Source organism: Streptomyces sp. NPDC018000 (assembly GCF_044328025.1).
Taxonomy (GTDB): Bacteria; Actinomycetota; Actinomycetes; order Streptomycetales; family Streptomycetaceae; genus Streptomyces.
This window is the reverse complement of record NZ_JBIRGM010000002.1, coordinates 226,037-340,723: the sequence shown is the minus strand read 5'-3', so window position 1 is coordinate 340,723 and position 114,687 is coordinate 226,037. Positions and strand designations below refer to the sequence as shown.

The 114,687-nt window shown below is 67.1% G+C and carries 104 protein-coding genes, 2 tRNA genes, 1 pseudogene and 1 riboswitch (2 of these 108 only partly in view); of the genes and pseudogenes, 43 read left to right on the top strand and 64 right to left on the bottom strand.

The genetic code is table 11. From position 1 onward, the window contains the following. Positions 1–186: the end of a Stk1 family PASTA domain-containing Ser/Thr kinase gene (pknB, locus tag ACH4EW_RS06110; RefSeq protein ID WP_398252046.1), read on the top strand. 1,794 nt of this gene lie to the left of the window's left edge; 186 of the gene's 1,980 nt are visible here — the last part of the coding sequence; the start codon falls outside the window, past its left edge; its stop codon occupies positions 184–186. Between the two features lie 313 nt (positions 187–499). On the opposite strand, the gene ACH4EW_RS06105 is transcribed toward pknB, so the two are convergent. Genes ACH4EW_RS06105 through ACH4EW_RS06080 form a run of 6 tightly spaced genes read right to left on the bottom strand, consistent with a single transcriptional unit; the run spans position 500 to position 5,007 of the window. After that, positions 500–1,234: a class E sortase gene (locus tag ACH4EW_RS06105; protein WP_398252043.1), complete on the bottom strand. Its 735-nt coding sequence runs from the start codon at positions 1,232–1,234 to the stop codon at positions 500–502. Positions 1,235–1,262: 28 nt separating this feature from the next. After that, positions 1,263–2,645 carry a class E sortase gene (locus tag ACH4EW_RS06100; protein WP_398252040.1) on the bottom strand — a complete coding sequence of 461 codons (1,383 nt, stop codon included), beginning with the start codon at positions 2,643–2,645 and terminating at the stop codon, positions 1,263–1,265. Further along, on the bottom strand, positions 2,642–3,280 hold the full coding sequence (locus tag ACH4EW_RS06095; RefSeq protein WP_398252037.1) for an aminodeoxychorismate/anthranilate synthase component II: 639 nt from the start codon (positions 3,278–3,280) through the stop codon (positions 2,642–2,644). The genes ACH4EW_RS06100 and ACH4EW_RS06095 overlap by 4 nt, the downstream gene beginning before the upstream one ends. Next, complete coding sequence (locus ACH4EW_RS06090) at positions 3,277–3,459, bottom strand: hypothetical protein (protein ID WP_398252035.1); 183 nt, start codon at positions 3,457–3,459, stop codon at positions 3,277–3,279. Before ACH4EW_RS06090 ends, ACH4EW_RS06095 begins: the two co-directional genes overlap by 4 nt. Positions 3,460–3,514: 55 nt before the next feature. After that, a complete protein-coding gene (locus ACH4EW_RS06085) occupies positions 3,515–4,213 on the bottom strand; it encodes a class E sortase (RefSeq protein ID WP_398252032.1) in 699 nt (232 codons plus the stop codon). A 26-nt stretch (positions 4,214–4,239) separates the two neighbouring features. Next, positions 4,240–5,007 carry a DUF881 domain-containing protein gene (locus ACH4EW_RS06080; protein ID WP_398252029.1) on the bottom strand — a complete coding sequence of 256 codons (768 nt, stop codon included), beginning with the start codon at positions 5,005–5,007 and terminating at the stop codon, positions 4,240–4,242. Between the two features lie 142 nt (positions 5,008–5,149). On the opposite strand from ACH4EW_RS06080, the gene crgA reads away from it, so the two are divergent. After that, entirely contained in the window at positions 5,150–5,404 is a 255-nt protein-coding gene (gene crgA, locus ACH4EW_RS06075) for a cell division protein CrgA (RefSeq protein ID WP_398252026.1), read from the top strand. 303 nt (positions 5,405–5,707) lie between these two features. Here the strand turns inward: crgA and ACH4EW_RS06070 are convergent, their stop codons facing one another. Continuing rightward, the gene (locus ACH4EW_RS06070; protein WP_398253295.1) at positions 5,708–6,577 is read right to left on the bottom strand and encodes a rhomboid family intramembrane serine protease; all 870 of its coding nucleotides are present in this window, start codon (positions 6,575–6,577) and stop codon (positions 5,708–5,710) included. Positions 6,578–6,732: 155 nt separating this feature from the next. Then, the gene (locus ACH4EW_RS06065) at positions 6,733–7,260 is read right to left on the bottom strand and encodes a peptidylprolyl isomerase (protein ID WP_398252023.1); all 528 of its coding nucleotides are present in this window, start codon (positions 7,258–7,260) and stop codon (positions 6,733–6,735) included. 425 nt (positions 7,261–7,685) lie between these two features. On the opposite strand from ACH4EW_RS06065, the gene ACH4EW_RS06060 reads away from it, so the two are divergent. Next, positions 7,686–8,420, top strand: a complete 735-nt coding sequence (locus ACH4EW_RS06060; protein WP_398252021.1) for a DUF5324 family protein — start codon at positions 7,686–7,688, stop codon at positions 8,418–8,420. A 65-nt stretch (positions 8,421–8,485) separates the two neighbouring features. Here the strand turns inward: ACH4EW_RS06060 and ACH4EW_RS06055 are convergent. Beyond that, positions 8,486–8,558, bottom strand: a tRNA-Ala gene (locus ACH4EW_RS06055). Positions 8,559–8,728: 170 nt separating this feature from the next. Here ACH4EW_RS06055 and ACH4EW_RS06050 point away from each other — a divergent pair. Beyond that, complete coding sequence (locus ACH4EW_RS06050; RefSeq protein ID WP_398252019.1) at positions 8,729–9,277, top strand: helix-turn-helix domain-containing protein; 549 nt, start codon at positions 8,729–8,731, stop codon at positions 9,275–9,277. An 81-nt stretch (positions 9,278–9,358) separates the two neighbouring features. After that, a complete protein-coding gene (locus ACH4EW_RS06045) occupies positions 9,359–10,711 on the top strand; it encodes a protein kinase (RefSeq protein WP_398252016.1) in 1,353 nt (450 codons plus the stop codon). Positions 10,712–10,761: 50 nt separating this feature from the next. Here ACH4EW_RS06045 and ACH4EW_RS06040 read toward each other — a convergent pair whose 3' ends face one another. The 3 genes from ACH4EW_RS06040 to ACH4EW_RS06030 all read right to left on the bottom strand — a co-directional run bounded on the left by ACH4EW_RS06040 (position 10,762) and on the right by ACH4EW_RS06030 (position 12,991). Beyond that, a complete protein-coding gene (locus ACH4EW_RS06040) occupies positions 10,762–12,135 on the bottom strand; it encodes a hypothetical protein (protein ID WP_398252014.1) in 1,374 nt (457 codons plus the stop codon). Then, positions 12,135–12,371, bottom strand: coding sequence for a hypothetical protein (locus ACH4EW_RS06035; protein ID WP_398252011.1), 237 nt, complete (start codon positions 12,369–12,371; stop codon positions 12,135–12,137). The genes ACH4EW_RS06040 and ACH4EW_RS06035 overlap by 1 nt, the downstream gene beginning before the upstream one ends. Positions 12,372–12,856: 485 nt before the next feature. Continuing rightward, the gene (locus ACH4EW_RS06030) at positions 12,857–12,991 is read right to left on the bottom strand and encodes a DLW-39 family protein (protein ID WP_003958712.1); all 135 of its coding nucleotides are present in this window, start codon (positions 12,989–12,991) and stop codon (positions 12,857–12,859) included. A 319-nt stretch (positions 12,992–13,310) separates the two neighbouring features. Between ACH4EW_RS06030 and ACH4EW_RS06025 the strand changes: the two genes are divergently transcribed. Beyond that, positions 13,311–13,682, top strand: a complete 372-nt coding sequence (locus tag ACH4EW_RS06025; protein WP_398252008.1) for a DUF6344 domain-containing protein — start codon at positions 13,311–13,313, stop codon at positions 13,680–13,682. 282 nt (positions 13,683–13,964) lie between these two features. Here ACH4EW_RS06025 and ACH4EW_RS06020 read toward each other — a convergent pair. The 9 genes from ACH4EW_RS06020 to dnaA form a co-directional block, all read right to left on the bottom strand. After that, a tRNA-Ile gene (locus ACH4EW_RS06020) sits at positions 13,965–14,038 on the bottom strand. A 70-nt stretch (positions 14,039–14,108) separates the two neighbouring features. Next, positions 14,109–14,705 (bottom strand): DUF3566 domain-containing protein, encoded by a 597-nt coding sequence (locus tag ACH4EW_RS06015; RefSeq protein ID WP_398252005.1) that lies wholly within the window; start codon positions 14,703–14,705, stop codon positions 14,109–14,111. Between the two features lie 93 nt (positions 14,706–14,798). Continuing rightward, positions 14,799–17,429: a DNA gyrase subunit A gene (gene gyrA / locus ACH4EW_RS06010; protein ID WP_398252002.1), complete on the bottom strand. Its 2,631-nt coding sequence runs from the start codon at positions 17,427–17,429 to the stop codon at positions 14,799–14,801. 46 nt (positions 17,430–17,475) lie between these two features. Then, positions 17,476–19,581: a DNA topoisomerase (ATP-hydrolyzing) subunit B gene (gene gyrB / locus ACH4EW_RS06005; protein ID WP_398251999.1), complete on the bottom strand. Its 2,106-nt coding sequence runs from the start codon at positions 19,579–19,581 to the stop codon at positions 17,476–17,478. Positions 19,582–20,000: 419 nt separating this feature from the next. Continuing rightward, positions 20,001–20,582 carry a DUF721 domain-containing protein gene (locus ACH4EW_RS06000; RefSeq protein ID WP_398251996.1) on the bottom strand — a complete coding sequence of 194 codons (582 nt, stop codon included), beginning with the start codon at positions 20,580–20,582 and terminating at the stop codon, positions 20,001–20,003. Beyond that, positions 20,579–21,709, bottom strand: a complete 1,131-nt coding sequence (recF, locus tag ACH4EW_RS05995; protein WP_398251993.1) for a DNA replication/repair protein RecF — start codon at positions 21,707–21,709, stop codon at positions 20,579–20,581. The genes ACH4EW_RS06000 and recF overlap by 4 nt, the downstream gene beginning before the upstream one ends. Before the next feature lie 86 nt (positions 21,710–21,795). Beyond that, a complete protein-coding gene (gnd, locus tag ACH4EW_RS05990; protein WP_093895043.1) occupies positions 21,796–22,674 on the bottom strand; it encodes a phosphogluconate dehydrogenase (NAD(+)-dependent, decarboxylating) in 879 nt (292 codons plus the stop codon). Positions 22,675–22,805: 131 nt separating this feature from the next. Then, complete coding sequence (dnaN, locus tag ACH4EW_RS05985) at positions 22,806–23,936, bottom strand: DNA polymerase III subunit beta (protein WP_398253292.1); 1,131 nt, start codon at positions 23,934–23,936, stop codon at positions 22,806–22,808. Between the two features lie 1,014 nt (positions 23,937–24,950). Next, positions 24,951–26,747, bottom strand: coding sequence for a chromosomal replication initiator protein DnaA (gene dnaA / locus ACH4EW_RS05980; protein WP_398251989.1), 1,797 nt, complete (start codon positions 26,745–26,747; stop codon positions 24,951–24,953). Positions 26,748–27,128: 381 nt separating this feature from the next. Between dnaA and rpmH the strand changes: the two genes are divergently transcribed. From rpmH to ACH4EW_RS05935, 9 genes are all read left to right on the top strand, one after another. After that, positions 27,129–27,266 carry a 50S ribosomal protein L34 gene (gene rpmH / locus ACH4EW_RS05975; RefSeq protein WP_030930485.1) on the top strand — a complete coding sequence of 46 codons (138 nt, stop codon included), beginning with the start codon at positions 27,129–27,131 and terminating at the stop codon, positions 27,264–27,266. Between the two features lie 18 nt (positions 27,267–27,284). After that, positions 27,285–27,656, top strand: a complete 372-nt coding sequence (gene rnpA, locus ACH4EW_RS05970) for a ribonuclease P protein component (RefSeq protein ID WP_093895046.1) — start codon at positions 27,285–27,287, stop codon at positions 27,654–27,656. Beyond that, on the top strand, positions 27,653–28,012 hold the full coding sequence (gene yidD / locus ACH4EW_RS05965) for a membrane protein insertion efficiency factor YidD (RefSeq protein WP_398251984.1): 360 nt from the start codon (positions 27,653–27,655) through the stop codon (positions 28,010–28,012). The genes rnpA and yidD overlap by 4 nt, the downstream gene beginning before the upstream one ends. Positions 28,013–28,015: 3 nt before the next feature. Beyond that, the gene (yidC, locus tag ACH4EW_RS05960) at positions 28,016–29,284 is read left to right on the top strand and encodes a membrane protein insertase YidC (protein ID WP_398251981.1); all 1,269 of its coding nucleotides are present in this window, start codon (positions 28,016–28,018) and stop codon (positions 29,282–29,284) included. Between the two features lie 14 nt (positions 29,285–29,298). Beyond that, a complete protein-coding gene (locus ACH4EW_RS05955) occupies positions 29,299–29,808 on the top strand; it encodes a R3H domain-containing nucleic acid-binding protein (RefSeq protein WP_114245516.1) in 510 nt (169 codons plus the stop codon). Positions 29,809–29,919: 111 nt separating this feature from the next. Then, positions 29,920–30,636 carry a 16S rRNA (guanine(527)-N(7))-methyltransferase RsmG gene (rsmG, locus tag ACH4EW_RS05950; protein WP_398251978.1) on the top strand — a complete coding sequence of 239 codons (717 nt, stop codon included), beginning with the start codon at positions 29,920–29,922 and terminating at the stop codon, positions 30,634–30,636. Positions 30,637–30,916: 280 nt separating this feature from the next. Beyond that, positions 30,917–31,993, top strand: a complete 1,077-nt coding sequence (locus tag ACH4EW_RS05945; protein WP_398253289.1) for a ParA family protein — start codon at positions 30,917–30,919, stop codon at positions 31,991–31,993. Then, positions 31,990–33,087, top strand: a complete 1,098-nt coding sequence (locus ACH4EW_RS05940) for a ParB/RepB/Spo0J family partition protein (RefSeq protein WP_398251976.1) — start codon at positions 31,990–31,992, stop codon at positions 33,085–33,087. Before ACH4EW_RS05945 ends, ACH4EW_RS05940 begins: the two co-directional genes overlap by 4 nt. Before the next feature lie 301 nt (positions 33,088–33,388). After that, the gene (locus ACH4EW_RS05935; protein ID WP_398251973.1) at positions 33,389–34,006 is read left to right on the top strand and encodes a GNAT family N-acetyltransferase; all 618 of its coding nucleotides are present in this window, start codon (positions 33,389–33,391) and stop codon (positions 34,004–34,006) included. Positions 34,007–34,087: 81 nt separating this feature from the next. Here ACH4EW_RS05935 and trxA read toward each other — a convergent pair whose 3' ends face one another. The 7 genes from trxA to ACH4EW_RS05900 form a co-directional block, all read right to left on the bottom strand. Beyond that, on the bottom strand, positions 34,088–34,420 hold the full coding sequence (gene trxA / locus ACH4EW_RS05930) for a thioredoxin (RefSeq protein ID WP_398251970.1): 333 nt from the start codon (positions 34,418–34,420) through the stop codon (positions 34,088–34,090). A 49-nt stretch (positions 34,421–34,469) separates the two neighbouring features. Next, on the bottom strand, positions 34,470–35,432 hold the full coding sequence (gene trxB, locus ACH4EW_RS05925; RefSeq protein WP_398251967.1) for a thioredoxin-disulfide reductase: 963 nt from the start codon (positions 35,430–35,432) through the stop codon (positions 34,470–34,472). 133 nt (positions 35,433–35,565) lie between these two features. Next, complete coding sequence (locus tag ACH4EW_RS05920; RefSeq protein ID WP_398251964.1) at positions 35,566–36,411, bottom strand: hypothetical protein; 846 nt, start codon at positions 36,409–36,411, stop codon at positions 35,566–35,568. Positions 36,412–36,512: 101 nt separating this feature from the next. Continuing rightward, positions 36,513–37,217, bottom strand: coding sequence for an RNA polymerase sigma factor SigM (gene sigM / locus ACH4EW_RS05915; protein WP_398251961.1), 705 nt, complete (start codon positions 37,215–37,217; stop codon positions 36,513–36,515). Between the two features lie 193 nt (positions 37,218–37,410). After that, complete coding sequence (locus ACH4EW_RS05910) at positions 37,411–39,129, bottom strand: serine/threonine protein kinase (protein WP_398251958.1); 1,719 nt, start codon at positions 39,127–39,129, stop codon at positions 37,411–37,413. Positions 39,130–39,257: 128 nt separating this feature from the next. After that, positions 39,258–41,417, bottom strand: coding sequence for a murein biosynthesis integral membrane protein MurJ (murJ, locus tag ACH4EW_RS05905; RefSeq protein ID WP_398251955.1), 2,160 nt, complete (start codon positions 41,415–41,417; stop codon positions 39,258–39,260). A gap of 46 nt (positions 41,418–41,463) precedes the next feature. Next, positions 41,464–43,761, bottom strand: coding sequence for a DUF6049 family protein (locus tag ACH4EW_RS05900; protein ID WP_398251952.1), 2,298 nt, complete (start codon positions 43,759–43,761; stop codon positions 41,464–41,466). Positions 43,762–43,944: 183 nt separating this feature from the next. On the opposite strand from ACH4EW_RS05900, the gene ACH4EW_RS05895 reads away from it, so the two are divergent. After that, a complete protein-coding gene (locus tag ACH4EW_RS05895; protein ID WP_398251950.1) occupies positions 43,945–45,387 on the top strand; it encodes a CCA tRNA nucleotidyltransferase in 1,443 nt (480 codons plus the stop codon). 144 nt (positions 45,388–45,531) lie between these two features. Here ACH4EW_RS05895 and ACH4EW_RS05890 read toward each other — a convergent pair whose 3' ends face one another. The 4 genes from ACH4EW_RS05890 to ACH4EW_RS05875 form a co-directional block, all read right to left on the bottom strand. Beyond that, positions 45,532–46,800, bottom strand: coding sequence for an MFS transporter (locus ACH4EW_RS05890; RefSeq protein WP_398251948.1), 1,269 nt, complete (start codon positions 46,798–46,800; stop codon positions 45,532–45,534). A 124-nt stretch (positions 46,801–46,924) separates the two neighbouring features. Then, positions 46,925–48,007 (bottom strand): inositol-3-phosphate synthase, encoded by a 1,083-nt coding sequence (locus ACH4EW_RS05885; RefSeq protein WP_398251945.1) that lies wholly within the window; start codon positions 48,005–48,007, stop codon positions 46,925–46,927. 61 nt (positions 48,008–48,068) lie between these two features. Next, a complete protein-coding gene (locus ACH4EW_RS05880; RefSeq protein ID WP_398251942.1) occupies positions 48,069–48,776 on the bottom strand; it encodes a helix-turn-helix transcriptional regulator in 708 nt (235 codons plus the stop codon). Between the two features lie 509 nt (positions 48,777–49,285). Then, positions 49,286–49,444: a hypothetical protein gene (locus tag ACH4EW_RS05875; RefSeq protein WP_398251940.1), complete on the bottom strand. Its 159-nt coding sequence runs from the start codon at positions 49,442–49,444 to the stop codon at positions 49,286–49,288. A 132-nt stretch (positions 49,445–49,576) separates the two neighbouring features. On the opposite strand from ACH4EW_RS05875, the gene ACH4EW_RS05870 reads away from it, so the two are divergent. After that, positions 49,577–51,871 carry a transglycosylase domain-containing protein gene (locus ACH4EW_RS05870; RefSeq protein ID WP_398253286.1) on the top strand — a complete coding sequence of 765 codons (2,295 nt, stop codon included), beginning with the start codon at positions 49,577–49,579 and terminating at the stop codon, positions 51,869–51,871. Positions 51,872–51,991: 120 nt separating this feature from the next. Then, complete coding sequence (locus ACH4EW_RS05865) at positions 51,992–53,485, top strand: glycosyltransferase family 87 protein (RefSeq protein WP_398251937.1); 1,494 nt, start codon at positions 51,992–51,994, stop codon at positions 53,483–53,485. 52 nt (positions 53,486–53,537) lie between these two features. Here ACH4EW_RS05865 and ACH4EW_RS05860 read toward each other — a convergent pair whose 3' ends face one another. From ACH4EW_RS05860 to ACH4EW_RS05850, 3 genes are all read right to left on the bottom strand, one after another. Continuing rightward, positions 53,538–54,569: an alanine racemase gene (locus ACH4EW_RS05860; RefSeq protein ID WP_124719891.1), complete on the bottom strand. Its 1,032-nt coding sequence runs from the start codon at positions 54,567–54,569 to the stop codon at positions 53,538–53,540. Between the two features lie 162 nt (positions 54,570–54,731). After that, a complete protein-coding gene (locus ACH4EW_RS05855; protein ID WP_398251934.1) occupies positions 54,732–55,850 on the bottom strand; it encodes a lipid II:glycine glycyltransferase FemX in 1,119 nt (372 codons plus the stop codon). A gap of 229 nt (positions 55,851–56,079) precedes the next feature. Next, positions 56,080–56,394: a hypothetical protein gene (locus ACH4EW_RS05850; protein WP_398251931.1), complete on the bottom strand. Its 315-nt coding sequence runs from the start codon at positions 56,392–56,394 to the stop codon at positions 56,080–56,082. A 277-nt stretch (positions 56,395–56,671) separates the two neighbouring features. Here ACH4EW_RS05850 and rpsF point away from each other — a divergent pair, with 277 nt between their 5' ends. The 4 genes from rpsF to rplI all read left to right on the top strand — a co-directional run bounded on the left by rpsF (position 56,672) and on the right by rplI (position 58,363). Then, complete coding sequence (gene rpsF / locus ACH4EW_RS05845; protein WP_015609864.1) at positions 56,672–56,962, top strand: 30S ribosomal protein S6; 291 nt, start codon at positions 56,672–56,674, stop codon at positions 56,960–56,962. 74 nt (positions 56,963–57,036) lie between these two features. After that, a complete protein-coding gene (locus tag ACH4EW_RS05840; RefSeq protein ID WP_398251928.1) occupies positions 57,037–57,618 on the top strand; it encodes a single-stranded DNA-binding protein in 582 nt (193 codons plus the stop codon). 43 nt (positions 57,619–57,661) lie between these two features. After that, positions 57,662–57,898 (top strand): 30S ribosomal protein S18, encoded by a 237-nt coding sequence (gene rpsR, locus ACH4EW_RS05835; protein ID WP_003967857.1) that lies wholly within the window; start codon positions 57,662–57,664, stop codon positions 57,896–57,898. 18 nt (positions 57,899–57,916) lie between these two features. Next, a complete protein-coding gene (gene rplI, locus ACH4EW_RS05830) occupies positions 57,917–58,363 on the top strand; it encodes a 50S ribosomal protein L9 (RefSeq protein ID WP_398251924.1) in 447 nt (148 codons plus the stop codon). 90 nt (positions 58,364–58,453) lie between these two features. Here the strand turns inward: rplI and ACH4EW_RS05825 are convergent, their stop codons facing one another. Continuing rightward, positions 58,454–59,791, bottom strand: coding sequence for an MATE family efflux transporter (locus ACH4EW_RS05825; protein ID WP_398251921.1), 1,338 nt, complete (start codon positions 59,789–59,791; stop codon positions 58,454–58,456). Positions 59,792–60,250: 459 nt separating this feature from the next. Between ACH4EW_RS05825 and dnaB the strand changes: the two genes are divergently transcribed. Together dnaB and ACH4EW_RS05815 are read left to right on the top strand one after the other, a co-directional pair. Beyond that, positions 60,251–61,729, top strand: coding sequence for a replicative DNA helicase (gene dnaB / locus ACH4EW_RS05820; RefSeq protein WP_398251918.1), 1,479 nt, complete (start codon positions 60,251–60,253; stop codon positions 61,727–61,729). A 170-nt stretch (positions 61,730–61,899) separates the two neighbouring features. Then, positions 61,900–63,288: a serine hydrolase domain-containing protein gene (locus ACH4EW_RS05815; protein WP_398251916.1), complete on the top strand. Its 1,389-nt coding sequence runs from the start codon at positions 61,900–61,902 to the stop codon at positions 63,286–63,288. Between the two features lie 487 nt (positions 63,289–63,775). On the opposite strand, the gene ACH4EW_RS05810 is transcribed toward ACH4EW_RS05815, so the two are convergent. Both ACH4EW_RS05810 and ACH4EW_RS05805 read right to left on the bottom strand, forming a co-directional pair. After that, positions 63,776–64,228 (bottom strand): GNAT family N-acetyltransferase, encoded by a 453-nt coding sequence (locus ACH4EW_RS05810; RefSeq protein WP_398251913.1) that lies wholly within the window; start codon positions 64,226–64,228, stop codon positions 63,776–63,778. An 83-nt stretch (positions 64,229–64,311) separates the two neighbouring features. After that, positions 64,312–64,779: a MarR family winged helix-turn-helix transcriptional regulator gene (locus tag ACH4EW_RS05805; RefSeq protein WP_398251910.1), complete on the bottom strand. Its 468-nt coding sequence runs from the start codon at positions 64,777–64,779 to the stop codon at positions 64,312–64,314. 141 nt (positions 64,780–64,920) lie between these two features. Between ACH4EW_RS05805 and ACH4EW_RS05800 the strand changes: the two genes are divergently transcribed. Further along, positions 64,921–66,135, top strand: a complete 1,215-nt coding sequence (locus ACH4EW_RS05800) for an MFS transporter (protein WP_398251907.1) — start codon at positions 64,921–64,923, stop codon at positions 66,133–66,135. A 59-nt stretch (positions 66,136–66,194) separates the two neighbouring features. Here ACH4EW_RS05800 and ACH4EW_RS05795 read toward each other — a convergent pair whose 3' ends face one another. Beyond that, positions 66,195–67,064 (bottom strand): GNAT family N-acetyltransferase, encoded by an 870-nt coding sequence (locus tag ACH4EW_RS05795; protein WP_398251904.1) that lies wholly within the window; start codon positions 67,062–67,064, stop codon positions 66,195–66,197. Between the two features lie 227 nt (positions 67,065–67,291). Here ACH4EW_RS05795 and ACH4EW_RS05790 point away from each other — a divergent pair. After that, positions 67,292–67,635, top strand: a pseudogene (locus ACH4EW_RS05790) (flavohemoprotein); the annotation flags it as partial. 73 nt (positions 67,636–67,708) lie between these two features. Here the strand turns inward: ACH4EW_RS05790 and ACH4EW_RS05785 are convergent. The 4 genes from ACH4EW_RS05785 to ACH4EW_RS05770 all read right to left on the bottom strand — a co-directional run bounded on the left by ACH4EW_RS05785 (position 67,709) and on the right by ACH4EW_RS05770 (position 70,908). Beyond that, on the bottom strand, positions 67,709–68,188 hold the full coding sequence (locus ACH4EW_RS05785; protein WP_398251901.1) for an NUDIX domain-containing protein: 480 nt from the start codon (positions 68,186–68,188) through the stop codon (positions 67,709–67,711). A 63-nt stretch (positions 68,189–68,251) separates the two neighbouring features. Continuing rightward, the gene (locus ACH4EW_RS05780) at positions 68,252–69,148 is read right to left on the bottom strand and encodes a LysR family transcriptional regulator (RefSeq protein WP_398251898.1); all 897 of its coding nucleotides are present in this window, start codon (positions 69,146–69,148) and stop codon (positions 68,252–68,254) included. Positions 69,149–69,343: 195 nt separating this feature from the next. Further along, a complete protein-coding gene (locus tag ACH4EW_RS05775; protein WP_398251895.1) occupies positions 69,344–70,471 on the bottom strand; it encodes a cystathionine gamma-lyase in 1,128 nt (375 codons plus the stop codon). A gap of 59 nt (positions 70,472–70,530) precedes the next feature. Then, positions 70,531–70,908 carry a phage holin family protein gene (locus ACH4EW_RS05770; RefSeq protein WP_398251892.1) on the bottom strand — a complete coding sequence of 126 codons (378 nt, stop codon included), beginning with the start codon at positions 70,906–70,908 and terminating at the stop codon, positions 70,531–70,533. A 69-nt stretch (positions 70,909–70,977) separates the two neighbouring features. Between ACH4EW_RS05770 and ACH4EW_RS05765 the strand changes: the two genes are divergently transcribed. From ACH4EW_RS05765 to ACH4EW_RS05750, 4 genes are all read left to right on the top strand, one after another. After that, positions 70,978–71,295, top strand: a complete 318-nt coding sequence (locus ACH4EW_RS05765) for a cupin domain-containing protein (RefSeq protein ID WP_398251889.1) — start codon at positions 70,978–70,980, stop codon at positions 71,293–71,295. Between the two features lie 156 nt (positions 71,296–71,451). Further along, entirely contained in the window at positions 71,452–71,664 is a 213-nt protein-coding gene (locus ACH4EW_RS05760) for a DUF5326 family protein (RefSeq protein WP_398251887.1), read from the top strand. A gap of 244 nt (positions 71,665–71,908) precedes the next feature. Beyond that, positions 71,909–72,679 carry an IclR family transcriptional regulator gene (locus tag ACH4EW_RS05755; protein WP_398251883.1) on the top strand — a complete coding sequence of 257 codons (771 nt, stop codon included), beginning with the start codon at positions 71,909–71,911 and terminating at the stop codon, positions 72,677–72,679. A gap of 101 nt (positions 72,680–72,780) precedes the next feature. Then, entirely contained in the window at positions 72,781–73,218 is a 438-nt protein-coding gene (locus ACH4EW_RS05750) for an SsgA family sporulation/cell division regulator (RefSeq protein WP_398251880.1), read from the top strand. Between the two features lie 80 nt (positions 73,219–73,298). Here ACH4EW_RS05750 and ACH4EW_RS05745 read toward each other — a convergent pair whose 3' ends face one another. After that, positions 73,299–74,621 carry a YibE/F family protein gene (locus tag ACH4EW_RS05745; protein ID WP_398251877.1) on the bottom strand — a complete coding sequence of 441 codons (1,323 nt, stop codon included), beginning with the start codon at positions 74,619–74,621 and terminating at the stop codon, positions 73,299–73,301. Positions 74,622–74,691: 70 nt separating this feature from the next. Then, positions 74,692–74,825, top strand: a riboswitch (TPP riboswitch). On the opposite strand from ACH4EW_RS05745, the gene thiC reads away from it, so the two are divergent. Together thiC and ACH4EW_RS05735 are read left to right on the top strand one after the other, a co-directional pair. Continuing rightward, positions 74,818–76,632: a phosphomethylpyrimidine synthase ThiC gene (gene thiC / locus ACH4EW_RS05740; RefSeq protein WP_398251874.1), complete on the top strand. Its 1,815-nt coding sequence runs from the start codon at positions 74,818–74,820 to the stop codon at positions 76,630–76,632. (Overlaps the previous riboswitch by 8 nt.) A 176-nt stretch (positions 76,633–76,808) precedes the next feature. Then, the gene (locus tag ACH4EW_RS05735; RefSeq protein ID WP_398251871.1) at positions 76,809–77,396 is read left to right on the top strand and encodes a GNAT family N-acetyltransferase; all 588 of its coding nucleotides are present in this window, start codon (positions 76,809–76,811) and stop codon (positions 77,394–77,396) included. Between the two features lie 78 nt (positions 77,397–77,474). Here the strand turns inward: ACH4EW_RS05735 and ACH4EW_RS05730 are convergent, their stop codons facing one another. From ACH4EW_RS05730 to ACH4EW_RS05720, 3 genes are all read right to left on the bottom strand, one after another. Continuing rightward, positions 77,475–78,296, bottom strand: a complete 822-nt coding sequence (locus ACH4EW_RS05730) for a hypothetical protein (RefSeq protein WP_398251869.1) — start codon at positions 78,294–78,296, stop codon at positions 77,475–77,477. 182 nt (positions 78,297–78,478) lie between these two features. After that, positions 78,479–79,537 carry a metallophosphoesterase gene (locus ACH4EW_RS05725; RefSeq protein ID WP_398251867.1) on the bottom strand — a complete coding sequence of 353 codons (1,059 nt, stop codon included), beginning with the start codon at positions 79,535–79,537 and terminating at the stop codon, positions 78,479–78,481. Between the two features lie 173 nt (positions 79,538–79,710). Continuing rightward, positions 79,711–80,823: a LacI family DNA-binding transcriptional regulator gene (locus ACH4EW_RS05720; RefSeq protein WP_398251865.1), complete on the bottom strand. Its 1,113-nt coding sequence runs from the start codon at positions 80,821–80,823 to the stop codon at positions 79,711–79,713. Positions 80,824–81,194: 371 nt separating this feature from the next. Between ACH4EW_RS05720 and hisC the strand changes: the two genes are divergently transcribed. The 5 genes from hisC to ACH4EW_RS05695 all read left to right on the top strand — a co-directional run bounded on the left by hisC (position 81,195) and on the right by ACH4EW_RS05695 (position 90,470). Then, positions 81,195–82,274, top strand: a complete 1,080-nt coding sequence (gene hisC / locus ACH4EW_RS05715) for a histidinol-phosphate transaminase (protein ID WP_398251863.1) — start codon at positions 81,195–81,197, stop codon at positions 82,272–82,274. Positions 82,275–82,579: 305 nt separating this feature from the next. After that, complete coding sequence (locus ACH4EW_RS05710; RefSeq protein ID WP_398251860.1) at positions 82,580–84,088, top strand: cytochrome ubiquinol oxidase subunit I; 1,509 nt, start codon at positions 82,580–82,582, stop codon at positions 84,086–84,088. An 18-nt stretch (positions 84,089–84,106) separates the two neighbouring features. Then, positions 84,107–85,108 carry a cytochrome d ubiquinol oxidase subunit II gene (cydB, locus tag ACH4EW_RS05705; RefSeq protein WP_398251857.1) on the top strand — a complete coding sequence of 334 codons (1,002 nt, stop codon included), beginning with the start codon at positions 84,107–84,109 and terminating at the stop codon, positions 85,106–85,108. A gap of 79 nt (positions 85,109–85,187) precedes the next feature. Continuing rightward, positions 85,188–88,706: a thiol reductant ABC exporter subunit CydD gene (gene cydD / locus ACH4EW_RS05700; RefSeq protein WP_398251854.1), complete on the top strand. Its 3,519-nt coding sequence runs from the start codon at positions 85,188–85,190 to the stop codon at positions 88,704–88,706. 57 nt (positions 88,707–88,763) lie between these two features. Continuing rightward, positions 88,764–90,470 carry a GAF domain-containing sensor histidine kinase gene (locus ACH4EW_RS05695; RefSeq protein WP_398251851.1) on the top strand — a complete coding sequence of 569 codons (1,707 nt, stop codon included), beginning with the start codon at positions 88,764–88,766 and terminating at the stop codon, positions 90,468–90,470. 54 nt (positions 90,471–90,524) lie between these two features. Here the strand turns inward: ACH4EW_RS05695 and ACH4EW_RS05690 are convergent, their stop codons facing one another. The 6 genes from ACH4EW_RS05690 to ACH4EW_RS05665 form a co-directional block, all read right to left on the bottom strand. After that, positions 90,525–91,391, bottom strand: coding sequence for an HAD hydrolase family protein (locus ACH4EW_RS05690; RefSeq protein ID WP_398251848.1), 867 nt, complete (start codon positions 91,389–91,391; stop codon positions 90,525–90,527). Between the two features lie 170 nt (positions 91,392–91,561). Next, on the bottom strand, positions 91,562–92,473 hold the full coding sequence (locus tag ACH4EW_RS05685; RefSeq protein ID WP_398251845.1) for an LLM class flavin-dependent oxidoreductase: 912 nt from the start codon (positions 92,471–92,473) through the stop codon (positions 91,562–91,564). A gap of 67 nt (positions 92,474–92,540) precedes the next feature. Then, positions 92,541–93,083, bottom strand: a complete 543-nt coding sequence (locus tag ACH4EW_RS05680; RefSeq protein WP_398251842.1) for an RNA 2'-phosphotransferase — start codon at positions 93,081–93,083, stop codon at positions 92,541–92,543. Positions 93,084–93,276: 193 nt separating this feature from the next. Then, positions 93,277–94,227, bottom strand: a complete 951-nt coding sequence (locus tag ACH4EW_RS05675; protein ID WP_398251839.1) for a MerR family transcriptional regulator — start codon at positions 94,225–94,227, stop codon at positions 93,277–93,279. Continuing rightward, the gene (locus ACH4EW_RS05670) at positions 94,224–96,005 is read right to left on the bottom strand and encodes an SDR family oxidoreductase (protein ID WP_398251836.1); all 1,782 of its coding nucleotides are present in this window, start codon (positions 96,003–96,005) and stop codon (positions 94,224–94,226) included. Before ACH4EW_RS05670 ends, ACH4EW_RS05675 begins: the two co-directional genes overlap by 4 nt. Next, entirely contained in the window at positions 96,002–96,196 is a 195-nt protein-coding gene (locus ACH4EW_RS05665) for a hypothetical protein (RefSeq protein WP_398251834.1), read from the bottom strand. Before ACH4EW_RS05665 ends, ACH4EW_RS05670 begins: the two co-directional genes overlap by 4 nt. 292 nt (positions 96,197–96,488) lie before the next feature. Between ACH4EW_RS05665 and ACH4EW_RS05660 the strand changes: the two genes are divergently transcribed. Genes ACH4EW_RS05660 through ACH4EW_RS05645 form a run of 4 tightly spaced genes read left to right on the top strand, consistent with a single transcriptional unit; the run spans position 96,489 to position 100,034 of the window. Continuing rightward, complete coding sequence (locus ACH4EW_RS05660) at positions 96,489–97,478, top strand: ABC transporter ATP-binding protein (protein WP_398253283.1); 990 nt, start codon at positions 96,489–96,491, stop codon at positions 97,476–97,478. Continuing rightward, positions 97,468–98,376, top strand: a complete 909-nt coding sequence (locus ACH4EW_RS05655; RefSeq protein ID WP_398251831.1) for an ABC transporter permease — start codon at positions 97,468–97,470, stop codon at positions 98,374–98,376. The genes ACH4EW_RS05660 and ACH4EW_RS05655 overlap by 11 nt, the downstream gene beginning before the upstream one ends. After that, the gene (locus ACH4EW_RS05650) at positions 98,373–99,284 is read left to right on the top strand and encodes an ABC transporter ATP-binding protein (RefSeq protein WP_398251829.1); all 912 of its coding nucleotides are present in this window, start codon (positions 98,373–98,375) and stop codon (positions 99,282–99,284) included. Before ACH4EW_RS05655 ends, ACH4EW_RS05650 begins: the two co-directional genes overlap by 4 nt. Before the next feature lie 30 nt (positions 99,285–99,314). After that, a complete protein-coding gene (locus ACH4EW_RS05645; protein ID WP_398251826.1) occupies positions 99,315–100,034 on the top strand; it encodes an ABC transporter permease in 720 nt (239 codons plus the stop codon). Positions 100,035–100,317: 283 nt separating this feature from the next. Here the strand turns inward: ACH4EW_RS05645 and ACH4EW_RS05640 are convergent, their stop codons facing one another. From ACH4EW_RS05640 to ACH4EW_RS05600, 9 genes are all read right to left on the bottom strand, one after another. Beyond that, positions 100,318–101,133, bottom strand: coding sequence for an HAD family hydrolase (locus ACH4EW_RS05640; RefSeq protein WP_398251823.1), 816 nt, complete (start codon positions 101,131–101,133; stop codon positions 100,318–100,320). Continuing rightward, positions 101,130–102,407 (bottom strand): serine--tRNA ligase, encoded by a 1,278-nt coding sequence (serS, locus tag ACH4EW_RS05635; RefSeq protein WP_398251821.1) that lies wholly within the window; start codon positions 102,405–102,407, stop codon positions 101,130–101,132. Before serS ends, ACH4EW_RS05640 begins: the two co-directional genes overlap by 4 nt. A gap of 633 nt (positions 102,408–103,040) precedes the next feature. Beyond that, positions 103,041–103,976, bottom strand: a complete 936-nt coding sequence (pheA, locus tag ACH4EW_RS05630) for a prephenate dehydratase (RefSeq protein WP_398251818.1) — start codon at positions 103,974–103,976, stop codon at positions 103,041–103,043. A gap of 27 nt (positions 103,977–104,003) precedes the next feature. Beyond that, entirely contained in the window at positions 104,004–105,248 is a 1,245-nt protein-coding gene (gene efeB, locus ACH4EW_RS05625) for an iron uptake transporter deferrochelatase/peroxidase subunit (RefSeq protein ID WP_398253280.1), read from the bottom strand. Between the two features lie 77 nt (positions 105,249–105,325). Beyond that, complete coding sequence (locus ACH4EW_RS05620) at positions 105,326–107,344, bottom strand: copper resistance protein CopC (protein ID WP_398251815.1); 2,019 nt, start codon at positions 107,342–107,344, stop codon at positions 105,326–105,328. A 14-nt stretch (positions 107,345–107,358) separates the two neighbouring features. Beyond that, on the bottom strand, positions 107,359–107,808 hold the full coding sequence (locus tag ACH4EW_RS05615) for a copper chaperone PCu(A)C (RefSeq protein ID WP_398251812.1): 450 nt from the start codon (positions 107,806–107,808) through the stop codon (positions 107,359–107,361). Next, entirely contained in the window at positions 107,805–108,458 is a 654-nt protein-coding gene (locus ACH4EW_RS05610) for an SCO family protein (protein WP_398251809.1), read from the bottom strand. Before ACH4EW_RS05610 ends, ACH4EW_RS05615 begins: the two co-directional genes overlap by 4 nt. A 46-nt stretch (positions 108,459–108,504) precedes the next feature. Further along, positions 108,505–109,251: a YcnI family protein gene (locus ACH4EW_RS05605; RefSeq protein WP_398251806.1), complete on the bottom strand. Its 747-nt coding sequence runs from the start codon at positions 109,249–109,251 to the stop codon at positions 108,505–108,507. A gap of 162 nt (positions 109,252–109,413) precedes the next feature. Beyond that, positions 109,414–110,217, bottom strand: a complete 804-nt coding sequence (locus tag ACH4EW_RS05600) for a hypothetical protein (protein WP_398251804.1) — start codon at positions 110,215–110,217, stop codon at positions 109,414–109,416. Positions 110,218–110,477: 260 nt separating this feature from the next. On the opposite strand from ACH4EW_RS05600, the gene ACH4EW_RS05595 reads away from it, so the two are divergent. Continuing rightward, on the top strand, positions 110,478–111,005 hold the full coding sequence (locus ACH4EW_RS05595) for an ATP-binding protein (RefSeq protein ID WP_398251801.1): 528 nt from the start codon (positions 110,478–110,480) through the stop codon (positions 111,003–111,005). Between the two features lie 56 nt (positions 111,006–111,061). Here ACH4EW_RS05595 and ACH4EW_RS05590 read toward each other — a convergent pair whose 3' ends face one another. After that, positions 111,062–112,522 carry an aminopeptidase P family protein gene (locus tag ACH4EW_RS05590; protein ID WP_398251798.1) on the bottom strand — a complete coding sequence of 487 codons (1,461 nt, stop codon included), beginning with the start codon at positions 112,520–112,522 and terminating at the stop codon, positions 111,062–111,064. 130 nt (positions 112,523–112,652) lie between these two features. Further along, a complete protein-coding gene (locus ACH4EW_RS05585; protein WP_398253277.1) occupies positions 112,653–114,146 on the bottom strand; it encodes a PP2C family protein-serine/threonine phosphatase in 1,494 nt (497 codons plus the stop codon). Between the two features lie 518 nt (positions 114,147–114,664). Here ACH4EW_RS05585 and ACH4EW_RS05580 point away from each other — a divergent pair. Then, positions 114,665–114,687: the start of a bifunctional DNA primase/polymerase gene (locus tag ACH4EW_RS05580; protein ID WP_398251796.1), read on the top strand. 700 nt of this gene lie beyond the right edge of the window; 23 of the gene's 723 nt are visible here — the first part of the coding sequence; it begins with the start codon at positions 114,665–114,667; the stop codon falls past the right edge of the window.

Sequence of the window (114,687 nt, the reverse complement as noted above, 5' to 3'; positions counted from 1 at the left end):
CTGCTTGCCGGGGCGGGTCTGCAGCTCGGGCAGGTGCAGGGCCCGAAGGACGACAACGCGAAGATCGTCAGCTTCCAGCCCAACGCGAACCAGCCGGTCGACAAGAACAGCGCGGTCAACGTCTTGACCATGCCAGGCGGTGAAGACGGCAATTTCTTCGGCGGCCCGTCCGGCTCACGACACTGACCCCGAACCGCACCGCCCATCGGGCCCCGGCACCGCCCAACGGTGACCGGGGCCCTTTGCTGTGCCCTGCCACGATGCCTCCGGGGCTGGCATACCGCACATGCAGTTTCGCAACCGACGTACGCAACATCGCCGAGACCTACGGCATCACCCTTGTCGACTTCGCTCACCTCGAAAAGTGGAGCGCCGGAGTGCCGCTCCCGATCCTGAGGTAGCCGTCGCCAGGCAGAAAATGGGCCCGAAGTCGCAGAGACTGCTTGCGACTTCGGGCCTTTGCCGTCCTAGAACGACTGAGCTTCTCGGAGAAGCTCAGTCACGGTTGCCGCAGCTCCGCCGGCTTCGTACGGTCCTTGTCCACCTTCTCCGTACGCACCAGCTCGCCCCACACGATGTAGCGGTACTTCGACGTGTAGACAGGCGTGCAGGTCGTCAACGTGATGTAGCGGCCGGGCTTCTTCGCACCCGATCCCTTCGGCACCGGCTGCAGCACATCGACGTTGTACTTGGACGTCTCGGGAAGCTCCTTGAAGACCTCGTAGACATACCAGGTGTCCTTGGTCTCGAAGACGACCGTGTCCCCTGTCTTCACCTTGTCGATGTTGTGGAACTTGGCACCGTGCCCGTCGCGGTGTGCCGCCAGGGTGAAGTTGCCCTTCTTGTCCCAGGGGAGAGCCGACTTCACCGGGTCCGTGTAGTAGCCCGCGATGCCGCTGTTGAGGTTCTTGGTGTCGGTGCCCTTCTTGACCAGCACCTCGCCGTTCTTCATCGACGGGACGTGCAGGAAGCCGATGCCGTCCTTGGTGTCCAGCGCGCCCGGTCCGTCCGCCCAGTGGTCACGGACCGTGCGGCCCTGTTTGGTGGCTTCGCGATCGGCGATCACATTTGTCCACCAGAGGGAGTAGACGACGAAGAGTCCCAGCACCAGGCCTGCAGTGATCAGCAGTTCGCCGAAAACACTGATCGCGGTCGCGACGGGATGGCGGCCGCTGCGCCGCGGCGTGGGCGCGGACTCGCCGATTCGCTCTTCATGCTCGGTCCTCGCTGTCACCGCACCCGTCCCCTGTTGTGATGATGTTTCAGCCGACGAGCGCGTCGGGCTTCCCCTTGCTGCGCGGGCGTTCGTCAACCATCTTGCCCCAGACGATCAAACGGTACGTACTTGTAAATTCCGGCGTACAGGTCGTCAGGGTGATGTACCGGCCCGGACCGGTGAATCCCGAACCGGGCGGCACCGGGCCGATCACCGAGACATTGGACGGCGATGTCTGCGGAAGGGTACTCGTCGCCTCGTAGGTGTAGTACGCATCCTGCGTCTCGACCACGATCAGGTCACCGGGACGCAGCCGGTTGATGTAGCGGAATGGTTCGCCGTGCGTGTTGCGGTGGCCCGCCAGCGCGAAGTTGCCCTGCTTGGCCGACGGCATCGCGGTGCGGAGCGCGCCCTCGCTGTAGTGGCCGACCAGGCCTCGGTCGAGGACCTTCTCCTTGCTGATGCCCTCGGCGATCGGAGCGACCACGTCCAGTTTGGGGATGTGGATGATGGCGAATCCCTGCCCTGCTTCGAACACACCGGGATTGCGGTCGCCCTTCGACCAGTCGTCCTGGATCTTGTGCGTCTCGTTGCCGGCGTACTGGCCGGCGCGCACATTCGTCCACCACAGCTGGTACGTGACGAACAGCAGCATCAGTACGCCGAAGGTGATGAACAGTTCCCCGACGACCCTGCTGGCGACAACGGCCGGGCTGTCCTTGGCCGCACGCGCCGCACGCCGTGCCTCGACGCGTGACATCGGCTTCGTGGCCGGCGCCGCGGCTGACGTCGTCGTCCTCGGCTGTGCTCCGGTACGTCGGCCGCGCCTCTTGGCAGCGCGTCGGCGCTCGGCGCGGCCTCCGGTGCGTGGTTCCGGATCGGTCTTCCCGGGCCCTGCACCCGGTTCCGCAAAGCTCTCCGTACCGCTCGCAGGAGCCGAACCCGACCCCAGCTCCGGCTCCGGATCCGGCGCAGAACTCGGCTGCGGGGTCGTCACCGACTGGTCGACCAGGCGTCGGGTGTCCGCCGAGCGCAGACCAACCGTGTCGTCATCGAGCGGGAAAGGGTCAATGACGGGTTGCGCCTGGTACGTCTGCGCGGGCGTCTGCTGCCCGTACCAGTCCCGTTCGAACCCCTCGGGGTCGTACCACTCCCGCAAAGCCCCCTCGGGCTTCTGAGACCCTTGTGGCGGCTGCGCCTGCGGGGGCTGATCCGGCGCCCGGTGCAGGCCCCGCCCCTGCTTCTGCTCGTGCCCCGCCCCCGGCTCCTCCGAAGGGAAGTTGTCCGCCCGGAACCACGGCGAGGCGTGCTGCCCCGGCAGCGGATCATTCAGCGGATCCGCCAGCTGATCGACCGCCGCCTCGAACGCGCCTGCGGCCTCGTACGGGCCGTCGTGCCCGGCGTCGTGTTCGGGGCGGGGTGCGGTCACGCGACGGCCTTGCCCACCACCGGCGCGAGCCCCGCCGACCTTGCGACGGCTCCTGTGTCGCCGCACTGTGCCAGCCAGTTGGCCAGCATCAGATGGCCGTGCTCGGTCAGCACCGACTCCGGGTGGAACTGCACGCCCTCCACCGCCAGTTCGCGGTGGCGCAGCCCCATGACGATGCCGTCGGCGGTGCGCGCGGTCACCTCCAGCTCCGGTGGAACCGTGTCGGGTTCGGCGGCGAGCGAGTGGTAGCGCGTCGCGGTGAAGGGGGACGGCAGACCGGTGAAGACCCCGGTGCCCTCGTGGGTCACCAGTGAGGTCTTGCCGTGCAGCAGCTCGGGGGCGCGGTCCACGACACCGCCGTACGCCACCGCCATCGACTGCATCCCGAGGCAGACCCCGAAGACCGGAACGCCCGTGGCCGCGCAGTGGCGCACCATCTCGACGCAGACACCTGCCTGCTCCGGGGTGCCGGGGCCGGGTGACAGCAGCACACCGTCGAAGCCGTCCTGGGCGTGTGCCGTGGTCACCTCGTCGTTGCGCAGCACTTCACACTCGGCGCCGAGCTGGTAGAGGTACTGAACGAGGTTGAAAACAAAACTGTCGTAGTTGTCCACGACAAGGATGCGGGCAGTCACTGGCCGGCCCCCGATCCGGTCGAACCGTCGACCGTCACGTCGCCGAACGGAAGCAGCGGCTCCGCCCATGGGAAGACGTACTGGAAAAGCGCGTAGACGACAGCCAGCACCAGCACGGACGCGATGAGCGCGCGCACCCATGCGTTGCCCGGCAGATGCCGCCAGATCCAGCCGTACATGCTGTCCCTCCATTCGGTACGGACCCAGACTAAAGGGCCGGGGCAGAAGCGTGGGTCAGCTGTGGAAAGCTGTGGGCTTGCCGTCGGTCACAGGCTGGGTCGCATCGAGGTGCGCCCAGGCGATCAGCCTGTGGCTGCTGCCCCATTCGGGGTCGCAGGTGGTCAGCGTCAGATACCTGCCGGGCCCGTCGAAGCCGGACTTGCGGGGGACGGGGTCAATGACCGCGATGTCGCCCGGCACCGTCCGGAAGGGCTTCTTGTCGATGCGGTACGTGAACCACGTCGTCCCGTCCGTCAGCACCACCGCGTCTCCTGGGCGCAGCTTCGGGAAGTCCTTGAACGGGTCCCCGTATGTACGACGGTGTCCGGCCACCGCGAAATTGCCCCTCTCGCCGAGGCGGGCGGTCCCGGTGTAGTGACCGAGCCCCTTCTGCAAGGTCCTGACCTCGGTGTTCTCCAGGACGGGCCACTCCCAGCCCTTGCCGAAGCGGGGTATGTACAGCATCGCGAACGGCTTGCCGTCCCGGTACGCCACGGGTGCGGTGGGCGCCGACGGCGTCGGGGATGTACGCGGCGCGGGTGCGGACACCGTTCCCTGCGCCCACTGGTCGCGCAGGGTGTCGATCTGTCCCTCGGTCGCGTCGGCGGCCTTCACTCCGGTCCAGAACAGCACGTACACCACAAAGAGCACGATCAGGGCGCCGACGGTGATGCAGAGTTCGCTGAACGTCCTCACGATCAGTCGTACCGACACCTCGTCGGCCTCCCCACAGCTGCTCGCTACTTCACCGGCTCCGCATAGTGGAGATCCACTGTGCCCGAGTAGCCGGGAAGAGTCACCGCCTCGTGCTCGTCGACTTTCCAGCCGAGCCCGTACGCCTTCACATACAGCAGGTAGTTGCTGATCGCCGGGGAGTCGTCGAGTGCCTGCTTGAGCTTGGCGGGGTCACCCACAGCAGTGATCTTGTACGGCGGGGAGTAGACCCGGCCCTGGAGGATCAGGGTGTTGCCGACGCAGCGCACCGCGCTGGTGGAGATCAGCCGCTGGTCCATGACCTGGATGCCCTGGGCGCCACCCTGCCAGAGGGCGTTGACGACCGCCTGCAGGTCCTGCTGATGAATGACCAGGTCATTGGGTTGCGGATCGGGGTAGCCGGGGCTGGCGGTGGCGTTGGGCGGTGCGTCGTCGAGTGTGACGGCCACTGACCGGCCGGTGAGCTTTGTCGTGCCCGTGGCCTGCTCCAGCTCCTTGAGCCGGGCGTCCTCCGCCTTGGTGCTGCCGTCGTCGCGCCGGGCGAGGGTGTCGATGTCCTCGCGCACGGATGCGTTGGTCTCGTCCAGTTGTGCGTTCTTACCGCTGCGCTGCTGGATGAGGTCGGACAGCTTGAGCAGCGAGGAGTCGGTGCGGATATTGGTTCCCTTGGCCGTGTTGGCGCTGGTGACGAAGATCAGTCCGGCGAGGGCGAAGACGGCAGCGGTGAGCACCCGGATCGGGTGCCGGAAGGTGCGCCGGACCGGTCCTTGGGGAGAGTCGGCAGAATTGCTCAACGTACCCTTATCTCCTTCGGAGCCACGGAAGCACTACGCTAACGGACGCCCGGGGGAGGCAGCATTCCCCCTCGCGCCCTGCCCCGGCGCCAGCCACAGTTCCCTGCGCGGTCACGCCAGCGCACCGACAGGAGAGTCCCTCGTGCCGAAGTCACGTATCCGCAAGAAGGCCGACTTCACGCCCCCTCCGGCGAAGCCGGCAACCAACATAAAGCTGACCAGCCGCAGCTGGGTGGCGCCGGTGATGCTGGCGCTCTTCCTGATCGGTCTGGCCTGGATCGTCGTTTTCTATGTGACCGACGGTTCGCTGCCGATCATGTCTCTGGGCAACTGGAACATCGTCGTCGGCTTCGGCTTCATCGCCGGCGGCTTCGGTGTCTCCACGCAGTGGAGGTAGTGCCGCAGGGCACGTGGCCCCACAGCAGGGCCCGGTCCTGCAACCCTTGCCCCAAGTTACCCACAGGGTTATCCACAGGCGGGGGAAAAGGTCAGACGATCTGTGGATAACCCCCTGGCTGTTGACGCCGATGTGACTGCAGCCTCCCTCATCGAGGGCCGGCACGCCCCTTGTCTCTGCTGGAAAAACCCAGCTCAGCGACAAGGGGCACAGTTGTTCCCACAGAATGCACAAGATCCGGCACGCGCTGTGGACAACTGACAGAGGGAACACCCGGGAGAAGCCCAGGGAACGGTCGTCCGCTCAGGTCAGCGCGGCTGTTCTGGCGAGGACGACGCCGACCACAGCCACCAGGACCAGGGCGCAGGTGCCGTACTGCACCAGCGCGCGCCGCTCACGGGGTGCGTGCACCATGCCGATCGCGATCAGCGTGCCCGCGATCAGACCACCGACATGCGCCTGCCAGGCGATTCCACCCCAGGGGTTGAAGGTGATGACCAGGTTCACCGCGAGAAGCACGAAGACCGGGCGCATGTCGTAGTTGAGCCGTCGCATGAGCACGGCGGTGGCCCCCATCAGGCCGAAGATCGCTCCGGAGGCTCCGAGCGAGCCCTGCACGGGTGCGGAGAGCCAATAGGTGAGGGCGCCGCCCGCCAGGCCGGAAAGCATGTAGAGCGCGAGAAAGCGGGCACGGCCGAGCGCCGCCTCCAGCGGCCCGCCGAGCCACCACAGCCCCAGCATGTTGAACATGATGTGCCACATCTCCTGATGCAGGAACATCGACGTCACCAGCCGGTACCACTGGCCCTCGGCGACGCCTTTGCCGAACAGCATCAGCTCGTCGACCAGCGCGCCATTCGCCAGCACGGCGAGGTACACGGCGACATTGATACCGAGAAGGATCTTGGTGACGAGCCGGGGATCGGCCGTGATGCTGCCGCCGGCGACGGTGCGCGGCCGGCCGGCGGCCGGGCGGTGCCCCGTACCGGCTCCCTGACGGACACAGTCCGGGCACTGGAAGCCGACCGAGGCGTTGACCATGCACTCGGGGCAGATCGGTCGGTCGCAGCGGGTGCAGCGGATGTGCGTCCCACGGCCGGGGTGGCGGTAGCAGCTGAGCGAGCCGTCCGTGGCGGCGGACCGATCCTGGTCTCCCGGCGGCTGCTGGTCCATCGGTCCCATCGCTTCCCGGTCCCCTCGGTGCTCGTCGTGGCGGCAGCACGCACAACGCAGCCCTGCTCGTCCGTTATGTAACAAGTACGGACGAGCAGGGCGGTTGGTTCCCCGAAAGGACGATCAGAGCGTGATCATTCGCTGACCACTGGTGATCACCGAGTCTCGATGACGACCGACTCGATCACGACGTCCTGCAGCGGACGGTCGGTGCGGGCGTTGGTCTTGGTAGCCGCGATGGCGTCCACGACCTTCTTGCTGGCGGGGTCGACGACCTCACCGAAGATGGTGTGCTTGCCGGTGAGCCAGGCTGTCGGCGAAACGGTCACGAAGAACTGCGAGCCGTTGGTGCCCGGGCCGGCGTTGGCCATGGCCAACAGGTACGGCTTGTTGAAGCTGAGGTCGGGGTGGAACTCGTCACCGAACTCGTACCCCGGACCACCGGTGCCGTTGCCCAGCGGGTCACCGCCCTGGATCATGAAGCCGCTGATGACGCGGTGGAAGACGGTGCCGTCGTACAGCCTGTCCGTGGACTTCTTGCCCGTCGCAGGATGCGTCCACTCACGCTCACCCTTGGCGAGCTCGACGAAGTTCTTGACCGTCTTTGGCGCGTGGTTCGGCAGAAGCCGGATCTCGATGTCGCCCTGATTGGTCTTCAAGGTGGCGTAAAGCTGCTCAGCCACGATCTGCCTTCCGTAAGTCTTCAGTGACGTTAAGTCTTCAGTGACGTTCACCGATCCTCGCACGGACCGCCCCTCCGGCGCTCGGCCGCCACCACCGACGCACTTCACTCACCTTCTTGCCCGATTCCACGCCCCGTGCGCCGAGGTCGTCTTCACCCCGCTCGCCTGCAATTTCCCCGAACCCCTTATGCGCCGCTCCCCGCGGGAACAAATGCGGCCAAGTGCGTGACGAACCGGCGCGGACTGAACTGAACCGTGGCATTGTCGTCCGCAAGATCCCTTTGCGCCGAATTACCCCAAGACATCACCAATGACCCGAATAACCCCGGTTGCCTGCCCCGGATGCCATACAGGGCACCAGCAGGCATGATCTCGAAATGGGTGGAAAGGCGGAGTATCCACCCGCCACCAAGGAGGAGGATCCCGTGACCCGCATCGACAGCATGCGCGCCGCAACCGACTCGGCGAAGGACAGCATGCAGCACGCCGCGGAAGTGGTGGCGCCCTACGCCGACACGGCCAAGGACCAGGCCGCACATCTTGCTTCCGAGGCCCGCGCGCGGCTCGCGCCGAAGGTGTCGAAGGCAGCCCAGCAGGCCCGCGTCCAATATGACGCGCATCTCGCACCACGTATCGAACTGGCCCGTGCTCATGTCCCCCCCAAGGTCGACGAGGTCGCCCAGCGCGCCGCGCGCCGCACCCGCCGGGCCGCCCGTACCGCCGCTGACTACACCGTGCCGCGCGTAGAGCACGCGATGGCCGTCGCCCAGCCCATGGCCGAGGAGGCCTCGGCCCGCAGCGCCGCCGCACTGGCCGCGCTGCGCAGTCAGGTCACGGCGAAGGAGATCAAGCAGCTGGCCAGAAAGCACGAGCGGCGGGCGAAGGCTGGGCGACTGCTCAAGGGGCTCGTCGTGGTCGGCGTCGTGGCGGGCGCTGCCTACGCCGCCTGGAGGTGGTGGGACAAGCAGGCCAACCCGGACTGGCTGGTCGAACCGCCCGCGCCCACGGAGGTCTCCGACCGCGCACCCCTGTCCTCGGTCGACGGCAGCGGTCCGAGCGCCCTCAACCCGGAGGCCCAGGCCGACCAGGCCGAAGCGGAGGCCAAGGGGACGGACGGCCCGGAAGGTGTGGACGGGACCGATCTCGACGACCGCCGCTGAACAACCCCCGCACGAGAACGGGCGCCGGAAGACCTGAGGTCTTCCGGCGCCCGTTCTGTCACCCGTGGAGCCTAGGAGATTCGAACTCCTGACATCTGCCTTGCAAAGGCAGCGCTCTACCAACTGAGCTAAGGCCCCGAAAAGCGGACAGCACCGGACGCTTCAGCGTCTCGGTAACCGCCGCAGACCAGAGTACCGGGTAGACCCCGGAATCTTGCAAAAAGATGGGGACTCCCGATCGGCGACCACTCTCCGTAAGATGCTCGACGAGGTTCGCAGCAGCGAAGCCGCAGCGAAGGGGAGACGCCATGGATACAGCTCAGCAAGAGGCAACAGCAAGAGCCAGGGAGCTTCAGCGCAGCTGGTACGGAGAACCTCTCGGGGCGCTCTTCCGCCGGCTGATCGATGATCTCGGCCTGAACCAGGCCCGGCTCGCCGCGGTCCTCGGACTGTCCGCCCCCATGCTCTCCCAGCTGATGAGCGGCCAGCGGGCGAAGATCGGCAACCCCGCGGTCGTCCAGCGCGTCCAGGCTCTCCAGGAACTGGCCGGCCAGGTCGCCGACGGCAGCGTCAGCGCGGGAGAGGCCACCGACCGCATGGAAGAGATCAAGAAGTCCCAGGGCGGCTCCGTCCTCACCGGCACCAGCCAGACCTCCAACACCGGCGGCGCCCCGACCGTCCGGCGCGTGGTGCGCGAGATCCAGTCGCTGCTGCGGTCGGTCGCGGCCGCGGGTGACATCATCGATGCCGCCGACTCCCTCGTCCCGACCCATCCGGAACTGGCAGAGTTCCTCAAGGTGTACGGCGCAGGGCGCACCGCGGACGCGGTGGCGCACTACGAGGGACACCAGAGCTAGGGCCTGTCCTTCCATGCCCTAGGGCACTACCCCCAAGAACCGGGCACGAGCCGACACAGGACTGGGAGCGGGCGCAGCGCAATGGGTGAGGTCTTCGCCGGTCGGTACGAACTGATCGATCCGATCGGACGTGGTGGGGTCGGTGCCGTCTGGCGCGCCTGGGACCACCGGCGCCGCCGTTACGTGGCGGCCAAGGTCCTCCAGCAGAGCGACGCACACACGCTGCTGCGCTTCGTCCGCGAGCAGGCGTTGCGGATCGAGCATCCGCATGTGCTCGCCCCGGCCAGCTGGGCCGCGGACGACGACAAGGTCCTGTTCACCATGGATCTGGTGAGCGGCGGTTCGCTGGCGCATGTCATCGGCGACTACGGACCGCTGCCCCCTCGTTTCGTCTGCACGCTGCTCGACCAACTGCTTTCCGGATTGTCGACGGTGCATGCGGAGGGCGTCGTGCACCGGGACATCAAACCCGCCAACATCCTGATGGAGGCCACCGGCACCGGACGGCCGCATCTGCGGCTGTCCGACTTCGGCATCTCCATGCGCAAGGGCGAGCCGCGGCTCACCGAGACCAACTACGTGGTGGGAACGCCCGGTTACTTCGCGCCCGAGCAGATGATGGGCGCGGAACCCGATTTCCCCGCGGACCTCTTCGCGGTGGGACTGGTCGCGCTGTATCTGCTGCAGGGGAAGAAACCGGACGCGCGGGCCCTCGTCGAGCACTTCGCCTCGTACGGCACTCCCGGCGCCCCGGAGGGGATTCCCGAGCCGCTGTGGCAGGTCCTCGCGGGGCTGCTGCAGCCGGATCCCCAGGCCCGATTCCGTACGGCCACAGGCGCGCGCAAGGCGCTGACGGCCGCGGTCGACATGCTGCCCGAGCCCGACGCCGACGACGAACCGGTGGAGGTCTTCGATCAACTCGGGCCGCTGCCCACCGGCTTCGGCCCCGCCGGACCGATCACGGCCCCCCGGACCGCCGTACAGGACGCACAGCCCGCACAGACGGACCAGGCAGCCCAGCAGCCCGTACAGCAGCCCTACGCCCAGCCGCCGGTCACGATGTCGGAAACGGGCAGCTTCCACCTCCCGCCGCCTCCGCAGCAGCCCACACCGCTGTCCCATCCGGCGCAAGGGGTCACGCCCCCCGCACCGGCCCCGGCGTACACAGCTGCCCCGTTGCCCACGCCCGTGCCGGATCCTTCGCAGACCCCCACGGCCGCAGCGCAGCGCGAACCGGCTCTCACCCGTGCGTACACCGCCGGGCAGCCGCAAGTTCCCGCTCCCGGAGCAGGGGGTCCCCCGCACCTCTCTGCCGCTGTTCCCGCGCACACACCGCAGAAGCGTCCCGGACCGCCCCCGAAGGTGGCGGTCCCGGTCCTGCTGGTGGCACTGATCTGTTTCGCCGTGGGCATCTGGGCTCTGACCCAGAGCTGAACACGGCCGGCCGGGGCCCCAGCCGTACGCGACGGCGGCTGGGGCCCCGGCTACCAGGCCTGCGGCGGCCCTCCGTGCGGCGGTTGCCCGCCGTCGGCCGGGCCTCCCGCAACCGGACCGTTCGAACCGATCGGGGCCTTCGGGGCGGTCACCGCGCGGCGCCGTGCCAGCAGCGTCCACACACCCAGCCCGAGCACCAGCACCGCACCCACGCCGATCCCGGCCACGCCGACCATCCGCATGGTGTTGCTCTTGGCCGCCTCAGGGGCGCTCTTACCGCTCCTCGCCATGTCCCTGTCGTTCTGCGTGACCGAGAAGATCCCGGCGTCCCCCACGTACGGCGTCCTGCCCGCCGTCCCCTCGACATTGATCCTGAGGATCAGTGGAATCGCCTTGTCGCCGTACGACTTCGCGACCTTCGGGCTGAGCGTGACCGACAGGTAGTACCAGCCGGCGAATCGCATGGCGCTGACGCTGCTGGTGAAGTCGTAACGGTTCTCGTACGCCACCGGAGGCAGCGGATCCAGCGATACGGATGCGGGCTTGCCGGAGTACGACAGCGGGGTCGCGCTGTCGACATGGCCGTGCGCCGGATTGTCCAGGGACAGCGCGAGCGCACTGCCGATGTATTCGGTCGAGGCATTGTTGTTGCCCAGGTCCGCGGTGGCGAAGAGCTGCTGGCCCCAGTCCACCGGCACCCGGTAGAAGCGGGTCTGCCCCGGCGCGATGCGGTCGTGCCACTCGCCGGTGTCCAGGCTGGTCGCGTCGGAGTAGCCGGCGCCGCCCGGCCGGTTCTGCCAGGCGGCGGTGGGCGGCGTGGGCGAGGCGGACGGCCAGTTCTTCGGGGCCTGGGTCGGCATCGAACCGCCCGATTTCAGCTGCGGCTCCGACTCGTAGCGCAGTTCCAGGTCCCACTCGTCGGATGCCGAGGTGGCCTTGCTCTCCCGCTCGATCAGGACGTTGTACGCTCCGGCTTCCTGGCAGGTGCTGCCATCCTTCTCCTTGATCCGGTAGGCGTACGCCGCGATCGGACGGGGAAATTCCGCCGACCCGAACCGTGCGTCCTCCGAACTGCACTGCCGGTCCGCGCTGTCCCTGATGCTGACCGTGATGCCGTCCCCGTAGGCGACCTGGCCGCCGCCCTTCGGCACGGCCACCGCCGAGACGTACGCGTTCGTCTTCTCGTCGAGGTCCAGACGGTAGTAGAGCTTCTCGCCGCGTTTGATCGAGCTCTTGTGGACCGAACCGGGCGTGAGCGCCGACGCCTCGGTGCTGACCTCCGCACCGCTGACCTTCTTCGCCCCGGGAGCGAAGGTGTACGCAGCGGGCTCCGCGGCCGCGTACGCCTGCCCCGGCAGCGCCACCGCCGCGCACATCGCCGCGACCGCGACCAGCGCCACCCGGCCCCTGTTGCGCTGCCTCATCACGCGCTTCCCCTCGTCGTCCGTGCGGCCGGCCTGCGACGCCCGCGTACGAACACGCGCCCCGCGATCACCACCACTGCGCCCACCCCGGCAGCGGCCGCAATGCCGGTCCATCCTGCCCCGCCCGTACCACTGTTGTCTTCGGCACCGCTCGAACTGCCCTTCTTGTCCGCCTTCTTGGCTGCGGCAGAAGCATGGTGCTCGGGGCCGGCCGGCTCGTCGCCGAACACCGACACCGCAGCACCACACCGATCTGCGGGTTCCCCGCGAAATCGGCGGCCCTCGCCCCCCTTCGTGCGCGTACCGATGGCACCGCCCGCGGGCCGCAGAAGGCCCTCGGCAGGCTTCTGCAACGCCGGCCCGGCGGGGGAGTGTCACCCTTGGGCCGGGCGGCCGCCACAGCCCGCTTCACGGCTGTCCGGCCGAACCTTGCACCGGCTGTACGAGCCTGATGTCCGTGCAGCCCCGGGGACGGTCCGCGCCATACACCCGCAGCCCGGTCGGGTATCCGTCGGAAGGGCCGTCGACGACGTTGCCGACGGCCGTACGGGCGCTCTCCATCCGGGTACGCCCCGCGCCCCTCGACCGAAAACCCGGTCGATTTGCTCTAGCAACTCATCGATTTGCTTAGGTGAACTCAAGAACACAGCTGTCATGGTCCCGCAACAGCACGAAGCCCCGGCCGCTCAGCGACCGGGGCCCGCAATCAGACTGTTCTGTCTCACACACCCGAACCTGCGGGCACGGAGTCAGTCGCCTCCGTCCACAGATCCTGCTCGGCGCGATCCGCCTGGATCTGGCGGTACACGAGGAGCCCGCCGATGGCGGCCAGTGCGACCAGGAGAAGCTTCTTCACCGCGCGACCTCGTCTTTCCTTGACGTAGGGGACTTCTGCCGCCCGACTATACACACCGGCCGATATCGATCGGTGACCTGCCTGCGGCCCAACTGGCGCCCGGGGGAAAGCGATCATCCAAGGATCGTCCCGGGGATCGCCCCGGGCGGAGGACCCGGCCGCGCCGATCGCCACGCACAAGCCCGTCAAGGCCGGTTGAACCATACGAGTGGTGTTCATCTGAAGATCAGCGGATCAGTGGCGTCGGTCCATGAAATCGCGGACCACATCCACATCATCGGAAAGGTAGGCAAACCGGACCATCCGAAAGCGAGGGGCCATGAGCACCTTCAAGGCCAAGAACATCTGGACCGCCTTCGTCACCGCCTTTTTCGCACTCCTCGCCGCACTGGGGCTCATGAACGCACCGGCCGCGGCCACGGAGCCGAGCACCACCGAGCCGACCACCACGAACCATGAGCACACGGGTGCGACCACGGCAACCGCGACGGCCCTCTCGGTGCGATGGACCCTTCCGCGTGACAGGGCGCTGCCACCCACGATGAAGCAGCGCATCCGCGCTGAGGCGCACGGCTCCTCACCCGCCGCCCGGCATGTGTCCGCAGACACGACGGACGCCATGGAGACCAGGAACACCGTCCGTGCCGCCTACAGGTGCTCGGCGGAGGGCGCATCTCTCCTCCCGCCGTGAGAGCCGCGCAACTCACGCACAGAGCCCCCAAAGCCCGGTTCACACCGGCGGGGGCTTCTTCATGCGCTCAAGCCGCGTCGCGCCCCTTCCCTGCTCGGGGACAGCGCACGCATCCGCGCCGCCCAAGCCCCGGGAGGGCCCTCCCTGCGCGCTCCCGCCCCGCGACCGCGCCCCTCAACCCCGTGTCCTTTGCAGAGCACCCACATCCGGGAACACATCGCACCGACCACACGCAGAAGGTCCGGCATCTCCGAAGAGATACCGGACCTTCAACTGTCACTGTGGGGCTAACAGGATTTGAACCTGTGGCCTCATCCTTATCAGGGATGCGCTCTAACCAACTGAGCTATAGCCCCGCCGCGCTGCGCGCTGACCTCTGAAGATTAGCGCACGTCGGGGCCAGTCCCAAAATCGATACCCGGTGCCCTACTCGTCCTCGGCCAGCGTGAGCTCGACGCCGCCCACGAAACCCGCCGACAAGTTGTAGATGAAGGAGCCAAGCGTCGCCAGCGCAGTCGCCAGAACCACATCGATCACAGCGATGACCGAGGTGAAGATGAGGACCCGCGGCAGCGACAGGAACGACTGAAGATCGAAGCCGTTGTTCTCGTTCGAGCCGGTGGCCTCGCTGATCGTGCTGCCCACGGTGGAGAAGACACCCATCGCGTCCATGACCATCCACAGCACCGCGGCCGCCACCACCGTGCAGATGCCGAGCGCGATGGAGAGCAGGAAGCTGACCTTCATCACCGACCACGGGTCGGCCTTGGCCACCCGCAGACGCGCCTTGCGGGTACGCGGAGTGGTCTGCGCCCCGGTCCGCGGCCGCCCGGCCGCCTGAGCGGCGTCGGCGCCCTGCGTACGCTGCGGCCGGCCGCCCTGAGTCCCGCCCGCGGGCGAGGGGTACGCCTGCGGCGGGTGGTACGGCCCGCTCGCCTTCCCCGCTGCGGGCTCGCGCTCACCCGGCAACGGCCCGGTCTCGTAACCCTCGTACTGGGGCTGGCGCCCTCGGGTGTCCGTCACAGTGCCCCCTCGAGAGTCCGTGGCAGGGCCACGGGCACCGTTCGCTCCAGCTCCGGAAGCGGCCGAACCGGCGCCCGTGGCTCCACTCACGCTCTACTCCTCGTGCTCCCCGGCCGAAGGCGGCGTGCCTTCGGCATTGTCCTCAACCGTGCTCTCGGCAGCCTCCGCCGTCGCGGCCTCGGCGTCCTCGGACCCCTCGACCTCTTCGGCCTCGCGGCCGGCTTCGGCGTTACGAGCGATACCGACGACGGCATCGCGCTTGCCCAGATTGATCAGTTGGACGCCCATGGTGTCACGGCCCGTCTCCCTGACTTCATTGACTCGTGTTCGAATCACACCACCGCCGAGCGTGATGGCGAGGATCTCATCCGTCTCCTCGACCACGAGCGCGCCGACCAGCGAGCCCCTGTCCTCCACAATCTTGGCGGCCTTGATGCCCAGGCCGCCACGACCCTGAACTCGGTACTCGTCGACGGCAGTCCGCTTCGCGTACCCACCGTCGGTGGCAGTGAACACGAACGTACCCGGCCGGACAACATTCATCGAGAGCAGTTCGTCGCCTTCGCGGAAACTCATGCCCTTGACGCCCGAAGTGGCACGCCCCATCGGGCGCAGTGCGTCGTCCGTCGCAGTGAACCGGATCGACTGGGCCTTCTTGCTGATGAGCAGCAGATCGTCCTCCGCCGACACCAGCTCGGCACCGATCAGCTCGTCGGCCGTGCCTTCGGCGCCATCGGCCACCTCCCGCAGGTTGATGGCGATGACACCCCCGGAACGCGGCGAATCGTAGTCCTTCAGCGCGGTCTTCTTCACGAGACCGCCCTTCGTGGCCAGGATCAGATACGGCGCCGCCTCGTAGTCGCGGACCGCCAGGATCTGGGCAATCTGCTCGTCCGGCTGGAAAGCCAGCAGGTTGGCGACATGCTGACCGCGGGCGTCGCGGCCCGCGTCCGGGAGTTCGTACGCCTTCGCCCGGTACACCCGGCCCTTGTTGGTGAAGAACAGCAGCCAGTGGTGCGTCGTCGACACGAAGAAGTGGTCGACGATGTCGTCTTCCTTGAGCTTCGTGCCGCGCACGCCCTTGCCGCCGCGCTTCTGCGAGCGGTAGTCGTCCGTCTTCGTACGCTTCACATAGCCGCCGCGCGTGATCGTGACGACGATGTCCTCCTCGGCGATCAGGTCCTCGATGGACATGTCGCCCTCGAAGGGCACCAGCTTGGAGCGCCGGTCGTCGCCGAACTTCTCGACGATCGCCGCCAGCTCCTCGCTGACGATCTGACGCTGCCGCTCCGGCGACACCAGGATCGCGTTGTACTCGTTGATCTTCGCCTGGAGCTCGTCGTGCTCGGCCGTGATCTTCTGGTGCTCCAGCGCGGCCAGCCGGCGCAGCTGCATCTCCAGGATGGCGTTCGCCTGGATCTCGTCGATCTCCAGCAGGCCCATCAGGCCCTCACGCGCCACCTCGACCGTCTGGCTGCGCCGGATGAGGGCGATGACCTCGTCGATCGCGTCCAGCGCCTTGAGCAGACCCCGCAGAATGTGCGCCCGCTCCTCCGCCTTGCGCAGACGGAACTTCGTGCGCCGGACGATGACCTCGATCTGGTGCGTCACCCAGTGGCGGATGAACGCGTCGATCGAGAGGGTGCGCGGCACACCGTCGACCAGCGCCAGCATGTTGGCGCCGAAGTTGGTCTGCAGATCGGTGTGCTTGTACAGGTTGTTCAGAACGACCTTGGCGACCGCGTCCCGCTTCAGCACGACGACCAGACGCTGCCCCGTACGCGACGAGGTCTCGTCACGGACGTCCGCGATCCCACCGATCTTGCCGTCCTTGACCAGGTCGGCGATCTTCTGCGCCAGGTTGTCGGGGTTGGTCTGGTACGGAAGCTCCGTGACGACCAGGCACTGCCGGTTCTGGATCTCCTCGACCGCGACGACCGCACGCATCGTGATCGAGCCACGGCCGGTGCGATACGCCTCCTCGATGCCCTTGCGGCCCACGACAAGCGCACCCGTCGGGAAGTCGGGGCCCTTGATCCGCTCGATCAGAGCGTCCAGGAGTTCCTCCTGCGAGGCCTCCGGGTGCTCCAGGTACCACTGCGCTCCGTCCGCGACCTCACGCAGGTTGTGCGGCGGGATGTTGGTCGCCATACCGACCGCGATGCCCGCGGAACCGTTGACCAGCAGGTTCGGGAAGCGTGCCGGCAGAACCGTCGGTTCCTGGTTGCGGCCGTCGTAGTTGTCCTGGAAGTCGACGGTCTCCTCGTCGATGTCCCGGACCATCTCCATGGACTGCGGCATCATCTTGCACTCGGTGTACCGCATGGCAGCGGCCGGGTCGTTGCCCGGAGAACCGAAGTTACCGTTGGAGTCCACCAGCGGCATGCGCATCGACCACGGCTGTGCCAGTCGCACCAGTGCGTCGTAGATCGACGAGTCGCCGTGCGGGTGATACGTACCCATGACGTCACCGACGACACGGGCACACTTGTAGAAGCCCTTCTCGGGCCGGTAACCGCCGTCGTACATCGCGTACAGCACCCGGCGGTGGACGGGCTTGAGACCGTCCCGCACGTCCGGCAGCGCACGCGAGACGATCACGGACATCGCGTAGTCGAGGTAGGAGCGCTGCATCTCCGTCTCGAGCCCCACGGGCTCGACACGCATGCCCACACCGGCAGCGGATTCCTCTTCAGGTGTTACAGGGGTGTTCTCGTCGGCCATTGCTGGTCAAAGTCCTTTCGAGCGGCGGCTTGCTGGTACGACCGACTCAGATGTCGAGGAAGCGGACGTCCTTGGCGTTGCGCTGGATGAACGAGCGCCGTGCCTCGACGTCCTCGCCCATCAGCACCGAGAAGAGGTCGTCCGCCTGCGCCGCGTCGTCCAGCGTGACCTGGCCGAGGACTCGGTGGTCGACATCCATCGTGGTGACACGCAGCTCCTCGGCGTTCATCTCGCCGAGACCCTTGAAGCGCTGGATCGAGTCTTCCTTGATCCGCTTGCCGTTCTGCTTGCCCAGCTCGACCAGGGCGTCGCGTTCCCGGTCCGAGTACGCGTACTCGAAGTCGTCCCGGCCCCACTTGATCTTGTAGAGCGGCGGGCGGGAAAGGAACACGTGCCCGGCCTCGACCAGCGGACGCATGAAGCGGAAGAGGAACGTCAGCAGCAGGGTATTGATGTGCTGACCGTCGACATCGGCGTCCGCCATCAAGATGATCTTGTGATAGCGGAGCTTCTCGATGTCGAAGTCCTCGTGGACCCCGGTACCGAAGGCCGAGATCAGCGCCTGGACCTCGGTATTCTGCAGGATCTTGTCGACCCGGGCCTTTTCGACGTTCAGGATCTTGCCGCGGATCGGCAGGATCGCCTGGTACATGGGGTTACGGCCGGACTTCGCCGAACCACCGGCGGAGTCACCCTCGACGATGAAGATCTCGCACTTCGTCGGGTCGTTGGACTGGCAGTCACTCAGCTTGCCCGGCAGCGAGGCGCTCTCCAGAAGCCCCTTGCGACGAGTCAGATCACGCGCCTTGCGGGCCGCGACACGGGCCGTGGCCGCCGCGATCCCCTTGCGGATGATGTCGGCCGCCTCGTTCGGGTTGCGGTCGAACCAGTCCGTGAGCTGCTCGTGGACCACCTTCTGCACGAAGGTCTTCGCCTCCGTGTTGCCCAGCTTGGTCTTCGTCTGGCCCTCGAACTGCGGCTCGCCCAGCTTCACCGAGATGATCGCCGTCAGACCCTCGCGGATGTCGTCACCCGTGAGGTTGTCGTCCTTCTCGCGCAGCAGCTTCTTCTCGCGCGCGTACTTGTTGACCAGCGTGGTCAGCGCGGCGCGGAAGCCTTCCTCGTGCGTACCGCCCTCATGCGTGTGGATCGTGTTGGCGAAGGAGTAGACGCCCTCGCTGTACTGGGTGTTCCACTGCATCGCGATCTCGGCCGAGAGGAGTCGCTCCTTGTCCTCGGCCTCGATGTCGATCACCGACTGGTGGATGACATCGCCCTTGCGCGAGTTCAGGTACTTCACGAAGTCGACGATGCCGCCCTCGTAGTGGTACGTGACCGTGCGGACCTGCTCCGCCTCGGCGACCTCGGCCACCTCGGCGACCTCCGCGCCCAGCGTCGCCTTCGCCGACTCGCGCTCGTCGGTGAGCTTGATCGTCAGGCCCTTGTTGAGGAACGCCATCTCCTGGAAACGGCGCGACAGCGTCTCGAAGGAGTACTCGGTCGTCTCGAAGATGTCCCCGTCGGCCCAGAAGGTGACGGACGTCCCCGTCTCCTCGGTGGCCTCGTTGCGGGCCAGCGGCGCGGTGGGCACACCGAGCTTGTAGTCCTGGGTCCAGCGGTAGCCGTCCGTCTTGACCTCGACGGCCACCCGCGTGGACAGGGCGTTGACGACGGACACGCCGACGCCGTGCAGACCGCCGGAGACCGCGTAGCCGCCCCCTCCGAACTTGCCGCCGGCGTGCAGCACCGTGAGGACGACCTCGACGGCGGGCTTCTTCTCCGACGGCACGATGCCGACCGGGATGCCTCGGCCGTTGTCGACCACGCGAACCCCGCCGTCGGCGAGGACCGTGACGTCGATGGTGTCCGCGTGCCCGGCCAGGGCCTCGTCGACCGAGTTGTCGACGACCTCGTACACGAGGTGGTGGAGGCCTCGCTCACCGGTTGAACCGATGTACATGCCAGGTCGCTTGCGGACGGCGTCCAGGCCCTCGAGGACGGTGATCGCGCTGGCGTCGTACGAGGCGGTGGCCTCGACGGATGCCGATACCTCGCCCGAGGCGGTTACCTCGCCGCTCTCACCGGGTGTGGACAGAATGTTCTCGTTGGGGTTGCCGGAATCGGCCACGAAGCGCCCTCTCTGGCACAGCACAGGCCGTTCTCCGGACAGTCGGGAGCGGCTGCGTCGTTCGGCTTGTATCGACGACTCCCGCGAAGATGCGGGATTGTCCACCAGTCTACCGGTAGCACTGACACGAATGGGGGTTTGCCGGTACCTGAGTACGCATGTGCCGCCCTGAATCAGCGCCTGACGACTCCCCATATTCAGGAAGGGCCCCCAAGAGGCTCACGCGGGCATTGAGCGCTTCGGCCTGTCAACCTCCCGCTACCGTGAGGGACGCCCCACCCTCCCCGCGTGGTTTCAACCACCACACACCGGCACAACACGGTCGCGGCGGACAGCACCGCCGAGAGGACAACACGGGGCCGGGACTGAATCCGGAATACGGCCCCACAGAGCGCGGGAACAAGAAGAAGGCCAGTTCAGACGCCTCAGCCGTACGAGACGTCTCAGCCGTACGTATCGCCGGGACCGGTGCTGCCCGGCGCCCTCAACGGACCAAACCTGCGCTGCGGACCGCCCGGTCCCAACACCTTGATCAACCGCACCGTGCCATGCCCGAGATCCGCATTCAGCCGGGCCACCAGCTGGGGAGCCAGCAACCGCAGCTGCGTCGCCCACGCCGTCGAATCGCACTGCACCGTCAGCACCCGCGCGTCCGGATCCTCGTCATACCGCAACGGCACACAGTGATTGGCCAGATCCTCACCGACGATCTGCGGCCAGCGCCCCATCACCCCACCCACCGCCGCAGGCGTCTCCCAGCCACGCTCAGTGATCAGACGATTGATCGCAGCACCCAGCGGCAACGGATCACGCCCATCTGCCCGCGCCCCCGAACGCAGCCCCCCACCCCGCCTGGCCTGATTCTTCTGCTGCGCCGCAGCACCGCGCGCCCGCGCCTGCTCCTTGGCCGCACGCAACGCCACCCGCGCCAGATCGACGCCCGACGGCTCCGGCCGCATCCCTTCCACCGGCCGCTCCTGCGACCGCTCCCCGGAAGCCCCGAACGCCTCACCACGGCCGCTCACAGCCGCTCCACCCCACCCGCGGACACCGCATACCGCGTCCCCGCCAGCGCACCCGGAACATCGTCGTCCACCGCAGCCGTCACCAGCACCTGCTCGGCCGGAGCCACCAACTCCGCCAACCGCTCACGACGACGCGCATCCAGCTCGGCAAAGACATCGTCCAGCACCAGCACCGGCTCATTGCCCTCGCCGCGCAGCAAATCGTACGAAGCCAGCCGCAGCGCCAACGCATACGACCAGGACTCACCATGGCTCGCGTACCCCTTGGCCGGCATCCCCCGCAACCCCAGCAACAGATCATCACGGTGCGGACCGACCAACGTCACACCCCGCTCGATCTCCTGCTTACGCACACCCACCAGGGCCGCGATCAGCTGCTCGTACAGCTCCTCACGCGTGTGCGCCGAATCCATCCCTGCACCGACCGAACTCCGGTACTCCAACGCCACCGGACCACCGCCCGGCGCCACATCCCCGTACGCCTTGTCAGCCAGCGGCTGCAACGCAGCGATCAGATCCAGCCGCTGTGCCAGCAGCTCCGCACCCACCCGGCCCAGATGCTGGTCCCACACATCGAGCGTGGACAGATCCATCGACCGGCCACCGTGCCTGCGCGCCATCGCTGCCGACTTCAGCAGAGTGTTGCGCTGCTTCAGCACCCGCTCGTAGTCCGAACGCACCCCCGCCATCCGCGGCGAACGCGCCGTGATCAGCTCGTCGAGAAAACGCCGACGCTCTCCGGGGTCCCCCTTGACCAGCGCCAGATCCTCCGGCGCGAACAGCACCGTACGTATGATTCCCAGCACATCACGGGGCCTGACCTGCGACGACCTATTGACCCGGGCCCGATTGGCCTTGCCCGGATTGAGCTCCAGCTCGACCAGCTGCGAACGCTCGCCCTGCGTCACGGCGGCCCGGATGACAGCCCGGTCCGCGCCCATCCGCACCAGCGGCGCATCGGAGGAGACCCGATGGCTGCCGAGTGTCGCAAGGTAGCCGACGGCCTCCACCAGATTCGTCTTGCCCTGGCCGTTGGCCCCCACGAAAGCAGTGACGCCCGGATCGAGAGGTACCTCGACCCGGGCGTACGAGCGGAAGTCGGCCAGCGAGAGATGCGTGACATGCATGGCTGAGCGCCGACCTTCCCTGCTTCCTGCTCCGTGCTCTGTGGATACAGGTCGGACGCTCTGGCCCGGCCCGCTCCTCGTTGCGGTTACTTCTTGTTCTCGACCGCGTGGCCACCGAACTGGTTGCGCAGCGCGGCGATCATCTTCATCTGCGGGGAGTCGTCCTGCCGCGAGGCGAAACGCGCGAAGAGCGACGCCGTGATCGCGGGAAGCGGCACAGCGTTGTCGATCGCGGCCTCCACCGTCCAGCGTCCCTCACCGGAGTCGGCGGCGAAACCACGGAGCTTGTCGAGGTGCTCGTCGTCGTCCAGCGCGTTGACCGCCAGGTCGAGCAGCCAGGAACGGATGACCGTGCCCTCCTGCCAGGAGCGGAAGACCTCGCGCACATCGGTGACGGAGTCGACCTTCTCCAGCAGTTCCCAGCCCTCGGCGTAGGCCTGCATCATGGCGTACTCGATGCCGTTGTGGACCATCTTCGCGAAGTGGCCGGCGCCGACCTTGCCTGCGTGGACGGAACCGAAGTCGCCCTCGGGCTTCAGCGCGTCGAAGACCGGCTGGACCTTGGCCACGTTCTCGGCGTCGCCGCCGTACATCAGCGCGTAGCCGTTCTCCAGGCCCCAGACGCCACCGGAGACGCCGCAGTCCACGAAGCCGATGCCCTTGATGCCCAGCTCGACCGCGTGCTTCTCGTCGTCCGTCCACCGGGAGTTTCCACCGTCCACGACGATGTCGCCGGGCGAGAGGAGCCCGGCCAACTCGTCGATGGTGGCCTGGGTCGGGGCACCGGCCGGCACCATCACCCAGACGACCCGGGGACCCTTCAGCTTGCCCACAAGCTCTTCGAGGCTGTGGACATCGGAGACGTCCGGGTTTCGGTCGTAACCGATGACGGTGTGGCCTGCGCGGCGAATGCGCTCGCGCATGTTGCCGCCCATCTTGCCGAGGCCGACGAGACCGAGCTCCATCAGAGATTCCTTAAGCGTTGTGCCGATTCGTACCCAAGCCCGAGCCTACGCCCGGCCGGGGGCAGACCGACGGGCATGCTCGGCGCCGAGCGTGCCCGTCGGGAGCCGCCGTTGCAGGGCCGTTGACCGGATCAGCCGGAGAGGCGGACCGGCATGATCAGGTACTTGTACGTGTCATCCGCATCGGCATCCACGGCCGGACGGCCGCTGAGCAGCGCAGGCTTGGTGGACGTCGTGAACGAGAGCTGGGCGACCGGGGAGTCGATCGCGCTCAGCCCGTCCAGCAGGAAGGTCGGGTTGAAGGCGATCGAGATGTCGTCACCCTCCAGCACCGCGTCAACCCGCTCCACAGCCTGTGCATCGTCGCTGGAACCCGCCTCCAGGATCAGCACACCTTGCTCGAAGCTGAGCCGCACCGGAGTGTTCCGCTCGGCAACAAGAGCCACACGCTTGACGGCCTCGACGAACGGAGCGGTCTCGATGACCGCGACCGAGTTGAACTCGGTGGGGAACAGCGTCCGGTACTTCGGCAGATCGCCTTCGAGCAGTCGCGTGGTCGTCCGCCGGCCCGCTCCCTCGAAACCGATCAGGCCCTCACCGGCACCCGAGCCGGACAGCGCCAGAGTCACCGTGTCACCGCTGGTCAGCGCCTTGGCGGTGTCCAGCAGCGTCTTGGCGGGCACCAGGGCGACAGCCGAGGCATCCGGGTTCTCCGGCTTCCAGAGGAACTCACGGACCGCGAAGCGGTAGCGGTCGGTGGAGGCCAGGGTGACGGTCTCGCCCTCGATCTCGATCCGCACACCGGTCAGGACCGGCAGCGTGTCGTCTCGGCCCGCGGCGATCGCGACCTGGGCAGCGGCCGAGGCGAAGACCTCGCCCGGGACCGTGCCGGTCGCGGTCGGCATCTCCGGCAGCGCCGGGTACTCCTCCACAGGAAGGGTGTGGAGTGTGAATCGCGAGGAGCCGCAGACCACGGTGGCCCGTACACCGTCTGTGGAAATTTCCACCGGGCGGTTGGGAAGGGCGCGGCAGATGTCGGCGAGCAGCCGGCCGGAGACCAGCACCGTGCCGTCCTCCTCGACCTCGGCATCCACCGAGACCCGGGCCGAGACCTCGTAGTCGAAGCTGGAGAAGCTGAGGGCACCGTCCTCAGCCTTCAGCAGAAGGCCCGCAAGAACGGGCGCCGGCGGCCGGGCCGGGAGGCTACGGGCCACCCAGGCCACAGCCTCCGCGAGTACATCGCGCTCCACCCGGATCTTCACCGGAACCGCCTCCTGCTGTTGCTCGCTCGCCCTGCTGGCCTTCGTCGTCTGATCGGGGTCCCCCACCGGTGACAGCGGGAGGACGCCGGGGACCAGTCTGACGTACGGCACCGACACTCGGTGCTGCTCGGGGTCAAGTCGCGACAAGAGGGTCGGGGAGCTCCGGCCTCGAGTTGTGCACAGGCCCCACTTCGAAGCGGATTCCGGGCTAACTCTAGGTGGCAGTAGTAGTAGGGCCTGTGGAAACCGTGGATAACGTCGTTTCCGCAGGTCAGACCCAGTTTTTTGTCCACCGGCCCTGTGGGTGGCACCGGTGGACAACCTGGCGCTTCTGTGGACACATGAAAGTTCTGCACACCCGATGCACAGGACAGGGGGGTTTCTCCCCAGGGCTGTCCCCAGCTTTACCCACGTTCCCCACAGCCCAACCGGCCCTCGTGGTGTGACGCCTTTCACTCAGGGCAGTGAAAGGCGGTGTTGCGTTGCCGAACAGTGGACAGGGGTGTGGAGAAGCACGAGGAAGCTGGGGACAACACGGCCCAGTCTGTGGGCCGACGGTGGACAACGTCATCGGCTCCCTGTGGACGAATATTTTGTCCACAGGCTGTGGATTGTTGTTGACCACAAATCCCCAGGCCCTTGACCTGGCCTGATGGAGTATCGGCAGTTGGCCCTGTGGAAGCAATATGGAAAACTGCCGGATCCCCAGGCTGTGGAGGGGAAATCTCCCCGGATCTGTGGAGAACGGACCGCCGGCGCCGGGTATTCGAACACCGTGACTGCCTCGGAGCTTCGGAGAGCGGGGCCGGAGGGGACTTCCGAGGCTCCGGGAGGGCTCGGGGAGGGCACCGTGATGCCTTCGAGAGGGTTCCGCAGCATCACCGGGAGGCTCCGGGGACGCTTTCTGGAAAGGCTTCGGGCAAGCCTTGGACGACGAAGAAGGGCGCCTGGGGAACCCTGCGAGGGTTCCCCAGGCGCCCTTTCGGCGCGTACGGAGCGTGTGCCGGTGGTCCGTCAGCCGTTCTTGATGCGGTTGGTCAGCTCGGTGACCTGGTTGTAGATGGAGCGTCGCTCCGCCATCAGCGCGCGGATCTTCCGGTCCGCGTGCATCACCGTCGTATGGTCACGACCACCGAACTGCGCACCGATCTTGGGCAGCGAGAGATCGGTCAGCTCCCGGCAGAGGTACATGGCGATCTGGCGGGCCGTCACCAGCACACGGCTGCGCGAGGTTCCGCAGAGATCATCGACCGTCAGACCGAAGTAGTCCGCAGTCGCCGCCATGATGGCCGTCGCCGTGATCTCAGGAGCCGAGTCCTCGCCACCTGGGATCAGATCCTTCAGCACGTGCTCGGTCAGCCCGAGGTCCACCGGCTGGCGGTTGAGACTGGCGAAGGCCGTGACCCGGATCAGTGCCCCCTCCAGCTCCCTGATGTTCCGGGAGATACGAGAGGCGATGAACTCCAGTACCTCCGGCGGGGCGTTGAGTTGCTCCTGCACCGCCTTCTTACGGAGGATCGCGATCCGCGTCTCCAGTTCCGGCGGCTGCACATCGGTGGTCAGACCCCACTCGAAACGGTTCCGCAACCGGTCCTCCAGGGTCACCAACTGCTTGGGTGGCCGGTCCGAGGACAGCACGATCTGCTTGTTGGCGTTGTGGAGCGTATTGAAGGTGTGGAAGAACTCCTCCTGCGTCGACTCCTTGCTCGCCAGAAACTGGATGTCGTCGACCAGCAGGATGTCCACATCGCGGTAGCGCTTGCGGAAGGTGTCGCCCTTGCCGTCGCGGATCGAGTTGATGAACTCGTTGGTGAACTCCTCGGAGCTCACGTACCGAACCCGGGTGCCCGGGTAGAGACTGCGGGCGTAGTGCCCGATGGCGTGCAGCAGGTGGGTCTTGCCGAGTCCGGACTCCCCATAGATGAAGAGCGGGTTGTACGCCTTGGCGGGTGCTTCGGCGACGGCGACCGCTGCCGCGTGTGCGAATCGGTTGGATGCACCGATGACGAACGTGTCGAACAGGTACTTCGGATTCAGCCGGGCCGCCGGCTCACCGGGGCCGGGCGTGGGAGCGGGCTGTGCGCCCATCGGCCCGGCGGCGCCGCCGGGCCGAGCGCCGGCCCCGCCAGGACGGTGCTGGGGCTGGGGCTCCTGCATGTCATGGCGCTCAGGGCGCTGTTGCTCGTAACCCTGGTGCTCGGGCGGCTGTGACCGGTAGTCGTGCTGCGGCTGCTGGGGGCGGCCTCCGGCATACGGCTCGCGCCACTGCTCCGCTGAGGTGTCGCGGTCCTGGAACCCGCCGAGCCGGGGCTGCTGCCAGGAGAGGTCCTCCTGGGTGCGCGGCCACGCGCCGGGGTCGGGGCGCTGCTGCTGGTAGTCGGGGTAGGCGGGCCGGGCGGTCGGCATGCCGTCGTCGGAGGGTCGGTGTCCGTATCCGTCGTACGCGTCGTTGTGCTGACGCTCATCGTGCTGCGGCCCCTGGTAGCGGTGCTGCTGCGACTGGTGCATCGGAGGCGCGTGCGGGCTCGGAGGTTCGCCCGCGGAGTCGTCGACGGTGATCGCGATGCGGATCGGCCGGCCGCATTCACGGCTCAGAGTCTCGCTGATGAGCGGCGCGAGCCGGCCTTCCAGGACTCGCTTGCCCCATTCATTGGGGACGGCGAGCAGCGCCGTGTCGGCAACCAGCGCGAGCGGCTGGCAGCGCTCGACCCACTGCTTGTCCTTCGGCTCGATGCCCTGCTGGCCCTCTTCGAGGAGTTGCTCCAGCACTCGTGGCCACACTGCGGCAAGATCGGCAGGTACATCAGCCACAAGGCACGCTCTCTCGCTGGTCCCACGAATGTGTGGTTCTCGGGACGGGATGGGTCGGGATAGGTGAGGACCGGCAGGCAGGAAGAAAAAGAACCGGAGCCCAGCCACGGTAGTCAGGCCGACCCGCGTGGTTCAAGTCGTTGTCCACAGGCTGTGCACAGTGGTGGGTGTCATCGAGCCGGTTTGACCGGATGGCGTAGCCGCGCGTACCGTGACCGGGTCGAGTTGTCGATGGCTGCTGCCGCCTGCCTCCGATGGGCAAAGATCACGATCTGTGATTGTGAAGCGGTGCACTAGGGCGTTTACGCGAGTCTCTCGTGGGCGCACGGTGACAGCCAGGCGATGTCCCGCCAACACACGAGTCATTTCTGGAGCCCCCGAGTGAGCAAGCGCACCTTCCAGCCGAACAACCGTCGTCGCGCGAAGACCCACGGCTTCCGGCTGCGTATGCGTACCCGTGCCGGCCGCGCGATCCTCGCGTCCCGCCGTGGCAAGGGTCGCGCCAACCTGTCCGCCTGATCGCTTACAGGTCATGACGTGCTGCCTACCGAGAATCGGCTGAGGCGGCGCGAGGACTTCGCGACCGCAGTACGTCGAGGACGCCGGGCCGGCCGCCCGCTACTCGTTGTTCATCTACGCAGCGGTGCAACGGACCCGCACGTGACTGGGGAGAATGCTCCCCCGCCGCGTGCGGGTTTCGTTGTCAGCAAAGCTGTGGGTGGAGCGGTTGTACGCACAGCGGTGAAGCGCAGGCTTCGCCATTTGGTCCGCGAGCGGCTGGCCCTGCTGCCCCCCGGTAGCCTGGTTGTCGTACGAGCGCTGCCCGGAGCGGGCGACGCCGACCATGAACAGCTGGCCCGAGACCTGGACGCCGCTTTGCAGCGGCTGCTGGGAGGGGGCGCGCGATGAAGTACCCGCTGCTGGCTCTTATCAAGCTGTATCAGTGGACGATCAGCCCACTTCTCGGGCCTGTCTGCCGTTACTACCCGTCGTGTTCCCACTATGGATATACGGCGATCGACCGGCACGGAGCGATCAAGGGAACTGCGCTGACGGCCTGGCGCATCCTGCGGTGCAATCCGTGGTCACCCGGCGGCGTGGACCATGTTCCACCACGTAAACGTCCGCGTTGGCACGAACTGCTGCGTAGTGCCATGCGCGGCAGCAAGGGCGGGGACTCCGCCGCTGCTGTGCCTCCCGGGGGAGCGGTTTCCGAACCCCCGGGCCCGGCCGCAGAGACTTCGCCCAATGCTCAAGGAGCCTGATTAGTGGACACGATTGCCAGTCTGTTCAGCTTTATCACCTGGCCTGTTTCATGGGTCATCGTCCAGTTCCACTCGTTGTACGGAGCGATCTTCGGCGATGACACGGGCTGGGCCTGGGGCCTGTCCATCGTGTCCCTGGTGGTGCTGATCCGGATCTGCCTGATCCCGCTTTTCGTCAAGCAGATCAAGTCGACCCGCAACATGCAGGTGCTCCAGCCGAAGATGAAGGCGATCCAGGAGCGCTACAAGAGCGACAAGCAGCGTCAGTCCGAAGAGATGATGAAGCTGTACAAGGAGACGGGTACCAACCCGCTCTCCTCGTGCCTTCCCATCCTGGCGCAGTCGCCGTTCTTCTTCGCCCTGTATCACGTGCTCTCGGCCATCGCCTCGGGCCAGACGATCGGTGTCATCGATCAAGCGCTGCTCGACAGCGCCCGGCAGGCACACATCTTCGGTGCTCCGCTCGCGGCCAAGTTCATGGACACCGAAGCGACGGCCCAGGCACTCGGCGCCTCCTCGCTGTTGGACGTCCGTATCGTCACCGCGGTCATGATCGTGATGATGTCGGCGTCGCAGTTCTTCACCCAGCGCCAGCTGATGACGAAGAACGTCGACCTGACAGTCAAGACGCCCTACATGCAGCAGCAGAAGATGCTGATGTACATCTTCCCGGTGATCTTCGCCGTCATGGGCGTCAACTTCCCTGTCGGTGTCCTCGTCTACTGGCTGACCACCAACGTCTGGACCATGGGTCAGCAGATGTACGTGATCAACCAGAACCCGACCCCGGGCAGCAAGGCGCAGGACCAGTACCTGGGACGTCTACTGAAGAGCGTCACTGCTCACGGTGAGGTTCGCGGCAGGACCAGGCGCAACACGATCAAGCGGATCGTGTCCAAGGGCCCTGATCGCAATGACATCGAGCGGAAGTTCATCACGGGACTGGCCAAGCTGGGCTTCGTTGCCCAGGAGGACGGCACAGTGATCAAGAGCGATACGGCTCTTGCCGAGTCCGAGGGCGGAGCCGCGCAGCGGCGTCAGCAGCCCAAGCGCCAGACCAAGGCCCAGCGTCAGACCGGTGCTGCCCAGCAGGCAGGAGCCAAGGACACCGGCTCCGCCGTGTCGGGATCCAAGACCTCTCTGCAGAAGCCGGACGCATCGCAGGACGACAAGCCCAAGCCGGCGGGCAAGCCCGCGTCCGGCTCCTCACGCCAAGCCAAGTCCGGGCAGCGCAAGGGCCCGCAGCGGCCCAAGCACCCGTCCAAGAAGTAAGAAGGAGTCCATCCGTGACGGAAGGCACCACCTCCACGGCCGCTGAGGGCAGCGACACCTTGACCCGCCTTGAGCAGGAGGGCGAGATCGCAGCGGACTACCTCGAGGGCCTGCTCGACATCGCCGATCTCGACGGCGACATCGACATGGACGTCGAGGCGGACCGGGCTGCGGTCTCGATCATCAGCGACTCGGCACGTGATCTGCAGAAGCTCGTGGGCCGCGACGGTGAGGTGCTTGAGGCACTCCAGGAGCTGACGCGGCTTGCTGTGCACCGGGAGACCGGTGACCGCAGCCGGCTGATGCTGGACATCGCAGGCTTCAGGGCCAAGAAGCGGGCTGAGCTCGCCGAGCTGGGTGCCAAGGCCGCGGACGAGGTCAAGAGCACCGGTGAGCCGGTGAAGCTGGACCCGATGACGCCGTTCGAACGCAAGGTTGTACACGATGCGGTCGCGGCCGCTGGCCTGCGCAGTGAGTCCGAGGGCGAGGAGCCGCAGCGCTTCGTCGTCGTTCTCCCGGCCTGACCGGACCCTTGTTCTGTCGGCCCCGTCTGTTCGCAGGCGGGGCCGATCTTTTCAGCCTGATAGTCAGCCACCACAGTGCGGTAGGTAGTGCGGTATGGAAGGACGGTTCCCGTGACGGCGGAAGTAGAGCTTCCCCAGGCGCCCGAAGGGGCGCGGGCGGTTTTCGGCGAGTTCTTTCCGGAGACTGTCCGGTACGCGGAACTATTGGCAGATGCCGGGGTGAAGCGGGGGCTGATCGGTCCGCGTGAGGTCCCGCGGCTGTGGGAGCGGCATCTGCTGAACTGTGCGGTGCTCTCCGAGGTCGTGCCTGAGGGGGTCACGGTCTGCGATGTGGGCTCTGGTGCGGGCCTTCCGGGTATCCCGCTGGCGCTGGTGCGTCCGGATCTCAAGATCACCTTGCTGGAGCCCCTGCTGCGGCGGACGAATTTCCTCCAGGAAGTCGTCGAACTGTTGGGCCTGGACCACGTGACGGTCGTGCGTGGTCGGGCCGAGGAGGTTCTTGGGACGCTGCAGCCGGTTCACGTTGTGACGGCTCGGGCCGTGGCACCGCTCGACCGGCTGGCCGGCTGGGGGGTTCCGCTGCTACGTCCGTACGGAGAGATGCTGGCGCTCAAGGGGGATACGGCCGAGGAGGAGATTGTCGGCGCGCGTGCGGCCTTGAGCAAGCTTGGTGTGGTGGAGACCGAGGTATTGCACGTTGGAGAGGGCATTGTCGATCCGATGTCCACGGTAGTGCGTGTGGTGGTCGGGGAGAGTCCGGGCGGTGTGAGGTTCGCCGCAAAGAGAGCCAAGGCCGCGAGGACGAGCCGTACGAGGCGTCGCCGCTGACCCGTCCGGTCACGCTGTGAAATCGACCGTTACATATGGTTCGTATCATCTGTCGGTGATGCTCCCGACAAGCTGCCATACATGCCCCATGCGGAGTGTCGTGCCCCTGTAGCTAGGCTGCAGGGGCATCGTGTTTCACGTGAAACGTCGCTCTCTGCTGCATGGGATCATCAGCCGCGGTCGCGCGGCTGCCGCGCCGCCCGTTAGGGCTACGGAGTTGTCCACAGCAGTGGATTCATCCACAGAAGAGCGGGCCTCGCTGGTTCGCGACCCCGAAAGCATGGCAGGCTCTGTTCATTGTGAGTCTGAAGTCGAGGAGAGTGAATCCTTGCGGTCCGACGCCAACATCGCGGGACCGATGACCGATCCGGTCCCCGGTCCCCGAACCGAATCGGTGGGGGAGGGCGTTTCACGTGAAACACCGCCGCCGATGGATGACACACCCATCGGTCGCGCGGCCCAGCTGGCGGTCGAGACCCTTGGCCGCGCAGGCGACGGCTTGCCCCGTCCTGACCGGACGCGCGTCATGGTGGTGGCCAACCAGAAGGGTGGGGTGGGCAAGACAACCACGACGGTCAACCTTGCCGCCTCGCTGGCGCTTCACGGCGCACGTGTTCTGGTGGTCGACCTTGACCCGCAGGGGAACGCCTCTACGGCTCTGGGGATTGATCACCATGCGGAAGTCCCCTCCATCTATGACGTCTTGGTGGAGAGCAGGCCGCTCTCCGAGGTGGTTCAGCCCGTCCCGGACGTCGAAGGGCTATTCTGCGCCCCCGCCACCATCGATCTCGCCGGTGCGGAGATCGAGTTGGTGTCGCTGGTGGCGCGGGAGAGTCGACTGCAGCGGGCGATCCAGGCGTATGAGCAGCCGTTGGACTACATCCTGATCGACTGTCCGCCTTCGCTTGGCCTGCTGACGGTCAATGCCATGGTTGCCGGTGCCGAGGTGCTGATCCCTATCCAGTGCGAGTACTACGCGCTGGAAGGGTTGGGGCAGTTGCTGCGCAATGTGGATCTGGTGCGCGGGCATCTCAACCCCGGTCTTCATGTGTCGACGATTCTGCTCACCATGTACGACGGCAGGACCAGGCTCGCTTCGCAGGTTGCGGAGGAGGTGCGCAGCCACTTCGGCAAGGAGGTGCTGCGGACGAGCATTCCGCGTTCGGTGCGGATTTCGGAGGCACCGAGCTATGGGCAGACTGTGCTGACTTACGACCCGGGTTCGAGTGGGGCGCTGTCATACCTAGAAGCGGCGCGTGAGATCGCCCTGCGGGGTGTCGGGGTGCAGTACGAGGCCCAGCATGCCCACACGGGCAATGGGAACAGCCAGCAGAGCATTTCGGAGGGGATCCAGTGAGTGAGCGTCGAAGAGGGTTGGGGCGTGGGCTAGGTGCCCTGATCCCCGCCGCTCCGCAGGAGAAGCAGGTGCCGTCCACGGGGATGGGCTCGACCACTCCTGGGGCGGGTCCTGTGACGACAGAGCGGGGGGTGGCTGCTGCGAAGGTGGCCACCCTTGCGTCCGCTCCGGCTGTGCCGGAGCCGAGTGCGCCGGTTTCGGAGTTCGAGGCAGCTGCAGAATCTACGGGAGCCGCAGGAGCGTACTTTGCCGAGGTTCTTCTCGGCTCCATCACCCCGAATCCTCGTCAGCCCCGTGAGGTGTTCGACGAGGACGCGCTTGCCGAGTTGGTGACCTCCATCAAGGAGGTGGGTCTTCTCCAGCCCGTTGTGGTGCGGAAGATGGGTCCGGAGCGCTATGAGCTCATCATGGGTGAGCGGCGCTGGAGGGCCTGCCGTGAGGCGGGTCTGGAGCGGATCCCGGCCATCGTCCGGGCCACGGACGACGAGAAGCTTCTCCTGGACGCGCTCCTGGAGAACCTTCACCGTGCTCAGCTGAACCCGTTGGAGGAGGCAGCGGCGTACGACCAGCTGCTCAAGGACTTCAAGTGCACGCATGACCAGCTGGCCGACCGGATCGGGCGTTCCCGTCCGCAGGTATCCAATACGCTGCGACTGCTGAGGCTGTCGGCTCCGGTGCAGCGGAGGGTCGCGGCCGGGGTGCTGTCGGCCGGTCATGCGCGGGCGTTGCTGTCCGTGGACGACTCGGAGGAGCAGGACAAGCTGGCACATCGCATTGTGGCCGAGGGGCTGTCGGTGCGTGCGGTCGAAGAGATCGTGACTCTCATGGGCTCCGGGCCCACGAGCGCTGCCAAGGCCAAGGGGCCGCGGGCCGGCGGCCGCGTGTCGCCTGCGCTGTCCGATCTTGCTTCCCGGCTCTCGGACCGATTCGAGACCAGGGTGAAGGTCGACCTCGGACAGAAGAAGGGAAAGATCGTCGTCGAGTTCGCATCGATGGAGGATCTGGACCGCATTCTCGGCAGCCTGGCACCGGGCGAGGGGCGCGTGCTGGACCGGGGCCCCTCTGAGGACCCTGCCGAGGGTCGCAAGGACTGACCTCTACCCGATGGGCAAAGGGTGGGCTGTGTTCCTATGGATAGCGGAACACAGCCCACCCTTTGCTTTCTCTCGGTGTCGGCTTCATCTCTGGGTGGATACGATGCGTTCTGGTAGGGCACATCCGGCTTGGGCCACCTCGGCGGAGGGAGGGCCATGCGATCAGTGAGTCGCAGCCGACTGGTGACAGTGGGGCCGGGCCTCGGGCTGTTGAAGGGTTCGTCGGCAGCCTGCTTCTTGAACGGAGTGCACTGACTGTCGCATGCGATGCGGCGGGCGAAGGAAGCGAGGAACAGCCTTCATGGGGCGTCGGCTCGTACCGCTCACACTGGACAATCTTTCCGATCTACCCAGGCGTTGCCGCTCGTGTGTCTTCTGGGAGCTTGATCCGGTCAGCGGGGAAGCTGCAGTAAAGGCGGGAACGCCCGAGCTGGAGAAAGAGGCATGGATCTCGGCCGTCTTGCTGGAGTGGGGGTCGTGCGGCCGTGTTGTCTATGTCGACGAGGTGCCGGCGGGGTTCGTTCTCTATGCACCGCCTGCCTACGTACCACGCTCGACGGCTTTTCCGACGAGCCCCGTCTCCCCCGATGCTGTGCAGTTGATGACCGCCTGGATCGTGCCGGGATTCCAGGGGCAGGGGCTGGGCCGGGTCATGGTGCAGACAGTCGCCAAGGACCTGCTGCGTCGGGGATTCAAGGCGATCGAGGCTTTCGGCGACGCCCGGTGGAAGGAGCCTGCCTGTGTGCTTCCAGCGGATCATCTCCTTGCTGTCGGCTTCAAGACCGTACGGCCGCATCCCGTTCATCCGCGGCTGAGACTGGAACTGCGTTCTACGCTTTCCTGGAAGGAGGACGTAGAGCTGGCACTGGACCGGTTGCTGGGTGCCGTCCAGAAAGAGCCGGTGCTGCGGCCCTTGTGATCCGAGAGCCCGCGACAACGTGAAACGGGTCCATCCCTTCAGGGGACGGACCCGTTTCACGTGAAACAGCGGACCACGGTTCTACTCGCCGATGAAGCCTTCGAGGTCGCGGAGGATCGCGGCCTTCGGCTTGGCGCCGACGATGGTCTTGGCGACCTCGCCGCCCCGGTAGACGTTCAGGGTCGGGATGGACATGACGCCGTACTTGGCGGCCGTGGCCGGGTTCTCGTCGATGTTGAGCTTGACGATCTCGATCTGGTCGCCGTGCTCAGCAGCGATGGCCTCCAGGGACGGCGCAATCTGGCGGCACGGACCGCACCATGCGGCCCAGAAGTCCACCAGCACAGGCTTGTCGCTCTTCAGGACGACCTCGTCGAAGGAGTCGTCGGTCACGTTCTTCAGGGCGCCGGCCACGGCGGCCTCCTTAACTTCTTGGGGTGTGGGGTGTGGGGTGAGGCGTGGATCAGACGGCGGCCGCAGCGGCCTTCTCGTCGTCGGCGAGCGCAGCCAGGAAGCGCTCGGCGTCGAGAGCGGCCGAGCAGCCCGTTCCGGCAGCGGTGATGGCCTGCCGGTACGTGTGGTCGACAACGTCACCGGCGCCGAAAACACCGGTCAGGCTGGTGCGCGTCGAGGGGGCTTCAACCTTGAGGTAGCCCTCCTCATCGAGTTCGAGCTGGCCCTTGAAGAGCTCGGTACGCGGGTCGTGGCCCACCGCGATGAACAGGCCGGTCACCGCGAGCTCGGAGGTCTCGCCGGTCTTGGTGTTCCGAAGGGTGAGGCCGGACAGCTTCTGCTCGCCGTGCACTCCGGCAACCTCGCTGTCCCAGGCGAACTTGATCTTCGGGTCCGCGAAGGCTCGGTCCTGCATGGCCTTGGAGGCACGCAGCGAGTCACGGCGGTGGACGATGGTGACCGACTTCGCGAAACGGGAGAGGAAGGTCGCCTCCTCCATCGCCGTGTCGCCGCCGCCGACCACGGCAATGTCCTGATCCTTGAAGAAGAAGCCGTCACAGGTGGCGCACCAGGAGACGCCGCGTCCGGAGAGGGCGTCCTCGTTGGGCAGGCCGAGCTTGCGGTGCTGGGAGCCGGTCGTCACGATGACGGCCTTGGCGCGGTGCACCGTGCCGGCCGTGTCGGTGACCGTCTTGACGTCTCCGGTGAGGTCAACGGAGACGACATCGTCAGGGACGAGCTCGGCGCCGAACCGTTCTGCCTGAGCGCGCATGTTGTCCATGAGCTCGGGGCCCATGATCCCGTCCTGGAAGCCCGGGAAGTTCTCCACGTCGGTGGTGTTCATCAGCGCGCCGCCCGCAGTGACAGCGCCCTCGAACACCAGCGGCTTCAGCGAGGCACGTGCGGTGTAAAGGGCGGCCGTGTAGCCCGCAGGGCCGGAGCCGATGATGATCACATTACGGACGTCGCTCACGGGTTTTTTCCTCGTCTCTGCAGACTGCCTACTGTCCACGCCTTGTGGGGTCGGTTCAACGACTCTCACCCCACCCAACGGATCCTACGGGGGATGCATTCCCGAAGTGCCGGGGCGGCGTCCGGCGCGATTCTCAGGGGCGCGCGTAAGTGTGGGTCAGCAGTAGCTTCCCCTTGGTAGCGGGCTCTTCCCGGACGCAGGCCGCGTCGACGACATACGCCTGGACGCGGGTCGCGTCGGCGGAGTGGGGCAGCACGACAAGGAAGGCATTCAAGCCCTCGTAGGTGCCTTCTTCCACGGCGAGGGGCGCTGTCTTCCGCCCGATGCCCTGCTTCACGCAGCTCGGGACTGACACGACGGGTGCGCGCGATGGCGTTTGAGATGACTCGGATGCGGGAGAGTCGCTCTTGGGCGTCGATTGTGCTTCGACGGAAGGCGCCTGCTTCTCAGCTGCGGCACCGTCTGAATTCGATGGCTGCGTGCCGGCACTCAGAAGTAGCGTCTGCACCCGGTTTTCGAGCGTGGACTCCGAGAAGGCTGTGGCGCCTTTTGCCGCTGAGCTGGAGCCGCGGTCCGCCGCCTTGAGGGCGGAGCTTTCCTGGGATGGCTGGACGTTCTGCAGCATGAAGACGCTCACACCGACCACGACTGCACTGAGAGCGGCGCCGAGTACGGCTGCGCGGCGGCGCCGCCAGACCGGTCGGCGGCCGGGGCCGGTAGTCGCCCTGGGATGCCCTGCGGGGTGGTTCGAGGAACCGGGCTCTGCGTCCGGCTTCTGTGCCATGGACAGTTTTGTTTCACGTGAAACATGCGCCGAGTCAGCGGGCGTCGTGGTGCTGAGGGCTTCGGCGGCGAGCACGGCGTCGATGCGGCCTGCGATGTCATCGGGCATGTGCTGTGGCGCGGGCACAGTGCCGAGCAGTTCGCGGATCTCTATGAGTGAGGCATGGACATCGGCGCAGGGTTCGCAGTCGTCCACATGGCTGCGTACCTTTGCCGCATACGACGGCGGGAGCAGCCCTTCGGTGAGATCGGAGATCTCCGAGACATCCGGGTGCTGGGTTGTGTCGGTCGTTGATGTCATGTGCGCCCACCTCCGCCCTTCACTGCAGCAGGATCGCTTGTCCCCGTATCCCTCGGCCCTGATGCGGGTGGGACGGATGCGTGCGGCGTCCGGTTCCTTCCCACGGTGGGTTCACCGGCTTCTGTGCCCTCACCGCGGAGGTGAGTGAGAAGAGGGGCTAACCGGGCTCTGCCCCGTGCACAGCGGCTCTTCATGGTGCCTGTCGGCACATCGAGGATGCGCGCGGCCTCGGCCACGGGGTAGCCCTGCATGTCCACAAGGACGAGTGCGGCACGCTGCTCCGCGGGGAGAGTGGCGAGTGCGGCCAGAAGCTCACGGTGCAGATCCTGGCGCTCCGCCGGGGCCTCTGCGGACTCGTGCGGTTCGAGGAGCTGGTCGAACCGTTCGGCGTCGTCGACCGGCGAGGTCTTGCGGCTGGCCGCCTTGCGGACCCGGTCGAGGCAGGCATTGACGGTGATGCGGTGCAGCCAGGTGGTGACGGCGGACTGGCCGCGGAAGGTGTGGGCGGCCCGGAAGGCAGAGACCAGGGCGTCCTGGACGGCGTCGGCGGCTTCCTCGCGGTCCCCCAGGGTCCGAAGCGCCACGGCCCACAGTCGGTCGCGGTGGCGCCGAACGAGCTCGCCGAAGGCGTCGGGTTCACCGGCCACATGGCGAGCGAGGAGGTCTGAGTCGCTGAGTGCTTCTGACGGCTCGGCGGCCAACTCCCCCTCCCTCCCTCTCTGCGTCAAGGTGCGTCTGTCTATCACGATTCGAGTGAGCGGGGGCAGAGGGCGGACGATGCACAGCCCGATGCGGGGACGAGGGTGTACCGGCCCAGTCAGGCCGGCGCGAGGGTGGCTACCGCATCCTGCACGTCGCCGCCCGCCTCGTGAGAGGCCGGCTGTGCATGCAACGTCAGCCCGTAAATTTCACATCAGTTATGCCTTGTTTGTAGCCTGCTCCGCTGTACCGGTCGGCAGGTGAATTCGGCACATCGGTAAGCCATACGAGAAGAAATTTTGTTTCTACCGGCTTCTCTGTCTGCAGTTTTGCCTCCGTACCAGCTGTTTTGGTTGTTGCGATTTTCGTCATCGAAGAAAGTGGTGCTGATGAGTTGAGGGAGTCGGCTGCATAGAGTGAGACCGTCGTGTGATCACCTCCGAATTGAAGTTTTATGGAGGCTGTTGACACGGGTTGAGTAGATTGAAGTTCGTATAGGATTCCGACTCCCTGTTTGAAGGGGGCCAATTTGGGGCCGTCTATGAAGCTTTTGGACCGCCAGTATGTAGAGCTGTCTCCGTCATAGGTCAGGTCAGCATCCTCGGGATGCTGTGCGTATCCGTCCGGAAAATACTCGGCCGCGTTCTTGACCGTGAGAGGTTTGCCCGTGGGCTCCCCCTTGTCGTCGCCGTTCTCCGGAGTGGTCTGTGTGGTGTCCTCAGTCCCGGAGTCGTTTCTGCGGTCGAGGAGTGTCTCCGCGAGCTGCCAGCTGCCGAGGCCGAGGGCGGCGATGAGCAGCGCGGACACCGTCCACTTCAGGGCCTTGCCGGTGCGGCTCTGTAGCGGGGCCGGTGGCACGGCGATCACGGGCTGGGTGGCGCCGGGGCCCGTGGCCGGGCGTCCGTAGGTGCCCTGCTGGTAGGTCGTGCGCTGGTACTCCGGGGGCGCCGTGAAAATGGGCTCCGGAGGGCGGATGCGAGGCATCGCGGCAACGGCCTTGGCCAGCTCGTCCGGGGTGGTGCACGGCTGCTCCTGCCGGGAGGCAGTGGCGCCGTCATTGGCGAGTGCGCGCATGGCGAGCTCGGAGAGGCCGCGGTGAACACCGGCTCGCACCTGGTCGGGGGCGATCAGCCCCACTCCCTTGGGCAGCCCGGGCAGGCCATAGGCATCGGTCTCGTACGGCCAGCGCTGCGTCAACGCGGCGTAGAGAAGAGCACCGATAGCCTCGGTGTCGGCACGCTGCGGACCGTCGGCGGTGATGCCCCGCAGGGCTGCGTTCACCGCGAGGCCGCGGATCCGGTACTGCCCGGTCGAGCTCCGCAGCACCGCGCCCGGGGTCAGCCTCAGATGCGCGAGACCTTCTCGATGCGCGGCTGCCATGGCCTGGGAAACCTGGCTGACGAGCTGGTACGCGTCGTGCGCGTCCATCGGCCCGGAGGCCAGCAGGGAGGTGAGCTCGGTGGCGTCAGGGAGCCACTCATGGACGACGTAGACGAGGTCGTCCTCCTCCACCGCGTCGAGTACCTGCACGAAGCGGGGGTCGCCGAGCAGGGCGGAGGAGCGGGCTGCGGCCAGTACGGAGCGGGCTCGGGGGTGGTCGGCGGGGAGCAGATGCACGCCCACTGCGCGGCGCAGTTTCTCGTCGACAGCGCGCCAGCTGCTGAATCCGTCCAGTCGGGTGACGCACTCTTCGAGCCGGTAGCGTTTGGCGAGTTTGTGCCCGCTGTGCAGATCCGGGGTCGGCAGGGGGGCCTCGGTGCTGATGCTCTCACCGTCCGTGTCCTGCGGCTTTGTGCCCGTTGTGTCCTGAGCTTCTGCCGTCCCGTCGGTCGTGGCTTCGTCCGCCTTGGCGGCCAGCGGTTCATCACCGCTGTTGTCGGCCACGTCGACGGCAGCCGTGCTACGTTCCGCCACCGTCGTTCCTGCCTCCCCATCCGTTGCGCGATGCCAGCCAGCTCTGCACAGTCACGCCAATTGTGCCCACACTCCGGCGCTATGCACGACACGCAAAGGGCGGTGATGGTTGTGCGGGCCGGTGATCCTCAGCGCCCGAGCCGCCCTCGGACCATGCCGACCATGCCGTTGATCTCTTCGATCCGCATCCGCTTGGCGGCTACGAAGAAGACGCCCAGCAGAACGGCCCCACCGCAGATCAGCGCGACGAGTGACCCGAAGGCACCTTCGCCGAGGCACCGGAGAACAGCGAAGCCGACACCGCCGCCGAGCACCGCTGCCGGGATCGCGGCCAGGCACAGACGGGCATAGGTGCGTACGACGTGGGATCCGTCCAGATCGCCTCCCAGCCGGTTGCGCAGCCGTCGCCAGGCGACGCCCACGCCGACGGCGTAGGCGAGTCCGTACGAGGCAGCCATGCCGACCACGGCCCACTCGGCCGGCAGCACCACATAGCAGAGGGCCGAGGCGGCCGCGTTGACCGCGGCGACGATGACTGTGTTGTAGAAGGGCGTCCGGGTGTCCTCGTAGGCGTAGAAGCCTCGCAGCACCACGTACTGCACGGAGTACGGGATCAGGCCGAGACCGAATGCCATGAGGATGAAGCCCATGGAGCGGGCGGCTTCGGTGCCCGCGGAGGCGTACAGGAGGGTGCACATCGGCAGTCCGAGGGCCAGGAACATGAAGGCCACCGGCACGATCGCCACGGCCGAGTTCCGCAGTCCTTGAGAGATGTCGTCGCGGACGGCGCCCGGGTCGTTGTCGTGTGCGGCGCGGGAGATGCGGGGCAGCAGGGCCGCCATGACCGACACGGTGATGATCGCCTGGGGCATGCCCCAGATGAGCTGGGCGTTGGAGTACGCGAGGAAGCCGGTGCCGTCCTTGCCGGACAGTTTGCCTGCCGAGGTCGCGAGCTGAGTGACGACGATCACGCCTGCCTGGTTGGCCAGGACGAACAGGACGGTCCACTTGGCCAGCTTGATCGTTTTGCCGAGCCCGTGTCCCTTCCAGTCGAAGCGTGGGCGGAAGCGGAAGCCGGCCTCACGCAGATACGGGATCATGGCCAGGGCCTGGACGACCAGACCGAGCAGTGTGCCGATGCCCAGGAGCCGGACGCCCTCCGGCGGGATCGTCTCGACCCCCATCTGGGACTCGGCGGAGGTGCCGTAGACCCAGATGAACATGCCGAACGTGAAGATCATGACGATGTTGTTGAGGACCGGGGTCCACATCATCGCGCCGAACCTGCCGCGGGCATTGAGGATCTGCCCCATCACGACGTGCACGCCCATGAAGAAGATGGTCGGCAGGCAGTACCGGGCGAACGTCACGGCGACGCTGTTGGCGGCCTCGTCCCTGGCGATCGTCGGCGACATCATGTGGATCAGCCATGGTGCGGCGAACACCGCGATGGCGACGATCACACCGAGGGCGACCATCACGAGAGTCAGCAGCCGGTTGGCGTAGGCCTCGCCGCCGTCCTCGTCGTCTTTCATGGATCGGACGAGCTGGGGAACGAAGACCGAGTTCAGCCCGCCGCCGACGGTGAGGATGTAGATCATCGTCGGCAGGGTGTACGCGATGGTGAAGCTGTCGCCGAGCAGTGCCGCACCGAGCGCGGCGGTGATCACAAGGCTGCGGACGAATCCGGTGAGCCGGGACACGAGTGTGCCGGCTGCCATCACCGCACTGGACTTCAGCAGGCCGGAGGCCCGGCCGCCGGACTTGGGCGGTGCGGGCGCCGGGGCCGGCTCGGGCTCGGCCGAAACGGGGGAGGGTCCTGCCGGGCCCTGCTGGTCCCGGAGCAGGTGCGCGAAGGCATCCGGCTGCTCGCGGGACTGGGACGCCTGGCTGACCAAATCGTCCACCCCGACGAACTGGGTGGTCTCCGGGTCATCGCCGTAGGGCAGGTGTCTCGACGGGCCGTCGGGCTCGGGCGGCGGGGCCTGCGCCCAGATACGCGGATCGGGTGCGTACTGCGCCGCAGGCGGCTGTTGGTAGAGCGGCTGGGGCTGCTGGTAGGTGCCAGCAGGCGGCGGCGGGTGCGCGGCGCGGTCGTACAGCGCCTCGGTCACCGGGTCCTGGACGGACAGATCCTGAGCGCGGTAGGGATCGTGGTCGTATGCGGCCTGCAGGTACGGATCGGGCGTCGGCGGAAACTGGCCCGGTCCGGGCGGCATCGGGGGCTCGCCGGAAGACCCCGCTCCGCCCGCACCCTGACCGCGGTCACCGTCGTACGGCGCGTTCATCGAAACCCCTCATCGTCCCCGGCCGACAGGCCACGACAGACATCGCTCAACGTTCCACTTTCTCACCCGAGCCTGACGGCTTCCCGCTTCCCGGATCGGTGTCCGGGGTCGGGTCACTCGGCTGCTCGGGTTCACCGCCGTCGTCTCCGGCCGCGCCGCCCGCGTTGGCACGCTTGCGATGGGTGTACATCCTGATGCCGGCGAGGACCAGAAGCAGCAGTCCACCGGCGATCACCAGCAGCACGGTCGGGGTGAGCTCGGAGACCTTCACGGTGAAGGTCATCTCTCCGCCGTACGGTGTGCCGTCCTCGGTGTAGAGCTGGGCGGTCATCTGCACCTGGCCATTGACGTTGGCCGCGGCGTCGAACTTCACGGACTGGCTGTGGCCGCCGGCGATCTGGATCGGCTGCTCCGCCACCGCTCCGTCGTCGTTCAGCTTGAGCCGGGTCGCGTTCTCCGACTTCAGCCGGAGGACCAGATGGTCCACGCCCTGCAGCAGCCTGTTCTGCACGGTCACCGGGATCGTGGCGCTGCGGCCGGACAGGGTGACGTCCGACTTCGAGATGAGCTGAACCTCGTTGATGAGGCTTTGCAGATAGGTGCTTACCGAGTCCCGGTACTGCTGGGCCTCCAGCGGCCGGCCACGCCACGACGTCGACACGGACCGGTTGATCGCGTTGCCCAAGGGGGTCACCACCCGCTCGGGCCGGGTGAGGATGACCTGGAAGTTGTTGAGCGAGACCTGGGTGGACTTGATGTCCTGGAACGCCTGGGTGGGCAGCTCCTGGTTGCGGAGCTTCTTCGGGTACTGCGATGACCCGGGGACGCTGGTCGTCGCGTCTGCGTCGGGCTTCTCCTCGGCCGCGTCCACGAGTCCGAGGGGCTCTGTCCAGCGTTCGTCGTCGAGGGCGTGCAGGGCGGTGGCCATCGACTGGGCCTGGGCGACCGTCGGCATCCGCTGCGGTGCGACGACGATGCTTCGTTCCGTGTCCGTGTCCTGCTCGGTCAGAGCGAGGGTCTGAGCGAGGAACTCCTGCACGGCGAGGGTGGAGTTCTCTGCCTTCGACATATCGCCCTGGAAGGCCGTGGAGAGCCGGGCGTCGGCGACCACCGCGGTGGTGCCGCCGCCGATCGGCCGGGCCGCGGTCGGCGTGTACGGCAGATCGCGGGTCTCCTGGAGGCTGTCGCTGCGGGCGATCACATTGTGGGCGCCCGCCGAAGTGGCGACATCGACGATCGACGGGTCGATCGCCCCGTCGACGGGCCAAGCGAAGTCGGTCGACGGCTTCACGTGCAGGATGGTCTGTACCGTCGTCCCGGCCACTTCGGTGGCGGTCTGCAGGTGGCTGAGGGTGCCTGACACGTTCTTGCCGCGGTGTGCGATGGACGCCAGATCGGGGTCGGCGAACGGCAGCGCGATGACCTGGCTGTCCGAAACCGCGGCTTCCAGCGAGGTGAGCCACTTCTTGGCGACGTCCTGGTTCTTCCCGGGGACGGTGGTGTCGCCGGATTTGACGCGGTAGTTTCTCGCCATCGCATCGACACTGGCCAGCAGATCAGGGTCGATGACCCACGTCACGGGCAGCTGACTGCCCAGCGAGACCAGCTGTTCGAGGCGTCCGCCGGGAGCGAGTTCGGCGGCCAGCTCGTCGTCCGCGAACACGGGCGTCTGCTGATCGTCGGATCCGGTCTCGGCAGTGACATGGGCCGATGCGATGAGCGGCCAGAGATAGGTGACCTTCGTCTTGGAGTCATGCGCACCTTCCTGCCAGGGCAGGAAGGTGCGCTGGATCCCCAGCACCTGGTCGTACTGGGCTCGAGAGGTCTGCCCCGACAGTGAGACACCGAGCTGGTAGACGCCTTCGTCGCCGAGACCCAGTTCGCCCACCGGTACGGACAGTGTGAAGTCCTGGCTTATCCCGGAAGGAAGCTTCGCGAACTTCACCGTGTACTTGCCGCCGAGCGGGGCGGGGTCGGTGCCAGGGACGTACCCGGTGCGCTTTGCAGCGGTATCGATCGACGTCCTGCCGGAGAGCCTCGGGCCCACTCGCAAGTCGACCTTCGCCTGTGTGATCGTGTCCTTGCCCCTGTTCGTCACGGTGCCGGAGACGGTCAAGGTGTCGCCCTTCACCGGCGCGCTCGGAGCGACCGTGTTCAGGGACACATCGACTGTTTCGGAGCCGGTGGGGGCCTTGGCGGTCCCGCCGGCCTGTGCGGTGGCCGCGGCCGGTCCGGCCAGCAGAGCTACGACGAGCGGTGCCCCGATGATCAAGGAGGCTGTGCGCCGCAGCCATCGGCGGGCAGGAGAGGGACCGATCCCCTGAATGTCTGCCGCCTCGGCCACGCGCCTACCCGTCCCTCGTCGTTGTCAGCTGCTGTCGATGGTTGTCGGTTGCTGCGTCCCCGCATGGTAACGATGTGCGGGGGCGCCAGGTGCCAGGGAGTCCGCTACATGATCGGAAGGGTCTCGGAGGGCGGGGCGAAACCAGGACGACCGGGCCGGTCAGGGCACGTACCCTTTTCTGTTGTGTCGAACGCCAATGAAGACAGCTCCCGTGCCCTGACCCAGGTGCAGCACCTCGCAGTCAGTGAACTGCTGCGGGTGTCCCCGGTCGCCGACGACCTCGCCCGCCGTTTCCAGGATGCCGGATTCAGTCTCGCCCTGGTCGGCGGCTCGGTCCGGGACGCGCTCCTCGGCAGGCTCGGGAACGATCTGGACTTCACGACTGACGCCCGCCCCGAGGCCGTACTGAAGATCGTCCGGCCGTGGGCCGACTCGGTATGGGGGGTCGGGATCGCCTTCGGCACCGTGGGCGCCCAGAAGGACGGTTACCAGATCGAAGTCACCACATACAGGTCGGAGGCGTACGACAGGACCTCGCGCAAGCCCGAGGTGTCCTACGGCGATTCCATCGAGGAAGACCTCGTCCGTCGTGACTTCACGGTCAACGCGATGGCCGTCGCGCTTCCGCAGAAGGATTTCATCGATCCTCACGGCGGTCTTGAGGACCTGGCCGAGCGTGTACTGCGCACTCCCGGCACACCCGAGGAGTCGTTCTCCGACGATCCGCTGCGCATGCTGCGTGCTGCCCGCTTCGCCGCGCAGTTGGACTTCGATGTCGCCCCCGATGTGGTCACGGCGATGACGGAAATGGCCGGGCGCATCGAGATTGTCTCCGCCGAGCGGGTCAGGGAGGAGCTCAACAAGCTGCTGCTTTCCGCCAACCCCCGGAAGGGCCTGGCGCTGCTCGTCGATACGGGGTTGGCGCAGCAGGTGCTGCCCGAGCTCCCCGCTCTGCGCCTGGAAAGTGACGAGCATCACCGTCACAAAGATGTCTACGAGCACTCGCTGACTGTCCTGGAGCAGGCGATCGGCCTGGAGGAGGACGGCCCTGATCTGGTTTTGCGCCTTGCTGCTCTCCTCCATGACATTGGCAAGCCGAGGACGCGGCGCTTCGAGAAGGACGGGCGCGTCTCGTTCCATCACCATGAGGTGGTGGGCGCCAAGATGGTCAAGAAGCGGATGACCGCGCTCAAGTACTCCAATGACATGGTCAAGGACACCGCGAAGCTCGTGGAGCTTCATCTGCGCTTTCATGGCTACGGCGACGGCGAATGGACCGACTCCGCGGTGCGCCGCTACGTGCGTGATGCTGGACCCCTGCTGGGGCGGCTGCACAAGTTGACCCGCTCGGACTGCACTACGCGGAACAAGCGCAAGGCCGCTGCCCTCTCGCGGACCTACGACGGGCTTGAGGAGCGCATTGCGCAGCTGCAGGAGCAGGAGGAGCTGGATGCCATCCGGCCCGACCTCGACGGCAACGAGATCATGAAGATCCTGGGGGTCGGTCCTGGGCCGATGATCGGCAAGGCTTACGCGTTCCTGCTGGAGCTGCGGCTGGAGCACGGGCCTATGGGGCATGACGTGGCGGTCGAGAAGCTCAAGAAGTGGTGGACCGCGCAGGGCTGAGGCTGCTGGAGGCTCGACCAAGGGGTGAGGAAAGGTCGCGGTCATGTTTCACGTGAAACATGACCGCGAGCTGATATACCGCGAGCTGATATGACGAGGGGCGCTGTTTCACGTGAAACAGCGCCCCTCGCCATATCGCGCAGGCTAGAGCCCCCTACCGGTGCGACTCCACCGGAACAGCAGTACAGCGATGACTGCATAGAGCACGGCTGCCCCGATCACCACCACGAACGACTGCCCGTCAGGCGGCAGCATCAGGGCCGAGACTGCGGCAGCGCCCACGAATGCCACGTTGAAGAGCACGTCGTAGAGGGAGAAGGCCCGGCCACGGAAGCCGTCGTCAACCGAAGTCTGCACCACCGTATCCGTTGCGATCTTCGCCCCCTGGGTGATGAGTCCGAGGATGAACGCCGCGACGAGTATCGGCACGGGGATGAACCACAGCCCCAGTGCGGGTTCGAGGACGGCAGCCGCCGCCGCGCATACCGCCATCCAGCGGAACCGGCCGAGCTGCCCCACCGCCCAAGGCGTCACCACTGCCGCCGCGAAGAACCCCGCACCGGAGACCGCAACAGCCAGCCCGAGGAGCGCCAGGCCTTCGGATTCGCTGCCGGACCAGGCGTACCGGCACAACATCAGCACCATCACGGTCAGCGCCCCGTAGCAGAAGCGAATCACGGTCATGGCGGCCAGCGCCCGGGTTGCTTGCTTCCGCTCGGCCAAATGGCGCAGTCCGTCGGCGAGACCCCGTGCGGTGATGACCAGAGCCTCCCTCAGTCGGATGAGGTGCCCATCCTGGTCCGGTCCGAGGAGCCCGGTGGCAAGACTCAGGGATGCCAGCGCCGAAGCGAGGTAGAGGGCCGCGCCCAGCAGCACCACCGCCGCATCGGAGTCGACCAGTACCAGCCGCACGATGAAGGCGAGGCCGCCGCCGGCCGTTGCGGCGAGCGTGCCCGCGGTCGGCGAGAGCGAGTTCGCCAGCACCAGTCGGTCGCTGTCTACGACACGCGGCAGCGCGGCCGAGAGTCCGGCCAACACAAAGCGGTTGACTGCGGTGACGCACAGCGCCGAGGTGTAGAAAAGCCAATCGGATGCGGAGCCGAGGATAAGAAGTGCGGTGCAGCAGGCGAGTGCGGCGCGCAGTAGGTTGCCGTACAGAAAGACCTGACGGCGTGGCCACCGGTCCAGCAGGACGCCGGCAAAGGGGCCGACGAGCGAGTACGGCAACAGCAGCACGGCCATTGTGGAGGCGATGGCCCCCGCCGACGCCTGTCTTTCCGGGGAGAAGACGACGTGGGCCGCCAGCGCCACCTGGTAGACGCCGTCAGCCGACTGGGAGAGGAGTCGTACGGCGAGTAGACGACGGAAGTTCCGAAGGCGCAGAAGTACACGCAGATCACCTACGACAGGCATGTGATCAAGGGTCACATACGTTGAGGGTCCCCGGGCGGATTACCCGGGGACCCTCAACAGTTCGGAACGGAAGCAGCGTTGCCGCTCATTACCGCGCCGCGCCGACGCAGCGCGTCCGGTCGAGTCAGTTGGCGACCTCGCCCCTGATGAACTTCTCGACGTTCTCGCGGGCCTCGTCGTCGAAGTACTGGACCGGCGGGGACTTCATGAAGTACGAGGACGCGGAGAGGATCGGGCCACCGATCCCGCGGTCCTTGGCGATCTTCGCGGCGCGAAGGGCGTCGATGATGACACCTGCGGAGTTCGGGGAGTCCCAGACCTCGAGCTTGTACTCCAGGTTCAGCGGAACGTCACCGAAGGCGCGGCCCTCGAGGCGCACGTACGCCCACTTGCGGTCGTCCAGCCAGGCCACGTAGTCCGACGGGCCGATGTGGACGTTGTCCGCGCCGAGCTCGCGGTCACGGATCTGGGAGGTGACTGCCTGCGTCTTGGAGATCTTCTTGGACTCCAGGCGCTCGCGCTCGAGCATGTTCTTGAAGTCCATGTTGCCGCCGACGTTCAGCTGCATCGTGCGGTCCAGGATGACGCCCCGGTCCTCGAAGAGCTTCGCCATCACGCGGTGCGTGATGGTGGCGCCGACCTGCGACTTGATGTCGTCGCCGACGATCGGGACACCGGCCTCGGTGAACTTGTCCGCCCACTCCTTGGTACCGGCGATGAAGACGGGGAGAGCGTTGACGAACGCTACCTTGGCGTCGATGGCGCACTGCGCATAGAACTTCGCAGCGACTTCGGATCCGACCGGCAGGTAGCAGACGAGGACGTCGACCTTACGGTCCTTGAGGACCTGGACGATGTCGACCGGGGCCTCGGCCGACTCCTCGATAGTCTGGCGGTAGTACTTGCCCAGGCCGTCGTGGGTGTGGCCGCGCTGGACGGTGACGCCGGTGTTCGGCACGTCGCAGAGCTTGATGGTGTTGTTCTCGCTGGCACCGATGGCGTCAGCGAGGTCGAGGCCGACCTTCTTCGCGTCGACGTCGAAGGCGGCGACGAACTCGACGTCCCGCACGTGGTAGTCGCCGAACTGCACGTGCATCAGACCGGGTACCTTGCCGGCCGGATCGGCATCCTTGTAGTACTCGACGCCCTGGACCAGCGAGGCGGCGCAGTTGCCCACGCCGACGATGGCTACGCGAACCGAACCCATTCCGGTTGCTCCCTGTGTGTAATGGATGTTCCCGATGAAGCCCCGCGGATCTGCGGGGACCTCACTTTGAGGTGTCGTCGGACGGATCCGGCGGGGTGTTACCCCGGTGCCGGGGCAGGCCGTCCGTCTCTCCTGCTGTGTTCTGCTGCGCTTCGCTCCCGGGCGAGGATCGTCGCTGATCCCTTCCCGACCGCTCGCTCTCGATGAGCTCGTTCAGCCAGCGCACTTCGCGCTCCACGGACTCCATGCCGTGTCGCTGCAGCTCAAGTGTGTAGTCGTCGAGGCGCTCGCGGGTGCGGGCCAGAGAGGCCCGCATCTTCTCCAGGCGTTCTTCCAGTCGGCTGCGCCGGCCTTCCAGCACCCGCATCCGTACCTCGTGCTCCGTCTGCCCGAAGAAGGCGAAACGGGCTGCGAAGTGCTCGTCCTCCCAGGAGTCGGGGCCGGTGTGCGAGAGCAGCTCCTCGAAGTGCCCCTTACCTTCTGCCGTCAGCCGGTAGACGATCTTGGCGCGGCGCCCGGCCAGTGAGGAGGCGGGGGCTACCGCACGGCCGGTAGCAGGTGGAAGGTCGGCCGGGGAGTTTCCCGGCTCCTCGATCAACCAGCCGTTGGCGACCAGCGTCTTGAGGCAGGGGTAGAGGGTGCCGTAGCTGAAGGCGCGGAAGATCCCCAACGAGGTGTTGAGGCGTTTGCGCAGCTCGTACCCGTGCATCGGGGACTCGCGGAGCAGACCGAGAACGGCGAATTCGAGGATGCCTGAGCGTCTGCTCAACTTCGCCTCCTCCTTTTCCGAGTGCTCCTGCGGAGCCCTGTGCCGAGCTGATGTACCGAGCTGATGTATCGACTCGATACATCACGACGATAGATCGGACGTCGCGCTGCGACAAGAGCGGTCATCGTGAGCGGCGTCACATCGTGAATTCGTAGGCACCGACTTGCGTCGTTTGGGGTGAAGTTCGGCCCCAGGAGGGTTTTGACCGTGCGTAGTCTGTGCGGCATGCAGACCACCGGGAACCGTGAGGCGCCTGTGCGCGTCAGTCTTCGCGGACTAGCCGGATGCGCTGCGGATGATCCTGTCGCAGGGCTGGTCCGTAATTCGGGGGGACCGGATCTCAACTGCCGCTTCCAGGCGATCTCGCCTGCCCGAGGAGTAGTCGTTCCATGAGCGAGCACCGTCGCAAAACGCCGCAACCGCAAGGTGGTGGGCGTGCAGCGGCCAGACGAGCCGCCCAGCAGTCCTCAGGACGCCGCGCCGCTCCATCACGCGGAGTAACTTCTGAGTCACCTTCCGATTCGCATGGCGGGGACAGCCCGTACGGCGGACGAGCCGAGGCCAGGCGAGCCGCCCAGCGCGGCGGCGGGAGCCGTGGGGGTGGCGGTGGTGGGCGTCGTCGCGGTGGTGGTGGCGACGGCGGACACGAGGGCCCGGGCCGGGGGCATGGCCGCGGGAGTCAGCGTCCTGCCAAGAATCGCTTCATCGACTACCCACGCGCCGGGAAGTACGGCGTGTGGCGCTGGGTGCCGTCGTGGAAGCTGGTCTCCAGCCTCTGTATCGGCTTCTTCGGCCTGCTGATGGGCGTTGCCGGTATCGCGTACGGGATGGTCGACACGCCCGAGGTGAAAAACACTGCGAAAGCGCAGAACAACGTTTATTTGTGGGACGACGGCACGCAGATGGTCGCCACGGGCGGTGAAGTCAACCGTCAGATCATCGGCTACGAGCAGATCCCCGAAGCCATGCGGAACGCCGTCATCTCGGCGGAGAACAAGTCCTTCGAACACGACATGGGCATCGACCCCATGGGCATGGCCCGTGCTCTGTTCAACATGGCGATCGGCGGCGAGACCCAGGGTGGCTCGACGATCACCCAGCAGTACGTGAAGAACTCGTTTCTTTCTCAGGAGCAGACCCTGAGCCGGAAGGTCCGGGAACTCTTCATCACGCTCAAGGTCACCAATGAGAGGGACAAGAAGGACATCATTCGTGACTACCTGAACATCTCTTCCTACGGGCGAGGTGCCTTCGGGATCCAGGCGGCGGCCCGTACGTACTACAACAAGGACGCCGAGGACCTGAACCCGAGCGAGTGTGCGTTCCTGGCCACGCTGCTCAAGGGCGCTACCTACTACGACCCGGCGGGCGTCCCCGAGGAGGATCCGGAGGAGGCCACCAAGGAGAAGAACACCAAACGGGCCAAGGAGCGGTGGGAGTGGATCCTCACCGAAGAGGTGAAGGACAATCGCCTCTCGCAGGCGGAGCGCGACAAGTACACCGAGTTTCCGATGCCCGTTCCGCCGAGGAAGAGCGCCCAGCTGGGCGGTCAGACCGGCTACCTGGTCGACCTCGCCAAGGCGTACGCCCTGAACAACGTCGAGGGTATGACAGCGGAGAAGCTGTCCCAGGGCGGCTACAAGATCCACACCACGTTCAACAAGGAGAAGGTCGAGGAGCTCGAAGCCGCGGTCCAGAAGGTCTACGACAAGAAGATCGATCCGGACAAGCGTCCTGAGACGGATACTCACGTCCAGTTCGGCGGCGGGTCGGTGGATCCCGAGACCGGTGCCATCGTGGCGATCTACGGCGGTCAGGACGCGACCAAGCACTACACCAACAACGCCAACCCCACAGGTGCGCAGGTCGGTTCGACCTTCAAGCCGTTCGTGCTGGCGGCGGCGATGGAGTACGGCAAGCGCGACCCCTCGCTCGGGCCGGACCAGGGTCTGTCGGAGCGTGAGAAGGTCTCGCCGCTGAGCATCTACAACGCCGACGACAAGCTGAAGATCAAGGAATACAACGGCCAGATCTGGACCGACGAGAACGGCAAGCAGTGGCTGCAGGCCAACGACGGTGGCGAGTCGAGGGGCAACATCACCCTTCGTGAGTCGATGCAGTGGTCCGCCAACTCCCCGTACGTACAGCTCGGCATGGATGTCGGCACCGACAAGGTGAAGGACATCGCCATCGCCGCGGGGCTCAAGGACGACGAGAGCATGGCGGATTCGCATGTGCCGTCGTTCTCCATCGGTACGTCCTCGCCCAGTGCGATCCGTATGGCCGGTGCGTACGCGACCTTCGCCGCCAGCGGACAGCAGCGCGAGCCCTACTCGGTCACCGAGGTGAAGTTCGAGGGCGAAACCATCTACCGGCACAAGCAGGCCCCCAAGCGCGCCTTCGGCTCCGATATCGCCGACAACGTCACCGACGTCCTGAAGAACGTCGTCGACAAGGGAACCGGTACTCCGGCGCAGCTCCCCGGCCGCGACGTGGCGGGCAAGACGGGTACGACGGACGACAACAAGTCGGCCTGGTTCGTCGGCTACACCCCGCAGCTGTCCACGGCCATCAGCATGTACCGCCTGGACGACGACGAGAAGAACACGAACCGCAAGTTCGAGAAGATGTACGGCACGGGTGGTGAGAAGACGATCCACGGTGCCTCGTTCCCGGCCCAGATCTGGCACGACTACATGGCGGAGGCGATGCGGGGGGAGAAGGTCATGACCTTCCCGAAGCCGGTGCCGATCGGTGACACGGTCTACGGCGGCGGCGCGCGGAGCCCTGAGCCGACGCCCACCGCGGAGGACTCGCCGTCGCCGTCCCCGTCGACGACCGAGTCGCCCTTGATGAGCCCGTCCCCCACGCCCGACCCCACTGACACCTGTAGCGCATGGGACAGGAACTGTCAGGACAGCAACGGCGGGAACGGTAACGGTAACGGTGCGAACGGCGGAGGCGGGGGCGACCCCAGTACCAGCCCGTCGACATCCGCCTCGCCGGGCGGTGGCAACGGCAATGGGAATGGGAATGGGAATGGGAACGGGAACGGCAATGGGAACGGCGGATTCTTCGGTGGCCCGGCCGGCTAACGCCCGTCCGGCCGGATAGACCGGCGATCCGGCCGACCGGGCCTGGCCATGAGGGCCGCCGCACCACACGGTGCGGCGGCCCTCGTCGCTTCCGCGGTCCCGTACGGCAGGATGAGCGCCATGCCAAGCGCAGAAGACACGAGTGTGGACCAGGAAGGGCCCGTCGTACGGCCCACGCACCAGGACGAGATCGCCGAGGCAGGCAGCGAGCTGATCGGCGGCCGGTCGGGGCGCTGGACAAGGCTCGGCAGATCGGCAGTCACGCCTGTGGGCGTCATCGCGCTGGTGGCCCTCGGGATGTTTGCGCTGGGCATGGTGCAGAAGCTGCCTTGCTACAACTGGGCGTGGTTCAGAGGCACCAGTTCGCAGTACACGCACGCCTGCTACTCGGACATTCCGCATCTCTATGTCGGACGTGGTTTCTCAGAGGGTCTCGTGCCGTACTTCGACCGGCTGCCCGGCGACATGGAGTACCTGGAGTACCCCGTCCTGACGGGCCTGTTCATGCAGATCGCGTCCTGGCTGACACCGGGCGGATCCATTCAGCACCGTGAGCAGATGTACTGGATGGTCAACGCCGGCATGCTGATGATCTGCGCCGTGATCATCGCGGTCTGTGTCGCCCGTACCCACCGGCGGCGCCCGTGGGACGGGCTGCTGGTCGCCCTCGCGCCCGCCTTCGCGCTCACCGCGACGATCAACTGGGACCTGCTGGCCGTCGCGCTGACGGCTGCGGCGATGCTCATGTGGTCCCGGGGGCGGGTGCTGGCGTTCGGCATCCTCATCGGGCTTGCGACGGCCGCCAAGCTCTATCCCGTGTTCCTGCTGGGGCCGGTCTTCGTGCTGTGCTGGCGGGCAGGCAAATGGCGGGAGTTCGCCATGGCGATGCTCGGCGCGGCGGCGTCCTGGCTGGTGGTGAATCTGCCGGTGATGGTCTTCGCGCCGGAGGGGTGGAAGAAGTTCTACACATTCAGTGAGGAACGGGGCATCGACTTCGGCTCCTTCTGGCTGGTCATCACACAACGCACCGGAGAGACGTTCGACGTCGCGACCGTCAACACCGTCTCGACCCTGGTGACTGTCCTGTTGTGCGCAGCCATCGGTGCGCTGACGCTGATGGCACCGCGCAGGCCGCGCTTCGCGCAACTGGCCTTTCTCGTCGTCGCCGCCTTCATCCTCGCCAACAAGGTCTATTCGCCGCAGTACGTGCTGTGGCTGATCCCCCTGGCCGCCCTGGCGAGGCCGCGCTGGCGCGACTTCCTGATCTGGCAGACGTGCGAGGTCATGTACTTCCTGGGCATCTGGATGTACCTCGCGTACACGACAAGCGGGGACAAGCACCAGGGGCTGCCCACGGAGGGGTATCAGCTGGCGATCATCCTGCATCTGCTGGGCACGCTGTACCTCTGTGCCGTTGTCGTACGGGACATCCTCATGCCGGAGCGGGACGTCGTACGAAGTGACGGGTCGGACGATCCGTCCGGCGGGGTGCTCGACGGGGCCGACGACGTATTCGTGCTGGGGCGGGCGGTGCATCCACCACGGCATGCTGTGCCCGCCGTCGAAGGGCCGCGGGTGGAATGGGGCGCGGCGCACGGATCGGCCGCCGACTGAGACGGGTCTCTCCAGGGGGCCGGGGCCCTCTGGAGAGTGTCTCGGCGCTTTCCTACCGGTCGACGAGGCGGTCGAACTGGGTGGTCGTGTGGCGCAGATGGGCCACCAGCTCGTCGCCGACCTTCGGCTCCTGCGCGTCCGAGGGGACGAACAGGATCGACACCTGCATGTGCGGCGGTTCGGCGAACCAGCGCTGCTTGCCGGCCCAGACGAACGGCGACAGGTTGCGGTTGACGGTGGCCAGGCCGGCGCGGGCCACACCCTTGGCACGCGGCATCACACCGTGCAGGGCCTTCGGGGCCTCCAGGCCCACACCGTGCGACGTACCGCCGGCGACGACCACCAGCCAGCCGTCCGAGGCGGCCTTCTGCTGGCGGTAGCCGAAACGGTCACCCTTGGCGACACGCGTGACGTCAAGAACGGCGCCCCGGTACTCCGTCGCCTCATGGTCGCCGAGCCACAGCCGGGTACCGATGCGGGCGCGGAAACGGGTCTGCGGGAACTGCTGCTGGAGCCGGCCCAGCTCCTCGGCGCGCAGATGGCTGACGAACATGGTGTGCAGCGGCAGCCGGGCCGCGCGCAGCCGGTCCATCCAGCCGATGACTTCCTCGACTGCGTCCGAGCCGTCCGTGCGGTCCAGCGGCAGGTGCAGGGCGAAGCCTTCGAGGCGTACGTCCTCGATGGCGGCGTGCAGCTGCCCGAGCTCCTCCTCCTTGACGCCGTGGCGCTTCATCGAGCTCATGCACTCGATGACGACGCGTGCGCCCACCAGGGCGTGCACGCCGTCCACGGAGGAGACGGACCGGATGACACGGTCGGGCAGCGGCACCGGCTCCTCGCCCCGACGGAACGGGGTGAGGACCAGCAGATCGCCGCTGAACCAGTCCTTGATACGGGCCGCCTCATAGGTGGTGCCGACGGCGAGCATGTCGGAGCCGAAGCGGATGGCCTCGTCGGCCAGCCGCTCGTGACCGAAGCCGTATCCGTTGCCCTTGCAGACCGGGACGAGGCCGGGGAACTGGTCGAGGACGGATTTCTGGTGCGCCCGCCAGCGCGCGGTGTCGACGTAGAGGGAGAGCGCCATGGCCGGTCCGGAACCCTTCTGGTGGCTGCGGTGTATCGGAGGTGTGCGGAGCTTGTTGAACTGCCGTTCGCAGAACCCGTTGAAGGGTCTGTCGGAGTGTCTGTCGGCTCGAAGTCCCCATGGAAACGAATGGAGCCGGTTTCGTCAGCGGGACGACGCGTATCAGCGGCGCGACATGTACATGTCGAGCGCCTTGTGCAGCAGCTTGTTGAGCGGGAAGTCCCACTCGCCGATGTACTCGACGGCTTCGCCGCCGGTGCCGACCTTGAATTGAATCAGACCGAAAAGGTGGTCCGTCTCGTCGAGCGAGTCGCTGATACCGCGCAGGTCGTAGACGGTTGCGCCCATCGCGTACGAGTCGCGCAGCATGCGCCACTGCATCGCGTTCGAGGGCCGGACCTCGCGCCCGATGTTGTCGGACGCGCCGTACGAGTACCAGACGTGACCACCGACGACGAGCATCGTCGCCGCGGACAGGTTCACGCCGTTGTGCCGTGCGAAATAGAGCCGCATACGGTTGGGGTCCTCGGTATTGAGCACCGTCCACATGCGCTGGAAATAAGAGAGCGGGCGCGGCCGGAAGCGGTCGCGGACCGCGGTGATCTCGTACAGCCGCTGCCATTCGGCGAGGTCCTCGTAACCGCCCTGGACAACCTCGACGCCGGCCTTCTCGGCCTTCTTGATGTTGCGTCGCCACAGCTGGTTGAAGCCCTTGAGGACGTCTTCGAGCGACCGGTTGGCCAACGGGACCTGGAAGACATAGCGCGGCTGTACGTCACCGAATCCGGCGCCGCCGTCCTCGCCCTGCTGCCAGCCCATCTTCCGCAGCCGGTCCGAGACTTCGAAGGCGCGTGGTTCGATGTGGGTGGCCTCGACATCGCGCAGGCGCTTCACATCGGGGTCCTGGATACCGGACTTGATGGCGGCCGCGTCCCAGCGGCGGATGACGACCGGCGGGCCCATCTTCACGGAGAAGGCACCCTGCTGCTTGAGATGCGCAAGCATCGGCTGCAGCCAGTCGTCCAGGTTGGGGGCGTGCCAGTTGATGACCGGGCCCTCGGGAAGGTATGCGAGGTACCGCTTGATCTTGGGCAGCTGGCGGTACAGCACCAGGCCGGCACCGACCAACTCGCCGCTCTTGTCGAACCATCCCAGGTTCTCCGAGCGCCACTCGGTCTTCACATCAGCCCATGCCGGGACCTGGCAGTGGCTCGCCGCAGGCAGATTCTGGATGTACGCCAGATGCTGCTCTCGGCTGATGGTCCTCAGGGTCAGGCTCATGCGGGGCGCTCCTCGGCAGGTGTGTCCCCATCGGTCAGGGGCTCCGGCTCTCGCGCCGAAGCCTACTGCGACCGGGGAGCGCGCCGTCTGGCCCTATGGGACCTTGCCGGTCCGTCCCGTCCGGACCCGGACAGCCCTCGTCCTTGTACGGGGAGCAGCGCCACGCCCTGTGCGGGGTTCTCGCACTGGGCCCCTGTGTCCGGCTGTGTCTGGTTGCGTCTGTCTCGAATCAACCCACCAAGCCGCCGAAGAGGCCGCCGTGGGCCATGCCCAGGAAGAAGCCGATGGCGGATGCGCCCAAGCCGATGATCAGCAGGAACCTCTCGCGCGTTGTCACCGAGACGTACTGTCCGTACGCGGCCGTGAGGATCCCGATGAGTCCGGCCCACGAACTGATCAGATGCAGGCTGTGGAACATCGCCGTCACGAAGGCGAGGGCGCCGAGGACCAGAGTCACCGCCACCAGGGTTTGCTGGAGCGGATGGGTCTTGCCGTCCGTGGCGAGAAGAGAGACGGGAGGGCGGGGTCGAATTGCCTGTGCCATCGAGTACCTCCTGGCCGAAAGGCGGCGCATCGTGGCGCCGCTCACACCCGATGTGTACAGATTGCGTCTCTTGAGCACCGGATTTCAACCGGAAGCCGGTGTGCGGGTAGTCTGTAACGTCTGCACCGGTGTCTGCCCAGGCCAGCACGTCAGCCGCTCGCGACAGAGCGTGTTGTCAGTGGCGGCTGTTTTACTCGGAGACACTGTTGCTTACGCATCACGACCCTCCTGCCACGGAACGACCGTGGCCGCTGAGTCCAAAGGAGGTGGGTTCCACATGCGTCACTACGAGGTGATGGTCATCCTCGACCCCGATCTCGAGGAGCGCGCTGTCTCCCCGCTGATCGAGAACTTCCTCTCCGTCGTCCGTGAGGGCAACGGAAAGGTTGAGAAGGTCGACACCTGGGGCCGTCGTCGTCTCGCTTACGAGATCAAGAAGAAGCCCGAGGGCATCTACTCGGTCATCGACCTGCAGGCCGAGCCTGCGGTCGTCAAGGAGCTCGACCGCCAGATGAACCTGAACGAGTCGGTCCTCCGGACCAAGGTCCTCCGTCCCGAGATCCACTGAGCATCTAGCTCAGTGGTCATCGGGTTCGAGTAGCAGCAAGCAGCCAGAAGCAATCCCCGCCGAGAGGTTCACCCATGGCAGGCGAGACCGTCATCACGGTCGTCGGCAATCTCGTCGACGACCCCGAGCTGCGCTTCACCCCGTCCGGTGCGGCGGTCGCGAAGTTCCGTGTCGCGTCCACTCCTCGCATCTTCGACCGGCAGACCAATGAGTGGAAGGACGGCGAAGGCCTGTTCCTCACCTGCTCGGTCTGGCGGCAGGCGGCGGAGAACGTCGCCGAGTCGCTCCAGCGAGGCATGCGCGTTGTCGTGCAGGGCCGGCTGAAGCAGCGGTCGTACGAAGACCGTGAGGGCGTCAAGCGCACGGTCTACGAGCTGGACGTCGAGGAAGTCGGCCCCAGCCTCAAGAACGCCACGGCCAAGGTCACCAAGACCACCGGTCGCGGTGGTCAGGGTGGATACGGCGGTGGTCAGCAAGGCGGCGGCAACTGGGGCGGCGGTCCCGGTGGCGGTGGCCAGCAGGGCGGCGGCGGCGCTCCCGCCGACGACCCGTGGGCCACGAGCGCGCCCGCCGGTGGCCAGCAGGGCGGCGGAGGCGGTTGGGGCGGAAGCTCCGGCGGCTCCGGCGGCGGCTACTCGGACGAGCCTCCCTTCTAGGGCAGCTCGTACTCCCACTTCTTGATCACACAGGAGAAACACCATGGCGAAGCCGCCTGTGCGCAAGCCTAAGAAGAAGGTCTGCGCGTTCTGCAAGGACAAGACCCAGTACGTGGACTACAAGGACACGAACATGCTGCGGAAGTTCATTTCCGACCGCGGCAAGATCCGTGCCCGCCGCGTGACCGGCAACTGCACGCAGCACCAGCGTGACGTCGCCACGGCAGTCAAGAACAGCCGTGAGATGGCGCTGCTGCCCTACACGTCCACCGCGCGATAAGGGAAGGGTGACCGAATCATGAAGATCATCCTCACCCACGAGGTCTCCGGCCTCGGTGCTGCGGGCGACGTCGTCGACGTCAAGGACGGGTACGCCCGTAACTACCTGGTTCCGCGTGGCTTTGCCATCCGCTGGACCAAGGGTGGCGAGAAGGACGTGGCGCAGATCCGCCGCGCCCGTAAGATCCACGAGATCGCCACGATCGAGCAGGCCAACGAGGTCAAGACCAAGCTCGAGGCCGTGAAGGTCCGCCTGGCCGTTCGCTCCGGCGACGCCGGCCGTCTCTTCGGCTCCGTGACCCCGGCGGACATCGCCTCGGCGATCAAGGCTGCCGGTGGCCCCGACGTCGACAAGCGTCGCGTCGAGCTCGGCTCGCCGATCAAGACGCTCGGCGGACACCAGGTGTCCGTGCGTCTGCACCCCGAGGTCGCCGCGAAGCTCGGCATCGAGGTCGTTGCTGCCTAAGGGCACAGCTCACCAGAGCAGGTGAAGGGCCGTACCCCACGGGGTGCGGCCCTTTGCCGTTTCACGTGAAACGGGGCGCCGGTCGGTGGTTCAGCGGGTGGCTCCGGTGACGATCCACTTGCCCGATCGTGTGCGCAGCCAGAGCGTCACCATGCGAATGGTCATCATCAAGGCCATCGCCCACCACAGCGCGGTCAGGCCGCCGCCGAACGTCGGCACCAGCAGAGCGACCGGGGCGAAGACGGCCAGAGTGACGAGCATGGCCCAGGCCAGATACCGCCCGTCTCCAGCACCCATCAGCACTCCGTCCAGGACGAAGACCACGCCGGCGATCGGCTGGGACAGCGCCACCACCAGCAGCGCCGGGAACAGAGTGTCCTGAACGGACTGGTCGCCGGTGAACAGCGGCACGAACAGTGGCCGGGCAAGGACGATCAGTGCCGCGAACGCCACCCCGGATGCGATGCCCCACTGGACCATGCGAAGGCATGCCTCGCGTGCGCCCTTGGCGTCATAGGCTCCCAGGTAGCGGCCGATGATGGCCTGCCCTGCAATGGCGATGGCGTCGAGGGCGAATGCCATCAGGTTCCAGAGGGAGAGGATGATCTGGTGCGCCGCGATCTCGGTGTCGCCGAGGCGGGCTGCGACGGCTGTGGCGATCATCAGTACAGCACGGAGCGAGAGCGTACGGACCAGCAGCGGAACGCCTGCCTGGGCACTGGCCTTGATACCTGCGGTGTTGGGCCGCAGCGAGGCGCCATGCCGACGCGCCCCCCGTACCACCACGATGAGATAGACGGCGGCCATGGCGATCTGTGCGATCACGGTGCCCCAGGCCGATCCGGCGATACCGAGCCCGGCGCCGTAGACGAGTCCTGCATTGAGGGTTCCGTTGGCCGCGAAGCCTCCGATGGCGACATAGAGCGGGGTTCGGGTGTCCTGCAGGCCACGAAGTACACCGGTCGCGGCCATCACGACGAGCATGGCCGGGATGCCGAGGCTGGAGATCCTCAGATACGTGATGGCGTACGGGGCTGCGGTGTCGGAGGCACCGAAGACATGCACGAGCCAGGGTGCTGTGGGGAGCGCGATGGCGATAACGAAGATGCCGAGCAGTAGGGCCAGCCAGATGCCGTCCATACCCTGCCGGATTGCGGAGGCCAGATCGCCCGCTCCGACCCGCCGCGCCACTGCCGCGGTGGTGGCGTACGCGAGAAAGACGAAGACGCTGACGGCGGTGGTCAGCAGGGCGGCGGCGACGGCCAGGCCGGCCAGTTGCGGTGTGCCGAGATGGCCGACGATGGCGCTGTCGACCATCACGAAGAGCGGCTCGGCGACGAGCGCGCCGAAGGCGGGGACGGCGAGCGAGATGATCTCGCGGTCGTGCCGTCGACGACTGGGCGGCAGGGGTGCCGGGTCTTGGATCACAGGGGCCAATCTAATCTTCCACAGGTAATAGATGCAATGCCTTAGGGGTCCTTACATTTGCTACGGCTCGGCATTCTTCCTTGCGCTGTTTGTCGTGATCTTGTGCTGACTCGGAAAGTTTTTCTCTCCCACAGCCCGTGGATGGAGAAAGTCCAGGTCAGGGCCTTGGTGGTGCGGGCGCTATGAGTTTGTCCACAGCGCTGTCCCCCGCTCCGTGCACAGGTTCTGCGGAGTTCTCCACAGCATCTGCTCCGTCGTCCACATGCCCTGTGGATAACCAGATTGGCTGACGGTGCTGAGCGGCCTACCGTGGTCCGGCGCCCGCACCCCGTTTCGGCCCTGGAACCCCGCAGAACTCGACGTGCCGGAACCGGAGTCGGGCGTCTTGTTTGTCGGTGCTGTGCCGTAAGAAAGAGTGGCACGGCGAGGTCCGCGGAGCGGACGGGAGGAGGCGGCCCGGTGAGTATTCCCGAGCCTTTGGACGACCCTTGGGCCGACACCGGTCCCAGTGACCGTCTGCCCGTTTCCCGCCAGCGCCGCGGCGAAGGCCGAGGCCGCGGCGAGCAGCACGAACGCGGCAGGGAGAGTGGCGGATGGGAGGGCGGTTCTCCCGGTTTCGAGCGGGTGCCGCCCCAAGACCTCGATGCCGAGCAGTCGGTCCTCGGCGGCATGCTCCTGTCCAAGGACGCCATCGCCGACGTCGTGGAGATCATCAAGGGAAACGACTTCTACCGTCCCGCCCACGAGACCGTCTACCAGGCGATCCTCGACCTCTATGCCAAGGGCGAGCCGGCCGACCCGATCACGGTGGCGGCCGAACTTGTCAAGCGCGGCGAGATCACCAAGGTGGGCGGAGCTCCGTATCTGCACACCCTCGTCCAGTCCGTGCCGACCGCGGCCAATGCTTCGTACTACGCGGAGATCGTCCACGAGCGGGCGGTCCTCAGGCGGCTCGTGGAAGCCGGGACGAAGATCACGCAGATGGGATACGCGGCCGACGGCGATGTCGACGACATCGTGAACTCCGCGCAGGCCGAGATCTACGCCGTCACCGAGCAGCGCACCAGCGAGGACTACCTGCCGCTCGGCGACATCATGGAAGGCGCTCTCGACGAGATCGAGGCGATCGGTTCGCGTAGCGGTGAGATGACCGGGGTGCCGACCGGCTTCACCGACCTGGACGCCCTGACGAACGGCCTGCACCCTGGCCAGATGGTCGTCATCGCGGCTCGTCCGGCCATGGGTAAGTCCACTCTGGCGCTGGACTTCGCACGGGCCTGTTCGATCAAGAGCAACCTGCCCAGCGTGATCTTCTCCCTCGAAATGGGGCGCAACGAGATCGCGATGCGACTGCTCTCGGCCGAGGCGCGGGTGGCGCTGCACCACATGCGTTCCGGCACCATGACCGACGAGGACTGGACGCGGCTGGCCCGCCGGATGCCGGATGTCTCCGCCGCACCCCTCTACATCGACGACTCCCCGAACCTCTCCATGATGGAGATCCGGGCGAAGTGCCGTCGCCTCAAGCAGCGCAACGACCTCAAGCTCGTGGTCATCGACTATCTGCAGCTGATGCAGTCCGGCGGCTCGAAGCGTGCCGAGAGCCGCCAGCAGGAGGTCTCGGACATGTCCCGAAACCTCAAGCTGCTCGCGAAGGAGCTGCAACTCCCCGTCATCGCGCTCTCCCAGCTGAACCGTGGCCCCGAACAGCGCACGGACAAGAAGCCGATGGTCTCCGACCTACGTGAATCCGGATCCATTGAGCAGGACGCCGACATGGTGATCCTGCTGCATCGCGAGGACGCTTACGAGAAGGAGTCCCCCCGCGCCGGCGAGGCCGACCTGATCGTCGCCAAGCACCGTAACGGCCCGACGGCGACGATCACCGTGGCCTTCCAGGGCCACTACTCGCGCTTCGTGGACATGGCGCAGACCTGAGCGGGTGATCGGGTCTCACGCACCGTGTCGTGATCTCACAGCCGATGCCGTGCTGGTCAGGACTTATAGCCGGACGTGCTGAGCGGGGGTCCGGTGACGATGGTGGGGCGTGGTCCAGGTGCTGTGAAATGAGTTCGCCACAGCCTGGCTTCTACGGGTAGTTGTTGAGGATGACCTCTCCATCTGAACAGTTGCTTCCTGGTACGCAGCGCGCTCTGCTGCACCGCATCGCCACCGCACAGTCGGAAGGACGGGCGCCCTCGCTCGCCGCCGCCGTACAGAGGCAGGGGCAGATCGTCTGGAGCGGCTCCCGCAGCTGCGTGGACGGTCATGCTCCCGATGCCGACGTCCAGTTCAGGATCGGCTCCATCACCAAAACCTTCACAGCAGTGCTGGTACTTCGGCTGCGCGACGAGGGACTTCTGGATCTGGACGACCCGCTGGAGAAGCATCTGCCCGGCACAGGCATCGGTGGAGTCACTGTCCATCAACTCCTGGGCCACAGCGCGGGACTGGCCGCTGAGTCACCCGCACCTTGGTGGGAGAGGACTCCGGGAGCCCTGCGGCCCGAGCTTGCCGATGTACTCGGCGAGCAGACGCAGATGCATAATCCGGGCCGCCGTCACCACTACTCGAACCCTGGCTACACACTGCTGGGCGCGCTCGTCGAGAAGGTGCGGGGGGCGAACTGGGCGAAGGTACTTCAACGCGAGATCCTGGAACCGCTGGGCATGCACCGCACGAGCCCCCAGCCACAGGCGCCGCACGCAGGCGGCTGGGCCGTGCATCCCTGGGCGGATGTCATGCTGCCCGAGCCGGCCGAGGACCTCGGACTGATGGCCCCGGCCGGCCAGCTATGGTCCACCACCGGTGACCTCCTCCGCTTTGCGGCCTTTCTCGCCCAGGGAGACGGCCGGGTGCTCTGTGCCGCCTCCGTGAAGCAGATGCGTGAACCGGCCGCGCCGGCCGAGTCCGGTGACTGGGAGTCCAATTACGGTCTGGGTCTTCAGCTCGCACGGAGAGATGGCCGCACGCTCTTCGGGCACACAGGCTCGCTGCCCGGCTTCCTGGCCTCCCTGTGGTTCAGCATCGAGGACGATGTGGCGTCCGTCGTTCTCACCAACACCACGTCGGGGCTGATGGTCGGTGGTGTTGCCGCAGACCTCGTGAAGATCGTCGCCGAGGCAGAGCCTCGCATTCCGGAGCCCTGGCGCCCGCTGCCTGAGGCGGACGTGGACGCGGAGCTTCTCACGTTGACCGGTCCCTGGTACTGGGGCACAAACGCGAACATCCTGCGACTGGCTTCGGACGGTGGGCTGGACCTTCAGCCCATGCGGGGCAATGGCCGCGGCGCCCGTTTCGCCCCACAGCCCGACGGCACCTGGATCGGTCTCAATGGCTATTACGCGGGGGAGACGCTGCGTATCGCCCGGAACGGCGACGGCAGCGTGAACCATCTCGACCTGGGTTCGTTCGTCTTCACGCGGGAGCCGTACGACCCTACGGCGGCCGTTCCCGGCGGTGTGGACGAGGGTGGGTGGCGGGGCCTCGGGGCCTGAGCACCACGTTTCACGTGAAACGGGCAGGGGGCGGTCGGCTCAGGCCGTCAATTCCCGTTCCAATGAAGTACGGAAGCGTGGATAGATCCGTGCTTGGCCCACTCATTGAGACAGCCGGGATGCTTCCGCCTCGACCGTGGAGGTGGCATCCCGGCCCAGGATTCCAGGGCCGGTTCCGGCTCCAGGTCCTCCGGCAGGAGCCATCCCACAGCCAGGGCGGCGGAGAGTTTGCTGCCGGTGACGGGACCGCGGGCTGCCGGAGCGGCAAGGGTCTTCCGTTCGGTGCCTTGCCTCGGACATACAAGCGCACGCAGAAGGGAAGACGGTGGCGGCGTCCGTGGCATGCAGAGCGACGACCGCATTGGCAACGGACACCGGAAACATGGTCCGTACGGAGGGGGCCAGGAGACGTCGCCGCCCGAGCCTGATCCTGCCCTGTTCGTCACTGATGCGGTGCACAGACAAGCCCTCGGACCCCGGACTGCGATCAGAGCGCGAGCTTGAAGCCCACGTGGCTGGCGGTGAAACCGAGCCGCTCGTAGAAGCGATGAGCATCGGTCCGGGTCGCATCGGACGTCAACTGGACCAACTGGCAGTCCTGGCGCCGGGATTCGTCCACGGCCCATTCGATCAGCTGGGTGCCGAGGCCGCTCCCGCGCTCGTCGGAGTGGACACGGACGCCTTCGATGACCGAGCGGGTTGAGCCGCGTCGGGAGAGTCCGGGGATCACCGTCAGTTGCAGGGTTCCGATGACGCGGCCTTCACGCACGGCGACGACCAGGCGCTGGTTCGGGTCGTCGGCCAGCCGCCGGAATGCGGCGCGGTACGGGGCGGGGTCGTCCGGCGACTCCCGCTGTGCACCCAGCGGATCGTTGGCGAGCATGGCCACGATCGCGGGGATGTCCGCGAGGGCCGCGGGGCGTATTTCCAGATCGCTCATGATCGGCAGAGTACGCAGATCACGCAGACAGCGCAGGGAGTTGCCCAGACTACTCGGGGAACCCTTAGCGGCTGCGCGGCGGCTCACGCGACCTGTACGGGGGCCTTCAGCTCTTCGACCGCCCTGACGAGAGGGGACAGCTCGGGATTCTTGGCGGCTTCGTCCAGTGCGGCACGCAGCGCGGTGTCATTGGTCGGCCGGGCCTCGGCAAGCAGGGCGAGGCCGGCCTCGGTGACATCGGTGTAGATGCCCCGGCGATCGGTGTCGCAGAGATACCGGGTCAGCAGTCCGCGGTCCTCGAGGCGGGTGACCAGGCGGGTTGTGGCGCTCTGGCTGAGCATGACGGCGTCCGCTACCTGCCTCATCTGGAGATGGCCGCCGGGGCCGTAGTGCTGCCTGCTCAGGACGTCGAGCAGGGAGTACTCCCGCACGCTGAGACCGTGCCCGGTCTGCAGAGCCCGCTCGATACGGGCCTCGATCTTGCCGTGGAGCAAGGAGAGGGCGCACCAGCCTTGGGAGAGGGCGGTCAGTGCGGGGTCTGTAGCTGTCATGGGTTCTCTCCTCCGTCTCGGAGCTGCTTGCATCCAGGGTAGGCGACGTCCGCAATAGCCCGCGCTTTTAATTAATCGGCGCGTGCAATTATTGTCTACACCCGTAACATGCAGACGCAATCATCAGGGAAGGTGAAACGCATGCCGCTCGCGCTCCTCGCTCTCGCCATCGGGGCATTCGGCATCGGAACCACCGAGTTCGTGATCATGGGGTTGCTTCCCGAGGTTGCTGCGGACTTCCAGGTCTCGATCCCGACTGCAGGATTCCTTGTCACGGGATACGCCCTCGGTGTCGTACTCGGTGCGCCGCTGATGACGGTCCTCGGCACCCGTGTCACCCGTAAGCGCATGCTCATGCTGCTGATGGGACTGTTTGTCGTGGGCAACCTCGTCTCAGCAGTCGCCCCGGTCTTCGGTGTGATGGTCGCAGGCCGCGTGATCGCCTCGCTTGCTCACGGCGCCTTCTTCGGCATCGGATCGGTCGTGGCGGCCGATCTGGTCGCTCCGCAGAAGAAAGCCGGCGCGATCGCCACGATGTTCACGGGCCTCACTGTCGCCAATGTCGTTGGCGTACCACTGGGCACCTACATCGGACAGAGCGTCGGCTGGCGGACCACATTCTTCGTCGTCGCCGCGCTCGGTGTCATCGGCCTTCTCGGTGTGGCCAGGCTTGTCCCCGAACAGCCCCGGCCCGAGGACATACGGATCCGCCATGAGCTGGCAGCGTTCCGCAATGCGCAGGTCCTGCTCGCCATGGCGATGACTGTGCTGGGCTTCGGCGGAGTCTTTGCCGCGATCACCTACATCACCCCGATGATGACTGAGATCGCCGGTTACTCCGCTTCCTCCGTCACCTGGCTCCTGGTCCTCTTCGGACTGGGCATGGTGAGCGGCAATCTGCTCGGAGGCAAGTTCGCCGACCGCCATCTGATGCCGATGCTGTATGTGTCGCTGGGCGCCCTCGCCGTGGTCCTGTCCCTGTTCACCCTGACCGCCCACAACAAGATCGCAGCGGCCGTCACCATCGTGCTGATCGGGGGCCTGGGCTTCGCCACAGTGCCACCGCTGCAGAAGCGGGTGCTCGACCAGGCAGCCGGGGCTCCGACCCTCGCCTCCGCTGTCAACATCGGTGCCTTCAACCTTGGTAACGCGTTGTCGGCATGGCTCGGTGGCCTCGCTATCGCAGCCGGCCTCGGCTACACCGCACCCAGCTGGGTCGGCGCCGCTCTGGCTGCCTCCGCCCTGGTGCTCGCGGTCGTCTCCAGCGCTCTGGAACGTCGCAGCACGGCTTCCCGGGGCAGACTCGTCGACCATCACAGCGCTGAACCAGTCGCAACCTCCGCGCCCCAGCGCTGACGGCTTTCGCCTGATGCTCCTATCGCCCACGGTCGGTGTCGGTTCAAAGGCCGCGCGAGTCAGCCCGTCGCTACGGTCAGCGGAGCGTAGCGACGGGTCCAGTCGCCCGGCAGGTCCGAGGTTCCGTAAGCCATCACCGTGGTTTCGGAGCCGGCTTGCAGGCCGCACTTCTTGAACCAGTCGAGCATCTCCGTATGGCGCGCGTCGATGTCCGCGCGCAACGGTAGATCCGTCGCCCCTGCGAGCGAGGAGACGAGTGCCTGAGCGGTGGCGGTGTCGCGCGCGATCAGCGGGCCGACCACATGTGTATGAGCGCTTGGCCAGGTCGCTGCGTAACCGACGAGCTTTCCGTCGTCCTCCGCGACCCGGAGGTGGTCGGCATACCCGGGCAGCCGGGCCAGGACATGCGTCCGGTCTGAGCCGAAGACGGCCGTGTCCAGCCGGACCATGGCTTGCAGGTCCTCCGCCGTGGCCGGGCGGGCGGTCACAGCGGACGCTCTGTCGTCGGTCGGCCGGAAAAACCCGTTGACCCGCTCGACGCGGCCCACGACCGCAAAGCCGAGCTGTTCGTAGAGCGGTTGTCCCGCGGGTGTCGCATACAGGCTGAGGGGGGTGCCTGCGGCCTCGTCGATCACATGGCGCATCAGGTGGCGGGCGACTCCCTGTCGCGCATATCGCTCGGCGACGAGCAGCATGCCGATGGCAGCCAGTTGTGGGCCGTAGGAGGTCACCACACAAGCGGCCATCAGGCCTTTACCCTCAGGATCGTCCATGCCATAGCCGGTTCCTGCGGTGAGGAGCAGACCCCATCTGTGCTCATCGCGTGGCCATCTGCGGTCCTCGCAGAGATCGGCGCAGGCGATCAGATCACCCAGGGTGAGACGCCGAACAGGCAATTCGGCGAGCGGACGGGGCAGTGGGGTGCGCATGCGGGCCAGGCTGTCGGACGAGGTGATCGCTCGTCCACTCCTTTACCCGCTCCGACCAGGATACGCAGCCGTCGGCCGCGCCGGTGAGGACGGCCGCGATTCCCGGCGTCAGTAGTCTGATGACCAGTCCTAGCCGGCTCACGGATATCGCGACATGCGTGACGAGAAGGCTGCGGCAAGCGGATCGTTTGAGTGGTTTCACGTGAAACACGGTGCCGATAACGGGGGACGTTGTGGAGCATGGCAACCGGCGTCCCATGGAGGTCTTTTACGGGGCACGCAGCGATCACCACCTCCACGACATCGACACGATGATGCGGCTCCAGAAGACTTATCCCTGGCTCGCGGTGCGGCCGGTGGTCTCCACCGGCCAGGGAACGGGGGCAGTCTGAAGGGGCTATTGCCCGAGGCCGTGCGCCAGTGCGGCCCGTGGCACGAGTAAGACGCCTATCTCTTGGGACCGCCTGGCATGATCCGCAGCAGCGTGAATGTGCTCAGGGGCATCGGCATGCCGGCCGAGCGCATTCGGCACGACTCCGTCGAGGAACTGGCTACCACCAGCCCCGACTGATCCCGGGAGCGGAAGCTCAGCACTGCCCCAGGAAGAGGCGGCTGTCAGCCCTGAACCCGGAAGCGGCGGCCGGTCAGCCCAGGTCAGACGCGTGCATCGCCCGTACGCCCTCGATATTGCCGTCCAGATAGTGCCGCAGTGACAGCGGTACGAGGTGAACGGCAGCGATTCCCATACGGCTGAACGGCACCCGCACGACGTCGTACCCCCCGCAGGGATCCTCGATCTCGGGGCCGTGGCGCCGGGACGGGTCCATCGACTCCAGTCGGCAGACGAAGAAGTGCTGGACTTTGACGCCCTTCACTCCACCGCCCTCGATGTGCTCCACGGTGTCGACGAAGCAGGGGACCACATCGGTGATCTTGGCGCCGAGCTCCTCGTCCACCTCACGGTGCAGGGCGTCGACGACGGTTGCATCCTCGGGTTCGACCCCGCCACCCGGCGTGAGCCAGTACGGATCCACCCCGGGCTTGGTGCGCTTGATGAGGATGAGGTCGTTGCCGTCGAGCAGGATGGCGCGTGCGGTGCGCTTGACCACAGGACGTTCGGTCATGGCAAGAGAGTGGCCCACGGAACCGGTTCTGAAACACCTGACCCGTGCTGGACCGCCCTGCGCTCACCAGTCGGCGGCAGCGCGCAGCAGCCACTCGTGCGCCCGCGCGATGTGCGGCAGCGCGAGTGTGCCGGTCCGCACGGCCAGGAAATAGGTGCGCAGCGGAGGCACGGGAGGATCTAGGAGCGCCACCACTTCACCCCGTTCCAACGCCCCCTCGCACAGATAGCGCGGCAGGACGGCGAGTCCGGCGCCCGCCGCGGTGCATTCCAGGACCGCCCGGAGATCCGGTGCGATGACGGTTCCCGCGACGGCGGGCCGGCTGTCGAAGACGGCGGCCCAGTAGCGGGAGACGAGCGGCAGGCTCTCGTGCACCTCCACGACCGGCAGCTGGTCGAGTACCACAGGCCCCTTGTGCCGCAAGGCCCCGGGCCCCAGGCGCCCGGCCCAGCGCGGCGCGGCGATCAGTACATGTTCTTCGTCGCAGAGCGGAGCCGCGGTGAGCAGCCCACCGCGCGGACGGGCTGTCGCAATGGCCAGGTCATGATGTCCGGCAGCCAGCCCCTCCAGCGTCTCCTCGGCGCTGGTGAAGTACGAACTGCGCAGGGCCAGACCCTGGGTGATGAGAGGGGTGAGCGCCGGCAGGGCGCGCATCGAAGTGAATTCCGGTGGCCCGGCCAGATGTAAAGTCCGTATGCCGGATTCCTCGTCGAGCTCGGTCTCGGCGATCTCGATCAGCGCGTCCAGGTGGGGCGCCACTCGGTGCGCGAGTTCGTCGCCGATGGTCGTCGGGGTCACGCCGCGGGCCCGGCGCAGGAAGAGTGGTCGGCCCAGCTGCCGCTCCAGGGTGCGGATCTGCGCGGTGACCGCGGGCTGGGAGAGGCCGAGCAGGGCAGCAGCCCTGGTGAAGGAACCGGCCCGGTGCACCGTGACGAATGTGCGTAGCAGCGCCAGGTCCATGTCCTGCCCTCCCTCCCACCGTCGCGACGCTTCGGACCCGTACAACTATAAATATGTAGATAGGTCGCTGTCGCTACGGTGATTGGACACTGACGGGGAGTCAATTAGCCTTGTTCATGCGGTTCTTCACGTGCAGAACCGGGACGGTCCGAGCCGCGAGGGGGGAGGCTCGGACCGTCTGTATCACCGGTCGGCTCAGCTTTCGCCCAGCGCGTCCAGTGCCCGTTCCACATCGGCCACCAAGTCGTCCGGGCTCTCGGCGCCGACCGAGAAGCGGATGAAGCCCTCCGGTACGGCGTCGCCGCGCCAGCGTGCCCGCCGCTCGGCGGTGGAGCGCACACCACCGAAGCTCGTCGCGTTATCGACCAGACGCAACTCGGTCAGAAAGCGCTCGGCCTGCTCGCGGTCGGGCAGTACGAACGACACCACGGAGCCGAAGCGCCGCATCTGACGCACGGCGTTCGGATGCGAAGGGTCCGTGGGCAGGCCGGGGTACCGCAGCCCGGTCACCTCCTGGCGCTTGACCAGCGCCTCGGCCAGGGCCAGGGCGGTGGCGCACTGCCGGTCGATCCGCAGCTCCAGCGTGGCCAGCGAACGGTGCGCGAGCCAGGCCTCCATCGGTCCCGGAATCGCGCCGACGACTTTGCGCCAGCGCCGTACACCCGCTGCCAGCTCGGGATCGCGGCAAGTCACATGGCCGAGCAGGATGTCTCCGTGCCCGGTCATGCCCTTGGTGTCACTGGCCACCGAGAAGTCAGCCCCCAGTTCCAGCGGGCGCTGGCCGAGCGGCGTGGCGAGGGTGTTGTCGACAGCCACCAGAGTGCCGGCCGCGTGCGCGGCCTCAACAAGCCGACGTACGTCGCAGACGTCGAGTCCGGGATTGGACGGGGTTTCGATCCACAGCAGCTTGGCGCCTTCGAGGACCGTCAGCTGGGCATCGCCGCCGGTCGGGGCGGTCCGCACCTCGACGCCGTACGCCTCCAACTGCTCACGCACCAGCGGCAGCGCCTGATATCCGTCGTCGGGCAGCACGACCACATCGCCGGTGCGCGACTGGGACAGCAGCACGGCCGAGACCGCCGCCATCCCGGAGGCGAAGACGGTGGTCTCGACCGGCTCCCCCGGTGCCTCCAACTCACCGATGGCGCGCTCCAGATGCGTCCAAGTCGGATTGGTGTCCCGGCCGTAGGTGTACGGACCGGTCGGTTCGCCGCAGAGATGAAAGTGCGCGGCGAAGACCGGTCCGGGCAGCGTGGGCTCGAACTGCTCCGGTTCGGGCAGCCCGGCCCGTACCGCACGGGTTCCGTCACCCACGGTGTTCATATTGCTTCACTCCCTGGTGAGCCACCGGTCCGGCCTGCACTGTTTCAGTAGGTGTCGGGTCAGTCCTCGTCGGGCAGGACGACGTTCAGCGCCCACGACACGATCGAGATGATCAGGCCGCCGAGTACGGCGGTCCAGAAGCCGTCGACATGGAAGCTCAGGTTGAACTGACCGGCCAGCCAGGAGGTCAGCAGCAGCATGAGCGCGTTGACCACCAGGGTGATCAGCCCCAGCGTGAGGATGAAGAGCGGCAGGGTGAGCAGCTTCACGATGGGCTTGACCACAAAGTTCACCAGGCCGAAGAGCAGGGCGACCACGATCAGCGTGAGTGCCTTGCGCCCGGTGCTGCCGCCGTTCAGCGTGATGTCCTGGAGTAGCCAGATGGCCACGGCCAGTGCACCTGCGTTGGCGATCGTCTTGACTACGAAATTCTTCATGTGTCTGATCGTGACAGACACGATCGGTGGCGGACACCGGCAGGACAGAGGCAAGGGGCGGGACAGGCCATGAAGGCATTCAGGCTGGACGAACTGGAGGCGGAACGGGCCGCCAACGACGGCGCGTATCTGCAGTTCGTGAAGGAACGCAACATGTCCGTCGGTCTGTACGCACTGGATGCCGGCGAACTGGATCCGCAGCAGCCGCACAAGGAGGACGAGGTCTACTTCGTTGTCAGCGGCCGCGCCTCGATCACGGTCGGCATGGAAACCACGCAGGTGGGCAGAGGAAGCGTGGTGTACGTACCTGCCGGGGTGGCCCACAAGTTCCACCACATCACCGAGGACCTGCGGATCATGGTGGTCTTCTCCCCGCCGGAGAGCTGAGCCGCTTACACGGAGGGCCGGGCTCCGGTCTCAGGGATCCCTAGGGGGGCGATCAGGGGACTTCAAGGGCTGCGGAACCTCCGTCGGTCCCCTTTGCGCCTCTAGCATCGAAGTATCGAAACAGGAACTCACAGAGACGAGGCAAGGACGATGGCCGTGCGGGAGATATTCGCAGGGATGCCCTGGTGGGTGAAGTGGATCGCGGTGCCGGTCATCGCGATCGTCGTGTTCGGCGGTCTGATCGCCAGCGTGGTCGGGTTCGTGATCGGTCTGCTCTTCAAGGTTCTGGTCTTCGTGATCCTGGTCGGCGGACTCGTCTTCGTCGTACGCAAGTTCGTGTCGTCCTCCTCCTCGCGCAGCGACTGGTAGGACGATCGGAAGCCAGCCGGGTGATTAGCCCAGCTGGGCTAAGTGCAAGACGAAACGACCCTCTTTGCGGATGCGGCGGATATGGTGGCAGTCCGCTGCCGCCACCTGGGGAATTAACTGCCCGTCGCCACCCTGACCAGTGGTTTGTACGGCGTTCGGCCTCCGGACCCCAGTCATGCGGCGGTGTGTGGGGGCGGCCCCCACAGGCGGGCTGACCGCCCGTCACCATGCCTGGGGGTGACCGTTGACCACGGCATCGAGCACTGCTGTCCCGACGCTGATCGGTTCGGTTCAGCGAGCGCTTCGGCTGCTGGAAGCTGTGGGCGCTCATCGAGACGGGGCACCCGCGAAACAGCTGGCCAGGGAAGCGGGCCTTCCCCTTCCCACTGCCTACCATCTGCTGCGCACCCTGACCCATGAGGGCTATCTGCGCCGGGAGAACGGCGTGTTCTTCTTCGGGACCGCCGCTGAGCGACTGGTCGGCGAGGGTTCGCTGCAGAATCGTCGCAGCAGAATGACCGAGTCGCTGAGCCGCTGGCGCGACACCATTGGTGCACCGGTGTACTGCGCCGTCTACCGCGAGGGTGAGATCGAACTCATCGCGGTCGCCGACGACCCCGCCACGCCCGCGGTGGACGAGTGGGCGTCCTTCCGGGAGACCGGGCACGCCCATGCGATCGGCCAGTGTCTGCTGAGCCAACTCGACGAGAAGGCCCGTGACGACCATTTGGACCGGCACCCTGTGAGGCCGCTGACCCGCTACTCGGTGAGGGACCGCCCGGCGTTTCTTGAACGATTGCGGTCGTTGGAACGAATGGAACCTGTCATCGAACGACAGGAGTACGCCTTGGGGACGGTCTGCGCAGCCATTCCGATCACGGCCGGATTCACCGCTGCCGCGATGGCGATTTCGGTACCCCTGGAGCAGGAAGAGCGGTTGCTCCCCGCAGTCGAACAACTACGTGGCGAAGTGGCCAGCCTCTTGCGTTCGTTCGTGTTCTCTATCAGTATCTGAAAAATCACTCCTTGTGATCTGCTATCGCGTGCACCACGATGGCGTCAATAGGGCCATGGGGGATCATTCCTGGCCAGATTCATCTACTGCGGGGTTGGACGATGCGCGAGTCGGTTCAAGCTGAGGTCATGATGAGCTTCCTCGTCTCCGAGGAGCTCTCTTTCCGGATCCCGGTGGAGCTCCGGTACGAAGTACGCGATCCGTATGCGATCCGGATGACCTTCCATCTGCCTGGCGACGCCCCCGTCACCTGGGCATTCGGCCGTGAGCTGCTGCTCGACGGCCTCAACAGCCCCAGTGGTGACGGCGATGTGCATATCGGGCCCACGGAGCCCGAAGGGCTGTCCGATGTGCATATCCGACTGCAGGTGGGCACGGATCGCGCCCTCTTCAGAGCCGGTACGGCACCACTTGTGGCATTTCTTGACCGGACGGACAAGCTTGTGCCGCTCGGGCAGGAGTGCACGCTGGGTGACTTCGAGGGCAACCTGGAAGAGGCCCTGGGCCGGATCCTTGCCGAGGAACAGAACGCCGGCTGAAGAGCGCGGCGTCGCCGACCGGCCCGCCGGTCGAACGCAACACCTGCCGAATGGGTGAATCGCTCTCCGTAAGGAGGCGTTCAAGGCTTCGTCCTGCGACGACGGCCTTTCCCGGTCCGTACGGGTGCCGAAGCTCCGGCTTCCGCGCCGACCCCCGTGCGGTCCGCGGAGACGACCAGCGCAGCGAGCACCGTTGTCACCGGCACCGAGGCGACCAGTCCGATCGAACCGACCAGCGTTCGTACTATCTCCTCCGCCACCAGCTCGCTGTTGGCCACCGTCCCCACGCTGCTCTGGGCGATCGAGAACAGCAGCAGCAGCGGCAGTGCGGCGCCCGCGTAGGCGAGCACCAGCGTATTGACGACCGAGGCGATGTGATCGCGCCCGATCCTGATCCCTGCCCGGTAGAGCCCCCGAGCACCCATCGTCGGGTTCGCCTGGTGCAGCTCCCAGACCGCCGATGTCTGGGTGACCGTTACATCGTCGAGTACCCCGAGCGAGCCGATGATGACACCGGCCAGCAGCAGACCGCTCATGTCGATGTGCGGGTACAGGCCGTGGATGAGACCGGTGCTGTCGTCGGTGTTGCCGGTCAGGCTCGCCCAGCTGATGAATTGCGATCCGAGCAGCCCGATCAGCAGCAATGAGATCAGGGTGCCGATCACCGCGACCGATGTGCGGGCGGTCAGGCCGTGGCACATGTAGAGCGCGATCAGCATGATCGCGCTGGCGCCGACCACCGCGACGAGCAGGGGATTCGAGCCCTGGAGGATGGCTGGGAGGATGAACAGGGTCAGCACGGCGAACGATACGGCGAGCGCGACCAGTGCCATCACCCCGCGCATCCTGCCCACCGCGATCACGGCCAGGGCAAAGATCCCGGCCAGCAGCGTCATCGGGAACTTCCGGTTCACGTCCATCACCGAGTACTGCAGTTCACGGGGTGCGTCGGGGGCGTACGCCACGACCACGTCCTGCCCCTCGCGTAACTGACGGGGTGCATCGGGCTGGACGATCTCGGCGAAGATCCGGCCTTTGTCGTGGCCGGTCCTTACCTCGACGGTGGCCTTCGCGCACAGCCCGGGTCCGCTCCCCGACGACGGGGTGCTCTCGCCGCCGACGGGCGTCTGGGCGGCGTTCACGTCCTTGCAGTCCACCTTGTCGATGTTCACCACCTTTCCCTGCTGGGTCTGCCGGTCGAAGCCGACGCCGGTCCGCTCGTGCGAGGGCGCGCCGCCAGGCCAGAGCACCACCAGGCCGACGACGACCGCGGTGGCGAACGGGATGAGCACGGCCGCGATGACCTTGCGCAGATGCTTGGAGACGGGCGCGGCAGGGCCGTGGCTGTGCGAGTGGCCGTGCTGATGGCCCTGCGGTTCGGTGTCGATACGGGTGGACGTCACCGGCCGATCATCGCAAGGCGGGAAGGACCCTCTGTTCATTACGTCGGACAGGGCGCTAGCGTGGAGGAACCTTTGCACACGCGGGAGCTCGGAGCACCGGGCTGAGAGGGCGCTGATATCCGTACATCCGTACGGGAGAGGCTGCGCCGACCGCCGAACCTGTTACCGGGTAATGCCGGCGTAGGGAGTAGGTCTCATGACCACATCGGACGCACGCACGCCTGCCTCGAACCAGAGCGACGAGGCCGGGAAGTCCATCGGCTGGCACAAGGGGTACGCCCAGGGCTCACGCCCGGACATCCGGGTGCCGGTTCGTCAGGTGCACCTCACCAACGGCAAGGACGTGACACTGTACGACACGTCCGGGCCGTACACCGATCCCACCACCGAGACCGATGTCCGTCGCGGGCTCGCACCGCTGCGGGAGAACTGGATCATCGCGCGCGGCGACACCGAGGAGTACCCGGGCCGCCCCGCCTGCCCCGAGGACGACGGGCTCAAGCACACCTCGCCGCGAATGGGGTCTCCCCTGCTTGAGCGAAGCCGAGAGCTTGGGGAAGGGCTGCGCAACCTTGACGCGGTCTTCCCCGGCCGCCCGCGCCTGCCCCGTCGCAGCCGGGACGGGCAGCCGGTGACCCAGCTCGCGTACGCCCGCCGGGGTGAGATCACCCCGGAAATGGAGTACGTGGCGATCCGGGAGAACGTCGAACCCCAGGTGGTGCGCGAGGAGATCGCCGCGGGCCGGGCCGTGCTGCCGGCCAACGTCAACCACCCCGAGACCGAGCCGATGATCATCGGTAAGCGGTTCCTGGTGAAGGTCAATGCCAACATCGGCAACTCCGCGGTGACGTCCTCCATCGAGGAGGAGGTGGAGAAGATGACATGGGCGACGCGCTGGGGCGCCGACACGGTCATGGACCTTTCCACCGGGCGCAACATCCACACCACCCGTGAGTGGGTTCTACGCAACTCCCCCGTGCCGATCGGCACCGTTCCCCTCTACCAGGCCCTCGAAAAGGTCGATGGCCGAGCCGAGGAGCTGACCTGGGAGATCTACAAGGACACCGTTATCGAGCAGGCCGAGCAGGGCGTCGACTACATGACGGTCCACGCCGGCGTGCGCCTGCCGTATGTCCCGCTGACCGCCCGCCGCAAGACCGGCATCGTCTCCCGCGGCGGCTCGATCATGGCAGCGTGGTGCCTCGCACACCACAAGGAGTCGTTCCTGTACGAGCACTTCGAGGAGCTCTGCGAGATCCTCGCCACGTACGACGTGACGTATTCGCTGGGCGACGGGCTGCGCCCCGGCTCGATCGCCGATGCCAACGACGAGGCCCAGTTCGCCGAACTGCGCACGCTCGGTGAACTGAACACGATCGCCAAGCGGTTCGGTGTCCAGACCATGATCGAGGGCCCGGGCCATGTGCCGATGCACAAGATCAAGGAGAACATCGACCTCCAGCAGGAGATCTGCGAGGAGGCGCCGTTCTACACGCTCGGCCCGCTGACCACCGATGTCGCCCCGGCATACGACCACATCACCTCGGGCATCGGTGCGGCGCTGATCGCCTGGTGGGGCACGGCGATGCTCTGCTATGTCACTCCCAAGGAGCACCTCGGTCTGCCCAACCGGGACGATGTGAAGACCGGCGTCATCACGTACAAGATCGCGGCTCATGCGGCGGACCTCGCCAAGGGGCACCCGGGGGCGCAGGCCTGGGACGATGCGCTCTCCGACGCCCGTTTCGAATTTCGCTGGGAGGACCAGTTCAATCTGGCTCTCGACCCGGTCACGGCGCGGGAATTCCACGACGAGACGCTGCCGGCCGAGCCGGCGAAGACGGCGCACTTCTGCTCGATGTGCGGCCCGAAGTTCTGTTCGATGAAGATCTCCCAGGACATCCGTCGTGAACACGGCGGTTCCCAGGCGGAGATCGACGCGGGCATGGCGGAGAAGTCCAAGGAGTTCGCGGCGGCCGGCAACCGGGTCTATCTGCCGGTTGCGGACTGAGCCCGCCCGACGGCGTGGATGAGTGGCGGAGGCCTGCCGCAGGCCTTCGCCACTCATCGGCTGTTCTCTGTGAGCGCACAGCGGGATCCGGACGGTCAGCACCGAAGCGGCGACGAGTGGGGTGCCTGGATGAAAACCAGGTGATCATGGCGTTTGCGCATTCGTAGGATCCGCGCATGAGTGACATCGCGGTGGAGAAGACCGAGGCAGACCGACAGTCGTGCTGGAGGGGGCGGAGGGTCGCATTCGTTCCCGTCGAAGTCGATGACGCCGAGCTGCTGCAGGAGTGGCGGTCGGATCCGGCAACCGCCCATGCGATGGGCATCTGGCCGCGTTCGCTCTCGTCGCTGCGTGAGCGCATCGAGCGCGATCACGACGACCAGGACTGTGACAACTTCATCGTCGTGCTTCCCGACGGCACACCTGTCGGTCACACAGCCCTGACCGAGCAGAACGTTGCCGACGGTACGGCCGACGTCGAATTGATGCTGGCTCCGCAGCACCGCGGTCAGGGATACGGCACGGACGCACTTGATGCGTTGACGGATCTGGCGTTCGGCGAGTTGCCCATGCACCGCCTCCAAGCGGTCACCCACACGGACAACGCGGCCGCGCTCGCCGTCCTCGCCAAGTCGGGTTTTGTCCAGGAGGGGATACGTCGCTCGGCCTGCCTGCACCGGGGTCGCCGCCATGATGTCGCGGTGCTCTCATTGCTCCGTCCCGAATGGGAGGCACTGGCGCGTCCGAAGGCCTGGGACCTCTGACCCACGCTGGTTCCGGCACTCGGCTTGGGTTCGACGAAGGAGCCGTACCGGCGTCCTCGGGGTCGGCGCCGGACCCGGTCAGTCCGGTTCGTGCTCGGGTGCGCCGAAGTCGGGGCTGGTGAAGTCCGGGCTGGTGAACGTCGGGCGGGGGCCCGCCGGGCCATCGTCCGGACTGGAGAAGTCCGGCCGACTGTAGCCGATCTTCGGGATGCGGTTCGCCGAACGGTGCGGCGTGCGCGACGCGCGGCCGGCATCGGGGTCGGCGAGCGCGTCCCGCAGGAACGGCAGGATGCCGCGCTCCAGCAGTGCGTGGCGCCATGCCTCTCGGGCGCGCGCCACATCCTCCGGCAACTCGATATCGGCATCTTCGGCGGGCTGCGACGTCGACCCGTTGCGCAGCGCGGTGATGAGCAGTCCTACGGCCGCGGCCAGGATGGCGGCGGCCATGACCGCTGCGAAGAACCAGCCTGTGGCGACCATCGTGGAGGCGAAGGACGGCGGCGGATTGAGCAGTTTCAGCAGATAGCCGGACAGTAGGAATATGAACGCGGCGGTGCCGGCCAGCACGGGCGCCAGGACCGTGACGACGGCTCCTATGCCGGCGCCCGACTGGTTCCGGCTGTCCGTGCCGGACTCGGGGTGCGACTCCTGGCTCGCCCCTTCGGCCGGTCCGCGCAGTTCCTCGCGGGCCTTCACATAGTGGTTGTATTCGGCGGCGGCCGTCTCGGTGATCAGTGCCGTGGCGTCCAGCGCCATGGTGCGCAGCTGCACCGCATTGAGCCGCTCGCCGACTGCGGCCAGATCCGGTCGTTCATGGGCGTGACGCAGTGCGTCGTCGAGGATCCGCTCGTACTCGGGGCGGTCCTCGGTCAGCAGGTGCGGAGCGCTGTTCATGTGCATCCCCCGATGCTCCGTAGGGCCTGAGTACCCGCTGGGACCGGGCAGTTGGGCGGAAACGGAGGAGAGCCTGCTACTGATACGCCGATGGTAAAGCGCCCACGGCACGAGGTGACAGGGGGTTTCCGGAAATAGGCCCAGCGGTCGGCGTGGTCAGGTCGTGGATGCGTCTTCCCAGAAGAACGTCAGTCATGCAGGGGCAGCTGGACGACCAATAGCTTTCCGGCCATGGTCACACCGCCGTCCATGGCGATGGCGAGCCCGTCCGCGTACACGTGAGGGCCTTCGACGACGGGGCCGGAACCGTCTTCGCCGTCCTCTGAGCCGACCTCGCCGAGAAGGTATGGAATGGGGCTGTGACCATGGACGATGCGCTGCCCGCCGTAGGCCGACATCAGCTCCCGGACGGCCTGCGGACCCGCCTCGTCGCGGAAGGCGAACCGCTTGGTGAGCTTCCGGAAGAGGTCCCAGCATTCATCGGCGTCGTTACGCGTGAGAATGGCGTGCACGGCGTCGTTGACGTCCTCGATGGTGGTGCCGTAGTCGAGGTACGCCGTCGTGTCGGAGTGCATCAGCAGATGCCCGTCCTCCTCGACGATCGCGTCGAGCCGGGACATCCACTGGAGGTGGACGTCCTGAAGACGCTCCATGTCATTCTTCTGGCCGCCGTTGAGCAGCCAGGCGGCCTGGAACGTGGCGGTGCCCGCGCCGGAGTTCACCGGGGTGTCGCCGAACCGCTTGGCGCCGATGAGCAGTAGTTCGTGATTGCCCATCAGGGCCTTGCAGTAGCCGCCGGCGGCCGCGGCCTCGGCGGAGAGACGCATCACGAGGTCGATGACGCCGATGCCGTCGGGGCCCCGGTCGGTGAAGTCGCCGAGGAACCAGAGCCGGGTATTGCCCGCGGCCCAGTTGCCCCCGGCATCGATGAGGCCCTGTTCGGCGAGGGCGGCGTGGAGTTCGTCCAGATAGCCGTGGACATCGCCGACGACGTACAGCGGTCCGAGACCCGGATCCGGGACGGGCCGGGGGTCGGGGACGGCCCGCACCTGGACGGTGTCACCGCGATTGATCACGGGAAGGTCGCGCGCGGTGGGTGTGTACCCCTCCGGCAGCTCGTCTCCCGGAACGGCATTGCCCGGGTGCGGAGGCGAAGGCGGCACCGGAGTCTGCGCATAGGGCGGTACGCGGAAGTCACGCAACGTCGCAGTCCGCACCACGGGTTCCTGACCGGCCCCCTGTGTCATCGACCCCTCCACCACCGTCGCGCCGCCGTACACCTGACGGGCCCTGCTGGTCGGGCGGTCCGCGGTGTCGTGCGCCCCATCATAGGAATGCGGATCGTGCTGTGTGACGCACCAGGGGTGGTGAATCCGGGCGCACATCAGGTTCACCGGCCGTTTGGTCCGAATTGGCCTGATCAATCCCCGGCGGGGGAGCGCGGTGCGCTGACCGTGGTGCGGGGCGGACGGCGTTGCGAGGAGGTCCGGACGATGAGTTCTGTCGGTACGACCTGCTCCACCGGTCCGTCCTGATCCACGCCTTCGATGGCGTCGATCAGGAGCTGGACGACCGCCGTGCCGATTCTGCGCGGCTTTAGCGAGAGTGTGGTGATGGGGGGCTCGGTCGTCGCGTACACGGTGGACTCGCTGCAACAGACCAGCAGAAGGTCCTCAGGGACGCGCAGACCGTACCGGCGCGCGGCTGCCAGCAGATCGGTGCCATTGGGATCGAAAAGCCCGTAGACGGCGTCGGGCCGGTCCGGGCGGGCGAGGAGCCGGTCGGCGGCGACCGCACCCGCGCGCGGGTCGTGGGCGGGGTAGGACTCGTACACCGGTTCCTGGCCCACGCGCTCGCACCAATGCAGGTACGCGGTGGTGGAGAGGCGGGTGTACGTGTCGGTGGTGGTGCCGGTGAGCAGGCCGATGCGGCGGGCCCCGGCGGCGGCGAGATGGTCGAGCAGGTCGAGCACGGCGGCTCGGTGGTCGTTGTCGACCCAGGCGGTGACCGGAAGGGTTCCGGCCGGACGTCCGTCCGAGACGACGGGCAGCCCTTGGCGTACGAGCTCCGTGACGACCGGGTCCTGGTCGGAGGGGTCGATCACGACGGTGCCGTCGAGAGCGACGTTCGACCAGACGTCGTGGCGTGAGGTGGCCGGCAGGATGACGAGGGCGTAGCCGCGGGCGAGCGCGGCGGAGGTGGCCGCTCTGGCCATCTCGGCGAAGTAGGCGAATTCGGTGAAGGTGAAAGGTTCGTCCCCGTAGGTCGTCACGGTCAGGCCGATGAGGCCGGACTTCCCGGTACGGAGGGTTCGGGCCGCGGCGGAAGGGCGGTAGCCCAGGCGCTCTGCGACCTCGCGGACATGGCGGCGGGTGGCGTCCGGGAGCCTGCCCTTGCCGTTGAGCGCGTCGGAGACGGTCGTGATGGAGACCCCGGCGGCGGCGGCCACATCCCGGATTCCCGCTCGTCCTTGCCGACCGCCGCGCCGGGGTGTCTCCGTCCGGCTCACGTGGTGTTTCCCTGCTGCTGTCATGGCGAGCCGATATTAGGTCTCGGACGGGAGGTTGGCCTGGTCGCATATTCACTCGTCGACAGGCACGTTTCTGCATGATCATAAAGGGTCAAATGTCTTGCAAATTAAGGGCGTTGACGGGATCTCCCACAGTGTGTCATGCATCGAACCCGATGGGCCTACTAAATGGTCGATGTCTCGAAGAGTCCTCATCTCACCTCTTCGAGGGACGCGCGCCACGGAGTGAGCCACCGGCGCACATCAGTCAGAGAAAGCGCTCCCCCCATTCCCGGTCGCACCGGACGAGTGGACGCTCCGGCCATTCGCAGCAGCGCTCGATCCTCATAAGGTGAGCAGTATTGATGTGTACAGACGGTCGAGGAGGACCTGCGGTGAGTGAGACGAGCCCCAAGCTGCGCGCCGAGCTGGACGGCGTCCCCGCCTATGTACCGGGCAAGCCGGCTGCCGCCGGCGGGCCGGTTGCGTTCAAGCTGTCCTCCAACGAGAACCCGTATCCGCCGTTGCCCGGGGTGATGGAGTCCGCACTGGCCGCGGCTGCGAACTTCAATCGCTACCCGGACATGGCCTGCACCGGTCTGATGAACGAGCTGGCCGACCGTTTCGGCGTGCCCGTCTCGCACCTCGCCACCGGAACCGGCTCGGTCGGTGTGGCGCAACAACTGCTCCAGGCCACTTCGGGCCCGGGCGACGAGGTCATCTATGCCTGGCGCTCCTTCGAGGCCTACCCGATCATCACGCAGGTCAGCGGTGCGACCTCGGTGAAGGTGCCGCTGACCGACGGTGAGGTGCACGACCTCAACGCGATGGCGGACGCGATCACGGACCGCACCCGGATGATCTTCGTCTGCAACCCGAACAACCCGACCGGCACCGTGGTGCGCCGGGCCGAGCTGGAGCGGTTCCTGGACCGGGTGCCGGGCGATGTCCTGGTGGTGCTCGACGAGGCGTACAGGGAGTTCATCCGCGACGTCGAGGTGCCGGACGGCATCGAGATCTACCGGGACCGGCCCAATGTGGCGGTGCTGCGGACGTTCTCCAAGGCGTACGGACTGGCCGGTCTGCGGGTCGGTTTCGCCGTTGCCCACGAGCCGGTGGCGGCCGCGCTGCGCAAGACGGCGGTGCCCTTCGGGGTCAGCCAGCTTGCACAGGACGCGGCGGTGGCCTCGCTGCGTGCCGAGGACGAACTGCTGGGGCGGGTCGGCTCCTTGGTGTGCGAGCGCGACCGGGTGCAGCGGACGCTGGCGGACCAGGGGTGGGCCGTGCCGGAGTCCCAGGCGAACTTCGTCTGGCTGCGGCTCGGGGACCGTACCGCCGACTTCGCGGCGATGTGCGAGCGGGCCGGCGTGGTGGTCAGGCCATTCGCGGGCGAGGGTGTGCGCGTCTCGATCGGGGAGGAGGAGGCGAACGACCTGTTCCTGAAGGTGACGGAGTCGTACCGCCAGGCGCTGTAGAGCGGCACAGGCCGCCTGCGCACACCGGAAGGTCAGGGCCCCGTACCTCGTTCGTCGAGGTACGGGGCCTCTGCGTTCGAGGCCTGAGAGGTGCCCGGAACGCAGCTTCCCGGTTGTCTGCTTCGGGGCAGATTGATCGGAACATCCCAAGAGGGGTACCCCGCCCGAACGTCCCGAAAGTCCGTGCGTCATAATTGTTTGTGAATGTGAACGCGTTCACAAGCGTGTCTTGTTTCCTCCCGTGACTAATCGGATTTAAAGGGCAAACTGCCGGTGTGACTACGGCGACGTAAGGAGAAGACGACGTGGAGCTAGCTCTGGCGCCGGAAACCCTGGCGCGATGGCAGTTCGGTATCACCACCGTCTACCACTTCCTGTTCGTCCCACTGACGATCTCTCTCGCCGCGCTCACCGCCGGCCTGCAGACCGCCTGGGTCCGGACGAACAACGAGAAGTACCTCAGAGCGACGAAGTTCTGGGGCAAGCTCTTCCTGATCAACATCGCCATGGGTGTCGTCACCGGCATCGTCCAGGAGTTCCAGTTCGGCATGAACTGGTCCGACTACTCGCGCTTCGTCGGCGACATCTTCGGCGCCCCGCTCGCCTTCGAGGCACTCATCGCCTTCTTCTTCGAGTCCACGTTCATCGGACTGTGGATCTTCGGCTGGGACAGGCTGCCGAAGAAGATCCATCTCGCCTGTATCTGGATGGTCTCCATCGGGACCTTCCTGTCTGCGTACTTCATCCTGGCGGCCAACTCCTGGATGCAGCATCCGGTCGGCTACGAGATCAACGAGGAGCGCGGCCGGGCCGAGCTCACCGACTTCTGGCAGGTGCTCACCCAGAACACCGCGGTTGCCCAGTTCTTCCACACCATTACCGCTGCCTTCCTCGTCGGAGGCGCGTTCATGGTCGGCATCGCCGCCTTCCATTTGGCGCGCAAGAAGCACATTCCGGTGATGCGGACCTCGCTGCGGCTCGGACTGGTCACCGTGGCGATCGCTGGACTGCTCACCGCCATCAGCGGTGACCAGCTCGGCAAGGTCATGTTCAAGCAGCAGCCGATGAAGATGGCCGCCGCTGAGGCGCTCTGGGAGGGGCAGGACTCGGCGCCCTTCTCGCTCTTCGCGGTCGGTGACGTGGCCAAGGGGCACAACACCGTCGAGGTCTCCATTCCGGGGGTACTTTCCTTCCTCGCGGACGGCGATTTCAACTCGTACGTCCCCGGCATCAACGACATCAACAAGGCCGAGCAGGAGAAGTTCGGCCCCGGCGACTACCGCCCCAACATCCCGGTCGCGTTCTGGAGCTTCCGTTGGATGATCGGCTTCGGGATGGCGTCCTTCGCCCTCGGTCTCCTCGGACTGTGGCTGACGCGGCGGAAGTTCCTGCTGCCGCCGGCGATGCGGACCGGTGAGGACGAAGTGCCCCATCTGGTCCTCTTCAGGAACAAGGCCCTCAGTCCGAAGCTCACCAAGTGCTATTGGATCCTCGCGCTCTGGACGCTGCTCTTCCCGCTGATCGCCAACTCCTGGGGCTGGATCTTCACCGAGATGGGCCGCCAGCCCTGGGTCGTCTACGGCGTGTTCGAGACCCGCGACGCGGTCTCCCCCGGCGTCTCGCAGGCCGAGGTGCTCACCTCGATGATCGGCTTCACCCTGCTCTACGCCGCGCTCGCGGTGATCGAGGTCAAGCTGCTTGTGAAGTACATCAAGGCCGGACCGCCGGAGCTCACGGAGGCCGACCTCAACCCGCCTACCAAGATCGGCGGCGACGACCGTGACGCCGACCGGCCGATGGCCTTCTCCTACTGAGAGCAGAGGAGCTGAGAGATGGAACTCCACGACGTCTGGTTCGTACTCATCGCCGTCCTCTGGACCGGCTACTTCTTCCTGGAGGGATTCGACTTCGGGATCGGTGTTCTCACCAAGCTGCTGGCCCGCGACCGCAAGGAGCGGAGGGTCCTGATCAATACGATCGGGCCTGTCTGGGACGGCAACGAGGTATGGCTGCTCACCGCGGGCGGTGCAACCTTCGCCGCCTTCCCCGAGTGGTATGCCACCCTGTTCTCCGGCTTCTATCTGCCGCTGCTGATCATCCTGGTCTGTCTGATCGTGCGGGGCGTCGCCTTCGAGTACCGGTCGAAGCGTCCCGAGGAGAGGTGGCAGACCAACTGGGAACACGCGATCTTCTGGACCTCGCTGATCCCGGCCCTGCTCTGGGGCGTCGCCTTCGGGAACATAGTGCGCGGCGTGAAGATCGATGCCAGCATGGAGTACGTAGGTAACTTCTGGGATCTGCTCAACCCGTACGCCATCCTCGGTGGACTGGTCACGCTCTCCCTCTTCACCTTCCACGGTGCGGTGTTCGCGGGGCTCAAGACCGTCGGGGACATCCGGGAGCGGGCGCGCAAGCTGGCGCTCAAGCTGGGGCCGGTCACCGCGGTGCTCGCACTCGGCTTCCTGATCTGGACCCAGATCGACAACGGCGACGGCTGGAGCCTGCTGGCGATGATCATCGCCGTGGTGGCGCTGGTCAGTGCGATCGGCGCGGTCGCGGCGGGACGTGAAGGCTGGTCGTTCGCGCTCTCCGGCGTGACCATCGTGGGTGTGGTCGCGATGCTCTTCCTGACGCTCTTCCCGAACGTCATGCCGTCCTCGCTGAACGACGCCTGGAGCCTCACGGTCACCAACGCCTCGTCCACCCCGTACACGCTGAAGATCATGACCTGGTGCGCAGGGATCGCCACCCCGATCGTCCTGCTCTACCAGGGCTGGACGTACTGGGTGTTCCGTAAGCGCATCGGTACGCAGCACATCGCCGAAGCCCACTGAACGCACCTGGGGCCTGTCCGACCCTGAACCGCCGGGCAGGCCCTGATCCGCCGACCGAGCTCACTGGGGGCTGTTTCACGTGAAACCGATCGACCCGCGCCTGTTCCGCTACGCCCGCGCCACTCGCCTCTTCCTGGCAGCAGTGGTGGCACTCGGAGTTGTCGGGGCGGCGCTGGTCATCGCCCAGGCCATGCTCATCGCCGAAGTGGTGGTGGGCGGGTTCGAGGACGGACTGACCGTCTCCGGACTGCGGACTCCGCTGATCCTGCTTGCGGCCGTCGCGCTCGGCCGGGGGCTGGTCTCCTGGCTGACCGAACTGGCCGCGTACCGGGCCAGTGCGGCGGTCAAGTCCGAACTCCGCGGCCGACTTCTGGAGCGGGCCGCGGCGCTCGGGCCCGGCTGGCTGAGCGGGCAGCGCACCGGCTCCCTGGTTGCGCTCGCCACCCGTGGTGTCGACGTCCTCGATGACTACTTCGCGCGCTATCTGCCGCAGCTCGGACTCGCGGTGGTCGTCCCGGTGGCGGTCCTTGCCAGGATCGTCACCGAGGACTGGGTCTCGGCAGTGATCATCGTGGTCACACTGCCACTCATCCCGCTCTTCATGATCCTGATCGGCTTGGCCACCAAGTCGCGGATGGACCGCCAGTGGCAGCTGTTGTCCCGGCTCTCCGGGCACTTCCTCGATGTGGTCGCCGGACTGCCGACGCTGAAGGTCTTCGGCCGGGCCAAGGCACAGGCCGAATCCATCCGCACCATCACCTCGCAGTACCGGCGGGCCACGCTGCGGACGCTGCGGATTGCGTTCCTGTCGTCCTTCGCACTGGAGCTGTTCGCGACCCTGTCGGTGGCCCTTGTCGCCGTCACTATCGGCATGAGGCTCGTGAACGGCGAGCTCGACCTCTACACCGGCCTGGTGGTGCTGATCCTGGCGCCCGAGGCCTATCTGCCGATCCGCCAGGTTGGCGCGCAGTATCACGCGGCTGCCGAGGGGCTCTCGGCCGCGGAGGAGATCTTCTCGGTCCTGGAGACCGAGCCCCGGCCGGGCGGGACTGCGGACATTCCGGAGTCGCTGCGGCTTGAGCTGGAGGGGGTGACCGTACGACACGAGGGCCGTACCGAACCTTCCCTGGACAGAGCCTCGTTGATGGTGGACGAGGGAGAGATAGTTGCCCTGGTCGGCCCGAGCGGCGTGGGGAAGTCCACTCTGCTCGATGTGGTGCTGGGATTCACGGCACCCGACGAGGGACGGGTACGGATCGGGGGCGTCGATCTGGCGACAATGGCACCCGAGCGCTGGCGGGAACGGATTGCCTGGGTGCCGCAGCGCCCGTATCTCTTCGCGGGCACGATCGCGGAGAACGTACGGCTGGCCCGGCCGGACGCGGACGACGACGCCGTGATGGCGGCGCTGCGGGACGCGGGGGCACACGACTTCGTGGCGGAACTGCCGGACGGCGCGCAGACGCTTCTCGGCGAGGACGGTTCGGGCCTCTCCGCCGGCCAGCGCCAGCGTCTCGCGCTCGCCCGGGCCTTCCTCGCCGACCGGCCGCTGCTGCTGCTCGACGAGCCGACCGCGAGCCTGGACGGCGAGACGGAAGCGGGCATCGTCGAGGCGGTACGGAGACTGGCGGAGGGACGGACCGTGCTGCTGGTCGTGCACCGCCCGGCGCTGCTCTCGGTGGCCGACCGGGTGGTGACACTGGAACCGGGCGTGACACTTCGGCCGGAGAAGCCCGAGACGTCCGCCGCGGTGCCACAGCCGACAAGCGCACCCGCCGACGAAAGTGACGCGGTACCGGAGCCCGGTGCGCTGCGGGACACCGCGGCCCGCTCGGGTCAGGTTTTGGCCCGGGTCAGGGAGGCCGCAGGGGCACAGCGCGGACGGCTGGCGCTCGCGCTGCTGCTGGGAAGCCTCGCCCTGGGCTCGGCCGTCGGACTCATGGCTGTCTCCGGCTGGCTGATCTCCCGCGCCTCCGAACAGCCCCCGGTGCTCTATCTGATGGTCGCTGTTACCGCGACCCGTGCTTTCGGTATCGGCCGAGCCGTCTTCCGCTACGCCGAGCGCCTGGTGTCGCACGACGCCGTGCTCAAGATGCTCGCCGAGCTGCGCGTCGCGGTCTACCGAGGGCTGGAGCGCATCGCGCCGGCCGGTCTGCGCCGCACCCGGCGCGGGGACCTGCTCTCCCGGCTCGTCGCCGATGTCGACGCCTTGCAGGACTACTGGCTGCGCTGGCTGCTGCCGGCCGGGACCGCCGTCGTCGTAGGGGCGGCGGCCGCCGGATTCATCGGCTGTCTGCTGCCTGCGGCAGGCGTCGTGCTGGCCGCCGGGCTGCTGCTGGCCGGAGTGGGAGTGCCGTTGATCAGCGGCGCCTGCTCCCGCCACGCGGAACGCCAACTGGCTCCGGCACGCGCCGATCTGGCCACCCGGATCACGGACCTGCTCGGCGGGACCGCCGAACTGACCGTTGCGGGCGCCCTGCCCACCTGCTCGGAGCGGACCCAGGAGGCCGACGGCGTCCTGACTCGCATAGCTGCCCGCGCGGCCACCGCCACCGCGCTCGGCGGCGGTCTCATCGCTCTGATCAGCGGCCTCACCGTCGTCACCACCGCGCTCGTCGCCCTCCCCGCCGTGTACGACGGGCGGCTTGCGGGCGTGGATCTCGCGGTGGTGGTACTCACGCCGCTGGCCGCCTTCGAGGCCGTGACCGGTCTGCCGCTCGCCGTGCAGTACCGGCAGCGGGTCAAGCGGAGTGCGGAGCGGGTGTACGAGGTGCTGGACGCCCCGCTGCCCGTGCGCGAACCCGGCAGCCCGGCCGAGACACCCGAATCGCCCTTCCCGCTGGAGGTAAAGGGGCTGTCGGCACGGTACGCGGGAGCCGAGCGGGATGCCTTGGACGCCGTCGACCTGAGGCTGACGGCCGACCGGCGCATTGCCGTCGTCGGGCCCTCCGGCTCGGGGAAGACGACCCTCGCGCAGGTCCTGCTCCGCTTCCTGGACGCACGGGCGGGGACGTACCGGATCGGCGGTGTCGAGGCCTCCGCGCTGGAGGGGGACACGGTCCGGCAGTTCGTCGGGCTGTGTGCCCAGGACGCCCATATCTTCGACAGTTCCATCCGGGAGAACCTCAGGCTGGCCCGTACCGAAGCGACGGATGAGGAACTGCGGGACGCTCTCGACCAGGCTCGGCTGCTCGACTGGGCCGAGGCGCTGCCCGACGGGCTCGACACCCTCGTCGGCGAACACGGCGCACGCCTCTCCGGCGGCCAGCGCCAGCGCCTCGCCCTGGCCCGGGCGCTCCTCGCCGACTTTCCCGTACTCGTTCTCGACGAGCCCGCGGAACATCTCGACCTGGCGACCGCCGACGCACTGACCGCGGACCTGCTGGCCGCCACCCGGGGGCGTACGACGGTATTGATCACCCACCGCCTCCAAGGGCTCGAAGCCGTCGATGAGGTGGTGGTGCTGGATGCCGGCCGGGTCGTGCAGCGGGGACCGTACGCCGATCTCGCCGCTGAGGAGGGGCCGTTGCGCCGGATGCTGGAGCGTGAGCGGGAGACCGTAGGGGTGCCCGAAGAAGCCGTGGGTGTGCGGGCATGAGCAGGACGGCACGATAGCCGACTTTCCCCACCAATAGGGACTAACTAGTCTCGAGGTATGCCAGAGCAGGAGCCGAAGGACTCACTCGAAGCCGCGACACAGGCGACCCGCAGCCTGCAGGGCCTGTCCACCGAACTCACCGCCCGTGTACCGCAGCTGCTGGAAGCCATGCGTTCCGTCGGCACGGGCCTCGAACTGCACTCCACCCTTGACCGGATCTGCGAGACGGCAGCGGACCTCGCCCACTCCCGCTACGCCGCCATCGGCGTTGTCGACGAGGAGGGTGCGGGGCTCTCCGATTTCGTCACGTACGGAGTTTCGGACGAGGTGGCGCACAAGATCGGCCACCGCCCGGACGGGCTCCGGGGATTGCTCGGCGCACTGATCCACGCCCCGGTACCGGTGAAGCTGGCCGATCTGACGGCCGATCCGAGGTTCGCCGGCTTCCCGCCCGGCCATCCGCCGATGCGGAGCTTCCTCGGCGTCCCGATCCGGGTACAGGGAGAGATCTTCGGAAATCTCTATCTGGCCGAGAAGTGCGACGGGGGCGAGTTCAACGACTACGACCTGCACATGGTGCGCGTACTCGCCACGGAGGCCGGGATAGCCATCGGCAACGCCCGGCTGTACGAAGCGGCACGCCAGCGCGAGCGGTGGATCGACGGCTCGGTGGCCGTGACCACCGCCCTGCTGTCCGGCGGTGACGCCGATGACGCGCTCTCCGTCGTTGCCGAACAGGCCCGCCGTCTCGCCGCGTCCGCCGCCGGGATCGTGCTGCTGCCGACCGAGGAGGGCGGCTTGGAGATCGTCGCCGTCTCCGCGGACAACACCGCCGCCCAGTTGGGGCTGATCATCGGGCCGGAGAGCCCGGTGGTGGCGAAGCTGCTGCGCGGTGAGGCGGTCTTCGTGGACGACTCGGCCGACGATCCCCGCATGGTCTCCACGCTGGCCCACCGGTTCGGCCCCAACATGCTGCTGCCCCTGCACAGCGGTGGACGGGTGCTGGGCGCGCTCGCCACCCCTCGCGCCCGGGGCGAGAGACCGTTCACGGAGACGGAACGGACTCTTGCCACCCAGTTCGCCTCGCAGGCCGCACTCGCGCTGATGATGGCCGAGGCACAGCGGGACCGGGAGCGGCTCGCGGTGTACGAGGACCGCGACCGGATCGCCCGCGATCTGCACGACCTGGTGATCCAGCGGCTGTTCGCCACCGGGATGATGTTGGAGAGCGCCCAGCGCCGGTCGGTCGTGCCCGAGGTGCAGACGGGTGTCGGCCGGGCGGTTGACGAACTGGACGTGACCATCCAGGAGATCCGTACCGCGATCTTCGCACTTCAGCAGGAACCGGCCGAGGCGCCGTCCGGGCTGCGGACCCGTGTGCTGCGCGAGATCAACATGGCGGCGGTGCCGCTGGGCTTCAAGCCTTCGCACCGCTTCCTCGGCCCGGTCGACTCGCTGGTCGGCGAGCTGACCGGCAAAAACCTGATCGCTGCGCTGCGGGAGGCGCTGTCCAACGCCTTCCGGCATGCCGAGGCGTCGTTGATCGACGTGGTCGTCGATGCGACCGCCACGCTTCCCGACGGGAGGGACGCGGTGCGGCTGTCGGTTGCCGACGACGGGGTGGGTATCCCGGAGGGTGGCCGGCGCAGCGGGCTGCGGAATCTGGCGAGCCGGGCGGAATCCCTCGGCGGTGCGAGCTGGTTCGGGCCCGGTATCGGGGAGAACGGGTGCGGCACGACGGTGGTGTGGGAAGCGCCGATCTGAGGGCGGTCGGGCGCTCAGGGGCCCGGCCGGCAAAGGCGCTGCCGGGCGCGGGCCTCAGCGTGCCGCATCAAACGTCCGGCGCTCGGCGAGGATCCGCTCGATGACAACCGCGACGCCGTCGTCGCTGTTGGTGGCGGTCCGGCCGGAGGCAGCGGTGAGTGCGGCCGGGTGGGCGTTGCCCATCGCGTACGACGTGCCCGCCCAGCGCAGCATGTCCACGTCGTTGGGCATGTCTCCGAAGGCGACGACCTCGGCGGGAGAGATGCCGCGCTCGGCGCAGCAGAGCGCCAGGGTGCTGGCTTTGGAGACTCCGGGGCCACTGACTTCCAACAGGGCCGTTGGGCTGGACCGAGTGAAGGAGGCCAGGCCGCCTGCTGCCGTTCGGGCCAGGGCGAGGAAGTCGTCCGGGGCCAGTTCGGCGTGGTGGGCGAGGAGCTTCAGCACGGGGGCGCCGGTGCCTGGCGTCTCCTCGTGGAGCAGCTTCTCGGCGATGGCGACGGTGGCACCCGGGTCCACCTGGAAGGGCGGGTAGGCCGGTTCGTAGTGGATGCCGGTGGTCAGTTCGACTGCGAAGGAGGTGCCGGGGGCGGCGGCGCGCAGTGTGTGCACGACGTCGAGGGCGATGTCGCGCTCCAGCGGGCGGACCTTGACCAGTTTGCCGTCCGCGTGCAGATCCGCGACCGCGGCGCCGTTCGCGCAGATCGCCAGGCCGTGGCCGTGGACATGGTCGCTGACGACATCCATCCAGCGGGCCGGGCGTCCGGTGACGAAGAAGACCTCGATACCGGCCTCCTCGGCGGCGGCGAGTGCGGCGACCGTACGGTCCGAGACCGTCTTGTCGTCGCGCAGCAGAGTGCCGTCCAGGTCGGTGGCGATCAGCCGGGGAGCAGCAGGCGAAGGCGAGTCGGTAGCTGAGGTCACGCGCCCATTCTCGCGTACGAAGGCGCACGGGCGTGCACAGGGGCGCACATATGAGGATGCGCGCCCTTGACCAGGAGAACATGCCTTATGCATATGCCAACGGTCCTGAGCGGTCGCGCCGCGTCGATCGGCGCGGCGCGTCGGTCCGGTCGGCGGCCGTGCCGGGCCTGTCAGCGGCCGAGCTGGGCCAGGCCCTCGGTGGCGATCCGCTCGAAGACCTTCTCGTCCGCCGCGAAGTCGGAGTCGGGGATCGGCCAGTGAATGACGATCTCCGTGAAGCCCAGTCCGAAGTGAGTGCCCGCGAAATCCACGAAGGCGTCGAAGGATCGCAGCGGGCGGTCCGGTGTGAAACCGGTGAGAAGGATCTTGTCCAGCTCGGCGACATCGCGGTCGACGGACTCGCAGGCCGTGCCCAGCTTGGTGAGCTGCCCGCGGATGGCCTCGACGGACTGCTCCGGGGTGCCCGCTTCGTACAGCTTCGGGTCGCCCGTGGTGACCCAGGCCTGGCCGTACTGCGCAGCGAGCTTCATCCCGCGAGGCCCGGTGGCGGCCACTGCGAACGGCAGCCGGGGCCGCTGCACACAGCCGGGGATGCTCCGGGCCTCGTTCGCCGCGTAGAACCGGCCTTCGTATGTCACCGAGGGCTCCCGCAGCAGCTGGTCGAGCAGCGGTACGAACTCATCGAAGTGGTCGGCCCGCTCGCGCGGCGTCCACGCCTGCTCGCCGCTCCGGCGCAGCGTCGTGGCATCGAAGCCGTTGCCGCCCGCGCCGATGCCAAGGGTGACGCGTCCGTCGGAGACGTCGTCCAGCGTTATGAGGTCCTTGGCGAGCGTGACGGGGTGCCGGAAGTTGGGGGAGGTGACGAGGGTGCCCAGGCGCATTCGCCGTGTGGCGGCAGCCGCGGCGGTGAGGGTCGGTACCGCGCCGAACCACGGGCCGTCGCGGAAGGTCCGCCACGACAGATGGTCGTAGGTGTAGGCGGCGTGGAACCCTATTTCCTCGGCGCGCTGCCAGACCTTTTGGCCCTCGCTCCAGCGGTGGACAGGAAGAATCACAGTGCTCAGACGCATGGCTACGACCATACGGGTCCGAAAACCGGTGGGCCCGCCTTCGTGGAGGCGCACCAGCACTGGCGGACCGGCCGTGGGATCAGTCGCGCAAACGCAGGAACGCGGGCGGTACGGCAGCGGTGAGCCAGACTCCGTTGGCGCTGACGTAGAAGGTGTGGCCCGCGCGGCGCATCGCGGCCGCGTCCACCGACAGGACGACGGGGCGGCCGCGCCGGGCGCCGACCGCCGTCGCCGTCTCGCGGTCGGGTGAGAGATGGACGTGTGTGCGGTCCATGGGGCGCAGGCCCTCGCTGCGGATCGCGTCCAGCGCACGGCCCACCGTGCCGTGGTAGAGGTAAGCGGGCGGCTCGGCCGGCGGAAGAGCGAGATCGACCGGGACGGTGTGGCCCTGGCTCGCACGAATGCGGCCGTCCTCCACGGCGAAGCGCTGCTTGTCGTTGACGGCGACGACGTGGTCGAGTTCGGCCCGGGTGAGGGGGAAGCTGTTGCGAGCGGTGGCGCGCAGCAGTTCGTCGATCGTCACCCAGCCGTTGGCGTCGAGTGTGATTCCGATCCGCTCCGGTTGGTGCCGCAGGTGCTTCGAGAGGTACTTGGACACCTTCACAGTGCGTTTGTCGTCCATCCCGTCAGAGTGCCCGCGGCGGTTGCTCACTCGCATCCGGATTTCACCCCGATTCACTACAGTAATTTTATTCGCTGTAGCAATTTTCGTCCACAGGTTTGATCCACAGCGAACTTGACTTATCCACAGGCTAATTGGCGATTCTGTGGACAAGTCGCCGAAGAATCAAACGATTTGGGTAATATGTCTTACTTTACCCGGTGGATGGCGCTAGCGCATCCAAAGTCCTTGACTGCACCTCGCGTTCCGCCGCTGCCGCGATGAAGGCGGACACGTTCTCCGGACCAACGAGCCGTTGTACGGAGCGAATTGTCTCCGTTGGGAGATCCACCTTGGGCGTCGCCGATGTCGAGGTCTCTGAGGCGAGCGGGGTATCAGCACCGAGATGGCGCTGCAGGTGCCGGGTGGCGAACGTACGCATCGCACACGCCAGTTCGGCGTCAATCGTGTGCTGAGCAAGCGGACGCAGCCTGCGCACCATTGCGGCCGCGTCCGCCGCGTACAAGTCCGTAGGCCGGCGGTGGCCGAGATATCGCGCGAAGACGTGCTCCGTGGTGAACTCCAGGAAGCGCGAGGCGATCTGCTCGACCTGACGGCGAAGTTCCGTCAGATGGTGCGAGATTGCGCTGAGCGGCACACCGGCTGCGTACAACTCGACTACCACTGCGAGCTCGTGAGGGCTCGGAACCAGGAACTCGTCATCCTGGCCCGGGATGCGTTCGATTACGCCGAGCTCCACCGCCTCGGCGACCGTCTCGTCGTACGGGCTGCCGCCGAACCTGGTGTTCAGCTCGGCCAGGGTGATCCGGTCGGCCCGTTCATCCGACCAGGGGCCGTGCACCTCGGCGACGAGCCCGAGCACCCCGCCCAGACCGCGGCCCGTGTCCCAGGCCTCCAGGAGTTCCTTGATGCTGGCCAGGGTGTAGCCGCGATCCAGCAGATCGGCGATCTGCCGGAGCCGGGCGAGGTGGGTGTCCCGGTACATATTGGCCCGGCCGCGCCGTTCCGGCGTCGGCAGCAGGCCGCGGTCCTGGTAGGCGCGGATCGTACGGACCGTGGCGCCGCTCGCATGCGCCAGGTCCTCGATCCGGTACTCGGCGGAGGATCGGCCGGCCACCGCCGACGACTGCCCGGGGCCGCTCACAGCGGCGGCTTCAGCCGGGCGATTCTGCGCAGCGCACCGGGGCTGAACCGGGACAGGAACCGGGCGCCGCGGGCCTCTGGTGTCACCGGCACGACGGCCTGATTGCGCACCACCGCCTTGAGGATCGCGTCGGCAACCCTCTCCGGCGGATAGTTGCGCAGCCCGTACAACCGGCCGGTCCGCTTCTGCAGACGTTTCTCCTCCGCGGCGTCGGCACCTGCGAAGTGCGTTGTCGCGGTGATGTTCGTGTTGACGATGCCGGGGCAGATCGCGCTGACCCCGATCGACCGGTCGGCGAGCTCGGCCCGCAGACACTCGCTGAGCATCAGCACGGCCGCCTTGGAGGTGCTGTACGCGGGCAGCACTCGGGAAGGCTGATAGGCGGCGGCGGAAGCCGTGTTGACGATATGGCCGCCCTGGCCGCGTTCGGCCATCTGCTTGCCGAAGATCCGGCAGCCGTGGATGACCCCCCACAGATTGACGTCGAGGACATTCCTCCAGTCCTCGCTCGTGGTCTCCAGGAAGGAGCCGGACAGGCCGATCCCTGCGTTGTTGACCAGGACGTCGACGATGCCGTACTCGGTGGCGACCTTCTCGGCCAGCTTCTCCATCGCCTGTTCGTCGCTGACGTCGACCGCTTCGCCCCAGGCTGCCGGGGAGCCGATCAGCCGGGCCATCTCCGCCGTCCTGGCTGCCCCCTCCGCATCCCGGTCCACGGCCACCACCCGTGCGCCCGCCTCGGCGAAGGCGAAAACGGTGGCCTGTCCGATGCCGTCGGCCGCGCCCGTCACAAGGACCAACTGTCCGCCGAACCTGTCCGCGTACGCCCCGGCCGGCGCGGTGTCCTGCATCGGCCGGCCGTCCTCCTGAGCTGCCTCGGTGGCTGCGACGAACTCACTGATCCAGGAGGCGAGCCGGTCCGGTCTGGTGCGCGGCACCCAGTGCTTGCCCGGCAGGGAGCGACGTAGCAACTGGGGGGTCCACAGATCCAGTTGGTCGTACAGCTTCTCCGACAGGAAGATGTCGCCGGTCGGCGTGATCAGCTGGACCGGAACATGCGCATAGGCGTCGGTACGGGGTCTGCGCAGCCGGGCCCGGACGTTGTCGCGGTAGAGCCAGGCGCCGTGCGCCGCATCGTCGGGCAGGGAGGGCGTCGGATAGTCGCCCGCGGGCACCTTCTCCAGTCGCCGGAGAATTCGCGGCCACTGCTTGCCGAGCGGGCCGCGCCAGGCGAGCTCGGGCAGGACCGGCGTATGCAGCAGGTAGATGTACCAGGACTTGGCGCCCTGGCCGAGCAGCTGGCCGACACGGCGCGGGGTGGGCCGGGTCATCCGTTGCTTGATCCAATGCCCGAAATGGTCCAGGGAAGGCCCGGACATCGACGTGAACGAGGCGATCCGGCCCTCGGTGCGCTTGACCGTGACGAACTCCCAGGACTGGACCGACCCCCAGTCGTGCCCGACCAGATGCACCGGCCGGTCCGGGCTCACCGCGTCGGCGACGGCCAGAAAGTCATCGGTGAGCTTTTCCAGGGTGAAACCGCCGCGCAGTGGCGCCGGGGCTGTGGACCGACCGTGTCCGCGTACGTCGTACAGCACGACGTGCCACTGGTCGGCCAGTTGCCTGGCCACGTCCGTCCAGACTTCCTTGCTGTCCGGGTAGCCGTGCACGAGGACGATCGTCGGCCGTCCCTCGTTGCCCAACTCGGCGACACACAACTCGATTCCGCCCGTACGCACCCGGCGCTCGCGGGCTCCCGGCAGACTCTGCAGACTCATGCCGCCACCCTCACCTCGGCCCGGCGCCGCACATGCGGCAGATCGTTCAGCCGGAAGGCGCCCTGTTCTCGGGCCTCGGAGCCGGTCACCACCGGGGCGGCGACCGCCTCCGCGCAATCGTAGGCGAGACGTCGTACTTCCCTGAACGCCCGCAGCTTTGGGGCCTGTGCGTCCTTCACTGCCGAGGTCATGCCACCGTCCGTTCCCCTGCCGTGTGCGGTACGTGTCCGTAACGTGACACTGATGAATGTGACAATGTCCGGCGACTGCGTCAAGAGGTGCGTGGAGGCCTGTGGACAACTCGGGGAGACCCTTTCCCCGGCCTCCGGGCTCCTTCCTCATGGTGGCCCCCCTACGGGTCCGTACGCCTGGAGTCTGATGCGGATCCAGCCGCCAGGGCTGACGACCGGTGTGGTCCTCGCCACTATCTTCGAAGGCGTGACTGTGATCGCGACCGAAAGCCTGAGCAAGCGGTTCCCCCGGGTGACCGCGCTTGACCGGCTCTCCTTGGACATCGGACCCGGTGTGACCGGCCTGGTGGGTTCCAACGGAGCCGGCAAGTCCACATTGATCAAGATCCTGCTGGGTCTGTCCCCTGCCACCGAAGGCCGGGCCTCGGTGCTCGGACTCGACGTCGCCACCAATGGCGCCGCCATCCGGGAACGGGTCGGCTACATGCCCGAGCACGACTGTCTGCCGCCGGACGTCTCGGCCACCGAGTTCGTCGTCCACATGGCGCGGATGTCCGGACTGCCGCCGACGGCAGCACGCGAGCGCACCGCCGACACACTGCGCCACGTCGGTCTGTACGAGGAGCGCTACCGCCCCATCGGCGGCTACTCGACCGGCATGAAGCAGCGCGTGAAACTGGCCCAGGCACTGGTCCACGACCCGCAGCTGGTCCTGCTCGACGAGCCGACCAACGGCCTCGACCCGGTCGGCCGCGACGAGATGCTCGGGCTGATCCGCCGCGTATACACGGACTTCGGCATCTCGGTCCTGGTCACCTCGCACCTCCTGGGCGAGCTGGAACGCACCTGCGACCATGTCGTCGTCATCGATGGCGGCACACTTCTGCGCTCCAGCTCCACCAGCGACTTCACGCAGACCACCACGACCCTCGCGGTCGAGGTGACCGACAGCGACACCCACCCGGACGGCACCGACGCGCTGCGTCAGGTCCTTACCCGGGCCGGTGTCAAGCTCGTGGGCCACGACGGTCTCGACGGGCAGGCGCTGCCCGGTGCGGGCCACATCCTGCTGATCGAGGCGACCGGCGAGGAGACGTACGACATCGTGCGCGACAGCGTTGCCGGGCTCGCGCTCGGGCTCGTACGGATGGAGCAGCGTCGCCACCACATCGCCGAGGTCTTCCGTACCGAAGAGGCACCGCAGGCCGCAGTCGTGGCGCAGGCCGTGTCCGCGGTCGGCGCGGTCGTACAGCAGAAGGGGAGCGGTCGTGATGAGCACTGAGACCGGGGCCGTGAGCGGGAGCGACGCCTCCCGGATCCACAACATCGGGTACCGCTCCTACGACGGCCCCCGGCTCGGCCGCGGCTACGCGCGCCGCTCGCTGTACTCGCAGTCCCTGCGGGGCGCCTTCGGACTGGGACGTTCTGCCAAGTCCAAGGTGCTGCCGATGCTTCTCTTCGGCGTGATGTGCGTGGTCGCGGCGATCATCGTCGCTGTCTCCATCTCCATTCCGGGCAGCACGGCCCTGCAGATCAAGTACACGTCCTTCGCGATCTACATGCAGGCTGTCATCGGCTTGTTCGTCGCCGCTCAGGCGCCGCAGTCGGTTTCCAGAGACCTGCGTTTCAGAAGCGTTCCGCTGTACTTCTCCCGGCCGATCGAACGCTTCGACTACGTCATTGCCAAAATGGCAGCCATGGCGTCCGCGCTCTTCATTCTCACCGGGACGCCGCTCGTCATCCTCTACGCGGGCGCACTGCTCGGGAAGTTCGACTTCGCCGAGCAGACCAAGGGATTCGGACAGGGGCTGGTGTCGGTGGCGCTGCTCTCCGTGCTTTTCGCCGGACTGGGCCTGGTGATGGCCGCGCTGACACCGCGCCGCGGTTTCGGTGTTGCCGCGGTGATCGCCGTACTGACCATCTCCTACGGCGCGGTCTCCACGATCCAGGCCATTGCCTGGCAGACGGGTTCGGCGGGGGCCATCGAGTGGCTGGGGCTGTTCTCCCCCATCACGTTGATCGGCGGTGTACAGACCGCGTTTCTCGGAGCCAATTCGTCCTTCCCCGGAGGGGAAGGACTGGGGGCGGGGGCCGGCGTGGTCTATCTGATCGTTGTTCTCGCGCTCGTCGCCGGCTCGTACGCCGTACTGATGCGCCGCTACCGGAGGGTCGGGCTGTGACCACCATCGAGATCGACCACACCTCGCGCTGGTTCGGCAATGTGGTCGCCGTCAACGACGTGAGCATGACGGTGGGCCCGGGCGTCACCGGGCTGCTCGGCCCCAACGGCGCGGGAAAGTCCACGCTGATCAACATGATGGCCGGTTTCCTCGCTCCGTCGACGGGCACGGTCACGCTCGACGGCCGGCCGATCTGGCGCAATGAAGCGGTGTACAAGGAGATCGGGATCGTGCCGGAACGGGAAGGGATGTACGACTTCCTGACCGGCCGCGAATTCGTCGTCGCCAATGCGGAACTTCAGGGACTCGACGATGCGGCGGCGCAGAAGGCGCTGGCCACGGTCGAGATGGAGTACGCGCAGGACCGCCAGATCTCGACGTACAGCAAGGGCATGCGCCAGCGCGTGAAGATGGCGTCCGCCCTGGTTCACGAACCGTCGGTGCTGCTGCTCGACGAGCCGTTCAACGGGATGGATCCGCGCCAGCGGATGCAGTTGATGGCGCTGCTGCGGCGGATGGGGGCCCAGGGCCGTACCGTGCTCTTCTCCTCCCACATCCTCGAAGAGGTCGAACAACTCGCCTCGCACATCGAGGTGATCGTGGCGGGACGGCACGCGGCGTCCGGTGACTTCCGGAAGATCCGCCGACTGATGACGGACCGTCCGCACCGCTATCTCGTACGTTCCAGTGACGACCGCGCCCTCGCTGCCGCGCTCATCGCGGACCCGTCGACGGCCGGCATCGAGGTGGACCTGGGCGAACAGGCCCTGCGTATCCAGGCGGTCGACTTCGGACGCTTCACCGAGTTGCTGCCCAAGGTCGCACGTGACCACGGGATTCGCCTTCTGACCGTTTCGCCGTCCGACGAGTCCCTCGAATCGGTCTTTTCCTATCTCGTAGCGGCCTGAGTAGTGGCCTGAAAGGAGCTGTGAAGCGTCATGTACGACCCCACAGTCGCCCGGCTCACCTACCGGGCTCTGCTCGGCCGGCGTCGGGCCGCCATTCTCTTCGTCCTGCCGGCACTGCTGTTGATCATCGCGGTGGCGGTACGGGTGTTCGCCGGAGTAGATGACCAGGTCGCCTCGGATGTGCTGGGCGGCTTCGCCATTGCCACGATGGTGCCGCTGATCGGCGTGATCGCCGGAACCGGGGCCATCGGTCCCGAGATCGATGACGGATCGATCGTTTATCTGCTGGCCAAGCCGGTGAAGCGGCCGACGATCATCTCCACCAAGCTGATCGTGGCCATCGCCGTCACGATGGTCTTCTCCGCGTTGCCCACGCTGGTCGCGGGGCTGATCCTCAACGGCAACGGCCAGCAGATCGCGGTGGCGTACACCATCGCGGCGCTGGTCGCCTCGATCGCGTACAGCGCGTTGTTCCTGCTGCTGGGCACCGTCAGCCGGCACGCTGTCGTCTTCGGCCTTGTCTACGCACTGGTGTGGGAAGCCCTGTTCGGCACCCTGGTGCCGGGGGCGCGTACGCTCAGCGTTCAGCAGTGGTCTCTCGCGGTTGCCGAGAAGGTCGGCGGGGCGGGCACGATCACCTCCGATGTCGGGCTACCGGTCGCGACGGTCCTGCTGGCGGCGGTCACGGTGGTGGCGACCTGGTACGCGGGGCAGAAGCTGCGCACACTGAAGCTGGCCGGCGAGGAGTGACCGGGAGTTTCCCGCCGGATTCCTGTCCCGCGCTCCGCCGCTGATCACTTGGATCTTCGTCAACCCTCGCTTTCTGGGCGGGGGTTGACGCATTCTTTCGGACGGTAGTACGTGTACCCGTACGGATATCGGTTCGTTGTGCAGGATGCGTGGAGGCAGCGCCGCCGTGCGATCGCATGCGCCAGACGCCAGACGCCAGACGCCAGACGCCAGACGCCAGACGCCAGACGCCAGACGCCAGACGCCAGACGCCCCTGGCCCCGCCCTGCGCGCGCGAACGGCGCTACCTTTGAAACGCGCCCTGGAGCAGCTGTTCCAGTACCACAGCGATGCCGTCGTCCTCGTTGGACGTGGTGATCTCCTGGGCCACGGCCTTCAGATCCGCATGTGCATTGGCCATCGCTACACCCCGTTGCGCCCAGGCGAACATCGGGATGTCGTTCGGCATGTCACCGAAGGCCAAGGTGTCCGCGGCCTTCAGGCCCAGTCGGCGCGCGGCCAGTGAGAGTCCGGTCGCCTTGCTCAGCCCCAGCGGCAGGATCTCCACCACACCAGGACCGGCCATGACCACGTCCACCAGATTGCCGACGGCTGAGCGCGCGGCATTCGCCAGTGCGTCGTCGTCGAGATCGGGGTGCTGGATGTAGACCTTGTTCAGGGGGGCCGACCACAACTCGGCCGGGTCCTCAGCGAAGACGGTCGGAAGCGGCCCTTCCTGTACGCGGTAGCCGGGGCCGACCAGCACTTCGCCGTCGAGCCCGTCGCGGCTCGCCGCGAGTGCCAGCGGACCGACCTCGGCCTCGACCTTGGACAGCGCGAGACCGGCGAGCTGCCGGTCCAGCGTCAGCGAGGTCAGCAGCTTGCGCTCTCCCGCGTGGTAGACCTGCGCTCCCTGGCCGCAGACCGCGAGCCCCTCGTAACCCAGGTCGTCCAGGATGTGCCGGGTCCACGGGACAGCGCGACCTGTGACGATGATGTGCGCGGTACCGGCCGCAGTGACCGCGGCCAGTGCCTCACGGGTGCGCTCGGAGACCGTGTCGTCGTTACGCAGCAGCGTGCCGTCGAGATCGGTCGCGACGAGCTTGTACGGAAAGGTCACTTGGCGACCGGCTCCAGAACCTCGCGCCCGCCCAGGTACGGCCGGAGCACCTCGGGCACCCGTACGGAGCCGTCGGCCAGCTGGTGGTTCTCCAGGATCGCCACGATCGTGCGCGGTACGGCGCACAGCGTGCCGTTCAGCGTAGCCAGCGGCTGGACCTTCTTACCGTCGCGCATGCGGACGGACAGGCGGCGCGCTTGGAAACCGTCGCAGTTCGAAGCGGACGTCAGCTCGCGGTACTTGCCCTGCGTCGGAATCCACGCCTCGCAGTCGAACTTCCGGGATGCCGAGGCCCCAAGATCGCCGGTGGCGACATCGATTACCTGGAAGGGCAGCTCAAGAGCGGTGAGCCACTGCTTCTCCCAGTCCAGGAGCCTGCGGTGCTCGGCCTCGGCGTCCGCCGGGTCGACGTACGAGAACATCTCGACCTTGTCGAACTGGTGGACACGGAAGATTCCCCGGGTGTCCTTGCCGTACGTACCGGCCTCGCGGCGGAAGCACGGCGAGAAGCCTGCGTACCGCAGTGGCAGCTTGTCGGCCTCGATGATCTCGTCCATGTGGTACGCGGCGAGCGGGACCTCGGAGGTGCCGACCAGGTAGAAGTCGTCCTTCGCCAGGTGGTACACGTTCTCCGCGGCCTGGCCGAGGAAGCCGGTGCCCTCCATGGCGCGCGGGCGGACCAGCGCCGGCGTCAGCATCGGGACGAAGCCGGCTTCGGTGGCCTGCGCGATCGCCGCGTTGACGAGGGCGAGCTCCAGCAGCGCGCCGACACCCGTCAGGTAGTAGAAGCGCGAACCGGAGACCTTGGCGCCACGCTCCATGTCGATGGCGCCGAGCTTCTCGCCGAGCTCCAGATGGTCCTTGGGCTCGAAGCCCTCGGCCCCGAAGTCACGGATCGTGCCGTGCGTCTCCAGGACGACGAAGTCCTCCTCGCCACCGACCGGCACGTCCTCGTGGACGATGTTGCCGAGCTGGAGCATCAGGCTCTTGGCCTCGGCGTCGGCCTTGTCCTGTGCCGCGTCGGCCGCCTTGACATCAGCCTTCAGCTGCTCGGCCCTCTTGAGGAGCTCGGCGCGCTCCTCGGGCGAAGCCTTGGGGATGAGTTTGCCGAGCGATTTCTGCTCGGAGCGGAGTTCGTCGAAGCGGACGCCGGACGACCTGCGCCGCTCGTCGGCGGAGAGAAGGGCGTCGACGAGCGCGACGTCCTCTCCACGGGCGCGCTGGGAGGCGCGAACACGGTCGGGGTCCTCACGAAGCAGGCGAAGGTCAATCACCCCTCCAGGCTACCGGTGTGCGCTTCGCCGGCTCGAACCGATATTGCCAAGCGTGTCACTTTGCCCGAATTGCCTGAATTGGTAATGTTGGAGGGTGTTACGTGGCTGATGTCGATCTCGACCGTCAGTAAAAAGAGGTTATTCCCCTAAATGGGCAAGAAGGCGTCAATCGGCTTGACGTATCCACCTTGCCTGGCAAGGGAGTTGACTGTCACTTGTCCACAAGCGTTGGTGCTCTTCAAAGTTATCCACAGGCTGTGGGGGAGGGGTGTGGATACCGGAGGGGATCATTCCGAAAGTCGCTTGGGGGCTCATGGATTGCCCACTTAAACCCACTTCAGACGCTCGTTCGGGTGGGAATTCGCCACCCTGAAGAGTTGATCAATTGAATTGAGGTGACGCGGGGCAATCCGGGCGAGCTGTTGGCCCGTGTGTGCATCTGGGTCGACTCAGGTGATATGTCGACCATGTCGCACTGGGGTGTCGACTTGTCCCCAGGTCGAGAACCGCCTCTGTGGATAACCCTGTGGATGATGAAGAGCGGTAGATAACACCAGCGGTTCAGGTGCGCTGACACCCGGGCGCACCGGCCCGGGGACCGTCAGCCCGGGGACCGCCAGCCCCTCACCGCAGTCAGCCCCGGCCGTCCAGATTTCGGGCCAGCCAGTCCGAGGCCTCCGTGAACTCCGCGTCCGACGTCCCCGCTCGCAGCGGCCGCACGTCCTGCATCGCCACGTCGGCCCGCGGGTACGAGCCGAGGAACCGCACCTTCGGGCAGATCCGCTTCAGCCCCATCAGTGCCTCGCCGACCCGGCGGTCCGCGATGTGCCCCTCGGCGTCCACCGCGAAGCAGTAGTTCCCGATACCGGCCCCCGTCGGCCGCGACTGGATCAGCATCAGGTTCACCCCGCGCACCGCGAACTCCTGGAGCAGCTCGAGCAGCGCACCGGGGTGGTCATCGCCCAGCCAGATGACCACCGACGTCTTGTCCGCACCCGTCGGCGCCGCCGGCCGGGCCGGGCGGCCCACCAGGACGAAGCGGGTCTGGGCGTTCACCGCGTCATGGATCTCGGTCACCAGCGGTTCGAGACCGTAGGTCGCCGCCGCGAACTCACCGGCGAAGGCGGCGTCGTACCGTCCCTCCTGCACCAGCCGGGCACCGTCGGCGTTGGAGGCCGCCGACTCCCATACGGCGTCCGGGAGATGGGCGGCCATCCAGTTGCGCACCTGCGGCTGCGCGGCCGGGTGCGCGGTGACCGACTTGATGTCCGACAGCTTGGTGCCGGGCCGCACCAGCAGCGCGAAGGTGATGGAGAGCAGCACCTCGCGGTAGATCATCAGCGGTTCGCCAGTGGTCAGCTCGTCGAGCGTCGCTGTGATGCCGCCCTCGACGGAGTTCTCAATCGGTACGAGCGCTGCCGCAGCGGCCCCGCTGCGCACCGCGTCCAGAGCCACCGGCACGGAGACCATAGGGACGAGTTCCCGGGTGGCGGCTTCCGGGAGCGTACGGAGGGCGACCTCGGTGAAGGTGCCTTCAGGGCCGAGATATGCGTAGCGCGTGGCGGACATACCGTCACCCTAATGTGCCCCGGTCGCTCAGGACTCCAGTAGCCGCTGCCCCACGTATTCGCCGTCCGCCGCACCAGCCGGCACCGCGAACAGGCCGCTGGCCTCGTGCCGGATGAACGGCGACAGAGCATCGCCCCGGTCCAGCTTGCGCTGCACCGGAACGAACCCCCGCAGCGGATCCGCCTGCCAGCAGATGAACAGCAGCCCGGCGTCCGGAGTGCCGTCCGCCGCGATGCCGTCGTGGTACGAGAAGGGGCGCCGCAGCATGGCTGCGCCGCTGTTCTTCTGGGGGGAGGAGATCCGGGCGTGGGCGTTGTCCGGGATCAGGAGCTTGCCGTCGGGGCCCGCCCTGTCGAGGTCCATCGCGGTGGTCTCGGTGCCACCGCTCAGCGGAGCGCCGTCCTTCTTGCGGCGCCCCATGACCTGCTCCTGCCGTTCCACCGGGAGCTTCTCCCAGTCGTCGAGCAGCATCCTGATCCGTCGTACGACCGCATACGAGCCGCCTGCCAGCCAGTCGTACTTCGTATCGGTCCCGTCCGGGACGAAGACGCGCCGGTCGAAGTCGCTCTCGGTGGGCTTCGGGTTACCTGTGCCGTCGATCTGGCCCATCAGATTGCGGACCGTCATCGGCTGCGCGGTGGCGCCGGGGGTGCGGTTGAAGCCGTTCATCTGCCAGCGGACCCTGGCGGCCGGGGCGGCCTCTTTCTGCACGGCACGCAGCGCGTGGAAGGCGACGAGTGCGTCGTCGGCGCCGATCTGTACCCAGAGGTCACCGTTGGAGCGCTTGGCATCGATGTGGTCGGAGGAGAACGGCGGGAGCGGGTCGAGCCCCGGTGGCCGGTGGTCGACCAGGCCCGTGCGTTCGAAGAAGGTGCGGCCGAAGCCGAAGGTGACGGTCAGCGAGGATGGTCCGGCATCCAGGGCGATCCCGGTGTCATGGGACGCGCCGTCCACCGCGCCGCTGTCGGCGTCTTTGCCGGCCATCAGCCGCCGGGCCACGGTCGACCACCGGCGCATCAAGGCAGCCGCTTCCGTCCGTCCCGCACCGGGTGCCAGATCGAAGGCGACGAGATGGCCGCAGGCTTGAAGCGGAGTGGTGATCCCTGGTTGATGTTTCCCGTGAAACATCACCTGGGTGGAGCCGACCGTGGTCAGAGCGGTCGGCTCGTCGGGCCGGGTCGCTGCATAGCCGGTCGCACCGCCCGCCATACCCAGTACCAGCCCGGTCGCACCGGCCGCGCCCGCGCTGCCGAGCAGCCGTCGCCGGGAGATGGCGCCGCTGCCACTGGCTTTGTCGTCCCCGCTGCCCGCGGAGGTCTTCTTGTTGTTGTTTTCGCTCACGATCCTGCTCAGCCGATCTTCACGTTCTTGTCGATGGTCGTCTGATCGATGTCCGACGTGCGCACGGTCACCGCGACCTTCCAGTTGCCCGCCATCGGGATCTGGACGTCGCTCGCTGTCCAGTGGCCCTCGGCGATCCGGTCAGGGACGACGGGGAGCGGGCCGATGTCCTTGGACTCCAGAGTGAAGGCGAGCTTCAGCTCGGGGATGTCCATGGCCTGGCCGTCGACGCTGTCGATCCAGATGTGGAGGTCATTGGCGCCGGTACGGGCGGGGTCGATGACCATCCGCACCCTTCCCCTGCCGTTCTTGCCGCCTGTGTCGAAGGGCAGCGTCAGATTGACTGGGCCTTCGGCCGCGGGTGCGGCTGCCGACGTCGAGGCGCGGGCCGCTTCCTCGGTACGCCCCGGCTCGGTCGAGGTCAGTGCGGTCGTCACGGCCAACAGCGCCACGGCGACTCCTACTTCCGCCAGCACCGAGCGGCGGAGCCCGGACCGATTGGGGTCGGCGTCGCGGACCCGCTTCTTCTTGGCGGTGGCCACGGCGGCCCTCTGCCGGGCGAGCTGGGCCGCCCGAGCGGGGTCCCCAGCCACGGACGCCGGTGTGCCCGGGGCCCGGGACTCCTCGGCCTCGGCTTCGGCTTCGGCTTCGGCTTCGGCCTCGGCCCTGGCCCCGGCCCTGGCCTCGGCCTCCTCCACTTCGTCCTCGGCCTCGGGGCCGGCCTCCGTTCCCTCCGTTTCGATTCCGCTCGTGACCAGCCGTGCGGTCCAGCGACGCGAGATCCAGGCGATCCCGACCAGAACGGCAACGAGCCCCATCTTCACGAGCAGCAGTTGCCCGTACCCGGTGCCGGTGAGCGCGGACCATGTGCCGACCTGGCGCCAGGACTGATAGATCCCGGTGGCGGTGATCACGAGCACGCTGCCGAACGCGATACGGGAGAAGCGCTGTACGGCCGCGGCTCCGATGTCCGGTGTCCGGTACAGCGCGACCAGCAGGGCCGCCAGCCCGCCCAGCCAGACTGCGACGGCCAGCAGATGGAGGATGTCGACCGGCATGGCGATGCCCGGCTGGATCCCGGTCGAGGCGTGTTCGGCGAGCGCCCAGGTCCCGGCGATCCCGGCGGCGATCACCGTGCCGCCGATGGCCAGTCCGAAGGTGAGGTCCTTCTTCTCGCTCTCGCCCTCGCGCTTCGCGTATGTCCCGAAGAGCACGGCGATGAAGAGTGCGGAGACGCCGAGCAGCAGCAGCCGGGATACGAGTGCCGCCCCCGGCTTGGTGTCGAGCACGTCCTTCAGACCGCTGAGGTCGAACGCGTCCGCGAGATTCCCGGAGCCGGTGTACGGGTTGCGCAGGAACAACATGGCCAGGGTGGACGCGGTGAGGGCCATCCAGCCGCGTACGACCAGGCGTTGCAGGGGGCGTGCACTCGCCCCGGGCTGCCAGCAGGCCAGTATGAAGGCGGCGCCGCCGACCAGCAGGATGAAACCGGCGTACGCGGCGTAGCGCGCGATGCCGTAGAGGGCGCCGACGAGTCCGCCCCCGGCCTCGTCGGCCGGGAGCGCGACGGTGGTCTTCGAAGGCGCTCCGATGGAGAAGGTGAACGCGCCCGAGACGGGGTGGCTGTCCGCGGAGAGGGCCTGCCAGGCGACGGTGTACGTGCCGTCGGGCAGCCCGCTGTGCAGCGGGACGCTGAACTTCACGGCGGAGCCGCACTGCAGATTGCGCGGTGCGGTGCCGGTGTCGGCGCGTTTGCCGCTGGGGTCCAGGACCCTGATGGAGTCGTCGGAGAGCGCGACCCCTTCCGAGAAGGTGAGCTGGACAGCCTGGGGAGCGGTGTCGACCACCGCCCCGTCCTTCGGATCGCTCCCGGTGAGCGCGGCGTGCGCGGACGCGGAGCCCGCGCCGCCCAGCAGCAGGCTGAACACCATGCCGACAAGGGCGACGAGGAGTGCGGCCGCGGCGAGTGGCCTGCGCAGCACGGGAATGGACGGGGACGATCCGAAGCGCGGGGCGGTGGCTGTCATGACGAGTCAGTCCCTCAGTGCTTCATCGGGGCGTGATTGGTCTCCTTCACGGGAAGGTCGACCTTGATCGGGTCGGCCTTCTCGAAGTGCAGCTCCACGGGCACCTTCTCGCCCTGCTTGGGCTGCTTCTTGAGCTTCATGAACATGATGTGCTTTCCGCCGCGTTCCAGAGTCAGCTGGCCGTTCGCGGGCACCTCGAAGGACTTCACCATGTGCATCTTTCCGTTCTTCGTCTCGTGGATCGAGACGTCGTCCGAGATGGGGCTGGTGACCGAGGTGAGCCGGTCGGATATGTCGCTGTCGTTCTTCACGACGAGGAAGCCGCCTGCCATGTCGCTGACGGGCTGCGGCATGAATGCGCCGGTCACCTTCAGCTCGGGCTTGCTGTCCGAGGACGAGCATCCGCTCAGCATCAGTCCGGTGACGAGGGCCATGGTTCCGGCGAGGGCGGTGCGGCGGTTCACGGGGTCTCTCCCTTGATGATCTTGGGCAGGTCTTTGGTGTAGTCGTCGGGAGAGGTGTCCTCGCTGTAGACGAGGTATCCCTTGTCGGTCTTCGGGGAGAAAGCGATGACCTGGGAACCGTGCATCGACTCGACGGTTCCGTCCTTCAGCTTCTTCGGGGCGTCGATGCCGATGCCGATCTGGCGTGCGCCCGCCTGGATGGTCGGGAAGTCGCCGGTGAGGCCGATGAAGGAGGGGTCCTGGGCCTTGAGCCAGCTCCCCAGCGAGGCCGGGGTGTCCCGCTCGGGGTCGGTGGTCACGAAGACGACCTGGAGCTTGTCCTGGTCGGCCTTGGGGAGGGACTTCTTGGCGATGGCGATGTTGCTCATGATGAGCGGGCAGACGTCGGGGCAGTTGGTGTAGCCGAAGTAGATCAGCGTCGGCTTGCCCTTGGTCTGCTCACGGAGGTCGTACTTCTTGCCGTGGGTGTCGGTGAGGACGAGGTCGGGCTTGGTGAACGGCTGGTCGAGGACCGTCGCTGCCTTGGTCTTGGCCTGGGTCGACACATCGGCGACGGGCGTCTTGGCGCTGTCGTCGCTGCTGCCGCAGGCGGACAGGGTGAGTGTGGCCGCAGCGACGAACGCCGCGGCCAGCACCGTTTTCTTACGCATGGAGCACTGATTCCTGGTGGGTCGGTAGAACTGGTGGGACTGTGGGTCAGGCGGCGCGGCGGCGGCCGGCGAGTACGCCAAAGACCACCCCCGCGGCGCCGATGACGATGCCGACGATGCCGAGGACGCGGGCCGTGGTGTCACTGGAGGATTCGTCCGACGCGGCCGTCGTCTGCTTGTCCGCTGCCTTCGCCGTGGCGTCGGCGCTGCTCTTGTCGTCGGCGGCCGCGCCGTGCTCACCGGCGGTCGCCGCGGTCAGCTTGAGGACGGGCGCCGGGCTCTCGGGCTCGGCGGCACCGTCCTTCTGCTCCTCGATCCAGCGGACGACTTCCTTGTCGTCGTACGCCTGGATGGCCTTGAACACCAGTTGGTCGGCGTCCTCGGGGAGCTGGCCGACGGAGAGCGGGAACTGCTGGAAGCTGCCCGGGCGGATACCGCGTTCGTCCTTGTCGCCGGTGGCGGTCCAGGTGACCTTCGAGACGGCTTCGCTGATCTTCTGGCCGTGCGTCTCGAGCGGCTTGGCCAGCTTGCTCTTGGTGACCTCGATGTCCCAGCCGGGTACGGCCTGCGGCATGACGGAGGCCAGCGGGTGGTCGGTCGGGAAGTTGACCTCGAGCTTGGTCGTCGAGGCGTCGTCGCGCTCGTTGGGGACCTTGAAGTTGACGGTGGCGTAGCCGCCCTTGGCGGCCTCTCCCTGGGGCTGCACGCTGACGTGTGCGGAGGCCGTACCGGCGAAAATCAGCACGCTGGACGCGGCGATGCCGCCGGCGAGGGCGACGCGGGAAACATTCATGACAGGGATCACTCCACAGAAGCACGAAGAGAAGGTGGTACGGCGCGCGGGTGCGCGACTTCGCGACACCTCTACCTCACGTATGGCGTTCGTATGCCGGCTCGTAGGCACTGGGTGGGTGCGCGTGTCGAGTCGTGGGTGCATCGAGTGGAGGGTGTCGCGTCAGGCTGCGAGTGCGTATACGGGTGGCGGCCCGCGCCTGATCACCATGTGCTGCAACGGGTCCCCGCTGGCGGGGACCGGGGCGTCGACCGCGGTACGGGGGGTGCGCGGCCCGGTCGCCGGGCCTCCGGGGAGTCCGGCGCGCAGGGCGTTCACGAGCGCGAGCGCGGCGCGCAGCGCACGCAGCCGGGCCCAGGCCGCTATCTGCTGAGCGCCGTGCGCGGAGAGCCGGGCCAGCCGGAACAGGGCGATCTCGCCGCGCCGCAGCAGCCAGCCGGTGGCCACGGCGGCCAGCAGGTGGCCGAGCAGCATGGGCAGGCTGGGCAGCAGACCGGCGAGGGCGGCCGGGTTCGAGCCGGATACGGAGGCCATGTGCTGGTGTCCGCCGGCCGCCACCGACGCCGGGTCGATGCCCGCGGTGGTGATGATGCGGCGGGCTTCGGCGGCGTTCAACTGCGCGGGTCCCGTGCCGCACACGAGGCTTGCCGCGAACCGGATCAGTGTGTCGTCGCCTGCCGCGGCGTCTGTCGAGGTGGTGTGCGTACCCACGCCGAAGAGGGTGTGCAGGGCGATCTGTCCGCCGGCCAGTGCGGCGGCGATGGACGGCAGTGAGCGCTCGCGTCCGGCGAGCGGTGCCGTCACCGCGAAAATCCCCAGGAATCCGGCGAGCAGGGTCCACCAGGGGACAGCCGCGCAGGATGCCAGGGAGTGACCTGCCGCGGAAAGCACAACACAGACCGCGGTGAACACCGCGGCCCTCAGGAGCCGCAGACCGGCTCCGGCGCGTGCGACAGGCATAGACATGGCGGGGCCATCATTGCACCGTGCCCCGGGCCTTCGTACGGCAGGTCCGGAAGGTCACCTTCCGTCCGACTGAATGCGGGCCGAGGCCGCTGTGGCCGGGTTTGGGCACCAGTCGGTGCCATCGGCCGGGTCTGGCATACACGGGTGTACGAAGTGCTGGTATCCGCCGAATGAGCGGTCTCACATCCGGTCTGTGCTTACGAACGGTCCTGCGCGGCAATACGTATCGGTATGTCGAGCCGCAGCCAGGAGGCTGGAGCATGAGCATCTGGTGGTCCCTCCATTTGCGGCGCGAGGCTGCGAGCGTTCCGCTCGCCCGTCGTTTCCTGCTGGGCGCGATGGAGACCGCGGGCGTGGATCCGGAGATCTCCTTCGACCTGTCGGTCGCGCTCAGCGAGGCCTGTGCCAACGCCGTTGAGCACGGAGGCGACCACAAGGCCCAGGGAGAGCAGAGCGTCGGCCGGGATCCTCGGGATGTCTGGGACGAAATGCCGGGGACGGCCTGTGGGCAGTACCGGGTCACCGCTTATCTGGACGGCGAGAAGTGCCGTATCGAGGTCACCGACTCGGGGCCCGGTTTCCCCGCCCGGCGCATGAGGCGCACTTCCGCCCATCAGCACGATCCCCAGCACTACCCGCCACTCAGTGCGGAAGACGGCCGGGGGCTCTGTCTGATCGAGCAGCTCGCCGATCACGTCCACTTCGGCAACCGTCCCGGCCGTGGTGCCGTGGTGAGCTTCGACAAGGTCCTGAAATGGCGGGAGGGCGCCCTGCTCATGGTGTCCTGAGCGGGGCGCCCTTCGACGCGCAGGGGTCCGTCGCCGGACGTGCCGGAGGTTCCGGATCAGCCCTTGAGCCGAGCCATCCACGCCTCGACCTCGTCGGCCCGGCGCGGCAGCTTGTCGGAGAGATTCCGGTTGCCGTCCTCGGTGACGAGGATGTCGTCCTCGATCCGGACACCGATGCCCCGGTACTCCTCGGGGACGGTCAGGTCGTCGGCCTGGAAGTACAGACCGGGCTCGACCGTGAGGCATACGCCGGGCTCAAGCGTTCCGTTGACGTACGTCTCGGTGCGCGCGGCGGCGCAGTCGTGGACGTCCATGCCGAGCATGTGGCCGGTGCCGTGCAGCGTCCAGCGGCGCTGGAGGCCCAGCTCCAGGACCTTGTCCACGGACAGATCGCCCAGCAGGCCCCACTCGACGAGCTTCTCGGCGAGCACGCGCTGCGCGGCGTCATGGAAGTCGCGGTAGTCGGCACCGGGCTTGACGGCCGCGATGCCCGCTTCCTGGGCCTCGTACACGGCGTCGTAGATCTTCCGCTGCAGCGGCGTGAACGTGCCGTTGATCGGAAGGGTGCGCGTCACGTCGGCGGTGTAGAGGTCATTGGTCTCCACACCGGCGTCGAGCAGCAGCAGCTCGCCGGAGCGCACCGCGCCGTCGTTGCGCACCCAGTGCAGGGTGGTGGCGTGCGGGCCGGCCGCGCAGATCGAGCCGTAGCCGATGTCGTTGCCCTCGATGCGGGCGCGCAGGAAGAAGGTGCCCTCGATGTAACGCTCGCTCGTCGCCTCGGCCTTGTCGAGGACCTTGACGACGTCCTCGAAGCCGCGTGCAGTGGCGTCGCAGGCCTTCTGCAGTTCGGCGATTTCGAAGGCGTCCTTGACCAGTCGGGCCTCGGAGAGGAAGACACGCAGTTCCTCGTCGCGCTCCGCGGTGACCTTGTCGGTCAGCGCGGCCTCGATGCCGACGTCGTGGCCGCGGACGTTACGGACCGGGCCGGTGGCCTCGACCAGCGCGGCCGGGAGCTCGCGCACGTCCTTCGCCGGGATGCCCAGCAGCTGCTCGGCCTCGGTGAGGGAGTGGCGCCGGCCGACCCACAGCTCGCCCTGGCCGTCGAGCCAGAACTCGCCGTTCTCGCGGTTGGACCGCGGCAGCAGGTGGATGGTCGCCTCGTGCCCGTCCTGGGTCGGCTCCATTACGAGGACGCCGTCCTGGGTCTGGTCGCCGGTGAGGTACGCGTACTCGGTGGAGGGGCGGAAGGCGTACTCGGTGTCATTGGAACGGGTCTTCAGCTTGCCCGCGGGGATGACCAGACGCTCACCGGGGAAACGCGCGGAGAGCGCTGCGCGGCGGGCGGCCGTGTGCTCGGCCTGAGCGATGGGTTCGAGGCCATGCAGCTCGGTATCGGCCCAACCGGACTTCATGTTCGCGGCGAGTTCATCGGAGACGCCCGGGTACAGGCCGTTCTTCCGCTGCTTGACCGTCTCTTCTTCGGTCTCCGGGTTCTCCGGGGTGAGCTCCTCAGCCACGATTTGTCTCTCCTTGATACGACACTGGACCCGTCCATCGTACGGGCGTACGGAAGGGGGCACAGGGCCGGAAGACCTGTTACACAGCTTGGCCGGGGCGGGCCGCACAGCGCGGCCGGGGCGAGCCGGCTCAGTCGAAGCGGGCGGCCAGAATGACGGCCTCCTCCATGCCGTTGCCCTGACCGGGCCCGTCCGGCAGCACGGTCCGCAGAACATGGTCGGCAACGGACCCGGCGTCGTCACGCAGCGCCTTCGGTACGCACGCCGCCGCCGAGTGGAGCCGTGCGTACGCCCGGTCCATCGAGTCGCCGGTGCGGCGCAGCAGCCCGTCGGTGTAGAGGAGTACGGTCTCGCCGGGCGCGAGGGCGATCTCTACGCTGGGTGCCTCCCAACAGGCGAGCATGCCCAGCGGTGCGGAGACCGACGTCTCGACGAACTCGGTGCGCAGGTCGCCGATCACGAGCGGTGGGGTGTGGCCGGCCCCGGCCAGCAGGATCGTGCGGCGGGCGGGTTCGCAGTAGGCGAACAGGGCTGTCGCCGAACGGGCGGGTTCGGTCAGCCGCAGCAGCAGTTCCAGATCCGAGAGCACGGCGACCGGATCCTCGCCCTCCATCACCGCGTACGCCCGCAGACCGGCACGCAGCCTGCCCATGGCGGCCAGGGCGCTCGGGCCGGAGCCGTTCACCGAGCCCACGGCAAGGCCGAGTGCACCTTCCGGCAGGGCCAGCGCGTCGTACCAGTCGCCGCCGCCCTGCGGTGCCGTGCGATGGCGTGCGGCCAGCTGTACTCCGGTGACCCGCGGCATTCGGCTGGGCAGCAACTCCTCCGTGACGGTGGCGACATCTGCCCTGGCCCGCTCCAGCTCCAGCAGCCTGGCCAGGTGCTCGCCGGCGTATCCGGCGTAGAGGCCGACGAGATGGCGCTGGCGTTCCAGTGGTTCGGCGGGTTCGTCGTACAGCCACACGGCGACACCGAGATTGCCGGTCGCCTCGGCGGTGAGCGGCAGGGTGTAGCTGGCGGCGTATCCGAGCCGGGCGGCGACCTCGCGGCGGCGGGAGTCCAGGCTGGTGTCGCCGAGCAGATCGGAGGTGGTCTGCGCTCCTTCGGCGTCCGGGAGTCCTTCCAGGATCCGGCCGTAGGAGGTGGCGCTGCGCGGCACCGTCTCGATGTGTCCGAGCTCGGCATGGGCGAGTCCGAGGCCGATGGTGCTTACGGGGCCGCGGCGGTCGGACGGTTCGAAGACGGCAAGACCGCGGCGGGCACCGACCAGGGCGGCTCCGGCGTCCAGCAGTTCGTGCAGCGCGTCCTCGAGTGTGCTGGTTCTGGCGAGTCGCTCGGTGAGCTCGTGCAGCGTGGTGAGGTCGGAGACCCAGCCGGCCAGCCGGTCCTGGGTGAACGCTCCGGGCGCGGCCGGTACTCCGGGGGCGGCCGGTACTCCGGACAGAGAACCGGCAGTATGCGCTGAAACAGGAACCATGCGATCGATTCCAGCCACTTTCGGTAGGTGCGGGGCGCTCATGGCAGTGGGCTTTCCCGCCGGTGTGTTTCGTCGAATAGCATCGCAAACCCCCATGTCATTCTGCGCCGCTATCAGTGCATCCACGTGTACACGCAGCGTCCACATGTACACGTACAAGTAAGGCCATGTCCAGCATTGTCCCTGCGGGATTCGTGGTGTCCAAGTGACTCATAAGTTGGCCAAAAAATGCACCCTATGGCGGCAATTTGGGGTCGACTGGGTGCGCTCGACAGGGGGTGTCCTCGGGGTGAAGTCCCAGGGAGAGCGTCATTTCGGGCACGCTGGGTACGTAATCGGTGATGACCAGGGGCAGTTCTGATCGCCCCGGAACCTGGCAGCGGGCCCGGACGTCCTCATCTGTGACGGTCACGCCCGCACCCCCGAGTGGCGGGGTTTGCGCGTTGGGACGGCAGGCGCGATGTATGCGCTGCTCCTCGCCATGCTTGTGTCCCGGACACGTCTCGCCCTTGCTCGACCCGGCTCAGCGCATGCTCGGTACCGACGACCCACCCGTACCGCAGATTTGAAGAGCATGTACGCACAGTGAAGTGATGAACGCGCGTTGTGATGCGCGCGTGGTGTGATGTGGACCCTCGGCGTTCAACGGAAAGGAACGAGCGCTCATGCGCGAGATCCTCGGAAGGCG

What these genes read in the sequence shown, in the direction of transcription:
- ACH4EW_RS06090 (WP_398252035.1), bottom strand. Translation starts at nt 3,459, where the DNA reads ATGTACGGCTGGATCTGGCGGCATCTGCCGGGCAACGCATGGGTGCGC.
- ACH4EW_RS06070 (WP_398253295.1), bottom strand. Translation starts at nt 6,577, where the DNA reads ATGGACCAGCAGCCGCCGGGAGACCAGGATCGGTCCGCCGCCACGGAC.
- ACH4EW_RS06050 (WP_398252019.1), top strand. Translation starts at nt 8,729, where the DNA reads ATGGATACAGCTCAGCAAGAGGCAACAGCAAGAGCCAGGGAGCTTCAG.
- ACH4EW_RS06045 (WP_398252016.1), top strand. Translation starts at nt 9,359, where the DNA reads ATGGGTGAGGTCTTCGCCGGTCGGTACGAACTGATCGATCCGATCGGA.
- ACH4EW_RS06040 (WP_398252014.1), bottom strand. Translation starts at nt 12,135, where the DNA reads ATGAGGCAGCGCAACAGGGGCCGGGTGGCGCTGGTCGCGGTCGCGGCG.
- ACH4EW_RS06025 (WP_398252008.1), top strand. Translation starts at nt 13,311, where the DNA reads ATGAGCACCTTCAAGGCCAAGAACATCTGGACCGCCTTCGTCACCGCC.
- gyrA (WP_398252002.1), bottom strand. Translation starts at nt 17,429, where the DNA reads ATGGCCGACGAGAACACCCCTGTAACACCTGAAGAGGAATCCGCTGCC.
- recF (WP_398251993.1), bottom strand. Translation starts at nt 21,709, where the DNA reads ATGCATGTCACGCATCTCTCGCTGGCCGACTTCCGCTCGTACGCCCGG.
- gnd (WP_093895043.1), bottom strand. Translation starts at nt 22,674, where the DNA reads ATGGAGCTCGGTCTCGTCGGCCTCGGCAAGATGGGCGGCAACATGCGC.
- yidD (WP_398251984.1), top strand. Translation starts at nt 27,653, where the DNA reads ATGAAGTACCCGCTGCTGGCTCTTATCAAGCTGTATCAGTGGACGATC.
- ACH4EW_RS05945 (WP_398253289.1), top strand. Translation starts at nt 30,917, where the DNA reads ATGGCAGGCTCTGTTCATTGTGAGTCTGAAGTCGAGGAGAGTGAATCC.
- ACH4EW_RS05935 (WP_398251973.1), top strand. Translation starts at nt 33,389, where the DNA reads ATGGGGCGTCGGCTCGTACCGCTCACACTGGACAATCTTTCCGATCTA.
- murJ (WP_398251955.1), bottom strand. Translation starts at nt 41,417, where the DNA reads ATGAACGCGCCGTACGACGGTGACCGCGGTCAGGGTGCGGGCGGAGCG.
- ACH4EW_RS05890 (WP_398251948.1), bottom strand. Translation starts at nt 46,800, where the DNA reads ATGCCTGTCGTAGGTGATCTGCGTGTACTTCTGCGCCTTCGGAACTTC.
- ACH4EW_RS05885 (WP_398251945.1), bottom strand. Translation starts at nt 48,007, where the DNA reads ATGGGTTCGGTTCGCGTAGCCATCGTCGGCGTGGGCAACTGCGCCGCC.
- ACH4EW_RS05875 (WP_398251940.1), bottom strand. Translation starts at nt 49,444, where the DNA reads ATGCCCCCGGCCCGGGCCCTCGTGTCCGCCGTCGCCACCACCACCGCG.
- ACH4EW_RS05870 (WP_398253286.1), top strand. Translation starts at nt 49,577, where the DNA reads ATGGGCGTTGCCGGTATCGCGTACGGGATGGTCGACACGCCCGAGGTG.
- ACH4EW_RS05865 (WP_398251937.1), top strand. Translation starts at nt 51,992, where the DNA reads ATGCCAAGCGCAGAAGACACGAGTGTGGACCAGGAAGGGCCCGTCGTA.
- ACH4EW_RS05860 (WP_124719891.1), bottom strand. Translation starts at nt 54,569, where the DNA reads ATGGCGCTCTCCCTCTACGTCGACACCGCGCGCTGGCGGGCGCACCAG.
- ACH4EW_RS05855 (WP_398251934.1), bottom strand. Translation starts at nt 55,850, where the DNA reads ATGAGCCTGACCCTGAGGACCATCAGCCGAGAGCAGCATCTGGCGTAC.
- ACH4EW_RS05850 (WP_398251931.1), bottom strand. Translation starts at nt 56,394, where the DNA reads ATGGCACAGGCAATTCGACCCCGCCCTCCCGTCTCTCTTCTCGCCACG.
- rpsF (WP_015609864.1), top strand. Translation starts at nt 56,672, where the DNA reads ATGCGTCACTACGAGGTGATGGTCATCCTCGACCCCGATCTCGAGGAG.
- ACH4EW_RS05840 (WP_398251928.1), top strand. Translation starts at nt 57,037, where the DNA reads ATGGCAGGCGAGACCGTCATCACGGTCGTCGGCAATCTCGTCGACGAC.
- rpsR (WP_003967857.1), top strand. Translation starts at nt 57,662, where the DNA reads ATGGCGAAGCCGCCTGTGCGCAAGCCTAAGAAGAAGGTCTGCGCGTTC.
- rplI (WP_398251924.1), top strand. Translation starts at nt 57,917, where the DNA reads ATGAAGATCATCCTCACCCACGAGGTCTCCGGCCTCGGTGCTGCGGGC.
- ACH4EW_RS05815 (WP_398251916.1), top strand. Translation starts at nt 61,900, where the DNA reads ATGACCTCTCCATCTGAACAGTTGCTTCCTGGTACGCAGCGCGCTCTG.
- ACH4EW_RS05810 (WP_398251913.1), bottom strand. Translation starts at nt 64,228, where the DNA reads ATGAGCGATCTGGAAATACGCCCCGCGGCCCTCGCGGACATCCCCGCG.
- ACH4EW_RS05805 (WP_398251910.1), bottom strand. Translation starts at nt 64,779, where the DNA reads ATGACAGCTACAGACCCCGCACTGACCGCCCTCTCCCAAGGCTGGTGC.
- ACH4EW_RS05800 (WP_398251907.1), top strand. Translation starts at nt 64,921, where the DNA reads ATGCCGCTCGCGCTCCTCGCTCTCGCCATCGGGGCATTCGGCATCGGA.
- ACH4EW_RS05795 (WP_398251904.1), bottom strand. Translation starts at nt 67,064, where the DNA reads ATGCGCACCCCACTGCCCCGTCCGCTCGCCGAATTGCCTGTTCGGCGT.
- ACH4EW_RS05785 (WP_398251901.1), bottom strand. Translation starts at nt 68,188, where the DNA reads ATGACCGAACGTCCTGTGGTCAAGCGCACCGCACGCGCCATCCTGCTC.
- ACH4EW_RS05780 (WP_398251898.1), bottom strand. Translation starts at nt 69,148, where the DNA reads ATGGACCTGGCGCTGCTACGCACATTCGTCACGGTGCACCGGGCCGGT.
- ACH4EW_RS05775 (WP_398251895.1), bottom strand. Translation starts at nt 70,471, where the DNA reads ATGAACACCGTGGGTGACGGAACCCGTGCGGTACGGGCCGGGCTGCCC.
- ACH4EW_RS05770 (WP_398251892.1), bottom strand. Translation starts at nt 70,908, where the DNA reads ATGAAGAATTTCGTAGTCAAGACGATCGCCAACGCAGGTGCACTGGCC.
- ACH4EW_RS05765 (WP_398251889.1), top strand. Translation starts at nt 70,978, where the DNA reads ATGAAGGCATTCAGGCTGGACGAACTGGAGGCGGAACGGGCCGCCAAC.
- ACH4EW_RS05750 (WP_398251880.1), top strand. Translation starts at nt 72,781, where the DNA reads ATGCGCGAGTCGGTTCAAGCTGAGGTCATGATGAGCTTCCTCGTCTCC.
- thiC (WP_398251874.1), top strand. Translation starts at nt 74,818, where the DNA reads ATGACCACATCGGACGCACGCACGCCTGCCTCGAACCAGAGCGACGAG.
- ACH4EW_RS05735 (WP_398251871.1), top strand. Translation starts at nt 76,809, where the DNA reads ATGAGTGACATCGCGGTGGAGAAGACCGAGGCAGACCGACAGTCGTGC.
- ACH4EW_RS05730 (WP_398251869.1), bottom strand. Translation starts at nt 78,296, where the DNA reads ATGCACATGAACAGCGCTCCGCACCTGCTGACCGAGGACCGCCCCGAG.
- ACH4EW_RS05725 (WP_398251867.1), bottom strand. Translation starts at nt 79,537, where the DNA reads ATGACACAGGGGGCCGGTCAGGAACCCGTGGTGCGGACTGCGACGTTG.
- ACH4EW_RS05720 (WP_398251865.1), bottom strand. Translation starts at nt 80,823, where the DNA reads ATGACAGCAGCAGGGAAACACCACGTGAGCCGGACGGAGACACCCCGG.
- cydB (WP_398251857.1), top strand. Translation starts at nt 84,107, where the DNA reads ATGGAACTCCACGACGTCTGGTTCGTACTCATCGCCGTCCTCTGGACC.
- ACH4EW_RS05695 (WP_398251851.1), top strand. Translation starts at nt 88,764, where the DNA reads ATGCCAGAGCAGGAGCCGAAGGACTCACTCGAAGCCGCGACACAGGCG.
- ACH4EW_RS05685 (WP_398251845.1), bottom strand. Translation starts at nt 92,473, where the DNA reads ATGGTCGTAGCCATGCGTCTGAGCACTGTGATTCTTCCTGTCCACCGC.
- ACH4EW_RS05680 (WP_398251842.1), bottom strand. Translation starts at nt 93,083, where the DNA reads ATGGACGACAAACGCACTGTGAAGGTGTCCAAGTACCTCTCGAAGCAC.
- ACH4EW_RS05670 (WP_398251836.1), bottom strand. Translation starts at nt 96,005, where the DNA reads ATGAGTCTGCAGAGTCTGCCGGGAGCCCGCGAGCGCCGGGTGCGTACG.
- ACH4EW_RS05665 (WP_398251834.1), bottom strand. Translation starts at nt 96,196, where the DNA reads ATGACCTCGGCAGTGAAGGACGCACAGGCCCCAAAGCTGCGGGCGTTC.
- ACH4EW_RS05655 (WP_398251831.1), top strand. Translation starts at nt 97,468, where the DNA reads ATGAGCACTGAGACCGGGGCCGTGAGCGGGAGCGACGCCTCCCGGATC.
- ACH4EW_RS05645 (WP_398251826.1), top strand. Translation starts at nt 99,315, where the DNA reads ATGTACGACCCCACAGTCGCCCGGCTCACCTACCGGGCTCTGCTCGGC.
- pheA (WP_398251818.1), bottom strand. Translation starts at nt 103,976, where the DNA reads ATGTCCGCCACGCGCTACGCATATCTCGGCCCTGAAGGCACCTTCACC.
- ACH4EW_RS05620 (WP_398251815.1), bottom strand. Translation starts at nt 107,344, where the DNA reads ATGACAGCCACCGCCCCGCGCTTCGGATCGTCCCCGTCCATTCCCGTG.
- ACH4EW_RS05610 (WP_398251809.1), bottom strand. Translation starts at nt 108,458, where the DNA reads ATGCGTAAGAAAACGGTGCTGGCCGCGGCGTTCGTCGCTGCGGCCACA.
- ACH4EW_RS05605 (WP_398251806.1), bottom strand. Translation starts at nt 109,251, where the DNA reads ATGAATGTTTCCCGCGTCGCCCTCGCCGGCGGCATCGCCGCGTCCAGC.
- ACH4EW_RS05600 (WP_398251804.1), bottom strand. Translation starts at nt 110,217, where the DNA reads ATGTCTATGCCTGTCGCACGCGCCGGAGCCGGTCTGCGGCTCCTGAGG.
- ACH4EW_RS05595 (WP_398251801.1), top strand. Translation starts at nt 110,478, where the DNA reads ATGAGCATCTGGTGGTCCCTCCATTTGCGGCGCGAGGCTGCGAGCGTT.
- ACH4EW_RS05585 (WP_398253277.1), bottom strand. Translation starts at nt 114,146, where the DNA reads ATGTGGACGCTGCGTGTACACGTGGATGCACTGATAGCGGCGCAGAAT.